Source organism: Streptomyces canus, assembly GCF_001514145.1.
GTDB classification, from domain to species: Bacteria; Actinomycetota; Actinomycetes; order Streptomycetales; family Streptomycetaceae; genus Streptomyces; species Streptomyces canus.
Genome location: NZ_KQ948660.1, coordinates 462472 through 573556 on the forward strand (window position 1 = coordinate 462472; position 111085 = coordinate 573556).

The window sequence follows — 111085 nt, forward strand, 5'->3', positions numbered from 1 at the left end:
GGCGACGGTCGCCATCCAGGTCTCGGGGACGTTCGGATCGCGGCAGGAGGAGGCACAGCGGCTGGGGCGGGTACTGCGCCCGAAGGCGGACGGCCACCAGGCGCACTTCTACTCCGTCGTCGCCCGCGACACGCTCGACCAGGACTTCGCCGCCCACCGGCAGCGGTTCCTCGCCGAGCAGGGGTACGCCTACCGGATCGTGGACGCGGACGAGATCCTGGCGGACGACGGCGCCTGAACCGGAGCCACGGTCACGGCATCGGGAGGGTGAAGACCAGCACCAGCACGGTCAGCGGCGGCAGTACCGCCACCGCTGCCAGCCATGCGCGCAGGGCCGACCAGCGGCGGTGCCGGGGCAGTGCCCAGGAGGCGACGTACGCGGGCAGGGTGACCAGGATCCCGAACTCCAGGATCCCGTAGATCACGGTCAGAGAGGTCATCAGCGCCGACGGGCAGTCGTCGGGGCCGCAGGAGTCGGTGGCCATCGCGGAGAGTCCGCCGAGGAACAGTGCGGCCGGGCCGAGGAGGACCAGCAGGATCGTCGCGACGAGAGGGGCCACCCAGGCGCGACGGTCCTGGTCGGTGGCGCATACCGGTGCGGTCGCTGTCGTCATGCGTCCGAGTGAACCGCCCGAGGGGACGGACGGGCATCGGCTCGGGTACTCATCCCGGACCGTGCCCCGTACTCACCGGCGACGCCGGACGACGCCCGCCTCCTCGCCGTACTCGCCGAGTATGACGACGTCGAAGGCGGCGCCGGCGATGACGCGGACGGCTCTCAGGGCCTGGCCGACGCGGTGGCGGGGGGTGAGGCCGGAGACGGGGGTCGCCCCGGACGGGCGACCGGGGGCTGGGGTGAAGGTCGCTGCACTCATGTCTCCATGGTGGCCTTCGAGGCATAAGGAGGGCATCGGTCCCAGGTAGCCACTTCCTGTGCTACCTGAGTACACCCCCTGGGTGGAGCCACCCCTACGGGACGGCGGGTCCGACCCTGAGACGCGGGAAAACTCGTTGGCCGCCTCACACCTCGCCGGTCTAGAATCTCCGCTCTTGCCCGCCTCCCTCCCGGAGCGCCGCCGACCGGACGGAAACCGGCCGGCACCTCGCTGCCGTCCACCCGGCAGCCATCCACCCCGCAGCGCCTTCGGAGGCACCCCCTTGTCCAGGCCGCCCACGCCCGTGCCCGTAGCCGACGACCCCCTGGCCCGCGAACGCTCCCACCTCGCCGGCTCGCGTGCCGCACTGCGCGCCATGCGGGAGGACGCCGAGTCGCTGGACATCAAGGACGTCACCGCGAACTGGGTCAACGCCGAGGTCCTGGCCCGCCAGATCGGCGAGCGCATCAAGTCGCTGGCCGACCTCAGCGACACCCCGCTCTTCTTCGGCCGCCTCGACTACCTGCACTCCCCCGGCGCCGACCGGGCCGAGGGCGCGGAGGGCGAGCGCTTCTACATCGGGCGCCGGCACGTCCACGACCACGACGGCGACCCGATGGTGATCGACTGGCGTGCGCCGGTCTCGCAGCCGTTCTACCGGGCGTCCAAGAAGGACCCGATGGACGTCGGGCTGCGCCGCCGATTCGGCTACACGCGCGGCGAGATCACGGCTTACGAGGACGAGCACCTCTCCGACCCCGCCGAGACGGCGACCACCAGCAAGCTGCTCCAGCAGGAGATCGAGCGCCCGCGCGTCGGCCCGATGCGCGACATCGTCGCGACCATCCAGCCCGAGCAGGACGAGATCGTACGGTCCGGACTCGGCGGCACGGTCTGTGTACAGGGAGGCCCCGGCACCGGGAAGACCGCCGTCGGCCTGCACCGGGTCGCGTATCTGCTCTACGCCCATCGCGAGCGGCTCGCCCGCACCGGCACCCTCGTCATCGGGCCGAACCGGTCCTTCCTGCACTACATCGAGCAAGTGCTGCCCGCGCTGGGTGAGTTGTCGGTGCAGCAGGCGACCGTCGACGACCTGGTGGCGGCGGGCCTGGAGGTGCGCGGCACCGATGACGCGGCCGCCGCCGTCCTCAAGGGCGACGCGAGGATGGCGGAGGTGCTCAAGCGGGCCGTGTACGCGCACGTGACGATGCCCGCCGAGCCGGTGATGGTCGTCCGCGGATCGCGCAGGTGGCGGGTCCCGGCGTACGAGATCGAGGAGATCGTCCGGGAGTTGCTCGACCGGGGCATCCGCTACGGCGCCGCCCGCGAGGCGCTCCCGCAGCGCATCGCGCACGCCGTGCTGGTGCAGATGGAGCGGTCCGGGGAGGCGCCGGACGACCGTGTGCAGGACGCGGTGGCCCGCAACCCGGCGGTGAAGGCCGCGGTCAAGGCGATCTGGCCGCCGGTGGATCCGGCGAAGCTGGTGCTCCGGCTGCTGACGGATGCGGACTTCCTCGCCGTCCACGCCGAGGGGATCCTCGACGAGGACGAGCAGAAGACGATCCTCTGGGCGCTGCCTGGATCTGGTAAAAGGGCGGTCCGGAGCGTGAAGTCGGCCAAGTGGTCCGCCGCGGACGCGGTGTTGATCGACGAGGCGACGGACATCGTGGAGCGCACGCACTCCCTCGGGCATGTGGTCCTGGACGAGGCGCAGGACCTGTCCCCCATGCAGTACCGCGCGGTCGGTCGCCGCTGCTCCACCGGTTCGGCGACCGTCCTCGGTGACCTCGCGCAGGGCACCACGCCCTGGGCGACGCGGAGTTGGGACGAGGCGCTGGCCCACCTGGGCAAGTCCGACGGCGTGATCGAGGAGTTGACGGCGGGTTTCCGCGTGCCGACGGACGTCATCACGTACGCCTCCCGCCTCCTCCCGCACATCGCGCCGGGCCTGACCCCAGTCGCGTCGGTCCGGGAGAACCCGGGCTTCTTCGATGTCCGCCCCGTGGAGACCACGGACCAAGTGGTCGCCGCGTGCGAGGAGTTGCTGCGCAACGAGGGCTCGACCGGCCTGATCGCCGCCGACGCCCGCGTCCCGCAGCTGGCGGAGGCGCTGACCGCGGCCGGCATCGGCCATCTGGCCCCCGGTGAGGAGACGACGGCCGAAACCCGTCTGACCCTGGTCCCGGCGTCCCTCGCCAAGGGCCTCGAGTACGACTACGTCGTCCTGGACGAGCCGCAGGCGGTGGTGGACGGCGAACCGGACGAACGCACGGGCCTGCGGCGGCTGTACGTGGCACTGACCCGAGCGGTGTCGGGGCTGATCGTGACGCACGCGGCGCCGTTGCCGGCGCAGCTCGCCGACTAGGGCGCCGCGTCCTGTTGCCTGCCGAGTGAGGGTGTGGGGGGCTGGTCGGGCACGTCCAGGACGTGCCGCCACTGCCGGACCGCGTCCGCCGACACCGGCGCCCCCCAGCCCTCCGGCCTCGCCGCCCCGCCGATGTGGAACGCGTCGATTCCCGCCGCCCACAGCCTCGGCACATGGTCCAGCCGTAGACCGCCACCCACCAGAAGCTGCTGTTCGTACCCCGGCTCCCCCGCCCGCGACGCCTCCGCGAGGAGCACCGGCAGCCCCTCGTCGACGCCCGCCGCCGAGCCCGCGGTGAGGTAGGTGTCCAGACCCGGCAGATCGGCCAGCTGCTTCCGCAGCGCGTCCCGGTCGGCGGCATGGTCGATCGCCCGGTGAAAGGTCCAGCGGCACCCGTCCAGCACCTCGACGACCCGCTCCACGGCGGCCAGATCGACCTCGCCGTCCACGTCCAGGAACCCCAGCACGAACTCCTGGGCCCCGGCGTCCGCCACCTCCCGGGCCGCCCGGGCCACCCGCGAGACGTCCCCCGCCCCGAACCCGTCCGCCAGCCGCAGCATCACCCGCACCGGGATGTCCACGGCGGCCCGGATCGCGGCGACCGTCGAGACCGTCGGCGTCAGACCGTCCGCCGCCATGTCGGTCACGAGTTCCAGCCGGTCCGCGCCTCCGGCCTGGGCGGCGATCGCGTCCTCGGCGTCCAGGGCGATCACCTCCAGGACTGCACGCTTGCTCATGGGACCCCATTCGTCGACGGTCTCGGATACAGGTCTAGTCCAATTCCAGAATACGCCGCTCCGGGGCCCCGCTCACCAGCGCATCTCAGCCGAAGATGTTCAACTCCTCCGTCTCCGCCCCCGCGAGCTCGTACGCCCGCCCCTCCACCGGACGCCCCGAGTACAGCCGTACGAGGGTCGCCGCGTCCCCGATGTACCGCGCCGGAGTGCGGTCACCGGCCACATCGCCCAGGCGGACCGGTTCGTCCAGGTCGTCGACGTCGGCGTGGAGGGGGAGGTGGCCGCGTTCCCGGGTCGTACGGGCCAGCAGGGCCAGCGCGTCCGGGAGGCCGGGACCCGCGTATGCCCCCGGCTCCCCGAGGACGTCCCGTACGTCCCCGGCGTGCACCCTCCCCCACTGCCTTAAAGGCGTGGGGGACCCCCACCCCGAGCCCGATTCTGTCCAGCACCCCGCCCGCCGCGGCGATCACCGGGCCCGCCTCCGTCATCCCGCGCTCCAGCTCGTCCACGACCTACCAGCACGTCCCGCACGCTCCACCCCGGACACGCCCGCGTCGGCAGCGCGAAATCGGCGTCCGGACGGGAGCGCAGGAGGGGGATCAGGGCGTCGCGCTCGCCGGCCAGGAGGCGGCCGGGGAGGTCGGGATCACGTACGGCGTCGGTGGCCATGTCCGTAGTCATGGGGGTCAAACTGCCAGGGCCGCCGCGCGGGACAATGAGGCCATGGCCGATCTCGACGACCTCCGCGACCGTTTCGCCCATGCCCTGGAGAGGGCCCGTCCCAGAGGCGAAGGATCCGACCCGGCGCCGTACGCCGACAACCTGCTCACCCGCTGGCAGGAGCCGCAGCGCCGCTACCACACCGTCCACCACCTGACGGCGGTCCTCGACCACATCGACGTGCTGGAGGAGTACGCGGACGACCCGCATCTGGTGCGCCTCGCGGCCTGGTTCCACGACGCCGTCTACCTCCCGGACCGCTCGGAGAACGAGGAACGCTCCGCCCGACTGGCCGAACGCGCCCTCCCCGAGGCCGGACTCACCCAGGAAGGCACGGCCGAGGTCGCCCGCCTCGTCCGCCTCACCACCACCCACGCCCCCGCCGACGACGACCGCAACGGCCAGGTCCTCTGCGACGCCGACCTCGCGATCCTCGCCGCCCCGCCCTCCGCCTACGCCGCCTACACGGCCGCCGTACGCGAGGAGTACGGCTTCGTCCCGACCGACGCCTTCCGTGAGGGCCGGTCCGCAATCCTGCGCCAACTGCTGGACCTGCCCCGCCTGTTCAGGACGCCGTACGGAGCACGGGAATGGGAGGCCACAGCCCGTTACAACCTCACCTCGGAGCTGGAAATGCTGTCGCTCTGAGGCGCCCGGCGCCTTACCCTGCCCGCATGGCAGACACGGGCGGGGAACGGGTGACGGAGGCCGTCGCGGACGCGGTGGCGGTGCTGCGGGCGGCGGTGGACCAGGACTGGACGGCCGTGAAGCCGCCCGGGATGGAGTGGAACGTCCACGAGACGGCCTTCCACATCTGCGGCTGCCTGATCGCGTACGCCGCGAACCTGGCCGGAGGCGCCCAGGACGCCTACGTCCCCTTCGACATCACGCTCGACGAGGGCACCGACAACACGGGCCTGCTGCATGTCCTGGAGACAGGCGGCGCCCTGCTCACCGCGGCGGTCCGCACCGCGCCCCGCGAGGCCCGTGCTTTCCACCCGTACCCCTTCCGCAGCGCGAACCGCGCGGGCTTCGCCGCGATGGGCGTCACCGAGGTGCTGCTGCACACGTACGACATCGCGCAGGGCCTGGACCTCGACTACGAGCCCCCCGCCCACCTCCCCGAGTACGTCCTCACCCGGATCTTCCCCGAGGTCCAGCCGGGCCCCGACCCCTGGCGCACCCTCCTGTGGGCCACCGGTCGCGGCGACCTGCCCGGCCGCGCCCCGCGCACGGAATGGCGCTGGAGCAACAACCTCGTCCTGCCCACCGAACGCCTCACCCTCCAGGGCGTCACCCCCGCGTCCGCCGCCGAACTGGCCGCGGGCGGCGACGGGGACTTCGACTGGGTCGAGGACGGCCCCTTCGAGGGCACCCGCGAGGCCGCGGGCATGACCATCAAGGCCTACGAAGCCGGCGTCCACCGCCCGGAGTTCGGCCTCTTCGCCCTCGTACGACGGGAGGACGGCCGCGCGATCGGCGGCATGGGCTTCCACGGCGCCCCCGACGACGACGGCCGCGCGGAGGTCGGCTACGACCTCGCCGAGAGCGCCCGCGGCCAGGGCTACGCCACGGAGGCCCTGCGCGCCCTCAGCGACTGGGCCCTGGCCCGCGACGACGTGCGCAGCCTCTGCGCCACCATCGAGCCCGACAACGCCGCCTCGCAGCGGGTGATCGCCCGGGCCGGGTACGTCCGGGCGACGGTGGAGGAGGAGCAGGCGTACGAGGAGGCGGAACCGGGCCTTCAGCTGTACGTCCTGCCCGGCCGGGCCGGTTAACGGCCTTTGGGCCGCCGCAGTCCCGCCCCCGTGAGCAGCCGCACCACCTCGCGGCTGCTGACCTCCACCGCGCCGGCCGCCACGACGTCCGCGTACCGGTGCGACGGTATGTCGTAGTGGTCGCGTTCGAAGGCGCGCCTCGGGACGCCCAGCTCATCGGCGAAGGCGTGCAGTTCGTCGAAGGAGGCGTCGCTGATCAGGTGGGACCACATGCGGCCGTGCCCCGGCCAGGTGGGTGGGTCGATGTAGACGGTCACGAGGACGAGGTCCCGCCCGCCGTGGTCCCGAGCGAGCCGACCGCCGCGACCTTCACACCCGCCTTGTGGCACACCCAGTGCGGGTCGGGGCCGAGCTCCGGCTCGACGTCCAGGGCGTGCGGGTCTCCGGAGCCGCACACCGGGCACAGGGGCCAGCGGCCGTAGCGCTCGAGAAGGGCGTCCTGGACGTCCTGGGCGACCAGGCCCGCCACGAACTCGGCGCCCTCGGGCCACTGCTCCACCCACCAGCGCCGCTGTACGACGGAGTCCTCCACCAACGACACCACGTCGGCCGCGGCGACCTCGTTGGCGGCCAGGTCGGCGAGTACGAGGGCGCGTGCCGTGTGCAGGCTCTGTTCCAGTGGACCGATCGACTCCATGGTGCCATTGTGCGCGCTCTTGACCACGGGCCCGGGCCGAAAATATCTTTCACATGTGCCCCAGGAAGTGAAGGAAATTTTCGGCAGCGCTCTCGCCTCGAAGGTGCGCACGCTGGGTCCGTCCATGACCCGCTCGATGCAGCGGGTCGCCGAGGCCGTCGCGAAGGACCCCGCGGGCTGCGCGGCGCTCACCGTCACGGGCCTCGCGGAACTGACCGGGACGAGCGAGGCGACCGTGGTGCGGACGGCGCGGCTGCTGGGGTATCCCGGGTACCGCGACCTGCGGCTCGCCCTCGCCGGGCTGGCTGCCCAGCAGCAGTCCGGGCGGTCGCCCGCGATCACCACGGACATCGCGGTGGACGACTCGCTCGCGGACGTGGTCGCCAAACTCGCCTACGACGAACAGCAGACCCTCGCGGACACGGCGGCCGGGCTGGACACCGTGCAGTTGGGGGCGGCGGTCACCGCGACGGCCTCGGCGCGGCGGATCGACGTGTACGGCGTGGGGGCGTCCGGTCTCGTCGCCCAGGACCTCACGCAGAAGCTGCTGCGCATAGGGCTGATAGCCCAGGCGCACAGCGATCCCCATCTCGCCGTGACGAACGCCGTGCAGTTGCGGTCGGGCGACGTGGCGATCGCGATCACGCACTCCGGGGCGACAGGCGATGTCATCGAGCCGCTGCGCGTCGCCTTCGAACACGGGGCCACGACCGTCGCCATCACCGGGCGGCCGGGCGGGGCGGTGGCGCAGTACGCCGACCATGTGCTGACGACGTCCACGGCCCGGGAGAGTGAGCTGCGGCCGGCCGCGATGTCCTCGCGGACGAGTCAGCTGCTGGTGGTGGACTGTCTGTTCGTGGGGGTGGCGCAGCGGACGTACGAGACGGCGGCGCCGGCGCTGGCCGCGTCCTACGAGGCGCTGGCGCACCGGCATCGTCGATAGTTGATCGGAACGCAACTCTGAAAGAGTCACCGCCATGACGTCCACGTCCCCTTCCCGTGAACTGCGTGCCGCGTTGGAGTCGCTCACCACCGAGGCCTTTCGGCCCGAGCTCGCCGACATCGATCAGTTGCCGACCCTCGACATCGCCCGGCTGATGAACGGCGAGGACGCCTCCGTGGCCGCCGCGGTGTCCCGGCGCTTGCCGCAGATCGCCGCCGCCATCGACGCGATCGCCGACCGGATGGCCCGGGGCGGACGGCTGATCTACGCCGGTGCGGGCACCGCCGGACGCCTCGGCGTGCTGGACGCCTCCGAGTGTCCGCCGACCTTCAACACCGACCCCGCCCAGGTCGTGGGCCTGATCGCGGGCGGCTCCGAGGCCATGGTCACCTCCGTCGAGGGGGCGGAGGACTCGGCGGAACTGGCGCGGGCCGACCTCGACGGGCTCGCGGTGACGGACGTGGACACGGTGGTCGGGGTGTCCGCGTCCGGTCGTACCCCTTACGCCGTGGGCGCGGTGGAACACGCCCGCGCGCAGGGGGCGTTGACGGTCGGCCTGTCCTGCAACGCGGACAGCGCGCTCGCCGCGGCCGCCGACCACGGCATCGAGGTGGTTGTCGGCCCCGAGCTGCTCACCGGCTCGACCCGCCTCAAGGCGGGCACGGCCCAGAAGCTCGTCCTCAACATGCTGTCGACGATCACGATGATCCGCCTCGGCAAGACCTACGGAAACCTGATGGTCGACGTCCGCGCCTCCAACGAGAAGCTGCGGGCCCGCTCCCGCCGTATCGTCGCCCTCGCCACCGGAGCCGACGACGAGGAGGTCGAGCGTGCCCTGGCCGCCACGGACGGCGAGGTGAAGAACGCCATCCTGACCATCCTGGCCGACGTGGACGGCCCCACGGCGGCCCGGCTCCTGGAGGAGTCCGACGGCCACCTGCGCGCGGCACTGGCGGCCACGACCCGCTAGCGAGCTCAGCTGCGGACGAGGATCGCGTGGGTGACGTTCGGTGAGCTGACCATCTCGGACACCCGGTAACCGTCGATCCCGTCGCCCAGGTCGTCGAGCGGCCGCTCCCCGCGTCCGATGAGGAGCGGCGCGATCACCAGGTGGAGTTCGTCGATCAGCCCGGCGCGCAGATACTGCCGGATGACCGCCGCCCCGCCGCCGATCCGGACGTCCTTGCCGCCCGCGGCGTCGAAGGCACGCTGAAGGACCGTCTCCGGCGGCTCGTCGGTGAAGTGGAAGGTGGTTCCGCCGGCCATCTCCAGTGCCGGGCGCAGATGGTGGGTGTGCACGAAGACGTCGTGGTGGTACGGCGGGTTGTCGCCCCACCAGCCCTGCCAGGACTCGTCCTCCCACGGCCCGCGCTGCGGACCGAACATGTTCCGCCCCATGATCGTGGCGCCGATGTTCTGATCACCGCGGACGAAGTAGTCGACATCGATCCCGGACTTCCCCGCGGCCGCGTCCTGCGACGCGGACATGAACCAGCTGTGCAGGTCGTCGCCCCAGCCGACACCGTCACCGAACGGGGCGTTCAGTCGCTGGTTCGGACCGGCCATGAAGCCGTCGAGGGAGATCGTCACGTTGTGTACCCGGACCTTGGGCATGTCCTTCACCTCTCGTGTGGTGTCGTGCTCTCACCCGTGCGTCGTTCCGAGACTGCCTGGATCGACATCCCCGCGCACCTTTTTCCAGACGAGGGTGTAGCGCCAGAAGAGCCGCCGCCTCAGCCGGGCGCCGGGGAGGACGCGGCGGACCTCGCGGGCGAGCTCGGTGTAGGGGACGTCCGCCGGGCGGGTCGGGGCGGTCATCGCGACGGGACGCTGTGGTGCCGTACGTCCCCCGTTCTTGACCAAGCCTGTGACCAGGTTGAGCGGGACGGACGCGAGGCCGAGGAGTGTCTGGACGCGCGTGTCTTCTCGCGTCAGCCCGACGATCACCAGGGTTCCGCCGGGGGCCAGCTGTTGTCGGAAGCGGGTGAGGGTCTCGGTCAGGGGGAGGTGATGGAGAACGGCGACGCAGGTGATGACGTCGTAGGGGGCACCTTCGTCGTACGACAGCCCGTCCGCGACGGAGAAGGTGACGGGGAGGTCGGGATCGGTCAACTCGCGTGCCTTGTCGATGATTCGCTCGTCGCTGTCGATGCCGTGCACGTGTGTCGCGCGGGTCGCCAGCAGCCGCACGAGATCCCCGGCACCGCAGCCGACGTCGAGGGCGCGGTCGAAGCGGCGGGGCAACTGCCGCATGAGCCACGGGTGGAAGTGGGCGTTGTGGGACCAGGGGTGGGCGTCGTTGAAGCGAGCGAGGGCGTCCAGGAGCGGCATGGGTTCATTTCAACAGGGCATGCGGCCCTCGTTGTTGACCTTGCGCACCCTGGCCCGCAGCACGTCGCCCTGCGGGGCGGGCCTGGTGGACCCGGGCTCGCAGTCCCACTCCCGGCCCCCGCCGAGGGGCCTGAGCTGCACTCTTCCCCCCAGGTGCGCCATCACCTCCCCCACGCGTCCGTCCCGCTCGTCGACGACGTACGACCCCACCGGCGGCCTCTCCCCGCGCAGCACGGACGCCAGCCGCTCGGCCGTGCGTACGTTGCAGCGGCCGAGGTCGACCAGGGCGAAGGGTTCGTCGCCGGCGCCGGTGAGGGGGTCGACGGCGAGGGACGGCAGGACGATGCCCACGCCCACCAGGGCCGCTCGCAGGGACTCCAGGACTTCTTGGGTGGACCGCACGCTTTCCTCCATCGGCACGGTGAGTTTGCCGTACGCAACACAGCGTGTCCGGCGCGCCCCTAACCTGGCCATACGGACCAGCCCAACAACCTCACCTGATGGATGGGGAGCCTCACATGCCGGGACCGAAGGACCTCGACCCGTCGTCGTCACCGAGGGCGCTGCTGGGCGCGGAGCTGCGGCACGCGAGAGAGAAGGCCGGGCTGAGCCAGGAGGAGCTGGGGCAACGGCTGTTCGTGAGCGGGTCGTTCGTGGGGCAGCTGGAGGCGGGGACGCGAAGGATGCAGCGGGATGTCGCGCGACAGCTGGACGAGGTGCTGGGGACGGAGGACTTCTTCCTGCGGAACTGTGGGGCGTCGGCGAAGTCGAAGTATCCCGAGCACTTCGCGGAGGCTGCGGAGGCGGAGGCTCGGGCGTCGGCGATCAGTCAGTACGCGCCGCTGCTGATCCCGGGGTTGCTTCAGACACCGGCGTACGCGGAGGCCGTGTTCCGTGCGTACAGGCCGACGGCGCCGGATGCGGAGATCGACGCCCTGGTCGCAGCACGCGTCGAACGCACTCGCGTCCTCGACGATCCAACAACGCCGTTGTTGTGGATGGTGTTGGACGAGGCCGCCCTCAGAAGGTGGATCGGCGGCGGGACCGTCATGGCGGAGGCACTGCGCCATGTGGCGGGCCTCGCGCGAAGGCGCCGGATCATCGTGCAGGTGCTGCCGTTCAGAGCCGGGGCGCACGCAGCCCTGGACGGCCCCTTGAAGCTGATGGAGTTCGACGACGCCCCCGCGCTCTCCTTTGTGGAGGCACCCGATACGGGGAAACTGTCGGACGATCCGGCCACCGTCATCCGACACACGCAGATGTTCAAGCTCCTCCTGGCCGTGTCCCTTTCCCCATCCGATTCGCTGGCCTTGATCGAGTCGGTGGCGCAGGATTACGCCCATGAGGAACACCCCTGAGACCTGGCGCAAGTCCAGCTACAGCGGCGGCCAAGGTGGCGACTGCCTCGAAGTATCCGACGGTCACCCCACCCGCGTCCCCGTCCGCGACTCCAAGACCCCCCACGGCCCGAAGCTCATGCTCCGGCCCGAGGCATGGTCCGCCTTCGTCGAGGCGGTCATAGAGGTCAGGATCTGACCTAGACGGCTCCTAGCGTGGCCCCATGACCGACACCACACACACCATCACCACCGACGAGCGCACCGACCTGCTGGAGGCGCTGGCCCACAGCCGGCGCTTCCTGCGCTTCACGACCCGCGACCTCACCGACGAGCAGGCCGGGCAGCGGACCACCGCCAGCGAGCTGTGCCTGGGTGGCCTGATCAAACACGTCACGTCGGTGGAGCGGCACTGGGCGGACTTCATCCTCAACGGCCCCTCGGCCATGCCCGACTTCACCGCCATGACCGAGGCCGACTTCGCCCGGCGGGCCGACGAGTTCCGGATGCAGCCCGGCGAGACGCTGGCCGCTGTGCTGGCCGACTACGAGGAGACGGCCCGCAGGACCGACGAACTCGTGATGGCCCTGCCCGACCTGAACGCCGCCCACCCGCTGCCCGAGGCGCCCTGGAACGAGCCCGGGGCTCGATGGTCGGCCCGCAGGGTGCTGCTGCACATCGCCGCCGAGACCGCCCAGCACGCGGGCCACGCCGACATCATCCGCGAGTCCCTGGACGGCGCCAAGAGCATGGGCTGAGCGGTCCCGAAGCTCAAGCGTCCAGCTCCGAGCCCTCTTTGCAAGGAATGGGTGGAGGGCCCCAACCTGCCCTCCCACCCCGCTTGTTGACGTGACGCGACCGGTTTGCCACGCACAGTCACGATCGTCTAGCGTGCCCGAATAACGAAACAGCCCCCGCCAGGTGCGCCAAACACCTGCGGGGGCTTGACCTACGAGATCTCAAGGGGATCCCGTGGCTGACGCCAATCTTAGTCCTGCCTCCGTGCCGACGCACGCGTCCCCGCACCCCATGGCGAACCCCGGGTACGGCAAACGCTCCGCCCCGGACCAACGCCCCCGTGCCGCGCACGACTTCGCCCACCTTCCACCCCGCGAAGCAGCCGTCGCCGCGTACGTCGACCGCCTTCCCGACGGCGCCGACATCTCCGTAAAAACACTGGCCAAGCAGCTTCCGTACGGACAGTGCGCCCTCGGTACGGCCCTCAACCGCCTCCAACATGCAGGGCACTTGCGCCGGGGGCGTGAAAAGCTGGCCGCCGACTCGGGCAGTGCCCACTGGATCACCCGATCGTGGTGGTCCCGTACCGCACGCGACGACGACTGGTGGGCCGCCTTCACGCGGGGCGACGTACCGGAAGACACTCCGCCCCCACCCACCCGCTCCCGCGCCCACATCCTCCTCGCCGCCCTCGGCCGCGAAGTCCCCTCGCTGTCCCTCTCCGCCGCCGACTGCGCGGCCCTCGCCCCGCTGGTGACGGAGTGGTTCACCCGAGGGGCCACCGAGGAGGTCGTACGCCACGCCCTGACCAGCGGCCTGCCGATCCCGGTCCACCATCCGGCCGCCCTGCTCCGCCGCCGCCTGACCGACAAACTCCCACCGGAGCCCCCGCCTGCCCGACCACCCCGCCGAATCCTGGAGTGCGCGAAGTGCGGGGTACTGGGGCGTCCGGAGGCCCTGCCGGGGGGTGTGTGCAAGGGCTGCCGGGGCGAACACGGCACCGCACGCCCCACCACACTCCTGCCCGCCCCCGCGATCCACGCCCGCGCGGACGCGATCCGGGCCGCGATGTCCCGGAAACGAGAAGAGAGCATGCGCGCATGACGAACTACCCACCTTCTGCCCTGTCGCTGCGACCAGCGCACACACTCGCAGGTGTGTACAGTTTTTGCATGGACACGTATCCCCTCGTAGAGGCCCGCAACCAGCTCGGTCAACTGGTCGGCCGTGTCCGGCACGGCCAGGAGCAGATCCTGATCACCGAATACGGCAAGCCCGCCGCCGCGCTCATCCCGATAAGCGAGCTCGAAGAGCTTCAGCGGCTGCGGGACGAGTCCGACATCGCTGAAGCGCGCGCTCGGCAGGCAGCGCCGACAGGCCCCTCGATGTCCCACGACGAGTTCATGGCACAGCTGGAGGAAGAGGACCGCCAAGAGGCCGCTTCGTGACCCACACAGTGGTGTGGGAGAACGCCGCCATGAACGAGTTCCGGCGACTCCGCGCCATCGACCCCGTCGGCGCCAAGGCAACGGCCGTGGCAGTACGCGCACTCGCCGACGAGCCCACCCCGGAGGCTGCCCGCCCTCTGGGCACCTCCGGCTTCTACCGCCTGCACGTGGGAACGTGGCGAGTGCTGTACCAGCCGGACGGCGAGACCGTCACCATCCACGTGCTGAAGGTCGGCCGCAGCACCTGACCCGGGCCCCCGCGACAACCGGAGCCATCCCATGAACCACGCCCAGCTCACCGCCCTAGGCCGCGCCCTCCGTCTCCTCGGCGAGCACGGTGAGTCGCTCACCGGTGACACCCCCGATGCCAAGCTGCACGAAGTGAAGGCGGACATCAAGCGGGCCCTGGACCTCCTGGAGGACAGCGTCACCGCCGCCGCCCCCACCACCCGCTGCGCCGAGCACCCCAACGGACCGGTCGACGAGAACGCCCCCGACCTGTGCCTGCTGTGCGAGACCCGGCGCCGGGCGGCCCGCCGTGCCGAGATCAACGGGCCCGGCGCGCGCCCGAGGACCGCCGGCCCCACCCCCTCCAGGTACGGAGTGCGGGAGGACCGGCCCCAGCCCCAGCAGCGCTGGCTCCCGGAGCAGTGGACCGGCCAGGAGTGGCAGCTGTGCGGGACGCCGAGGCGGGACCGGCACGAGGCCGAGCTCTACATCAATGCCCAGCGCCGCGGCCCGCGCGCCGCGATGGCGTACCGGCTCGTGCACGAGTTCACCGACTACGAGGTGCTGCGTGTGTGGGGCACCCCGGTCAAGGTGGACATCGAGCCGCTCGGCAATCTCTAGCGCCCGAGAGACCTACTTCAGCAGCGGGAGCGCCCGGAAGTCGTACGTCTCCCACAGCCGCCGGGACACCTCCTCCGGATACGGCCGCACCTCCGGCTCCGCATCCAGGACCTGGGTCAGCCGGCCGCCCGCCACGTCATACGCCGGCCATCCCGGATCCCCGGTCCGTGCGAACCCCGTCCAGGCCGCCTGGAAGCGCTCGGTCAGCGCCCTCGCCTCGTCCGGCACCCCGCTCCCCGCGAACAGCAGATTCCCGAGGTCGGCCTCGTACGTGCCGAAGAGCAGCGGGATGTCCAGCCCGTGGCACGCTCCGAGTACGCCGCCGATCCCCGGTGCGGGCCAGGCCAGTTCGTAGAGGTGGGCGCGGCCGCCGCCGACGACCTGCGCCTCGGCCAGCCGCAGCGACGGCATGGCGAACAGCCAGTCCGTCTGCACGCGTTCGTAGAGTTCGGTCGGTGTGGCGTCCGGGAAGGCCTCACGGTAGGCGCGCTCGCCGTCCGGGCCCGGCGCGAACGTCCGCAGGGCCGCGGCCGCCTGCTCCTCGGTTATCCGGCCGAGCCGGTCGGCGAGGGCGAGGAAGAGCCGGTACTCGTCCCGGTTGTGCCCGACCAGCAGCTCCACGTCCCGGGCCGCGCCGGCCGCCAGCGCCTCCCAGGGGGTGGTCGGCAGCACCTCGCCGTCGACGACCGGCGAGAAGGGTGTGACGGTCGGCGCCGCCTGCCCCCAACGGTCGTCGTACTCACGCATCCGGAGGCTCAACCTCTCGCCTGCCGAAGGGAGTTCGAGGGGATCCACCGCGGACAGCGCGGCGGCCGTCGGAGCCAGACCCGCCTCCTTGCCGATCTCCACCGCGATGTCCTGCGCGAGTTCGGCGGAGAAGTACGTGCCGGGCACGCTCTGCGCGACGGCCCGCCCGAACAGTCCGCGCGCGCTCGGCATCGCCAGCAGCGAGGCCACCGACCCCGCCCCCGCCGACTCCCCGAACACCGTGACCTGCCCGGGATCGCCGCCGAACGCCGTGATGTTGTCCCGCACCCACTCCAGCGCGGCGACCTGGTCCAGCAGCCCCCGGTTCGCGGGCGCCCCCTCCAGCAGGGCGAACCCCTCGATGCCGACGCGGTAGTTGAGGGTCACGACGACCACGTCACCGGCGCGCGCGAGGTGCCGGGCGTCATAGCCGGGGCTGCCGGCGTGACCCAGCTTGTAGGCACCGCCGTAGATCCACACCATGACCGGGCGGCGGGCCGACGGGTCCGTGCCGGGCGTCTAGACGTTGACCGTCAGCCAGTCGTCGCCGGTGGGTACCGGCAGTTCGGCGGCACGACCCTGGAAGCCCGACTCCTGCGGGGGCGGGGGCCCGAAGTCGTACGCCTCCCGGGTCCCCTCCCAGCCCTCCACGGGCCGCGGCGCCTGGAACCGCGCCTCCCCCACCGGGGGTGCGGCGAACGGGATCCCCCGGAAGACCACCAGTCCGCCCTCGGCCCGCCCGCGCACGGCACCGGCCGCGGTGCGCACTTCGAGATCCTCGGCTGACGTCATCGTCGCTCTCCTCACGGGTAAGGGGCTGGCCGCTTCACTTCAGCCCATTTCCCTTGCGTGAGTCAACCAAGTCGCCGTCAGCGAGCGCCGCCGGTCCGTACTTCTCCAGCACCGCCCGGGTCCGCTCCTCGTCCAGCTGGTACACCGTCTCGTGGGCCCGCGGGTCCCGCGCGTGGAACGTGTGGAACATCGGGCTCGCCGGTCCGCCCAGCTCCACCAGCGAGGCCGAGGCCCCGCGCACCGCCCGCTCGGTGCCGTACGGCGTCGTCAGGTCGATCCGGTTGACCACCCCCGGCGTCACCCACACCGGCACCGCCTCCAGCATCCCGAAGAGCTGGAGATGGAAGTGCCCGGTCAGCAGGACCCGTACGTCACTCCCCCGGATCGCGGACGCCAGCTCGCCAGGGTTCAGCAGCCCGAAGACCGACTGGGTGACGGACAGGCCGAGACCGAGGGGCGGGTGGTGGAAGGCGAGGACGGTGCCGTGCTCGGCAGGGGTGCTCAACACCTCGCGCAACCAGTCCAGTTGGGCCGCGCTGATACGGCCGTACACCTCTCCCGGCACCAGCGAGTCCAGTGTGACGAACCGGTACCCGCCGACCGTGCTCACCGCGGCCCGCTCGGACGCGGCTGTCTCCAACAGCCTCTCGGGATCCGGGTGTCCGCTCCCCAGCACCTTGCCGAAGGCCTCGCGCTCGTCGTGGTTGCCCGTGGTGTAGAAGACGGGGGCGTCCAGCGGCTGGGCGAACGCCCCCATGAGCTCCCGTACCGCCGTATACGCCTCCACGTCCCCCTCGTTGGCGATGTCTCCGGTGACGACGACCGCGTCGACGTCCCGTAGATGCCGCAGCTCAGCGAGCATCAGCCGTAGTGAGTCAGTGGCGTTGACGCCGTTCCTGTTCGGTGCATCGGTGCGCTCCACGTGCGTGTCCGAGAGATGCAGAATCCGCATGTTCCGGCACGGTAGCGGGAGTTGACGACCGCAACCAGCACAACGTCAGCGCGCGGGCCGACCCCACCGACCCGAAACCCGTCAGCTCAACGACTTCAGCGCGGATGCGTCGTACGGCGCGAGCTCGTCGAATCGGCCCGCCAGCACCTTCGCGGCCCACTGCGGGTCCTGAAGCAGCGCCCGCCCGATGGCGACCATGTCGTACTCCTCGCGCTCCAGAGCGTCGAGCAGGTCGTCGATGCCCTTGACCGGGGAGCCCTCGCCCATGAAGCCGCGGATGAAGTCGCCGTCGAGACCGACCGAGCCCACGGTGATGGTGGTCCTGCCGGTGAGCTTCTTGGTCCAGCCGGCGAGGTTGAGGTCGGAGCCGTCGAACTCGGGGAGCCAGTAGCGGCGCGTGGAGGCGTGGAAGGCGTCGACACCGGCCGCGGCGAGCGGCGCGAGGATCGCCTCCAGCTCCTCCGGCGTCTCGGCGAGCCGCGCCTTGTAGGCCTCCTGCTTCCACTGCGAGTAGCGGAAGATGATCGGGAACTCCGGCGACACCGTCTCCCGTACGGCCGCCACGATCTCCGCCGCGAACTTCGTACGGGCGACGGGGTCGCCGCCGTAGGCGTCGGTGCGGCGGTTGGTGCCCGCCCACAGGAACTGGTCGACGAGGTAGCCGTGGGCGCCGTGGATCTCCACACCGTCGAAGCCGATGCGCTCTGCGGCGGCCGCGGCCTCGGCGAACGCGCCGATGACGTCGTCCAGGTCGCGCTGGGTCATGGCCTTGCCGGTGGGCTCGTCGGAGCCGAGGCGGATGCCGGAGGGGCCGACGGCGGGGGCGTCGGCGTAGGGCGGCTGGCCCTGCTCGCGGACCATGCCGATGTGCCACAGCTGCGGGACGATGGTGCCGCCCGCCGCGTGCACCTGCTCGGCGACCTTCGCCCAGCCCGCCAGCTGCTCCGCGCCGTGGAAGCGCGGGACGCTGTCGCTGTTCCCGGCCGACTCGTGGCCGACGTAGGTGCCCTCGGTGACGATCAGACCGACTCCGGCGGCCGCGCGGCGGGAGTAGTACGACGCCACGTCCGCGCCGGGGATGCCGCCCGGGGAGAAGTGCCGGGTCATCGGCGCCATCACGACGCGGTTCGGGACGGTCAGGCCGTTGATGTGGGCCGGGCGGGCGAGGATCTCGGCGGCGCGGGAGGTGGCGGGGGCGGTCACGTGACAGTACTCCTCGGTATGTGCATGCGCATGGACACTACCCAGGTGCCAACCGCCTCATCCGGCTCAGGATTTCCCGGTGGGCTGTGACTCCGGCCACGCATGAAGGCCACGCATGAAAGAAGCCCGCCCCACCATCGTGGGACGGGCTTCATGTCGAGCGCCGGGCAGGCCTTGCACCTGCATCTCCCCGCAGGAAGCGGGGCGTCTTTCCTTGGACCACCAACGCGTAGTCGACCGACGGGAGTTCACGTCGAGCGGCTCGTGATCAAGCATAGCGCAGGAAAAGACCGGGGGCGGCCACCCCCTGTTTCCAGGAAGTGCCGCCCCCGGGAAGGACGTTGATCAACCGTCAGGCCTGGCGGCCGGGGGTCGATCAGAAGTCCATGTCACCGCCCGGCATGCCGCCGCCGGCCGGGGCAGCGCCCGCCTTCTCCGGCTTGTCGGCGATGACGGCCTCGGTGGTGAGGAACAGCGCGGCGATGGAGGCGGCGTTCTGCAGGGCAGAGCGCGTGACCTTCGCCGGGTCGATGATGCCTTCGGCGATCATGTCGACGTACTCACCGGTCGCGGCGTTCAGGCCGTGGCCGACAGGCAGGTTGCGCACCTTCTCGACGATGACGCCACCCTCGAGACCACCGTTGACGGCGATCTGCTTGAGCGGGGCCTCCAGGGCCAGCTTCACGGCGTTGGCGCCGGTCAGCTCGTCACCCTCGAGGTCCAGCTTCTCGAAGACCGAGGAGGCCTGGATGAGGGCCACGCCACCACCGGCGACGATGCCCTCCTCGACGGCCGCCTTCGCGTTGCGAACGGCGTCCTCGATGCGGTGCTTGCGCTCCTTGAGCTCGACCTCGGTCGCGGCACCGGCCTTGATGACGGCGACGCCACCGGCGAGCTTCGCCAGGCGCTCCTGGAGCTTCTCGCGGTCGTAGTCCGAGTCGCTGTTCTCGATCTCGGCGCGGATCTGGTTGACGCGACCGTTGACCTGGTCGGACGAACCGGCACCGTCGACGATGGTGGTCTCGTCCTTGGTGATGACGACCTTGCGGGCGCGGCCCAGGAGGTCCAGGGTCGCGTTCTCCAGCTTGAGGCCGACCTCCTCGGAGATGACCTCGCCGCCCGTGAGGATGGCGATGTCGCCGAGCATGGCCTTGCGGCGGTCACCGAAGCCCGGGGCCTTGACGGCGACGGACTTGAAGGTGCCACGGATCTTGTTGACGACCAGGGTCGACAGGGCCTCGCCCTCGACGTCCTCGGCGATGATCAGCAGCGGCTTGCCCGACTGCATGACCTTCTCCAGGAGCGGAAGCAGGTCCTTGACGGAGCCGATCTTGGAGTTGGCGATGAGGATGTAGGGGTCGTCGAGCGACGCCTCCATCCGCTCCATGTCGGTGGCGAAGTACGCCGAGATGTAGCCCTTGTCGAAGCGCATACCCTCGGTGAGCTCCAGCTCCAGACCGAAGGTCTGGGACTCCTCGACGGTGATGACGCCTTCCTTGCCGACCTTGTCCATCGCCTCGGCGATGAGCTCGCCGATCTGGGTGTCGGCGGCGGAGATGGAGGCCGTGGAGGCGATCTGCTCCTTGGTCTCGACATCCTTGGCCTGCTCGAGCAGGGCGGCGGAGACGGCCTCGACGGCCTTCTCGATACCGCGCTTGAGGGCCATGGGGTTGGCGCCGGCGGCTACGTTGCGCAGGCCTTCCTTGACCAGGGCCTGGGCGAGCACGGTCGCGGTGGTCGTACCGTCGCCGGCGACGTCGTCCGTCTTCTTGGCGACTTCCTTGACCAGCTCGGCGCCGATCTTCTCGTACGGGTCCTCGAGCTCGATCTCCTTGGCGATGGAGACACCATCGTTGGTGATCGTGGGGGCGCCCCACTTCTTCTCGAGGACGACGTTGCGGCCCTTGGGGCCGAGCGTCACCTTGACGGCGTCCGCGAGCTGGTTCATGCCGCGCTCGAGGCCGCGCCGCGCCTCCTCGTCGAACGCGATGATCTTGGCCATGTGAAGTGGTCCCTCCAGGACTGGGGGTGATTCCTTCGGACCGCGCCCGCGCCCGCGACGGACGGCTCGCCAGCCCGTGGATCCTTGCCCCACAAGGCCTGCGGGCCTCACCGACCCGGTCCATCTTTGTCACTCTCACCTTCAGAGTGCTAACGCCAATGATTAGCACTCGGCATGGTCGAGTGCAAGCGCCTCTCGGGTATCGGGCAGGACGCCGAGCAACAGACACGCCTCGCTACCGGCCCGTACGGACTGGCCGACACCACGGCGTCCGGGCCCCGCGGGGCCGTACCGGCACGGCGCCGTGCCGGCCGTCCGGGCCCCACCCGGGGTGCTTTCCCGGGGCCCGTCGGGCGACAGCACCGTCTCACTACCCGCCCCTACGGCCCACCGACGCGCCCGCATCCGGGCGCAACCGCGCCGTACCAGCGCCGCACACGACGACCCGGCCGCCCCGCCGGCGATGCGGTAGTCCCGCCTCCCTGCCGGCCCATACGGCCGACCGACGCCAGGTGTCCCGGCACCACTGGCCATGTCGGCGCCGTACACGACGGCCTGCCGGGCCTCACCCGGGGCGCCCTCCCGGGGCCCAGCCGCCAACGGGGTAGTCCCGCATGGCGGCGCCGAGCACCTGCCGGCCCGATCACGGCCGGGGCGACCCGCAGCGGACACGAACCCCGCTCAGCCCCAGCACTCGACGGAACACCGGCCCGCTTCGGCGTCCCGGGCATGCCGAAGGGCCCGTACCCCATGACTCCCTATGGGGGACGAGCCCTTCGAAGAAGAACAGAAGAACGACGCTGTTGTTACCCGGCGCGTGCTTCAGCCGGTCGCCAGGCGAACCATGTCCGCCTGCGGCCCCTTCTGACCTTGCGAGATCTCGAACTCGACCCGCTGGCCCTCTTCAAGGGTGCGGTAGCCGTCCATCTGAATCGCGCTGTAGTGGACGAATACATCCGCACCACCGTCGACCGCGATGAAGCCGTACCCCTTCTCCGCGTTGAACCACTTGACGGTGCCCTGAGCCATGCCTAACTCCCCTATTACTGGCCCTTGCACGGATCCACACTTCGTGGATCCGGGTCAGACCTCACCCCCCACATGGTTGGGGGCGTGCGCCGGAACGCGTCGACCGCGGCTGAATGTATCTGTCCAACTGCCGTCTGCAACAGGTCAATCGGACGAGAATTCTGGACGGAAGGGGTCCGGAATGTAGTGAGAATTCGCCTGAATTCGGGGCAAGTCGGGCCCCATAAAAGACACATAAGGCACTTAAGACGCGCACACTTTGGCTACTTCTCATCGCATGTGGAGCGAGAACTCATATGCACGCGGCAAGAAGAAAGCCGCTGCTTCCCCAACTGTACCGCGCTCAACCATAGAGAATTGCCCCCTCCGCTTCTCAAGCGGAGGGGGCAATCCGATGAACACTCGGTAATTACCGTTACCGAAGGTAATGACCAGTCATACGGTCACCCGCCGGCGACCGCCGGAATGATCGAGACGCCGGCCCCGTCGGGCGTCGCCGTCTCCAGCCCCTGCTCGAACCGCACATCGTCGTCGTTGACGTACACATTGACGAACCGCCGCAGCTTGCCCTGGTCGTCGAGAACGCGCGCGGCGATACCGGTGTGGTTCTTCTCCAGATCGGCGATGACGTCGGCGAGGGTCGCACCCTCGGCCTGCACCTCGGCCTGCCCGCCGGTGTAGGTGCGCAGGATGGTGGGGATACGGACGGAAACGCTCATGTTTCAGGACCTCCGGTCGGGGTGAGGGCTCTCAGGGGCTGCGGCGACTATGCGAGGCCGGCCTCGCGGAACGAATCCAGGTTGGGGCGGATCGTGGCGGTGAGACCCGTACCCGCCACCGCGTCCAGCGTCTTCAGACCGTCACCGGTGTTCAGCACGACGGTCGTCAGCGAGGGATCCAGCAGACCGTTCTCGATCAGCTTCTTCGCCACGCCGACGGTCACGCCACCGGCGGTCTCCGCGAAGATCCCCTCGGTCCGCGCGAGCAGCTTGATCGCGTCGACGACCTGCTCGTCGTTCACGTCCTCCACCGCACCACCGGTACGACGCGCGATGTCCAGCACATACGGACCGTCCGCCGGGTTCCCGATCGCGAGGGACTTGGCGATGGTGTTCGGCTTCTGGGGCCGGACCACGTCGTGGCCCGCCTTGTACGCGACCGACACCGGCGAGCACCCCTCGGCCTGCGCACCGAAGATCTTGTACGGCTTGTCCTCGACGAGCCCGAGCTTGATCAGCTCCTGCAGACCCTTGTCGATCTTCGTGAGCTGCGAGCCGGAGGCGATCGGCACGACCAGCTGGTCGGGGAGCTGCCAGCCCAGCTGCTCGCAGATCTCGTACGCCAGGGTCTTGGACCCCTCCGCGTAGTACGGCCGCAGGTTGACGTTGACGAAACCCCAGCCCTCGCCGGCCGGGTCGCCGATCAGCTCGGAGCAGAAGCGGTTCACGTCGTCGTAGTTGCCCTCGATGCCGACGAGCTCGCCGCCGTAGATCGCGGCCATGACGATCTTGCCCTGCTCCAGGTCGTGCGGGATGAACACGCAGGAACGGAAGCCGGCCCGGGCCGCGGCGGCACCCACGGCGCCGGCGAGGTTGCCGGTGGAGGAGCAGGAGAGGGTGGTGAAGTCGAAGGCGCGAGCGGCCTCGATGGCCTGCGCGACGACCCGGTCCTTGAAGGAGTGCGTCGGGTTGCCGGAGTCGTCCTTCACGAAGAGCTTGCCGGCGTCGACACCCAGCTCGCGCGCGAGGTTGTCGGCCTTGACGAGCTTGGTCCAGCCGGGGTTGATGTTCGGCTTGTCCGCCACGTCCGCGGGGACGGGCAGCAGCGGGGCGTAGCGCCAGATGTTCGCGGGTCCCGCCTCGATCTGCTTGCGGAGCTCCTCGGTGTCGTAGGCCGAGAAGTCGTACGCGATCTCGAGCGGGCCGAAACACTCCTCGCAGGCGAAGACCGGACCGAGCGGGACGCGGTGGCCGCATTCGCGGCAGCTCAGCGCCGCGGCGGGACCAAGGTCGACGGAGTTCGTGGTGCTTGCAACAGTCTGCACAGCCATGGAGGCGAGGCCCTTTCTCCTCATCTTCCTCACGACGCATCTCGCCGTGAGACGGATTTGGCACCTTCCCGAGTCGGGAGCCTCGCGGAAACGATCGTCAGCGATCGCTACGAGAACCGACTGGAGGGTTGCCGGGGCTTCATCGGGCCGTATCCCTCTGCCCCTCTGGATGAGCGGTATGAAGTTGTGAACAGCGGGCCACCCAGGACATGCGATGGTCATCCGCGTTGTTCAAGACTGTAACCGACGGCCAGGACAGTTGAGAGAGACGTCCGAACCGCGAGATGGATCAAAGGCAGAGGAGCCGCGCACTGTGCTGAACGAAGTCGAGCGCTGGCTGGCCACGCGTTCCTGGTCCGTGACCGATCGCCCGCTGCACCGGATCATGGCGGCGAAGCGGAGCACGGGCCGGACGGTCAGTGTTGTCCTGCCCGCGCTCAACGAGGAGGAGACGGTCGGTGACATCGTCGCCGTGATCCGTCATGACCTCATGCAGCAGGTCCCGCTCGTCGACGAGATCGTCGTCGTCGACTCGGGATCGACCGACCGCACGTCCGAGGTCGCCGCCGCGGCCGGTGCGCGGGTCGTCCACCGCGACGACATCCTCCCGCGCATACCCGCCGTGCCCGGCAAGGGCGAGGTCCTGTGGCGTTCCCTGCTCGCCACCTCAGGGGACATCGTCTGTTTCATCGACGCGGACCTGAAGGAGTTCTCCTCGGACTTCGTCTCCGGCATCGTCGGCCCGCTGCTCACCGACCCCGAGGTCGACCTGGTCAAGGGCATGTACGACCGTCCCCTGGGCGGCGCCGCCGGGCAGGGCGGCCGGGTCACCGAGCTCATGGCACGCCCGCTGCTGAACATGCACTGGCCGCAGCTGGCCGGTTTCGTGCAGCCGCTGGGCGGCGAGTACGCGGCCCGGCGCTCGTTGCTGGAACAGCTCCCGTTCCCCGTCGGCTACGGCGTCGAGCTGGGCATGCTGGTGGACGCCCTGCACCTGGTGGGCCTGGACGCGCTCGCCCAGGTGGACGTCGGGGTGCGCAAGCACCGTCACCAGGACGGGCAGGCCCTGGGCCGGATGTCCGCCGCGATCTACCGCACCGCCCAGCTGAGGCTGGCCCGCGGCCATATGATCCGGCCCTCCCTCACCCAGTTCGAGCGGGGCCGGGACGGCTTCGAGCCGCGCACGTACTCCGTGGACACGGAGGAGCGGCCGCCGATGGTGGAGATCGCGGAGTACGCGAAGCGTAAGGTCGCGTGACGGACCGGGTGACAGAACGGGGCGTTCCGTATACGTCCGCGCACTGTGCGCAACCGTACGTTTGAGCGTTTCCGGGCCGGGCTAGGTTGAGGCGTATGGCTTCCACGTCTTCCGTGCAGGGTGCTGCCCAGGTGCTGGTCGCGTCCAACCGCGGCCCGGTCTCGTACGAGATCCAGGAGGACGGTTCGCTGAGCCCCAAACGGGGTGGCGGCGGACTGGTCTCAGGTCTTTCGGCGATCGGTCCGGAGGCGGGCGCGCTGTGGGTGTGCTCGGCGCTGTCCGACGGCGACCGCGAGGCGGTACGGCAGGGGGTCGGCGAGGACGGCGTCCGCATGCTCGCCATCCCGGCCGATGTGCACGCGGACGCGTACAACGGCATCGCGAACTCGGTCCTCTGGTTCGTCCACCATCTCCTCTACCAGACCCCCCTGGAGCCGGCCTTCGACGCGGAGTTCCGGCGGCAGTGGGGGTCGTACGAGACGTACAACCGTGCCTTCGCCAAGGCGCTCGCCGAGGAGGCGGGCGAGGGGGCGGCGGTCCTGGTCCAGGACTACCACCTGTGTCTGGTGCCGGGGATGCTCCGCGAGCTCCGTCCCGACCTGCGCATCTCCCACTTCTCGCACACGCCGTGGGCGCCGGTGGACTACTTCCGGATGCTGCCGGACGACATCGCGGGCCAGGTCCTTCGGGGCATGCTGGGCGCCGACCGGCTCGGCTTCCTCACCCGCCGCTGGGCGGACGCCTTCACGGCCTGCTCCACGGAGTTCGCGGACGGGCTCGGGGAAACCCGGATCGGGGTGCACGGGCTGGGCGCGGACGCGGACTTCCTGCGCGCCCGCTCCCACGAGGCCGACGTCGAGGAGCGCATCGTCGCCCTGCGCGAGGAGATCGGCGCGGGCCGCAAGACGATCGTCCGTGTCGACCGCACCGAACTGTCGAAGAACATCGTGCGCGGCCTGCTCTCCTACCGGCGGCTGCTGGAGTCGCGGCCCGAGTGGCGGGAGCGGGTCGTGCACGTGGCGTTCGCCTATCCGTCGCGGCAGGACCTGGCGGTGTACCGGGACTACACGGCCGAGGTGCAGCGGGTGGCGGACGAGATCAACTCCCAGTACGCGACGCCGGGTTGGACCCCGGTCGTGCTGCACGTCAAGGACGACTTCGCGCGCTCGCTTGCCGCGTACCGGCTGGCCGACGTGGCGCTGGTCAACCCCATCCGGGACGGCATGAACCTGGTCGCGAAGGAGGTGCCACTGGTGTCCGACGAGGGCTGCGCGCTGGTCCTGTCGCGGGAGGCCGGGGCGTACGAGGAGCTCGGTGACGACGCGATCGTGGTGAACCCGTACGACGTGGAGCAGACGGCGGAGGCCCTGCACGAGGCCCTGACGATGCCGGCCCACGAACGGGCCGAACGAGCGAAGCGGCTCGCGGCGGCGGCGACGGCGCTGCCGCCGGCGCAGTGGTTCCTGGATCAGTTGAACGCGCTGAAGGCGGTGGGAGGGTGATCGCGGTGGGCGGGTGACCCCGGCGAGCGGCTGAGCGACTGCGCCGGTCAGGCGACTGGCCGACCGTGCCAACCCAGCCGGCCCCCTGTCCACCCCGCCCCCGGCCGGACGCGGCCACAGACCGACCGGCCACTGGGCAAGGCCCCGACTGCCCTGACTTCCCCGACTGCCGACCCACCCCGCGGAGAGGTACCCATGAGCAGCCACACCGACCCCGGCTCCCTGCCGAGCCCGGCGACGCCCGTCGGGCGGGACGGACTGCGCGCGCTCCTCGCGGAGCCGCAGCGGGCGGTCGTCGGGCTCGACTTCGACGGGACGCTGGCGCCGATCGTGGCGGACCCGGAGCGGGCGCGGGCGCACCCCGAGGCGGTGGCCGTCCTCGCCGCCCTGGCACCGAAGGTGGCCTCCGTCGCGGTGATCACCGGCCGCCCGGCCGAGATCGCGGTCCGCTACGGCGGCTTCGCTGGCGTCCCCGGCCTGGAGCACCTGACGGTCCTCGGCCACTACGGCGCGGAACGCTGGGACGCGGTGACGGGCGAGGTCACCGCACCCGAACCGCACCCGGGCGTGGCCGCTGTCCGTGCCGAGCTGCCGGAGCTCCTCGACAAGACCGGCGCCTGGATCGAGGAGAAGGGCGGCCGGGCAGTGGCCGTCCACACCCGCCGGGCCCCTGACCCCCAGGCCGCCTTCGACGCGCTGCGCGCCCCGCTCACCGAGCTGGCCGGCCGGCACGGCCTGATCGTCGAACCGGGCCGCCTGGTCCTGGAGCTGCGTCCGCCGGGCATGGACAAGGGCGTGGCCCTGCTCACCCACGTCCGCGAACTGTCCGCCACGTCCGTCCTCTACGGCGGTGACGACCTGGGTGACCTCCCGGCCTTCTCCGCGGTCGACGACCTCCGCAGCGCCGGCACCCCCGGTCTCCTGGTGTGCAGCGGCAGCGACGAGGTGACGGAACTGCGTAAACGGGCGGACCTGGTGGTGGACGGCCCGGGCGGCGTGGTGAGCCTGCTGCGCGCCCTGGCGGAACGACTCACCTGACCCTCACCCGACCACTCTCAGCGTTCCTGCCGCCGCGCCTCCCGGACCCGGCGCAGGCGGTTCACCGTCACGGGGTCGAGGGCCAGGGCGCGCTCGTCGTCCAGCAGGGCGTTCAGCAGCTGGTAGTAGCGGACCGGTGCCAGCCCCAGCTCCTCCCGTATCGCCCGCTCCTTGGCGCCGGGCCCCGGGAAGCCGCGGCGCTCCAGGGCGAGGATGTCCCGCTCCCTGCGGTCCAGCTCCGGATGCTCCATGCCCGGAACCGTAACGCCCGCCACTGACAGCGACTACTCCGCCTTCTGCGCGGTCAGCTGCAGGGCGCGCAGCACCTCCGAAGGGCTCCCGCCCGGACTCACCGCCGACCCGATCCGCTCCTTCACGGCCGCGCTGACCGAGGCCCAGGACGTCTTGCCCACCGGAGGCAGCTCGGAGTCGGGCAGCGCGTCGAGGAAGGGCTTGAGGTCGGCGTCCCGGGAGGCCCGGCTCATGACCGAGGACGCGGAGTTGGTCACCGGCAGCAGGTCGTATTCGCGGGAGAACGCGAGCACGTTCTTCTCGCTGTACACGAAGTCGAGGAAGTCGCCGACCTGCTCGGCGTGCCCGTTCTGCTTGAAGGCCATCATCCAGTCGGCGACGCCCATGGAGTTCTTGGTCTCCCCGTGGGCCCCGGGCATGGGCACCATCCCGAACTTCAGCCCCTTCGCGGCGGCGGTCTTCATCAGCGAGGGATGCCCGTTGAGCATGCCGACATCGCCGGCGGCGAACGCCGAGAACGCGGCGGCCCGGTTGAGGTTCTCGGGCGCGACCGGCCCGGTCAGCCCCTTGCCGACGAGGTCGTCCTTGAGCCAGGTCAGCGTCGTGACGTTCTCGCCGGAGTCGATGCCGTAGGTCCCGACCGAGTCGACGTACCCGCCGCCCCCGCTCAGCAGCCACTGCATGGTCTCGGCCTGCGCCTCCTCAGGACCGAGGGGCAGCGCGTACGGGTACTTCACGCCGTCCGCCTTGAGCGCCTCGGCATCCGCGGCGAGCTGCTTCCACGTCGTCGGCGGGGTGAGTCCGGCGTCGGCGAAGAGGGTCTTGTTGTAGAAGAGCAGCCGGGTGGACGCGGCGAAGGGCATGCCGTACTGCATCCCGTTGATCCGCCCCGCCGAGGCCAGCTGCGCGACGAAGTCCGCCTGCTCCCGGATCCCGATCAGGTCGTCGGCCTTGTACAGCAGCCCCTTGTCCGCGTAGTCGGCGTACGCGCCGATCTGCGCCATGTCGGGTGCCTTCCCGGCGTCGACCAGCTCCTTGACCTTGCGGTCCACGTCGGTCCAGGAGTACACGCTGACGTCGATCTTCACGCCGGAGTGCTCGGCCTCGTACTCCTTGACGAGCTTGTCCCAGTACTTCTGGGAGCTGTTGGCCGAGCTGTCGCCGTAGTCGGCGGCGACCAGCCTCAGCGTCACCTCGTCGGACCCGCTCCCCAGCCCGCAGCCGCCGAGGACCGCCGTCATGCCCAGCGCGGACACCGCCGCGATCGTTCCCGTCCTACGCCGCCACACCGACAACCGCCCCACACTCACGTTCGAAACTTTCGAAAAGTCATACATATCTCAGCCGTAAGGTCTACACCACGAGAGTGGACTAGACCTCTTGCGGGTCAAAGGGTCACACTGTCTTCTGTGAGACATGTCATCGCCCTCGACGTGGGCGGCACCGGGATGAAGGCGGCCTTGGTCGGCGCGGGCGGCGAGCTCCTGCACCAGGCCCGCCGGGCGACCGGCCGCGATCGCGGCCCCGACGCGGTCGTCGACGGCATCCTCGACTTCGCCGCCGAGCTGCGCGCGTACGGCATCGAGCACCTCGGCGCCCCCGCGCTCGCGGCCGGCGTCGCCGTGCCCGGCATCGTCGACGAGGAGCGGGGCATCGCGGCCTACTCCGCCAACCTGGGCTGGCGGGACCTCCCGCTGCGCGGGCTGCTCACCGACCGCCTCGGGGGCGTCCCGGTCGCCCTCGGCCACGACGTCCGCACCGGCGGCCTCGCGGAGGGCCGCATCGGCGCGGGCAAGGGCGCCGACCGCTTCCTCTTCGTTCCGCTGGGCACCGGCATCGCGGGCGCGATCGGCATCGCGGGGCGGGTAGAGTGGGGCGCCCACGGCTTCGCGGGCGAGATCGGCCACATCGTCGTACGCCCCGGCGGCACGCCCTGCCCGTGCGGCCAGCGGGGCTGCCTGGAGCGGTACGCCTCCGCGGCGGCGGTCAGCGAGGCCTGGGCCTCGGTCACCGGGAACCCGGACGCGGACGCGGCGGACTGCGCGAAGGCGGTGGACGGTGGGGACCCGAAGGCCCGGGAGGTCTGGCAGCACGCCGTGGACGCCCTGGCCGACGGCCTGGTCACGGCCCTCACCCTCCTGGACCCCCGCACCCTGATCATCGGTGGCGGCCTGGCGGAGGCGGGGGACACCTTGTTCACACCCCTGCGGGAGGCGGTCCGGCAACGGGTCACCTTCCAGAAACTGCCGACGATCGTCCCCGCAGCCCTGGGCGACACGGCGGGATGCCTCGGTGCAGGCCTACTGGCCTGGGATCTCCTCGACACGACGAACAGTTCGGAGGCAACTCGCTGATGGCAACCTCCCTAGGGGCGCGGGGAACTGCGCGACCAGCCACGACGAACCGGCACCCCGCAGCATCCGGAACCCCCCTGGTGCTCTCCGGCGCCGACGTGGTCCTGCCCACCGGAACGGTCAAGAACGGCCAAGTTGTCATCGAAGGCACCCGAATCACTCGCACTGCCCCGGAGAACGCCCAGGTCATCGACGTAACCAACCACTGGCTGGTCCCCGGCTTCGTCGACATCCACAACCACGGCGGCGGCGGAGCCTCGTTCACCTCAGGCACCGCAGACGACGTGGTCACCGGCATCCGCACCCACCGGAACCACGGCACCACCACCCTCGTCGCCTCCACCGTCACCGGCGACATGGACTTCCTCGCCCAGCGAGCCGGCCTGCTGAGCGAACTCGCCGAGCAGGGCGACATCGCCGGCATCCACTTCGAGGGCCCGTTCATCTCCCCCTGCCGCAAGGGCGCGCACTCGGAGAACCTTCTGCGCCACCCCGACCCCGCGGAGGTCCGCAAGCTGGTCGACGCGGCTCGCGGACAGGCGAAGATGGTCACGCTCGCCACCGAACTCCCCGGCGGCATCGACTCCGTACGGCTCCTCGCCGAGCAGGGCGTCATCGCGGCGATCGGGCACACGGACGCGACGTACGAGCAGACCGTCGAGGCCATCGACGCGGGCGCCACCGTGGCCACCCACCTCTTCAACGCGATGCCGCAGATCGGCCACCGAGCCCCCGGCCCCATCGCCGCCCTCCTGGAGGACGAGCGGATCACGGTCGAGCTGATCAACGACGGCACGCATCTGCACCCGGCCGCGCTGCAACTCGCGTTCCACCACGCGGCGGCACACCGCGTCGCGTTCATCACGGACGCCATGGACGCGGCCGGCTTCGGCGACGGCCGTTACCTGCTCGGCCCACTGGAGGTCGAGGTCAGCGAGGGGGTCGCCCGGCTCGTGGAGGGCGGTTCGATCGCGGGATCGACGCTCACCCTGGACCGCGCCTTCAAGCGGGCGGTGACCGTCGACCGGCTGCCCGTCGAGGACGTGGTCGCGGCGATCTCCGCCAACCCGGCCCGTCTGCTGGGCATGTCCGACCGCATCGGCTCCCTGGAGCCCGGCAAGGACGCCGATCTGGTCCTGCTCGACCATCAATTCGACCTCAAGGGCGTCATGCGCCGGGGGGAATGGGTGGTCGATCCCCAACTGGGCTGATGTGTGCCGCTGTTGGGGCCGGTGCAGTCCTGGGAGACTGGACGGGCACATTCTGTCTCTCGGGGGAGGTCGGTCCAGGTGATCCTCACGGTCACACTGAACACCGCTCTCGACATCACCTATCGCGTACGGTCGCTGCGGCCGCACACCAGCCACCGGGTCACCGAGGTCACCGAACGCCCCGGCGGCAAGGGCCTGAACGTGGCCCGGGTGCTGGCCGCGCTCGGCCACGAGGTGACGGTCACCGGCTTCACGGGCGGCGCCACGGGCCGCATGGTCCAGGACCGGCTCACGGCCGTACCGGGCCTGGTGGACGCGCTCGTCCCGGTCACCGGCCCGACCCGGCGCACGATCGCCGTGGTCGACGAGGAGTCCGGCGACACCACCCAGCTCAACGAACCGGGTCCGACGGTGACGCCGGCGGAGTGGTCGGCCTTCCAGGAGGCGTACGAGGATCTCGTCCCGTCCGTCTCGGCGGTGGCCCTGTGCGGGAGCCTGCCGCCGGGGGTGCCGGTGGGGGCCTACGCGGGCCTGATCCGCACGGCGAAGGCGGCCGGGGTGCCGGTCCTGCTGGACACCAGCGGAGAGGCACTGCGCCGCGGGGTCGCCGCCCGCCCGGACATCCTCAAGCCGAACGCCGCCGAACTGTCCGAACTGACCGGCTCCCACGAACCGCAGCGCGCGGCACAGGACGCACGGCGCCGGGGCGCACTCGCGGTGGTGGCCTCCCTGGGCACGCGGGGCCTGCTGGCGGCAACCCCGGAAGGCCGCTGGAGCGCCACGCCCCCGGCCCGTGTCCACGGCAACCCGACGGGCGCCGGCGACTCGCTGGTGGCAGGCCTGCTGTCGGGCCTGGTCGACCAACTCCCCTGGCCGGACCGCCTGACCCGCGCGGTCGCGTTGTCCGCGGCGACGGTACTGGCCCCGGTGGCGGGCGAGTTCGACCGCGCGGCCTACGAGGACCTGCTGGGCCGGGTCACGGTCACCGGGGAAGTCAGCGCGGCGTGACCCCTACTGGTCGACGTTCTCCGTCACGGAGAACGTGTCGAGCAGGGCGTTGCACTTGTTGCCCTGCTGGCACGAGAGCTGAATCGTGTTGGTGCCCTTGGTCAGGGAGACCTGGGCCCACGTCTCCTGCCATTCGTTCGCGGGAAGCCCACCGAAGTTCTTCATGTTCAGCGGCCGGGAGGCGGACTTCCCGTTGACCGTCACCGTCCCGTCGGCATCCTCGGCGGGGAGGCTGTAGCGGACGTAGAGCCGGTAGGTGCCGGCCTTCTTGATGCCGTTGACGGTCCAGGTGACCGAGGCGCCGACCTGGTTGAAGCCCTGGACGTAGACGCCGCCGTCGGACTTGGCGCCCTTCACGTCGGACGCGACGCTCGTGCCGCCCTCCAGGCGCATCGTCTTCGTGTCGGCCTTGGGAAGCTCGGCCGCCTCCTCCGACGAGGTCGACGGGCTCGGCTCGGAGCTCTGCGAAGTGGACGGCGTCGTGGACGCCCCGCTGTCGCCCGCCTTGTCGTTGTCGTCGCCGCCCGCCATCGCGATGCCAATGCCTATGACCACCGCGGCGACCACCGCGATCGCGCCGATCAGCAGGCCCTTGGTGTTGGGGCCACCGCTCCGGCCGCCGCCACCGCTGTAGCCGGGCATGGGCTGCTGGCTGGTGGGGGCGCCGCCCGGGAAGGTCTCGGGGGCGGCGTAGTGGGCGCTGGGCTGGGTGTAGCCGCTCTGGCCCGGCTGCTGCGGGACCTGGCCGTACGGGCCGTTCGGCGCGGCCGGTGCCTGCTGCTGGCCGTACTGCCGCTGGCCGACCGAGCGCGTCCGGTTGACGGAGTTCGGGTAGCCGTAGCCGTAGCCGCCGCCGGACGGCGGCTGGGCGCCGTTGGCCTGGCCGTCGGCGTAGAGGTAGCCGAACGGGTCGTCGTCCTCGGGCGCACTCGCCCCGTTGTTACCGGACGTCATCCCAGGTACTCCTCAAACAGGTCGGCATCGGATGCGATACGGATGGTCAGAATGGCGAGCCTACCCGCTCCTGGTGGCCCAAACGGGTGACTCGGATCGCATCAGCTCGCTGACCTGGGGATCATCCCGCGCGTCTGTGTTGTTTGGGACGAGATCGTTTCTCGACGTACATCCGCTCGTCGGCGGACTTCAACACTTCGTCCGCCGTCATCCCGCAGTGCGCCCAGCCGATGCCGAAGCTGGCACCGACCCGGACGGCCCGTCCCTCGGCACGGATCGGCTGGATGATCTCGCTGCGCAGACGTACGGCGAGGTCGGCGGCGTCGGCCTTGCCGAGCCCGTCGGCGAGGATCACGAACTCGTCGCCGCCGAGCCGGGCCACGGTGTCGCCGTCGCGCACGCACTGGGACAGCCGCCGGGCGACCTCGATGAGCACCGCGTCACCCGCGTTGTGCCCGAACCGGTCGTTGATCGACTTGAAGCCGTCGAGGTCGCAGAAGAGCACCGCGAGCCCCTTGGTGCCGTCGTCGCGCTCGCCCTCGGGGGCGACGGTGTGCACATGGTGGTCGAAGGTGTCGAACGCCTCCGCGCCGACCGGCCGGAAGTCGAAACCGTGGCCGTTCGCGTCGAAGGCGGGGTGGCCGAAGGCCGTGTCGATCGACTCCAGCGCGGCCGTGTGGGTGGAGCGCTGCTGACAGAGCCGGGAGGACAGCCGCGAGCGCAGCTCGGCGGAGTTCGGCAGGCCGGTCAGGGAGTCGTGGGAGGCGCGGTGGGCGAGCTGGAGCTCGCGGCGCTTGCGCTCCTCGATGTCCTCGACGTGGGTGAGCAGGAAGCGCGGCCCGTCGGCGGCGTCGGCGACCACCGAGTTGCGCAGTGACACCCAGACGTACGTGCCGTCCCGGCGCCCGAGGCGGAGCTCCGCGCGCCCGCCTTCCGCGGAGGTCCGCAGCAGGGTGCCTATGTCCTCGGGGTGGACCAGGTCGGAGAAGGAGTAGCGGCGCATCGCGGACGCGGGGCGGCCGAGGAGGCGGCACAGGGCGTCGTTGGTGCGCAGGATCCGGCCGTGCTGGTCGCCGCCCATCTCGGCGATGGCCATGCCGGAGGGGGCGTACTCGAAGGCCTGCCGAAAGCTCTCTTCACTGGCTCTGAGGGCCTGCTGCTCCCTTTCGAGCCTGACCAGTGCACGCTGCATGTTCGACCGCAGACGCGCGTTGCTGATCGCGATGGCGGCCTGGAACGCGTACATCTGGAGCGCTTCGCGTCCCCATGCCCCCGGCCTGCGGCCGTTGCGCGGCCGGTCCACGGAGAGCACGCCGATCAGCTCGCCGCACTGGCCGCCCTGCACGCCCGGCGTGTACATCGGCGCGAACAGCCGGTCGGAGGGGTGCCACTCGTCCTCGAAGCGGGGTGCGGGGCCGTCGGTGTACCACTGCGGGACGTCGTCGTCGTCGAGGACCCAGCCCTCGGTGTGCGGGATGAAGACCAGGTCGCCCCAGGTCTCCCCCATGCTCAGCCGGCGCTCCCAGGACTCACGGGAGCCCACCCGGCCGGTGATCAGCGACTCGGCGGCCTGGTTCCCGGCGAAGGCGGCGACCACGAGGTCGCCGTCGGGGCGCACGAGATTGACGCACGCCAGTTCGTAACCGAGCGCGGTGACCACGCCGTTCGCGACGGTCTGCAGTGTGTCGGCCAGGCTGCGGGCCGTGTTCATGTCGGCCATGACCTGGTGCAGCTGTCGCAGGGACGCAAGACGGACGTACGGCTCCGACTCGCTCTCCATTGCTCGCCCTCCCCCCGAGACCTCGCAGCGAATCAAGGGTTCTCTTCGGCGTATCTTCAGTGCGGCTTCGTTGGTGCGGCTTCGTCGGTACTTCCCCGCCACTGAATCACAGCGCGCTGCCCACTCGGTACACAGGGTCAACAAATACCGCCCCTTGTGACTCAAGTCACAGCGAAAGATGAACAATTGAGTGGGGTTTCTGCGCTTTCCCTGTGCGTTTACTGAACGCAAACTTTGGGCGTTTGTGGACGCCGCGTCCCTCTCCGCCGGTAGACCTAGGTCCCGCCTCGGACGAAGGCCCGATGCGGAGCGCACGGACCGGAGATTAGCGTTTCCGGCGTGCCGAACACTCCCCCCGCCACCGCCCCGATGATCCCTCCGCCCGCTTCCGGGCATGCTGTGGGGGTGAGCAACGACGAGTTCCGCGCCGCCATGGCCCGGCTGGCCGCGGGCGTGGTCCTGGTGACCGCGTTCGAGCCCCCGCTCGACGCCGAGGGCCCCGGGGGCGAGGACGTCGGCATGACGGCCACGGCGTTCCTGTCGGTCTCCCTGGATCCGCCTCTCGTGCTGGTCAGCCTGCGTACGGGCTCCCGCATGGACGATCTGCTCGACGAGCAGCCCCACTGGGCGGTCTCCGTCCTGTCCGAGAGCCAGCGCCACATCGCCGGCCGCTTCGCCATGAAGGGCCGCATCAGCGACCGCCTCCTGTTCGAGGACATCCCCTACGTCCGCGGCGCGGTCACCGGCGCCGCACTGGTGGGCGGCGCCCTCGCCACCCTGGAGTGCCGCACCGAACAGCGCGTGGAGGCCGGCGACCACACCCTGGTGATCGGCCGCGTCCTGACGGCCGACGTGCCGAGCGCGGACGGTGGACCGCTGACCTATTTCCGGGGCAGGTACCGCCAGCTGGGATGAATTCCGTGGCCGCGCGCCGGTTCTCCGGCATAAGGTCCCCGGATGACATTCGCACCCCGCCTCGAAGAGGTCACACCCGGGAATTTCGAAACGGCGACCGGCATACGGGTACGCCCCGAGCAGGAATTCGCCGTCTCCCCGGTCATGCAGTCCCTCGCCGAGGCCTACGTGCATCCCGCGGGCGTCGCCTGGCCCCGTCTGATCGTCGACGGTGACCGCACGGTCGGCTTCCTGATGGCCTTCCTCGACATCGACTGGCGCGCCGACGGCGGCACCGTCGTCCGCTCCGGCCTGTGGCGGCTGAACATCGCGGCCGACGCCCAGGGCCAGGGCTACGGCCGTTTCGCCGTCGAGTCCGTCGCCGATGAGCTGCGCCGCCGGGGCACCAAGGAGTTGTACGTCACCTGGCACGAGGGCGACGACGGCCCGGCGGAGTTCTATCTGAGGCTCGGTTTCCGCCGGACCGGGGAGCTGAGCGACGGCGAGACCGTCGGGGTGCTGAGCCTCGACTAGGCGAAGGTGATCTCCAGCCGGGCCGCCCGGACCGGGTCCGTGGTGATGTCGATCACGGCGATCCGGTCGTGTACGAACGTGAACGCGAGCGTCCGCTCCACGCGGCCGTCCCGCAGGAGCGCGATGCCGGTGCGGCCCTCGACGAGCGCGGGTACCGCGACGCCGACGATGTGCCGCGAGTAGCTCGTCGCCCCCTTGGCCACGGCCAGGGCCCCCGTCGTCACCCCGACCTCCGTGCGCACCACGACATCCGGGTCCAGAACCTCCAGCAGCCCGTCGAAGTCACCCTCGCGCGCGGCGGCGAGGAAGGCGTCGACGAGTTCACGCCGGCGCGTCCGGTCGGTGTCGGTGACCTGGGCGCCCCGCACCCGGCGCCGGGCCCGGCTGGCGAGCTGGCGGGTGGCCGCCGGGGACTTGCCGATGACGCCGGCGATCTCGTCGTAGGGGACGGCGAAGAGGTCGTGGAGGACGAAGGCGAGCCGTTCGGCGGGGGTGAGGGTGTCGAGGACGACGAGGAGGGCGCTGCCGACCGAGTCGGCGAGGAGGACGTCCTGTTCGGGATCGGCGACGGTGGCCGGCACCGGCGCCTCGGGCTCCAGGGGCTGTTCGGCACGGGACCTGCGGGAGCGGAGCATGTCGAGGCAGACCCGGCCCACGACGGTCGTCAGCCAGCCACCGAGGTTGTCGATGTGCGTGGTGTCGGACCGGCTCATCCGCACCCACGTCTCCTGCACCGCGTCCTCGGCCTCGGCGCCCGACCCGAGCATCCGCCGCGCCACCGCCCGCAGCTGCCCCCGGTGCGCCTCGAACCGTTCGGCCAGGAAGTCGTCGTCGCCCATGAGTCACCGCTCTCGTCGTCGTCCGCCGTCGGTGAGTTGACGGACGGCACGGCGGAGATGTGACACACGCAGGTCTGTTGATGACGTGTCGCAGGCCCGGGGCTATCCCCAGTCCCGCCCCTGCCGCCCCCGCTTGGTGTCCGAGCGCTGCTTCTTCTCCCTCAACCGCCGCTCGTTGATCCCGCGCGGGATGCGCGTCGGCCGCCGCGGCTTGGGCGGCGGAGCGGTCGCTTCGGCAAGCAGCGCGGCGAGGCGTACGGCGGCGGTCTCGCGGTTGCGCCACTGCGAACGGTGCTCGGAGGAGCGGACGGTGACGACCCCGTCGACGAGCCGCCCGGCCAGCTTGTCCAGCGCGCGCTGCTTCCACACGTCGGGCAGCGACTCGGTGCGGGCCAGGTCGAAGCGCAGCTCCACCTGGGAGTCACTGGTGTTGACGTGCTGGCCACCGGGGCCCGAGGAGCGCGAGAAACGCCACATGAGCTCGGCCTCGGGGAGCGAGACGGAGCCGCGGATGACGTGGGGACCGGACATGTGCTCCATGTTCCCGGCTCTGTCCGGTCCACGTCACCCGAATATCGCCGGGCGGCAGCCCTCAGTTTGGTAAAGAAAGTAAAGACACGGGGAACCTTCGACGCCCCTCGCGGCGTTCATACGGGTAGCTGTAACTTCAAGCCCGTACTTGCCGTACATAAACGAGGGAAGGACTCCCAAACCATGGCTGTAAGCCTGTCCAAGGGTGGCAACGTCTCGCTCACCAAGGAGGCTCCGGGCCTGACCGCCGTCACCGTGGGCCTCGGCTGGGACGTCCGCACCACCACCGGCACGGACTTCGACCTCGACGCCTCCGCGATCGCGGTCAACACGGAGGGCAAGGTCTACTCGGACGGTCACTTCGTCTTCTTCAACAACAAGCAGACCCCGGACCAGACCATCGTCCACACCGGTGACAACCGCACCGGCGAGGGCGCGGGCGACGACGAGGCGATCAACGTCAACCTGGCCGGCCTCCCGGCCGACATCGACAAGATCGTCTTCCCGGTCTCGATCTACGACGCGGAGAACCGCTCGCAGAACTTCGGCCAGGTCCGCAACGCCTACATCCGCATCGTCAACCAGGCCGGCGGCGCCGAGATCGCCCGCTACGACCTCTCCGAGGACGCGGCCACGGAGACGGCGATGGTCTTCGGCGAGCTGTACCGCAACGGCGCGGAGTGGAAGTTCCGCGCGGTGGGCCAGGGCTACGCGTCCGGCCTGGTGGGCATCGCGCAGGACTTCGGCGTGAACGTCTGACAGACGCTGCGCTGAGCTGGAGCCCCTGGTCTTGCCGGCCGGGGGCTTCGGCGTCAGGTCTGTGACACGAATGCGGCCCAGGTGGCCGGGGTGAAGGCCAGGCGGGGACCGGTGGAGGTGTTCTTGGAGTCGCGGACGTGGACCGTGCGGGGCGCTACCGCGATCTCGACGCAGGAGTTGCCGTCCGTGCCGCTGCTGTAGCTGCTCTTGAACCACACCAGCTCGGAGGTGTCCCCGGCAGCGGGCTTGCGGATCATGTCTCTCCCAGCAGTTGCTCGACGAAGGCCAGCGACTCCCGTGGGGGGAGTGCCTGAGCCCGGATGGTGCCATACCGCAGTTCAAGGATGCGGAGTTGTTTCGGGTCGGTGATAGGGCGGCCGTTGAAGGCGCCGTCCGAACGCCCCACCGCTGTTCCGTCGGGAAACTTCAGCAGCTCGATCTTGCCGTCCAGACCCGGGTGGGCGTCGCTGTTCGTCGGCATGATCTGTAGCGTGACGCTGCGCAACGTGCCCGCCTCCAGCAGACGTTCGAGCTGCTGTCGCCACACCATTGTGCCCCCGACCGGTCGACGTACGACCGCCTCCTCCAACACGAAGTGGATGGACGGAGCCGGGTCACGATCGAAGACCGACTGCCGGGCCAACCGGGCGGCCACCATCCGCTCCACGTCATCCTGCGAGTACGGCGGCTGCGCCGCTTCGAAGAGAGCCCGAGCATGCTCTGCGGTCTGCAACAACCCATGGACGCTGTTGGACTCGTAGACGCCGATCTCAACGGCCTGCCCCTCCAACTTGGCCAGCTCGCGCACCTTCTTGGGATACCGGACCTTCTTGACGTCCTCCCACGTCGCGGCGATGAGCCCGCCCGCCCCCAACACCTCGTCGGCCCTGTCCAGATACTCCTGTCGAGGAATCCTCTTCCCGCCCTCGATCTTGTAGACCAGGTCCTCGCCGTACCCGACCGCCTCCCCGAACTCGGCGGCCCGCATCCCCACCGCCTCCCGCCGCAGCTTCAACTGCCGCCCCACCGTGGCGATCACGGCCACGCCCCACTCATCGTCGGGGTCGACCTCCCACCCCGGGTCGACCGCCTCACCGTCCACGCTCATCCCGCACCCCTCCGCCGTACGTCCATGCCCGCGACGCCCCTACCCGTACGACCGCCCCGGACAGCCCGGACACGACCGGACAAGCTCCGGACAGTCACCGTACGTACCGGTGTCGTCACTGTTCACGGTAGGCACCCGCGGCCACGCTGAGTGACGTGAATCAAGAAACCGCCGTCATCCGGAACTTCAACATCCTGCTGTCCCCCACGCCCCGCGGAGCCCGCCTGGCCCGGCTGCTGGCGGTCGAGCAACTCCGCGAGTGGGGACTCCTGTTGCACCCGGCGGAGCACATCGTGGCGGAGCTGGCGGCGAACGCGGCCACGCACGGCCGGGTACCGGGGCGCGACTTCCGCCTGACGCTCTACGTCGTCGGCGACACCCTGCGCATCGAGGTCACGGACACCCGGGGTGACCGTCTGCCACGCGTCGAACCCCCCGCCCCGGAAGCCGAGACGGGCCGAGGTCTCGTGCTCGTGGACGCGCTCGCCGACCGTTGGGGCGTGGCGCCGGGACCCCGTCCGCGCAAGACGGTGTGGGCGGAAATCGACCTCTCACCGGGTCCCGGAAACCCGTACTTCGGTGGTGCGGGCGGTCTTTCTCAAAGAACTTCAGAGTGAAAGAACCCGACCAAGCCCCACCTTTCCTCCCGCCTCGAAGCGCAGCTCACCCGCGCGGGTGAACATCACCAACTCAGCTGGATTTCGCCCCGGTTGCCTGCCCTACAGTCGGCGCAACACAACCGCAGACATGCAACGGCCCTCGCCGGGACTGGCATCCCAGTGCGAGGGCCTGACCACCAAGGAAGAGAACAGCTTCCCGATGGACACGCAAAACCCTAGCGCGCCGACGCGCGCCCGGTCCCGTAACGCGGGCAAGAACCACCCCCACGCGGGTGGCCTGATCCACGACAACGCCCGCCACACCGAACGTTTCGCGGTGATCGGCAACCACCTGACCCAGCACGCGGACCTCTCCCTGCTGGCGATCGGTCTGGCGTGCCACATCCAGTCGCTGCCCCAGGGCGCCCACGTCGACATCAAGACCCTCGCCGACCGGTTCCCCGAGGGCAGGGACCGTATCGCCGCCTCCCTACGGGAACTGGAAACCCACGGCTACCTCCGCCGCACCCGCGAACGCCTCCCCAGCGGCCGCATCATCACCCGCACGGTCTCCTGCAACCAGCCGGGTCACCGCGGCCGGGCCCCCGAAAGCCGCACCCCCGCTGCTCCGAAGCACCGGCAGCCACCCCGCAAGAGACTCCTCCCCGCCGTACCGCAACCGGGCTACCCGGCCCCGGCCCTCCTCCAGCAGGCCACCGACCTCCTCGCCGGCCTCCGCCGCCACGACCCCCGCCTGCTCCTCTCGGCCACGGACACGGAACACCTGGCCCCCGGAGTCGCCGCCTGGCTGGAACGGGAGGTCACCCCCACCGCCGTACGCCACGCCCTCACCGCGGACCTGCCCGCAGAGCCCCTGCACCGCCCGGCGGCCCTCCTGGCCCACCGCCTCACCGCTCAGCTGCCACCCCTGCCCCCATACCGGCCTCCTGCCCCACCCCCGGAGGTACGGCACCCGTTCCAGACCTGCGACGGCTGCACCCGCGTCTTCCGCTCACCCGCACCCGGTCGCTGCCGCGACTGCCGGGGCGATCTCCCGGAGGCGCCATGACCATCACGCCGGACGACGGGCAACGAAGCGGCTCCCACATCTACCGGGCCATGCGAGATCTCGTTCAGTCCATGGACGACACCATCCCGGGCAAGTTCGAGATCACCCGGCAAGGGATCGTCCACGACCTGGTGTCGCCGGGGGGACCCCACGAAGTGACGGCAGCCCACGTCAGCCGCCGTCTGGAAAGGGTCATGCCGGACGAGTTGCTGGCCCACAACGGCACACCGGACGTGGAGAACGAACCAGAGGGAATCACGCGTCACCCCGACGTCATGGTGATCGCATGGGACGACTTGAACGTCGAGGGCTCCATCGATCCACATACCCTCATCGCCGCCATCGAGGTCGTCTCCCGCTCAAACCCCGACAACGACTGGGTCGGAAAGATGCGCGACTACCCCCTGATCGGCATCCCCATCTACGCGATCTTCGACCCCCGCACCGCCACCGGCGCCGTCCTCACCGACATCCACTCCACCCCCGACGGACCGCGCTACGCGACCCGCAAGGATTTCGTCTACGGCGAGGACGTCACCATCGGCGACTGGACGATCTCCACGGACGACCTGCCGCGCTACAAGGAGCTAGCGGATCGCACGTGACGTGGAGTCAAGGATTCACCCGTCGCTCTGGGCACACGGCCCCTCCTCTGGCCGCCGGACAGTCCGCCAGCGTGGTGCCTCGTCATCCGGGACGTCCGGGGAAGCGAAGTGAAACGGCACGCCAAGATGGCCGGCCAGTGCCCGGCCCGCTTTGGCGGCGGCAGCGCCAGGCGGAGAGCTGTCGGGGCGGTGGTAGACGGTCGCCAGGTGGCTCTCCCCGTCCGGGGGGTCCATGACCGCGACCAGAAGGACGAACCAGTCGTGCACGGTATCGCCGTCCCAGAAGGCCTCCACCGCCGCCACACGGCCCGGGAGTGCTGCGACGCGCGCTGCAAGTGACGCGAGGTCGAGCGGATCGGGCGGTGTGCGCTGCACTCGGTCACCGAGGGCCTCGTATCGCGCGTGGACCACCCGCTCGGCCTCGTGCAGGCCTACCCCCAGCGGGCGCAATGCCTCCCACACGGTCCTGACCGCGGACAGCGGACGATCCCGCAGCACGTCGGCGTCGACCTGCTCACAGGTCCGATCCTCGAGGTAGGCCCACCAGCCGCTCGATGGGCCACCAGTCTCCCTAGGCATCTGCGAACCAAGAGCGACCCTGGCTCCAGTGGGTTGCCCACCCCGCGAAACCGGGTGTGCCCGGCATCAGGGACGTGTCGGGCCGGGTACCGAAGGGCATCGCGCCGTTCTCGTCGATCAGCCAGACGTGACCGCGCTGCGGGCCGGTGACGATCAGGTGCCAGTACATGCCACAGCCGTCGGTACCCAGCAGCAGTGAGCCGTGGTCGAACACGGAATCCACCCGGGCCTCGAACTCCTGCTCCGACAGTGCCCCCTCGTCATCCTCCTCCCACAGCCATGCCGCCGTGAGCGGAAAAGGCTCGGCAAGCAGGCGCTCGGGGCGATCCGAGCCCCAGTCCGAGGGCGTTTGCGCGAAGGGCAGCAAACCGTAGTAGGGCGGCCCTGCGCGCAGTCCGTCGCAGATCTCCGCCACAAACGTGCGGTACGGCTCCGGGAGCACGATGCCGTGTTCCCCCTCGAAGGACCGCACCGCCTCCCAACCGGCCGGTGGTATCGCCTCAGGACGGGAAGCGAAGATCTCGCGGAGGGTGGCCGACTCGGCCGGGTCGCAGGTTTGCGGGTTCATGCCGGTCATCATGCAAGATCCGAAAGAGACGGCCCAGACGTCACAGCCGGAGCCGTAAGCCTCAACTACTCTGCCCGGCATGCTCCTCACCTCCCTCCCCCTCACCCCCGACCACGACATCCCGGCGCCCCTCCTGACCGAACTCACCGCGCTGTACGCCGCCAACCGTGACTTCATGGCCCTCAGCGGCGACTTCCCGGACCCGGACGACATCCGGCCGGAGCAGGTGGCGGCGGCGCTGGCCGAGGAGCTCGCGCATCCGGACGCGGAGGTGCTGCTGGCGCGCAGCGAGGGCCGGCTGGTCGGGGTGGCCATCACACTCGCCCGGCACCCGGACCCGGCCGACCCGGACCCGTGGATCGGGCTGCTGATGGTGGACGCGGAGGTACACCGGCAGGGCTACGGCCGTCGGCTCACCGCCCTCGTCGAGGACCGCTTCCGCACCGAGGGCCGGACCGCCGTACGCCTCGCCGTCCTCGACGGCAACGACCGCGCCCTCGCGTTCTGGACCGCCCTCGGCTACGAGGTCATCGACCGCCGCCCGGACCTGCAACACGGGCGCCCCTGCTCGGTGTTGCACAAGCCGCTGTCGGAGGGCTGACAGGCCCCGTCGGGCTACGCCCGCTCCGGCTTCCCGTCCCCGTACAGCCACTCCTCCCAGATCGGGTCGAAGTCCTCGTCGGGGGCGAGGTCCTCGACATACGTCGTGAAGTCGCCGGTGTCCGCGGTGCCGAGGCGGTGGGTGGTGGGCCAGTCGCGGAGGAGGGCGCGGAAGGCGGTGTCGCCGAGTCGCCGGCGGATCTTGTGGAGGACCATCGCGCCGCGCTGGTAGACGGGGCTGTCGGAGAGGTGCGCGGCGCTCGACGGTCTCCCGGGCGGGAAGGACCAGAGGTCGTCGTAGACGTCCTCGCCGTGCGTGTACAGCTCGTCGAAGGTCTTCTGGGCGCTGTCGCCGCCGTGGTCCTCGGCCCACAGCCATTCGGCGTAGGTCGCGAAGCCCTCGTTGAGCCACATGTCCCGCCAGGTCTTCGGCGTGACCGAGTCGCCGTACCACTGGTGGGCGAGTTCGTGGACGAGGGTCACGGTGTCCGGGGCGCCGGGGAAGAAGGGGCGGTTCTGGGTCTCCAGGGCGTAGCCGGCGTCGCCCTCGCGGTCGACGATCGCGCCGGTCGAGGAGAAGGGGTACGGGCCGAAGGTGTCCTCGGACCAGGCCATGACGGCCGGGATCTGCGCCAGTACCTTCCGGCTCGCTTCGGCCTCCGCCGGGTCGACGGCGGTGTAGACGGGCAGTCCGTCGGGGGTGGTGGTGCGGTGGATGTCGTAGTCGCCGATCGCGAGGGTGGCGAGGTAGCTCGCCATGGGTTCGGCGGTGTGCCAGGTGGTGGTCGTACGGCCGCCGCTGGTCCTGCTCCCCGTCAACTCGCCGTTGGAGACGGCCTGGAGGCCCTCGGGCACGGTGATCGTGAGGTCGTAGGACGCCTTGTCGGAGGGGTGGTGGTTGCCGGGGAACCAGGCCATCGAGCCGGTCGGTTCGCCGAGGGCCACCGCGCCGTCCTCGGTGGGCAGCCAGCCCTCCTCGGAGCCGTCCGGGTCGGTGATCGTCTTCGGGGTGCCGGAGTAGGCGACGGTCACGCGGAAGGCGCTGCCCTCGTCGAGGTCGTCGTGCGGGCGTACGGTCAGCTCCTGGCCGGTGCGGTTCCAGCGGGCCCTGTCGCCGCCGACGGTGACCTTCTTGACGTCCAGCCCTTCGAGGTCGAGGTCGAAGGCGGAGAGGTCCTGGGTGGCACGGGCGGTGAGGGTCGCGGTGCCGGAGAGCCTCTCGGTGTCCGGGTCGTAGGCGAGGTCGAGGTCGTAGTGGGTGACGTCGTAGCCGCCGTTGCCGGCCTTCGGGAAGTACGGGTCGCGCAGGCCGGAGCCACCGGGCGTGCCGTGCACTCCGCCGCCGCACGCGGTGAGGGCGCTCGCGAGGAGCAGGGCGGTGGAGAGCAGGGCGGTCGGGACGAGCGGCGCGGATCGGGACACGCGGTGATCCTATGAGAGGCCCGTGACACCATCTCGTACGTGCTCGACATCGGCTACGCCCTCTCCAACCGCTTCCCTGACCCGCCGCAGACCGACTACCGCCGCGCGGACGTCCACGCGCTGCGGCACGACCTGTTCTGCGGAGACGTCTATCTCGCGGACACCAAGGAGGACCGGGAACTGTCCACAGCCTGGGGATGGGTGCCGGTGCTCGACTTCGCGTGGGCGCTGTGCGACATCGCGGAACGCCTCGACCGCGACCCCGCGGGCTCCCGCGCCTCCCGCCCCCAGCACGCGGAGCTCGACTTCACCGAGTCCACCGACCGCATGCTCTTCGAGCGCCGCTTCGGCTGGGTGGACATCGAGGCCGACTGGATGCCGGCGGAGGAGCCCCCGCTGACCTTCTCCCACGCGGACCTGCGCCGCGAGGCCCGCGACTTCCTGCACGACCTCATCGCCGACCTGATCGACCTCCACGACGACCTGGGCGAGAACCCGGCGATCTGGACGCTCCAGGCACGCTTCCCCAGAGTGTCGTGACGCGGGACCGGACCCGCGTCCCAGCACCCACCCGCGCACCCCGGATCACGCCTGATCACGCCTGATCACGCCTGATCACGCCTCGGGCAGTGCCCGCATGACCTCCTCGGCAAGCTTGCCGGCCGCCGTGCACTTCTCATCGTCGGGGACGCCCTGTTCCAGATACCAGACCCTGACCGCGTCCACGGCGTTCGCGGACGTGGCGGCCGGGTCGGTCTCGCCGGATCCCGTGACCACGATCTGGCAGCCCGTCTGGACGATCTGTCTGTTGGCTTGGAGCCCGCCGATCGTCGTCATGCCGTCGCCGCCCTCCGGCAGGTAGTAGCTGCCTATCTGGAGGGCGCCGTCCGCTCCCCCGTCGACCGGGATCTTCCACTCGCAGTTGTCGGTCGCGTCTGACGACTGCGGCTCCAGCTTCTTCACGCCGAGGACCTTGGCCATGGTGTCCTCCGACAGAAGCTCACAGAAGTTCACCCCCTTGATCTGCCGCGCGCCGATGGGCCCGGTGTCGTCACCGGAGGAGTCCGAGCCGCCGCAGGCCGCGGTGGCCGCGAGACACAGCGTCACAGGAAGGAGAAGAGTCACGTCTCGAAGTCGCACGGAAGCTCCCCATGGAGAGGCGGTTCGGACAGATCAGATGATCCATCCGCATCCAAGCTTCCCGATCACAGGACGCGATCATGCGACAGAGCGGTGTCAATTGTTCGCTGTCCAGGGGAAGTTCCTGGCCCCCGCCCTCACCGGCCGCTCTCTTCCGCTTCCCCTCTCTCCCCTCACTCCACCCGGATCCCCACCTCCGCCGCCAACGCCGGTGCCAGGTCCAGCAGTTGTGACGGGCTGATCACCGCCCCGGCCAGCCGGTCGATCCCACGGGCGATCTCCAGGACCGCGGCGCCTCGCAGGTCCACGTCCTTGAGGGTCGCCGCCGTGAGGTCCGCGCCCTTGAGGGTGCAGTCCACGAACTCCACGCGCTCCAGCCGCGCGCCGCCGAAGTCCGGTTCCACCAGGACGCAGCTCTCGAAGACGACGTCCTTGAGGACGGCCGTGCGCAGGTTCAGATAGTCGATCTTGCCGCCTCGGATCACGACGCGCTCCAGGGCCGCGCCGTGCAACTGGACTCCGCCCAGGCGGGCGTCGATCAGCTCGACGTCGCGCAGGGTCGACTCCGCCAGGTCGGTGCCCACGCCCCGTATGCCGGTGAGGACCGAGTCGAGGAAGCGGGCGTGGTGCAGCCGGGTCTCGTCCAGCGCGCAGCTTCTCAGCGCGCAGTCCATGAAACGGGCCCCCGCCCCGTCCTGCCCCGCGAGGTCCGCCTCCAGGAACTCCAGCCCGTCGTAGTCCCCGTCCGGCTCCAGCTCCCCTCCCCCGTGCGGCTCCAGCGGTGGCAGCCGCACCTCCGGCCGCCGCGCCCCCTTCACCCGCGAGCCACCCGCACCGCGCACACCGCCGGAACCACCGGACCCGCTCGCCCCAGCCGTCGCTCTCCTCGCCATGCCCCCATCCTGCACCCCACCACTGACAATCCGCCTGACCTGCACAGACAGCCCCCATGTCACATTCCGGTGCCCTCAATCAGTCATACCGACGACGGACCCACCCCCGAGCAGAGGGAGACCCCAGCCATGCACCGCATCACCGTCATCGGCGGCGGCCTCGCCGGGCTGACCGCGGCGATCTCCGCCGCCGAGGCGGGCGCCAAGGTCACCGTGTACGAGGCCCATCACACGCTCGGCGGCCGGGCCCGGACCGCCGAGGGGCCGTACCGCACGAACGACGGCCCGCACGCGCTCTACAAGGCCGGCCCGCACTGGTCCTGGCTCCAGCAGCGCGACCTCATCGGACCCCTCGCACCGCTCCCCCCTCTGGAGGCGGCCCGGCTGCGGCTGCGGCACAAGGGCGCACTGCGCCGCACCCCGCCCTTCGCGATGCTCAAGCTGCTGCGCCGCAGCGCCCAACAGGCTCCGGTCGACGTGGACTTCCTGTCCTGGGCCACCGGGCAGGCCGGCGAGGAGGGCGCCCGCGCCGCCGCCCACTACTCCGCCGTCGCCCTGTTCCATCACGACCCGGGCGCCCTGTCCGCCGCGTTCGTGCAGGAACGGCTGCGGCGTGCCACCAAACTGCCGCCCGAGGCGCACTACCCGCGCGGCGGCTGGGCCACGGTCGTCGACCGGATGGCCGCCCGTGCCTGGAACCTGGGCGTCCGGATGGAGACCCTGTCCCGCGTCGACACGCTGCCCACCGACACCCCGGTCGTCGTCGCCACCTCCCTCGACGCGGCCCGCCGGCTCCTCGGCGACGACTCGCTGACCTGGCCGAGCGGCCGTACGACACTCCTCGACCTGGCCCTGCGTACCCGGCGGGGTGACGCCTTCGCCGTCTCCGACCTCGACTCCCCCGGCTGGATCGAACGGTTCACCGCCCAGGACCGCACCCTGGCACCCGCGGGCGAACAGCTCCTCCAGGGGCAGATCCCGATCGCCCCGCACGAGACCAGGGCGGACGGGGTCACGCGCGCGGAGCAGCTGCTCGATCTCGCCTTCGACGGCTGGCGCGAACGCGTCACCTGGCGGCGCGAGTCCGTCGCGAACGGCCGTACGGGAGCCGTCGACCTGCCCGGCACGAACTGGCGCGACCGGCCGGCCGTCGACCGGGGCGACGGCGTCTATCTCGCGGGCGACCAGGTCGCGGCGCCCGGGGTGCTCTCGGAGGTCTCCTTCACCAGCGCGCTCACCGCCGTATCGCTGGCACTCGGCCGGAACGCCCTTGACCTCAAGCATGCTTGAGGTCGGAGGGTGGGTGTCCTGCCGTCAGAGCCCTGCCCGCAGCGTCCCAGCCCGCAGAGCTCCTGCCTACACAGGGAGTCCCTCCATGCACGCCATCCGTCTGCACACCTTCGGCCCCGCCGAGAACCTCACCTACGAGCAGACCGACGACCCGGCACCGGCCCCCGGCCAGGTCCGTATCGCCGTACGGGCGGCCGGTGTCCACCTCCTGGACACCGCCCTGCGCGAGGGGCAGCAGGGACCGCTGCCCCGGCCGCCCGCGCTGCCCACCGTCCCCGGCCGGGAGGTCGCCGGAGTCGTCGAGTCCCTCGGTGACGGCGTCGCCGAGCTGTGGCTCGGCAAGCGCGTGGCCGCCCACCTCGGCTTCGCCCCCGGCGGGTACGCCGAACTCGCCGTCACCGATGTCGACCGCGTCCACGAGATCCCAGAAAACCTCGACTTCGCCCAGGCCGTCGCCATGATCGGTACGGGCCGTACGACGATGGGGATCCTGCAGTTCGCCGAGCTCGGCCCCGACTCGGTGGCCGTGATCCCGGCGGCCGCCGGAGGCATCGGCACACTGCTCGTGCAGTACGCGAAGAACGCCGGAGCGACCGTCGTCGGCCTGGCGGGCGGACCGTCGAAAACGGCACTGGTGCACGCCAACGGCGCCGACCTCGCCGTCGACTACAAGGACTCAGCGTGGCCCGGGAAGGTCCGCGCCTTCCTCGGCGGCCGGCCCGCCACCGTGGTCTTCGACGGCGTGGGCGGAGAGGTGGCCCGCGAGTGCGTCGGCCTCCTCGGCGCCCAGGGCCGGCACATCGTCTTCGGCTGGTCCGGCGAGGGGATCCACGACGGACAGCCGTACCTCGTCGAAGGCGTCTCCGAGCAGGTCCTCGGGCCCGTCATGGCACAGAAGGCCGGCGGACCCAACCCGATCCGCACCCTCGAACTGCGCGCCCTCGCCGAAGCCGCCGCGGGCCGTCTCACCCCCGCCGTACAGCGTTTCCCGCTCGCCGACGCGGCCGCCGCGCACCGGGCGCTGGAGACCCGCGGCACGACCGGAAAGGTGGTCCTGGAGCCATGACACGTCCAGATGCGACTCGTACCGATGCATGGTCTTCTGACCAGACGGGCGTCACCAAGTCGGCCGAATCAGCGGACCCCCGCCGCTGGTGGGGCCTGGTGGTCATCGCCCTCGCGCAGCTGATGGTCGTCCTCGACGCGACCATCGTGAACATCGCGCTCCCTTCCGCACAGCAGGACCTGGGCATCACCGACGGCAACCGCCAGTGGGTCATCACCGCGTACACGCTGGCCTTCGGCGGCCTCCTCCTGCTCGGCGGTCGCATCGCCGACCTGGTGGGCCGCAAGCGCACCTTCGTGATCGGGCTGGTCGGCTTCGCCGCCGCCTCCGCACTCGGCGGCGCCGCCACCGGCTCCGGCATGCTCTTCGCGGCCCGCGCCCTCCAGGGCGTGTTCGCGGCCCTGCTCGCCCCCTCCGCGCTGTCCCTGCTGACCACGACGTTCACCGATCCGAAGGAGCGCGGAAAGGCCTTCGGGATCTACGGCGCTCTCGCGGGCTCCGGTTCGGCCATCGGGTTCATCGTCGGCGGGCTGCTCACCGAGTACCTCGACTGGCGCTGGTGCCTCTACGTCAACGTGCCCATCGCCGTCGCCGCGGTCTTCGGCGCCCTCGCCCTGCTGCACGACCGCCCCGGCCACGCGGGCGCCCGCCTCGACGTGCCCGGTGTGCTGCTGGGCTGCGGCGGCCTGGTCGCGATCGTCTACGGCTTCAGCGAGGCCCAGCCCCGGGGCTGGAGCGACGCCCTGGTGCTGACCCTGATCGCGGGGGGCGTCGTACTCCTCGCGGCCTTCGTGTGGTGGCAGTCCCGGGCACCCATGCCCCTCCTCCCCCTGCACATCGTCAAGGACCGCAACCGCGCGGGCTGCTTCCTGACCATGGGGCTCGCCGTCATCGGGATGTTCGGCCTGTTCCTGTTCATGACCTACTACCTCCAGGTCGTGCTGGCCTACTCCCCCGTACGGACCGGCCTCGCCTTCCTGCCGATGACCGCCGCGATCATCGTCGGCTCCACCCAGATCTCGGCCCGGCTGATGAACCGCGTCCCACCGCGCATGCTCATGGCCCCCGGTATGGTCCTCGCCGCGAGCGGCATGCTGATCCTCACGCAGATGACCGTGGACAGCTCGTACGCGACCGAGATCCTGCCCGCCCTGCTCCTCATGGGCCTCGGCATGGGCCTCACCTTCATGCCGGTGTTCTCCACCGCCACCGCGGGCGTCGCCCCGCACGACTCCGGCGTGACCTCGGCGACCATCAACACCTCGCAGCAGGTGGGCGGTTCGATCGGCACGGCCCTGCTCAACACCATCGCCACCACCAGCAGCACCGCCTATGTCACCGCCCACCTCACCGACCCGTCGCAGAAGGCCCTGATCGTCAGCGAGGGCGTCGTCCACGGCTACACGGTGGCCATCTGGTGGGCCGTCGGCATCATGCTCCTGGCCGGCCTGGTCGCGGGCCTGATGGTGACGGCGAAACCGCCGAAGCAGGGCGCTCCCGCGCAAGCCCCGGTACCGGAGTCGGTGGTCTGAGCCCCGGGCTCAGTGCCGCCCCGCGATCCGGTCCGCCCACCGCGCCAGCCGGGACGACTCCGCGCGGTGGCTGGTGAGTTCGCGCCGGTCCGCCGTGCGGTAGGTGGCGTACATGCCCTGCACGCCCAGCCAGCGCAGCGGCTCCGGCTCCCACCTGCGCACCTTGTGACCGACCCACGGCAGTTCGGTGAGCTCGGTCCGGCCGCCCTGCCCGGAGTCCTGCTGGACCAGGTCGCGCAGGGTCCGGGCGGCCAGGTTGGCGGTGGCGACGCCCGAACCGACGTAACCGCCCGCCCAGCCGATACCCGTCGAACGGTCCAGCGTCACCGACGCGCACCAGTCGCGCGGCACACCGAGCACCCCCGACCAGGCGTGCGCGATCCGCGTCCCGGCCAGCATCGGGAAGAACCCCACGAGGATCTCCCGCAGCGCCTCGACCGTCGCCGCCTGCGTCCGCCCGTCGTTGTCGGTGCGCGAACCGAAGCGGTACGGCACCCCGCGACCGCCCAGCGCGATCCGCCCGTCGGCGGTGCGCTGCGCGTACATGTAGGCGTGCGCCATGTCCCCCAGCGTCTGGCGCCCCTCCCAGCCGATCGCCGCCCACTGCGCGTCGGTCAGCGGCTCGGTGGCGATCATCGAGGAGTTCATGGGCAGCCAGGTCCGCTTCTGCCCCTTCAGAGCGGCGGTGAAGCCCTCGGTGCAGCGCAGGACATAGGGCGCGCGGACGGTGCCGTACGGCGTGACCGCGTGCTTGGGCCGGATCTCCGTCACCGGCGTCTGCTCGTGGACGGTCACGCCCAGCGCCTCGACGGCCGCCGCGAGCCCCTTCACCAGCTTCACCGGGTGCACCCGCGCCCCGTGCGGCGTCCACGACGACCCCACCGCGTCCGCGACCCGGATCCGCTCGGCCGTCTCCCGGGCGCCGTACAGCTCACGGTCCTTCTCGCCGTACGCCAGCTCGTGCTCGTGGAAGGCCCTCAGCCGCGCCAACTGCGCGGGCGTACGCGCGACTTCGAGGACGCCTCCCTTGTGCAGCCCGGCGTCGAAGCCCTCCTCGCCGACGGCCCGGACGACCTCGTCGACGGTGTCGTTCATGGCCTTCTGCAGGCGTACGGCGGCCTCGTGGCCGTGCAGTTTCGCGTACCGGTCGCGGCCCGCGATGCCGTTGTAGAGCCAGCCGCCGTTGCGCCCGGAGGCGCCGTAGCCGCAGAATTTCTGCTCCAGGACGGTGATCCGCAGGAAGGGCACGGCCTTCTTCAGGTAATACGCCGTCCACAGTCCCGTGTACCCGCCGCCGACGATCACCACGTCCGCCGACGCGTCACCGCCGAGCGGCTCCCGCGCCTCGGGGAAGCCGTCGTCCGCGTACCAGAAGGAGATGCCGCCGTTCACGACCCTGCTGCTCATGGCCTGGGACGTTAACCCGCCGGCGCGGCCGCTGTCTCCTTCGGATTCCGTGCTTTTTCCCGCCCCGTCACCAGCGGCCAACACCCGAACCCGATCAGCACCGAGGTGAAGTGCCCCAGATCGGTGAAGGTCCGCCCGGTCGCCAACGGCACCCCGTACACGACGAGAACCGCGAACCCGTAGACGTACCGCCAAGGCGCCGGAATCCGGTACATGAGCACGGCGATCACTCCCGCCAGGGCATAACTCACCCCGATGTCCAGCGTGTTGACCGCGGACGCGGGCGCCATCCCGTGCCGGATGCCCCACAGCAGCGCCCCCTCACTGATCAGCGTGGCCAGCACGTGCGCCGCCGCACACACCGCCAGCCAGCGCGCGGTCCCCAGCAGGCGCTCCGCCGGCGCGTGGAAGACGGAATAGAGGACGACGTACGGCAGCCAGTGCCCGCCGTCGATCCACATCGCGCTGGCGATCAGCACCCGCACCGGATTGCTCGACAGCTCATGGATGTTGGTCGAGCGCTGCCGCAGGAACTCCTCCTCGAACTCCGGCGACATGTGGTGCAGCGCCACCGTCGTCACGAACAGGACCGCCAGCCACACATAGGTGCCGGGGGCGCTGCGGATATAGGCCCACACCCGGTGGGCACCCCGGTTAATTCGCATGAGGCGATTCACCCACGCCGGTAGGGTCCGGCACGTGATCGACATCCCGGAGGAACTGGCGGCGGCACAGGAGCGCTACAACGGCGACAAGGGCCGGGAGTTCATCGCGGGACTGCCGACCCTGCTCGAGGACTTCCTGGAGCGCTGGGATCTCGGGCCGGACGGCTCCCCGATGCACGGCGTCGCCGCGCTGGTCCTGCCGGTCGTCCGCCGGGCCGATGGCACCCGGGCCGCCCTCAAACTCCAGCTCCTCGACGACGAGAGCGCCGGCGAACCCGTAGCCCTGCGCCTGTGGGACGGCGACGGCGCGGTCCGCCTCCTCGACCACGACCCGGTCACCCACACCATGCTCCTGGAGCGCCTCGACTCCACCCGCATGCTGTCCACCCTGCCCGGCACCCGCGACGCGGTCCTCGTCATCGCCGGTCTGCTCGCCCACCTGACGGCGGGGCCCGCCCCCGCCGGGATGCGCCGGCTCGGCGACATCGCGCGAGCCATGCTGGACCGGACCCCCGAGGCCCTCAAGCGCATCCCCGACCCCGAGGTCCGCCGTACCGTCGCCGACTGCGCGGCCGCCGTACGCGAGGTCGTGGACGAACCCGGCGACCGGCTCCTGCACTGGGACCTGCACGACGAGAACGTCCTCGCCTCCGAACGCGCGCCCTGGCTCGCCATCGACCCCAAACCCCTCGCCGGCGACCCCGGATTCGAACTCTGGCCCGCCCTCGACAACCGCTTCGACGCCGACGAGATCACCTGGCGCTTCGACGCCATGACCGACGTCCTCGGCCTGGACCGCGCACGCGCGCGTGCCTGGACCCTGGGACGGCTGCTCCAGAACAGCCTCTGGGACATCGAGGACGGCCGCCCCATAGAACCCCGCCAGCTCGAGATCGCCCACCGCCTGCGCACCCACCGGAGCCGACAGCCGTGATCCGCCCCGCCACCCCCGCCGACATCCCCGCGATCCACACCCTCATCCGCGAACTCGCAGAGTACGAAAGGGCGCTGGAGGAGGCGAAGGCCACCGAGGAACAACTCCACGAAGCCCTTTTCGGCTCCCACCCCGCGGCCTACGCGCACGTCGCGACCGACGACGCGACAGGCGCCGTGATCGGCTACGCGATCTGGTTCCTCAACTTCTCCACCTGGCGCGGAGTCCACGGCATCTACCTGGAGGACCTCTACGTCCGCCCCACGGCCCGCGGCGGCGGCCACGGCAAGGCCCTGCTCACCGAACTCGCCCGCATCTGCGTCGAACGCGGCTACCAACGCCTCGAATGGTCCGTCCTGAACTGGAACACCCCCGCGATCGACTTCTACCAGGCCCTCGGCGCCCGCCCCCAGGACGAATGGACCGTGTACCGCCTGACCGACGAAGCCCTCACCAAGGCATCCGGCACGTCGTGAGCACGGCGGCCTTCCTCCCCGGTCTCGAACTCTCCCGCCGCTTCTACGCCGAGGCCGTGCGCCCCATACTGGAGGAGGCCGCCCCCGGGATCCCGCACTCCGCCGCACGCATCGGCCCCGGCTCCGAAGTCCTCGGCTACGACACCCCGCGCTCCGCCGACCACGAATGGGGCCCGCGCCTCCAGATCTTCCTGCGCTCCCAGGACGTCCCGCGCCACGCGGACCGTATCGGACACGTCCTCTCCGAAAACCTCCCGAAGACCTTCCACGGCTGGCCCACCCACTTCGCACCCACCGGCGAGACCCGCGACATCCGCGTCATGCGCGCCACCGACGGCCCCGTCCACCACCGCGTCGAGCTCACCCACGTCTCCTCGTGGTTCACCGACACGCTCGGCTTCGACCCGACCCGCGCGATCACCCCCGCCCACTGGCTCGCCACCCCCACCCAACGCCTCGCCGAGGTCACCGCCGGAGCCGTCTTCCACGACGGCCTGCACACCCTGGCCCCCGTCCGCGCCGCCCTGCGCTGGTACCCCCACGACCTGTGGCTCCACGTCCTGGCCCGCCAGTGGCAGCGCATCTCCCACGAGGAGGCCTTCGTCGGCCGCTGCGGCGAGGTCGGTGACGAACTCGGCTCGGCCGTCGTCGCCGCCCGCCTGATCCGCCACCTGATGCGCCTGTGCCTCCTCATGGACCGCCGCTACCCGCCGTACGGCAAATGGCTCGGCAGCGCCTTCGCCCACACCACTGCGGGCGACCGCCTCACCCCCGTCCTCAGGGCGGCCCTCGCGGCCACCGACCGGCACGACCGCGAGCACCATCTCGCCGCCGCCTACGAAACGGTCGCCGGCCTGCACAACCAACTCGGCCTCACCGACCGTCTCGACCCGACGACAAGGCCGTACCACTCCCGCCCCTACCGCGTCCTGCACGCGGAACGGTTCGCGCAGGCCCTCACAGCCCGTGTCGCCGACCGATCGATCCGGGAACTGCCGCTGCCACAGCCATAGCGCCTACGAGCAGGTTTCACCAGCTGATTGCGGCCGCCACCGGTCGGTGATCGCTGCCGGTGGGCGGCAGCACCCAGGAGCTCTCCGGCTCCACACCGCGCACCAGGATCTGGTCGATCCGCGCCACCGGGAACGTCGCCGGCCAGGTGAAACCGAAGCCGTCCCCCGCCGCGTCCTGGACCGAGTGCAGCCGCGAGGTCAGGCCGACGAACGCACGGTCGTCCGTGGTGCCGTTCAGGTCGCCGAGCAGCACCACCCGCCCGTTCGGCTCGGCGGCCACGGCCTTGGCCAGCGCCTTCGCGTTACGGTCCCGGCTGTCCGTCCAGAAGCCGGACCTGGGCATCACGCGTACGGACCCCAGATGGGCCACATACACCGCCAGCGGACCCCGCTCCGTGGCCACCGTGGCGCGCAGCGCGCGGTTGTAGGGCAACTTGGCGGCGGCCGGCTTGCTCTCCCCCAGTGGCCCGGCGTCCATCTCCGTGTCCACCGGCCGGACGTCCGACAGCGGCAGCCTGCTCCACAGCCCGACCGTGCCGAGCACCGTGTGATACGGATACGCCTTCCCCAGAGCCTTCTCGTACACCGGCCTCGCCTGCGGGGTGATCTCCTCCAGGCCCAGCACGTCCGCCCCGGAGGCGACCAGGTCGCGGGCGGTGCCGACCGGGTCGGGATTGTCGGCACCGACGTTGTGGCCGGCCACGACGAGATCACCGCCCGAGCGGGACCTGTCGCCGAGCAGCCCACCGAAGAGACTCAGCCACACCGTGACCGGCAACAGCAGTGCGACCACCGCGGAAGCGGAACGCCGCCACAGCGCCCCGGCCAGCAACACCGGCACCAACAGACCGAACCACGGCAGGAAGGTCTCCACCAGGCTGCCGAGACCCCCGTAGTCCGTGATCTCCGCGTGCAGCAGCATGAGCAGACCGAGCAGCAGCGCCAGCACCGCGAGCACCGGGCCACGCTTCCAGGGATCCGGCCGGGAGCAGGCCCGGAACACCCGACGGATGCCGGCCCACCGGACACCGGAGGCGTCGTCCCCACGACCGGAGCCACCCTGTGGGAACGGGTGAGTCCAGCGGGTCGCTGTCCGTACCGAAGGCGGGTTTCTCGTCATGGGACCAGTCAAGACAGCGCGGTGTTGCCGGCACGTATGCGGTTTTCGATACGCCCGCAATATGCGCCCACTCGTAGCATCGAAGGCATGCGTGTGTTGATCGTCGAGGACGAGCTCTACATGGCAGAAGCCATCCGCGACGGCCTACGCCTGGAAGCGATCGCCGCCGACATCGCGGGCGACGGCGACACCGCTCTGGAACTGCTGAGCATCAACACCTACGACATCGCCGTCCTCGACCGGGACATCCCCGGCCCCTCCGGCGACGAGATCGCCACACGCATCATCGCCTCCGGCACCGGCATGCCGATCCTCATGCTCACCGCGGCCGACCGACTCGACGACAAGGCCACCGGCTTCGAACTCGGCGCCGACGACTACCTCACCAAACCCTTCGAACTCCAGGAACTCGTGCTCCGGCTCCGAGCACTCGACCGCAGGCGCGCCCACAACAGACCACCCGTGCGGGAGATCGCGGGCCTGCGTCTGGACCCGTTCCGCAGAGAGGTCTACCGGGACGACCGCTACGTCGCGCTGACCCGGAAACAGTTCGCCGTCCTAGAAGTCCTCGTCGGCGCCGAAGGCGGAGTCGTCAGCGCCGAGGAACTCCTGGAACGCGCGTGGGACGCGAACGCCGACCCGTTCACCAACGCCGTACGCATCACCGTCTCGGCCCTGCGCAAGCGTCTCGGCGAACCCCTGATCATCGCCACCGTGCCGGGCGCCGGATACCGCATCGACGCCCAGCCGGACACCGGCCACGAGGGAGACGAACGTGGATAGGGCACCAGGCTTGAGCGTTCGCCTCAAACTCACCCTCAGCTACGCCGGATTCCTCATGCTGGCCGGAGTCCTGCTGCTCGCCGCGGTATGGCTGTTCCTCCTGCGCTACGTCCCCGACCGCGCGATGCTCTACAACCCCGACGACAAGCCCACGGGCGGTGTCTTCCCCATCCGCTCCGCCCTCCTGGCCGTATTCGCCCCGAGGGCAGCCGCCGTACTGGCCTTCCTGCTCGTGTTCGGCCTCGTCGGGGGCTGGATCCTCGCCGGCCGCATGCTCGCCCCCCTGACACGCATCGCCGACGCCACCCGCAGAGCCACACACGGATCCCTCTCCCACCGGATCCGGCTCCCGGGCCGCAAGGACGAGTTCCGCGAACTCGCCGACGCCTTCGACACGATGCTCACGCGACTCGAAGCACACGTCGCCGAACAGCGCAGATTCGCGGCCAACGCCTCGCACGAACTGCGCACCCCGCTGGCGGTCTCCAAGGCCCTCCTCGACGTGGCCCGCACCGATCCGAACCGCGACACCGACGAACTCATCGACCGCCTCCACACCGTCAACACCCGGGCGATCGACCTCACCGAAGCCCTGCTCCTGGTCGGCCGCGCCGAACAGCGGTCGTTCACCCGAGAACGCGTCGACCTGTCCCTCCTGGCGGAAGAAGCCACCGAGACCCTCCTGCCCCTCGCGGAAAAGCACGGCGTCACCCTCGAAACCAGCGGCGAGATCACCACCACGACCGGATCACCGGCACTGCTGCTCCAGCTGACCACGAACCTCGTGCACAACGCGATCGTCCACAACCTGCCCGACCAGGGCACCGTGTGGGTCCACACCGACGCCCGCCCCGGAACAGTGGTCCTCACCGTCGAGAACACCGGCGAGCAGCTCGCCCCGGAACTGATCCCGACCCTCACCGAACCCTTCCAGCGCGGCACCGAACGCATCCACACCGACCACGCGGGCGTCGGCCTCGGCCTGGCCATCGTCAAGACCATCACCCAGGCCCACGACGGAACCCTGACCCTGACCCCGCGCGCCGCGGGCGGGCTGCGCATCAGCGTGGAGCTGCCAACACAAAACCCCAGGTCAGACGGAGTCTGACCTGGGGTTCGACAGAGCCCCCTGTCGGATTCGAACCGACGACCTGATCATTACAAGTGATCCGCTCTGGCCATCTGAGCTAAGGAGGCATCGCGCACTACACCGCCGTACGCGAAGGCTGCACCACTCTACACAGAGCCCGTTTCCCCAAGCCACGAAGTTCCGCACTCCACACGCTCCCAAACCGTGCGTAACCACCCGTGCACCCGTTCGTTGATCGAGCTGACGTGCTGTTCCGAAGATCGGATCGTCAGGGAGGGGTCATGGGGGAGACGGAGACCGCGCACATCAAGCGTGAGGTCCTCGGCATCGGCGATCGCCAAAAGCACCACACACGCAAGGCGACTCCGCTGAAGTCCCACGCCAAGGCGCCCGACGCGCATCACCGCCTCTACCGGTTCCGCTTCTATCCGACCGAGGAGCAGGCCGAGCAGTTGCAGCGGACGTTCGGAGCGTGTCGGTGGGTCTACAACGAGGGGCTGGCGCTGCGTTCGGGGGCCTGGGAGCGGTATCGGGTGAATGTGGGGTTTGCGGAGACGATTCGGGCGTTGACCGGTTGGAAGCGGAAGGAGGAGACGGCGTGGTTGAGGGACGTGTCGTCGACGGTGCTTCAGCAGTCTCTGCGTCTCTTCTTCAAGGGTGAGGCCAGGTATCCGAGGCGGAAGAAGAAGGGTCGTTCGCGGGATACGGCGACGTATGTGCGTACGGGGTTCAAGTGGGTGGAGGATCCGGGGCGGCCGGGGACCGGGCTGATCACGTTGGCGAAGCAGTCGGTGCCGTTGGACATCCGGTGGTCTCGGGCGTTGCCTGCCGGAGAGGTTCCGGTGCGGTTGTCGGTGACGCGGGATCGGGCCGGCCGGTACTTCGTGTCCGTGCTGGTGGAGGAGCGGATAGCGCCGCTGCCCGTGGTGTTCGTGCCTGGGACGCGGGAGCAGAAGGCCGTCGGGGTGGATGTCGGGCTGGCGTCGCTGGTGATCCTGGACGACGGTACGAAGTTCGATCATCCGCGGTTGTTGAAGCGGTACGCGGAGAAGTTGGCGCGGTTGCAGCGGGAGTTGCACAGGAAGGTGCGGGGATCGAAGAACCGGCAGAAGGTCCGGGAGAAGATCGCGCGGCTTTACGCCCTGATCAGTGATGTACGCAGGGACATGCTGAATCAGCTCACCACCCGCCTCGTGCGCGAGAACCAAGTGCTCGTGGTGGAGGACCTGTCGGTGCGGACCTTGATGCGTGCGGCGCGCGGCAAGGACGGCGGCGGAAGGCGAAGCTGAATCAGGCGATCGTCGATGCTTCGTGGGGCGAGTTGCTTCGGCAGTTGCGCTACAAGTGCGAGTGGTACGGCCGGACGCTGGTGGTCGTGGACCGCTTCTTCCCTTCGACGCGACGGTGCTCCGCCTGTCACGCCATGGGTCCGAGGATGGATGTCTCGGTTCGGCAGTGGACGTGTGCCGAGTGCGGGGCCCTGCATGATCGCGATGTGAACGCTGCCGTGAACCTCAGGGACGAGGGTTTGCGTTTGCTGGCCGCGTAGAGCGCGGCCGGTGCAGTACGGACCGACGGGCCGTCGGCCGGAATGCCTGTGAAGTCCGTGTAAGACCGGTCAGGCGCAGCTCGCAGCGGCTGTGTGTGGTCGGCTGTGGACGATGAAGCAGGAAGCCGCGAGGTGAGGTCAAAAGGGAGTTGTTTTGCCCCGTTCGAAAGTTTCCGCGAAGTTCACAGTCCGCCAGGTACTGACATACGCCTGAACGCCAGGTACCGTCCTGACCCAGTCCACCTGTGTGGACTACACCACCACCTTCCTACAACGGATCGTCCGGCACGTTCCTGCCGGTAGAAGGGGGCCTCTGAGCCATGGCCACTGTTTCGTTCGACAAGGCGACCCGCATTTACCCGGGTTCCACGAAGCCCGCCGTCGACGGTCTCGACATCCACATCGAGGACGGCGAGTTCCTCGTCCTGGTCGGCCCGTCCGGCTGTGGCAAGTCCACCTCGCTCCGCATGCTGGCGGGGCTCGAGGACGTCAACGGCGGCGCCATCCGCATCGGCGACCGCGACGTGACGCACCTGCCGCCGAAGGACCGGGACATCGCCATGGTGTTCCAGAACTACGCGCTGTACCCGCACATGACCGTCGCCGACAACATGGGCTTCGCGCTCAAGATCGCCGGCATCAACAAGGCGGAGATCCGGCAGAAGGTCGAGGAGGCCGCGAAGATCCTCGACCTCACCGAGTACCTGGACCGCAAGCCGAAGGCCCTCTCCGGCGGTCAGCGCCAGCGTGTCGCGATGGGCCGCGCCATCGTGCGTGAGCCGCAGGTCTTCCTCATGGACGAGCCGCTGTCCAACCTGGACGCCAAGCTCCGTGTGTCGACGCGTACGCAGATCGCCTCGCTCCAGCGCCGTCTGGGCATCACCACCGTCTACGTCACCCACGACCAGGTCGAGGCCATGACGATGGGCGACCGCGTGGCCGTGCTCAAGGACGGTCTGCTCCAGCAGGTCGACTCCCCGCGCAACATGTACGACCGCCCGGCGAACCTCTTCGTCGCCGGCTTCATCGGCTCCCCGGCGATGAACCTCGTCGAGGTCCCGATCACCGACGGCGGTGTGAAGTTCGGCAACAGTGTGGTGCCCGTCAACCGCGAGGCCCTCAAGGCCGCCTCCGACAAGGGTGACACCACGGTGACCGTGGGCGTCCGCCCCGAGCACTTCGACATCGTCGAGCACAACGGCGCCGCCGCCTCGGCCCTCTCCAAGGACACCGAGGACGCTCCGGCCGGTCTCGCGGTCTCCGTGAACGTCGTCGAGGAGCTCGGCGCCGACGGCTACGTCTACGGCTCCGCCAAGGTCGACGGCGAGCTGAAGGACCTGGTCGTCCGCGTCAGCGGCCGCGCGGTCCCGGAGAAGGGCGCCACGCTGCACGTCGTGCCGCGTCCGGGCGAGACCCACGTGTTCTCGACCTCCACGGGCGAGCGCCTCACCGACTGAGGACGTACGGCAACAATTCACCCGGGTTGACGAAGAGGGCCCCGCAGACCAGCTGCGGGGCCCTTTTCGCGTCGGAAGGTTGTCGACAAATACCCCGGCAGACCGGTCATTTCGAGCAGTGTGCGTCAACGCCCTACCCAAAAATCGGCACCGTCTCATCCCCCGAACCGGTGACTAAATGTCGCCAAGTCATTACCGCACGCTACCCTCACACGCGTGAAGCACACCACTAACCAGCAGACGCGACGCGGCCGGGGCCCCGCCCGCCGTATCGGCCGCTCCCTCGCCCTTGTCCTGCCCGTCGTCCTGGTGCTCTCCGGGACCCTCGCGGTCACCCGAGTCAACTGGTCGGGGGATCCGTCGAGCTCCTCGGTGCTCACCGCGGCGGACGCCACGGTCTCGGACAGCAAGCCGCGCAGCGCGCGCGTCGCGCCGCAGGACGTCCTGCGCGAGCAGCTCCTGACCGAGCTCCAGGAGAAGGACCCGGGCACCGCCCTCACGCACCTCCAGGAGGCCGTGAACGAGCGTCCCTCGCTCGCCAGGCACTGCGTGTCCATCGCGAGGGCCCTGGGCCGCGCGGCGGTCCGTGTGTACGGCCCCACGCGCGCGCAGTCGTACGCCCGCCCGGTCTGCGACACGTCCTTCGCGACGGGTGTGGCGGCCGCGCACAGCTGACTCCGTGAGAAGGGATGCCGACCTAGGTCGGGGAAGGGGCGCGCCGTAGAGTTCCGGTCATGACCGATCCGAACGCCGCGTCCCGTCCCACTCAGGCCGTGATCCTGGCCGGTGGCCAGGGTTCCCGGCTGCGTCCCTACACCGACGACCGGCCCAAGCCGATGGTCGAGATTCCCGGTACGGGGACTCCGATCATCGGCCATCAGCTTGTCTGGCTCGCCGAGGAGGGCGTGACGGACGTCGTGGTCAGCTGTGGGCATCTCGCCGAGGTGCTGCAGGAGTGGCTGAAGACGGCCGAGCTCCCGGTGCGCGTCCAGACCGTGATCGAGACCGAGCCGCTCGGGCGGGGTGGCGGTCTGAAGTACGCGGCCGCGCATCTGCCGCATCCGGACCGGGCGTGGTACGCGACGAACGGTGACATCTGGACCCGTTTCTCGCTGCGCGACATGGCGGACTTCCACACCGAGCGGGACGCGATCGCGACGCTCGCGCTGGCGCGGCCGCGGATTCCTTGGGGGGCGGTGCAGACCGACGGGTTCGGGCACATCACGGACTTCATAGAGGCGCCGCCGTCGACGTTCGAGATCAACGCGGGTGTGTACGTCTTCTCGCCCGGGTTCGCCGATCTGCTGCCGGAGCGGGGGGATCATGAGCGGACGACGTTCCCCACGCTTGCGCGTGAGCTGCGGCTGGCCGGGTTCCCGATCCCTCAGGGGGCGTACTGGCGGGCCATCGACACGGCGAAGGATCTGACCGAGGCGGCGAAGGAATTGGCGGCACTGGGCCGATAGAGGCATCGGCCTGCGAAAAGGTCCCGCACCTCCATGGGTGCGGGACCTTTTCGTGGGCCCATGTCTCTCAGCCGGTGGGCTTGCCCAGTACGTCGCCCACCGGCCCGCCTACCCCAACAGGCCGCCCACCAGGCCCGGTTCGCCGGAGGAGGAGCCTCCTGTGTCGGAGCCGCCTGTTGAACCGCCGGAGGTGCTGGTGCCTCCGGTGGGGCCCGATGTGGTGCTGGGGGCCTGCTGGGCCGGAGGGGACTGCTGGGACGAGGTCTGGCCCGTGGTGCCCTGGGTCTGGCTGGGCGAACCGCCGGCGGTGGCGCCGCTGTCGCGGGTGGCGTCGGGGGTGGCCGAGGTGCCGGCGGACGGACCGCTGGTGGCGCCCTGGCTCGGCGAGGTGGATGCCGACGGGCTCTTCTTGCGGGCCTTGGCGGAGTCCTGCGGGAGCGGGGAGCCGGGCAGTTCGTTGCGCGGGGCCTCGCCGGGGCCGGGGACGATCACCCGGTCGGCGTCCCGGACGGCACCGCCGAGGACGGAGCCGATCAGGAGGGTGAGGCCGGTGGCGATGGCCGTGATGAGGGCGCCGCGGCGCAGGACGTAACGGCGCAGCTCCCAGATGTCGGAGAGGGGTCCGAGGCGGCGCCAGGCGCTGCCCGCGAGGCGGCCGTCGATGGAGTAGACGGGGGCGCCGGCGATGATCAGCGGGGACCAGGCGGCGAGGTAGATGATGTCGGGGGTGTCGTAGGCGGGGACGCTCTTCCAGCTGACGGTGACGAGGAGCGCGGCGGACAGGCCTGCGCCGACGACCGCGGCGACGCGCTGCCAGCAGCCCAGGATCGTCAGGACGCCCACGATGACCTGGAGGAAGGCGATGACGAGGCCGGAGCCGACGGGGTGCTGGAGGGCGAACTGGCGCAGTGGTTCGGCCACGTCCCACGGGTGCAGGGTGTTGAGCCACTTGACCATGGAGCCGCGTTTGCCGCCGTCGAAGTAGACGGGGTCGCAGAGCTTGCCCATGCCGGCGTAGATGGAGATGAAGCCGAGGAAGATCCGGAGCGGGAGGAGGACGACGCCCAGGTTCATCCGGCGGCCCGGGTAGTACGCGTGCCGCGCGGCTTCGTCGCTCTGCCGCCTCGTGGCGCGGTCGGCGGGGGTCTCGTCGAAGCCGTCGTCGAACTCCTCGCCCTGGTAGGCGGGTTCGTCGTACGCGCTGCCGGCTGTGCGCATGTGGGGCAGGAGTCGGGTGCCGTCGCCGAGGGGTGTGCGTTGGGCGCCGACGAGCGGGGTCGCCATGGTCTGGGCCAACTCGCCGCCGTTGTCGGCCTGGTAGCCGTGGTCGACGTCGATGCGGGGGATGACCTGGGTGGCTCCGGCGTCGGCGGCGGGCGGCTCGGCATGGCCGACACTGCCGCCTCGCACGGCCTGGAGCAGGCGGTGGGCGCCGGTGTCGTCGGGGGCGGACCTGCCGCTCCACACGACGGGCCGGCGGCGCCCCGCGGTGCCGACGGCCGGCATCCGGGCGGTGTCCTCGGCGGCGATCAAGTGCCGTGCGATCCGCGGGGATTGGGCGCGTCTCGTCGACGCGCCCAACTGCACGCGGAAGCTCGCATGATTGACGATGATCTGCGCCGGATCGCTCGGCACCTTCACCATGCTCAGCGCGGGAGCGTCGTCGAATCCCGACGGGCCGTCCCCCGTGGGTGTGCGGGGTGTTCTGGTGTCCACACTCATCTAACCGAGTGACGTGTGCTTAGGACACTGCTTTGACTCGCCGGATCTGTCCGGACCCCGTCAAGCTTGCCCCGTACGCCAGGAACACCCCATGTGGGGGACTGCGCCGAACAGCCGTTCAGGCCCGCCGACGCGCCGCCTCGTACAGCACGATTCCCGCCGCCACACCGGCGTTCAGCGACTCGGCGCCGCCCGGCATCGGGATCCGCACCCGGTAGTCGCAGGTCTCGCCGACCAGGCGGGACAGGCCCTTGCCCTCGCTGCCGACCACGATGACGACGGGACCGCCGAGGGCTGCCAGCTCACCGACCTCGTGCTCGCCGTCGGCGGCGAGGCCGACGACCGCGATGCCCTGCTTCTTGTACGCCTCCAGCGCGCGCGTCAGGTTGGTGCAGCGGGCGACAGGGGTGCGGGCGGCCGTCCCGGCGGACGACTTCCACGCACCGGCGGTCATGCCGGCGGCGCGCCGTTCGGGCACGAGGACGCCGTGGCCGCCGAAGGCGGAGACGGAGCGTACGGCGGCACCGAGGTTGCGCGGGTCGGTCACGCCGTCGAGGGCCACGATCAGCGGATCCTGCCCCTCGTCGTAGGCGGCGCCCGCGAGGTCCTCGGGGTGGGCGTACTCGTACGGCGGGACCTGGAGGACCAGGCCCTGGTGGTTGAGCCCGTTGGTCATGCGGTCGAGCTCGGGACGGGGGGCCTCCATGAGGTGGACGCCGCCCCGGTCGGCGACGAGCTGGAGCGCCTCGCGCACGCGTTCGTCGTTGTCGATGAACTGCTGGACGTAGAGCGTCACCGCGGGCACGCCCTCGCGCAGCGCCTCGACGACGGGGTTGCGGCCGACGACCATCTCGGAGGTGCCCTTGCCGCCCCGGCCGCGCGCCACGGGACGGCGTACCGCCTGCTTCGCCTTGGCGTTGGCGACACGGTTCTTCTTGTGGCCCTTGCGCATCTCGGCGGGCGGGGTCGGCCCCTTGCCCTCCAGGCCCCTGCGCCGCTGGCCGCCACTGCCGACCTGCGCGCCCTTCTTGCCGGACATGCGGCGGTTGTTGGCTGCCATGACCTACCTGTTCTACGTGAGTGTCTGTGTCGGTGAAACGTTCGTACGTCTATGCAGTGTGCCGCCCGGAGGGCCGGGCGGCACAATCGATCAAGAAAGGAGCTAGCGGGGACCCAGCGTCCAGCGCGGCCCCTGCGGGCCGTCCTCGATGGTCAGTCCCGACTGGCCCAGCTGGTCGCGGATGGCGTCCGCGGTGGCCCAGTCCTTGCGGGCGCGGGCCGCCTCCCGCTGGTCGAGGACCAGGCGTACGAGGCTGTCGACGACGCCGTGCAGATCGTCGCCGCGATCGGTCTCACCGGCCCAGTGCGCGTCGAGCGGGTCGAGGCCGAGGACGCCGAGCATGGCGCGCACCTCGGCGAGGCGGGCCACCGCGGCCTCCTTGTCGTCGGCCGCGAGGGCGCTGTTGCCCTGCCGGACGGTGGTGTGCACGACGGCGAGCGCCTGCGGGACGCCCAGGTCGTCGTCCATGGCCTCGGCGAAGGCGGGCGGCACCTCGGCGGCGGGCTCCACGGGACCGGCCTTCTCGACCACCCGCTGCACGAAGCCCTCGATCCGCGCGAACGCCGACTCGGCCTCGCGCAGGGCGTCCTGGCTGTACTCGATCATCGAGCGGTAGTGCGGGGTGCCGAGGTAGTAGCGCAGCACGATCGGCCGCCACTCCTTGACCATCTCGGAGACGAGCACCGAGTTGCCCAGCGACTTGGACATCTTGTCGCCGGCCATGGTGACCCAGGCGTTGTGCACCCAGTACTGCGCGAAGTCGTCGCCGAACGCCTTGGCCTGGGCGATCTCGTTCTCGTGGTGCGGGAAGATCAGGTCGAGGCCGCCGCCGTGGATGTCGAAGGCGGTGCCCAGGTACTTGTGGGCCATCGCCGAGCACTCCAGGTGCCAGCCGGGGCGACCGGGGCCCCACGGCGTCGACCAGGTCGGTTCACCCGGCTTGGCGGACTTCCACATGGCGAAGTCACGCGCGTCCCGCTTGCCGGTCTCGCCGTCGCCGGACGGCTGGAGCAGGTTGTCCAGCTCCTGCCGCGACAGCTCCAGGTAGCCCGGGAAGGAGCGCACGTCGAAGTAGACGTTGCCGTCGGACTCGTAGGCGTGGCCGCGCTCGATGAGGCCCTGCATCATCTCGACCATCTCGGTCACGTGCCCGGTGGCACGCGGCTCGTAGGTGGGCGGGAGGCAGCCGAGAGCGGTGTAGCCGTCGTTGAACGCGCGCTCGTTCTCGTACCCGATCGACCACCAGGGGCGCTTCTGCTCTGCCGCCTTGGCGATGATCTTGTCGTCGATGTCGGTGACGTTGCGGATGAACGTGACGTCGTAGCCGCGGTACTCGAACCAGCGGCGCATGATGTCGAAGTTCAGGCCGGAGCGGATGTGGCCGATGTGCGGGGCCGCCTGCACCGTGGCGCCACACAGGTAGATCGAGACACAGCCCGGCGTGAGCGGGGCGAAGTCACGGATCTGCCGGGCGCTGGTGTCGTACAGGCGAATAGTCACGGCACCTAGGGTAGTGGGCCGAAGGGGGTGCGTGGAGCAGTCCTTTTGTCACCCTTCCCTTACGGCCGATTGTCACCCTTCCCTTACGACCAGGGCCGTCGCGACCGCCATCAGACCCTCGCCGCGCCCCGGGAAGCCGAGGCCGTCCGTGGTCGCCCCCGACACCGACACCGGGGCGCCCGCCGCCTCCGACAGGATTTTCTGCGCCTCGTCCCTGCGCTTGCCGATCTTCGGCCGCGGACCCACCACCTGTACGGCGATGTTGCCGATCCGGAAGCCCGCCGCACGCACGATCCGGGCCGCCTCCGTCAACAGGGTGACGCCCGATGCACCCGACCACTCGGGACGGCCGGTACCGAAGTGCTGTCCCAGGTCGCCGAGGCCGGCCGCGGAGAAGAGCGCGTTGCACGCAGCGTGGGCGACGACGTCCGCGTCGGAGTGGCCGGCCAGGCCCGTGCCCTCGCCCTCCCACTTCAGGCCCGCGCACCACAGCTCGCGGCCCTCCTCGAAGGCGTGGATGTCGGTGCCGATGCCGACCTGCGGCAACACGGACTCAGAAGCCATCGTTGAGCCTCCTGCGGGCCAGGACCGCCTCCGCGAGGACCAGGTCCAGCGGGCGGGTCACCTTGAAGGCCTCCTCGTGGCCGGGCACGACCATGACCGTGAGACCCAGCTGCTCGACCATGCTCGCGTCGTCGGTGACGTCCTCGGTGACGCTCTCGTGGGCGCGGATCAGGGTCGCCCGGTCGAAACCCTGGGGTGTCTGTACGGCCCGCAGGCGCGCGCGGACCGGGGTCGCGACCACCGGCTCCGGCTCGCCGGGAACGGTCGCCGGCTCGACCTCCTTCACGGTGTCCGCGAGGGGCAGCGCCGGGACGACGGCGGGCGCGCCGTCCCGTACGGCCTCGATGACCGCGTCGACCGTGTCGACCGGGACGAGCGGGCGGGCCGCGTCATGGACCAGGACGATGCCGAAGTCGGGGGGCAGGGCGTCCAGACCGAGCCGGACCGATTCCTGACGGGAGTCACCGCCGGGGACGACGAGGAAGTCCGTCCGCTCGGGCAGCGCGTGGGCGTCGAGGAGCGACTTGACCTCGCCGGCGCCGTCGGGCGGGGCCACGACGACGACCAGGGAGACGGCGCGGGACGCGGCCATCGCACGGACCGCGTGGATCAGCATGGGGGTGCCGTTCAGCGCGCGGAGCGCTTTGGGGGCGCCCGGACCGAGGCGTACGCCCCTTCCGGCGGCCGGAATCACCACCGCGGTGCGGGCTTCCGCACGTGCTTCGGCGGGCCAAGGGCGCGAAACGTCAGACATCGGTTCCTGTCAGGTTTGTGTGCTCGGCCAACGTGGGTACGGACACAGCGTGCCGGGCGCGACGCCTTGACCGGACCCTTCCGTGACGCCGGTCGAGCCAGCTGCCCGGGCCCGGCACGCCAAGTATCGGGGGATCTTTCTCCGAGAGGAACACGCGCACGTCAGTACGGGGCGTCGGTCCGGCATCCGGAGACAGACATGCCGCAGCGCCCGGCGACAGCTGTTGCGTCATCGGGCACCGCGGCATTTCAGTGCGGCAATTCGGATTCAGTGTGTGCTGAGCTGAGCGGGCAAGGTGCCTGCACAGGGACCGCTCAGGACGCGAGAACCTCGTCGAGCAGCGCCTCGGCCTTGTCCTCGTTGGTGTTCTCCGCGAGGGCGAGTTCACTCACCAGGATCTGCCGAGCCTTGGCGAGCATGCGCTTCTCACCTGCGGAGAGTCCGCGCTCGCGCTCACGACGCCACAGGTCGCGCACGACTTCCGCGACCTTGATGACATCGCCGGAGGCGAGCTTCTCCAGGTTTGCCTTGTATCGACGGGACCAGTTCGTGGGCTCCTCGGCGTACGGTGCGCGCAGCACCTCGAAGACCCGGTCCAGCCCATCCTGACCGACCACATCACGCACGCCGACGAACTCCGCATTGTCCGCTGGCACACGCACCGTCAGGTCACCCTGGGCGACCTTCAGAACCAAGTAGGTCTTGTCCACGCCTTTGATCTGGCGAGTTTCGATAGCCTCGATCAGCGCGGCCCCGTGATGGGGATAGACCACGGTGTCGCCAACCTTGAACGTCATGTGACAGGTACCCCTTCCGTGGCTATCCAGGGTAACACGGAAACTGCGGGTTCTGAATGGCGTTTTCGCAGGTCAGGGCATATCTCGGGGCTTGACAACAGCAACAGGAACGTGCTGCGCGGGCCGAGCGGAAGAAGGTATTCGCAGGTCGGAGCGGCTCTCCGGGGGAGGTGAAACGCGTACGTTACACACATCCGGAAGCCCTTCCAGACGGGCTAACGTCCACAAATGTCCGGTTCCACGTGTGCGACTTACGCTACTCCGTTCGGAGCCAGGAGTCGGTTCCGCGCCGATTCAGAAATTGATCACACGAGCCGGACGGATCAGCTGGTGATCAATTCCGGGGGCGGTCGCGCATTCCTTCACGGAAGTTTTGCTACTGGATGCCGAAGGCTCTTATGTGAATGCCGGACGAGCGCCGGAGTGCGGGGCCGAAGTGACTCATGAGTCACTTGTGAACCGGAGTGACCGGAGAGATACGCCTCTAGGGGAGGGTCGGGTGCGGCCAGGTGGGAACGGCTCGGTAACCTGAGGCCGCTGACAGACACTTAGCGCGGCTTTACGGCCGCCTCGCTCAAGTCAAGGAGTTGCCGCCGCCGTGAGCAGCAGCCTTCGACGCGGCGTCCTCGCCGCCGCCGCCATCGCGTTCTCGGTCACCGCGCTCTCCGCGTGCGCGGCCGGAACCAACGCCCAGACGCTGGAGGTCAAGCCGGACAACGCGGAGACCAGCGTCGGCGGCATCAGTCTCCAGAACGTCGTGGTCGTCACCCAGCCCGCCACCGAGGCCTCGGGCGAGACCAAGGGCCCCGCCGTGGTCTCCGCCACCGTCTTCAACACCACCGGCACCGCCCAGACGCTGGACGCCGTGAGGGTCGAGGGCGGCGGCAGCGCCGAGATCACGCCCGCCAAGGGCAAGGGCAAGGGCAAGGTGACCGTCCCGGCGCACGGCTCCGTGATCCTGGGCGGCAAGGGCAACGCCTCCGCCGCGGTGGCCGAGATCGGCGAGAGCGTCAAGGACGGCAACGCCCAGAAGGTCACCTTCACCTTCAGCACGACCGGTGACGTGAGCCTGCGCGCCTTCGTGGTCCCGGCCGACAGCTACTTCACCAAGTGGGGCCCGAGCGCCGTCCCCTCGGCGCCGGAGAAGCCGGCCGAGCCGTCCGCCACTCCGACCGGCTCCGCGACCCCGACGGGCGCGGCCACGCCGACCGACGCGGCCTCCGCGAGCGCGACGGCCACCGGGTCGGCCGCGAGCCACTGAGCAGCCGTACGAGACCGTCGTACGACACGAAGGGCGGGACCTCCGAGGAGGTCCCGCCCTTCGGCGTGAGGCGTTCCTCTTTACGGCTCGAACTTGTAGCCGAGACCCCGCACCGTCACCAGGTACCTCGGCGCGCCCGGGTCCGGCTCGATCTTGGCGCGCAGGCGCTTGACGTGGACGTCGAGGGTCTTGGTGTCGCCGACGTAGTCGGCGCCCCAGACGCGGTCGATGAGCTGCATGCGGGTCAGGACGCGGCCGGCGTTGCGCAGCAGCATCTCCAGCAGGTCGAACTCCTTGAGGGGCAGGTCGACCTTGGAGCCGGAGACCGTGACCACGTGGCGGTCCACGTCCATGCGGACCGGACCGGCCTCCAGGGCGGCCGGGGTGACCTCCTCGGGCTCGCCACGGCGGCGCAGGACGGCGCGGATGCGGGCGACCAGCTCGCGCGAGGAGAACGGCTTGGTGACATAGTCATCGGCTCCTATTTCCAGGCCGACGACCTTGTCGATCTCGCTGTCCTTGGCGGTCACCATGATGACGGGGACGTTGGAGCGGCCGCGCAGCTGGCGGCAGACCTCGGTGCCGGGCAGGCCCGGCAGCATCAGGTCGAGGAGGACGAGGTCGGCGCCGTTGCGCTCGAACTCGTCGAGTCCGTCGGGGCCCGTGGTCGCGATGGCGACCTCGAAGCCCTCCTTGCGGAGCATGTACGAAAGGGCGTCGGAGAAGGACTCCTCGTCCTCGACGACGAGCACTCGGGTCACGGAAGGACCTCCGGGGCGGGAAGCGGGTCGTAAGAAGCCGACTCGGGAGTGGGCCCGTCCTCGTCGTCGAGGTCGGGGTGCTGGAGCGCGCGGTCGCGGGCCGCGCCCGCCTCCGGCAGCCTGAGGGTGAACGTGGAGCCCTGTCCCTCAGAACTCCACACCGTGACCTCCCCGCCGTGCGAGGCGGCCACGTGCTTGACGATCGCGAGACCGAGTCCGGTCCCGCCGGTCTGGCGGGAGCGGGCCGGGTCGACGCGGTAGAAGCGCTCGAAGATGCGCTCCTTGTCCTTGTCGGAGATGCCGATGCCCTGGTCGGTGACGGCGACCTCGATCAGGTCGCCGCTCGGCACGGACACCCGGCGGGCGGCTATGCCGACCCGGGTGCGGGCGGGCGAGTAGTTGACGGCGTTCTCGACGAGGTTGCCGAGAGCGGCGGCGAGCTGGCCGCGGTTGCCCCAGACGCGCAGCTCGGCCGCGCCGGCGGCGGCCATGGTGATCTGCTTGGTGCCCGCCTGGTGCCGGCACCGGTCGATGGCCTCGGCGACCAGCTCGTCCACGCGGACGGGCTCGGCGTCCTCCAGCGGGTCGTCGTTCTGCACCCGGGAGAGGTCGATGAGCTCCTGGACCAGGCTGGTCAGGCGGGTGGCCTCGATCTGCATCCGGCCGGCGAAGCGCTCCACGGCCTCCGGGTCCTCCGAGGCGTCCATGACGGCCTCGGACAGGAGGGAGAGGGCGCCCACGGGGGTCTTGAGTTCGTGGCTGACGTTCGCGACGAAGTCACGTCGTACCGCTTCGATCCGCCGGGCCTCGGTGAGGTCCTCCACGAGGAGCAGAACCAGCCGGGAGCCGAGGGGCGCGACCCGCGCGGAGACCGCGAGTGCCTCCCCGCGTCCGGTACCCCGCCTGGGCAGGTCCAGCTCGACCTGCCGTATCTCCCCGTCCCTCCTGGTGTCCCGGGCCATCTGGAGCATCGGCTCCACGGAGAGCTTGCCGCCGCGGACCAGCCCGAGGGCGTACGCGGCGGAGCTGGCCTTGACCACGGCGTCGGCCTCGTCGAGGACCACGGCCGAGGAGCGGAGCACGGAGAGGACGGTGTCCACGCCCGGCGGAAGCACCGGGTCCGTGTGCAGGGAGGTGCGGGTGGGGCGTTTCTGCTCCCGCTCGCTCCAGCGGAACGCCAGCATGGCGATGACGCCGGTGAGCACACCGGCGATCGCTGCCGCTGCGGCGACCGCCGCGTTCACGTCCATGCCTCCAGGTTAGGCATGGGATCGGTCCTGGCCACAGCCGTCCGAGTGCGAGCTCGAACACTCGTCGCCCAGAGTTCACCTTGGAGCCAGTATTGGTTCATTTGGGAGGGCGGAAACGGACGCGTACAGGACCGAACGTGGGAGCGTGGGGTACGCAGCACCGGTTACACGGCCGGTTTTGGCCCCTGGAACCCACAGGAATGACGTACGAGAGGGAACCCTGATGCGGGACGCGTACCACGAGGAACTTGATTCGATCGGCGACGGTCTGGTGGAGATGGCCCGGCTGGTCGGCTCGGCGATCGGACGCGCCACGACGGCCATCCTCGACTCCGACCTGAAGCTGGCCGAGAGCGTGATCGAGGCCGACCAGAAGGTGGACGACCTCCAGCACGACCTGGAGGCCCGGGCGATAGCGCTGCTCGCCCGGCAGCAGCCGGTGGCGACGGACCTCCGTATCGTCGTCACCTCGCTGCGCATGTCGGCCGACCTGGAGCGTTCCGGCGACCTGGCCCAGCACGTGGCGAAGCTGGCCCGGCTGCGCTTCCCCGAGAAGGCCATCCCGCACGACCTGCACGCGACCATCCTGGAGATGGGCCAGCTGGCGCAGCGTCTGATGGCCAAGGCGGCGGAGGTCATCATCACCAAGGACGTCGACCTGGCGCTCCAGCTGGAGCAGGACGACGACGAGATGGACCTGCTGCACCGCACCCTCTTCCAGCACCTGCTGGACGACAAGTGGAAGCACGGCATCGAGACGGCGGTCGACGTGACGCTGCTCGGCCGTTATTACGAGCGGTTCGCCGACCACGCGGTGTCGGTCGCCAAGCGGGTGGTGTACCTGGTGACGGGTGAGCACGCGGACGACCTCCAGCAGGACGTCCAGCCGGTGACGGGAGTGGAGGGGGCCTGATCCCTCCCGGGGTGTTCCCGGGGTGTGCCGGGTCCCGTTCGGGGCGGGTGCAAGCCTCTGTGCGCCGTTGATGCGCCCAGTGGAGCGGGCATCCAATGGGCACAGGGCCCGATCCGACAGTCGGTCCGGCAGTCGGCACGTTCTGGCTCTCGCCTCGAGGAGGGACCCATGGCCGAATCCCCCAGCACTCCCCAGCCCGACCCCACGCAGGAACGCCCGACCGAGCAGCCCGCCGCGATCAGGACCCTGACGGTCATCGGCGCGTGCGGCTGCGGCTCGGGCTGCGGGTGCGGGTGCCAGTCGGGCAATCCGTGCCAGTGTGGCTGAATCCTGTACAGCTGAACCGTGTACGGCTGATTCGTGTACGGCGGTGAGGGGCCCCGGGGGATACCGGGGCCCTTCGTCGTGTTCAGAGGTCAGAGGGCAGTGTGGGTGACCATGAGCTGGACCTCGGGGGTGGCGCTGAGACGGCCGATATCGGTGGGGTCGGTCCGGAGCGCGAGATCGATGCGGCGTATACGGCCTGCGACACCTCGACGGACGCCGTCAGAACGAGCCGCTCCCGTGCCTCGTCGCACGCCGACGCCTGGAACGCCTGCCTTATCTTGGCCGCCCTCGCCTGCGGGTCCGAGTAGTCCTCGCCGGCGGCCAGCCGCATGGCCTATTGCGCACGGCGACGGGCCACCAGACAGTCCGCGTACATGGTGCGGCGGTCCTGCAGCCGGTTGTCCCTGACCGTCCGCCGCCACTGCAAGTGCTCACCGGCCAACGTCGACCCGACCCCGAGCACCGCTCCAAGGGCCGTTCCCACCAGAGTCCCCACTCCACGGGGAAGATCGTGCCACACACCCCATGAGGCGGACGAGCCGAATGCGACCCGGTGAAACCGCGGGGCACGGTGCGGCGTCTTGAGGTACAAGACCGGGAGAACGTAAACGAGTTACGCCATCTCGGCCCTGTCTGGACGTACCAGGGAGGATGGTCCGAAATGGCACCCCGAAACCGTTCCCTGTCCCGCGCCGCAGCTCTGAGCATGGCCGCGGCGGCAGTGGCCCTACTGACAAGCTGCACACCGAGCACCGGCACCACACACAGCAGCGCCCCGACCACAGCGAAAACACCCTCGTCGTCACCGCAGACACCCACGGAGCAGGACGGTCCGACGGACTCGACCAGCTCGAATGGCTCAGGCGGATCGGGCAGCTCGGGCGGCTCAGCTGGATCGCCCCAGCCGACAACTGCCGGCGTCCCGGCCAGGACCGACGCCTGCCGCTCACTACCGGTGTCCCCCACCGTGAAGGCGAACGTCACGGCGGCCTACGGCAAACAGGCTCAGCCACCCCTGAGCCACATCACCCCGGTCAAGGGCACCTTCTACTACGGCAGTTGCGACGGAACCTTCTACGCCGGAACCCGCTTCCAGCTCACTCCCGGCAGCACGGAGGCGGAGCAGGTGGCCCTGCAGGACGACGGAGCCGTGATGAAGTACTTCATCGACCGCCCCGGCACCGGCTGGACCTTCCTGGCCAGCGACACCTTCCCCGCCTCCCCCCAGGGCTGCGCCGCCATCCCCCAAATCCCCTCCCACCTGTCCACCCTGTGGAACAACTGCCGCCCCTGACCAAACCTCGACCGCCCGCCCGAAAGCCACCGAGCACAAACCAGCCCCCTACCTGCAGCAGAACCGCGGGCAGGGGGCTTGAGCAATCCGGGTTACTTCTTCTTGCCCTGGGTCTTGCCGGGGGTCTTGGTGAGCTGGGTTTTTGCTGGTCGGGGGCAGTGGGCCCGTGCGCCTGGTGGTCGTCGTTGGCCACTGTTGAGCGGCCTCGGACGGCCCAGAGACGGCCCGAGCCGAGGTCCTCGCTCCTTGCCGTTAGCCCGTCTCGCTGTGCTTCGCTGGCCTAGATGACAGGGCTTCCGAGGGAGCCGCAGGCGGCATCGGCGAACTCGTCACGAACCGCTTGAAACCGCTCTAGCAACGGATCACGGAGCCATCCGCCCATCATGAGGTCCCAACAGACCACGGAATTGGCCACATCAAGCACCTGATCGATCTGCTCCATGGTGAGGGCGTGACTTTCCTGCAACACGAACTGCAGGAAATCAAGCTGCGCCCACCGATCCTCGTCTTCTAGGCTCCCCCATCGAGCTAGGAGATCCCAGGCGACGAACGCCGAACCATGGTGCGGGTCTTCGCAAATCTCTGCATCACGCGGGCACCAGTGGTCCTCCAGAGCGCTGACCGCTGATCGAAGCACAGCTCTCCGCAGTGCCAACTTCTCCAGCCCCAAGCTCTGCTTCAGTACCTCCCGCGCTCGGGCTGTGATGGCCGGCGGCCCCAGTACAGCAACACCTGCCTGGGCCTCAACTACTAGGGTGACCTTCTGATCTAGTAGGTCCTTGCGGGACTCGTGGGGAAACGGCTGGTAGCTCTCGCACCGTTCGTACGAAAGGGTCTGCTGCGCGTAGAAACTGCGTGTACGCGACGCGACGCTCACCCTCCAGCGCATGCTCGCGACCAGCACGACCCTGGAGCCGAGCGGCCTGCACCGCAGCCTCGGACTGGCCAAGTCCAACGGCTACTGCGGCATCAGCAGCTCTGTCCATGCTTCGCCTGGTCCAGTGCGCGGCGACCAGGGTGGCCGGGACGGTAATGAACGCTGTAACAACCGTCGTTACGGCTACTACTCCTTCTAATGACACGTGATGCATGGTGCCGCCGCGCGTTCCGCGAAGTGTCAGTTGTGCTGAACCTGGGACGGCGCCAACGAACTGTGCATACAGGCACTCGAACCTCAGCTTGGGAAGCTGCGGGCTTCTGGGGCCTGTTGGGCCGCTGAACTGGGCGTACGGATTGGTTGGGGCCTCGTGGAGCTCGCTATTTTTACCGTGATTCCCCGCTGTTCCCCGCTCGATCTGGTGCGGTTGTGGTGCGGCCCCTGAGGCATGGCAACGAGGTCAGTGCTCGCGTCGGCCGCACTCAGCTGGGTAGAGGACAGAACCCGGGAGGACTTCGGACGGTGGTTGCCCAAGGTGGAAGCATGCGGCGCCCGAGCCGTCGGTCGTCAACGCGTCGATCCACACGGTGGTTGCTGCAGGTCGCTCGGAATGTGGGTTGTGCAGCTCGGCTTCGCCCGGTGTTGCGAAGGGCGCGCCTTCGAGTGCGGCGAGGGCGGTCAGAGTGCCGTCAGGCTGGTGTTCTGTCTCCTCGATGGTCATCCGCCAGTGAAGCTCTGCCTCTGCCAGGAGTTGCTTGCCGGATTTCCCGTGGACGAGAAGAGTGCTGCGACGGCCGCGGATGAGGCGCGCTATGGCGCAGCAGAGCGGGACGTCGGTGCCGTAGGGGGTGTAGACCCGGTTGTGGCCGGCAGTCGGGAAGTAGCCCAGCGCGTCTGCCAGGAGCCCGATGGCTGCCTCCTTGATGCGCGGCCGCTGACCATGCTCGACGAGATCCAGCAGGACCGGTGTAGCAGCGTAGGCCGCAGGAAACACCATGGCAGCGTGGCTGCAGACGAATCCCCCACCGGCCAGCAGAGACGCGGCGTCGCCCGTCTCGTTGGCCGTGGTGGACACCGTCAGCAGTCGTAGTGCGTGAGCAACCCGTTCCGGATCGTCGCATTGGTGCCACGTCGGGTTGGGTATCGTCGACCAGTTCACGGCGTCAATGGCGTCAAGAGACACCCTCGCATTCTGCCGCACGATCTGGCACGACCTCTTCGTCCCGAAGCAACTTGGGTGGGGGCGTTGCCATGGGCTGGTGGGCACCTCACCTCCTTAGCTCTAGCCGGATCGGTGCGTGACGGCCCGGGGCTCCTGGGCGGGCCCGGAGGGGCGCTACCGTGCTGGGGTGGCGGTACCTGGCTGCTTTACCGCAAGACCCAAACGGGGGGGACCATGGAACGGCATGTGCTGGAACTGCTGTTGGCCGGTGATGACGAGGCGTCCGTGATGCTCTGACCACCCTCCGCAGCGGCTCCACCTACTGGGTGGGAGATCGTGCACAACCCGCAGGCCAGCATGCCGGAGTCTTCAAGCGCCGTCTTCAGCGCATGCGGATGCACGGACTCGAACCTCTTGGGCTGGAACGAGCAGTGCAGCTCATCCGGGAAGATGGCCGGCCCGTGCGCACAGGGCTGATTGATTCTGCCGATCGGACATGGACCACCCTGCTCTTTCTCACCGAGGACGGCAGCGCACTGGTGGCCTGCGCCGGCTGGCCGCTGCCGCTGGTTGTCGGGGAGCCACCGCTTTAGGAGTTCGATCAACGCCCGCCCCTTGGGCCGTCGTCGGTAGGTCCGACGGTCGTCCGAAGATGTTGCTGCATGCCGCCGTCCGGCCCTGTTGATGTCAGAGTTGGATGTCAGCGAAACAGCTCCGATGCTGGGCAGACCTCCAACGGATCGCCTGGTCGGTCCGCCTACTGCCACTACATGTGCACCGCCACGAAGTCCGGCAGCTCCGTCGGCCGTCGTCGTCCTGCCCGGCGAGCACCAGGCCGCGCGGCAACAGGGCTGTTGCACTCGGGACAGGGCGGAGCATCGTCGGGCAAGGGAGATCTATTCCGGGCGCGCCTGGATGGCTTGTGCCTGGACCGGCGCGATCGTCAGCGCGAGGCCCTGGCCCCGTCGGTTCTCGGCCGCTCCGGTCCGCAAGTGTTGCGGCCCGTGGGCGAGCAGCTCTGCCGAAGCCCGGGCTCTGGTTTGCGTACGACGACAACGGCGCCGTTCACCGTCGGTGAGACCGGTGCCCGCCCGTGCCGGTGGGCGTTGCCGGATCAGCCTGTTCCGCGCCCGCGTTCGACCTCGACACCTCCAACAGCTTCTCGACCAGCCTGCGCACCCCCGGACCGGGTCCCGCATCAGATCGGGCGCCTTGCTTTCGGGCCTCGCAGCCTGAGCGGTGCGCGGGTGAGCGGCTGCCATGTCCACCGAGTCCTCGTGCGGTCACCGCCCCGGTGACCTGTGCGACGGCTGTGACGTGTCTCACCGGAAATCGCCCGCGCCGTACGTCAGTTCAAGACGTGACCACAGATATGCGACCCCGGGTGCGAAACGGAGATCCGGACGCCTTCGCGGAACTCTTCGACGAGTGCGCCCGCGCGGTGTACAACCACGCCTTCCGGCTGACCGCCGACTGGTCGCTGGCCGAGGACGTGATGTCGACGACCTTCATGGAGGCGTGGCGGCGCCGGGCCTCGGTCGAGGCCGAAGGCGGCTCGCTGCGGCCGTGGCTGCTGGGCATCGCCACCAACGTCGCCCGCTCCCACCACCGCAGCAACCGCCGCTTCCGCAACGCGGCGAGCGCCGCGGCAGCCGCGCACGCCGCCGAGGAACGGGTCGAGGACCACGCCGAGGAGACCGCCGGACGCCTGGACGACCGGCGCCGTATCAACGCCACGCTCGCCGCCCTCAGTCTGCTCAAGCGTCCCGAGCGTGAGGTCCTGACGCTGTGCCTGTGGGAGGGGATGGAGTACGCCGAGGCGGCCCGCGCCCTCGGCATCCCGGTCGGCACCGTCCGCTCCCGCCTCTCCCGCGCCCGCGCCCGGCTGCGCAAGCTCGCCGATGCACAACTGCTCGGAGAAAAACGGGAACCCACCCGCACCAACCGGCAGACAACAGGTGATCGCGGATACGCGGTCCGGTCCGCACAGGAAGGAAACCGATGAACGCCAGCCCCTCCCACCGGCCCCACCCGGCCGAGTGGACGGAGACGCAGAGTCTGCTGCCCTCCGCCGAGCGGGATCTGCCGGCGGGCCGCCACCAGTTCCACAAGGAGCAGATGATGGCCCGGATCCACGAAGACCTCCGCACCTCCTCCCGTACGTCCGCCACCTCTCCGGTCGCGCCCGTGAAGCGCTCCAACCCGTTCCTGCGCCGTACGATCCTCCTGCCCGCCGCTGCCTTCGCCCTGGCCGGCGCGGTCGCGGGCGGCCTCGCCCTCACCGGCGGCGGAACCGACGGCGGCAGGACCGCCCTGGCCACCGGCCCCGCACTGACCACCAGGATCGGCGTCGCCGACGCCAAGGGCGCCCCCCAGCTCCTCGAACGCATCTCCCTGGCCGCCGCCGACACCTCCGCGCCCACCCCGCGCAAGGGCCAGTACATCTACATCGCCTCCATGGTGGCCGACAGCTACATCAAGACCGACGGCGACAAGAGCGAGGTGGTCAGCAACGAGCTGCACTCCCGCCAGGTCTGGAACTCCCTCGACGGCAGGGACGGCTGGCTGATCGAGGCCGGTGAGACCAGCGACAAGGGCATCACCCTGAAGAGCGACACCCCGTTCAGCGGCGCCTACAACGCCCTGGCCGCGCTGCCGACCGACCCCGACGCGCTGCTGCAGCGGATCTACCGTGCCTCGGACGCCAACCGGGACCCCGAAGTCCCGCGCGACCAGGCCGCCTTCGTCGCGATCGGCGATCTGCTGTTCGAGAGCTACCCGCCCGCCGAGGTCGGCGCCGCCCTCTACAAGGCCGCGGCCAAGATCCCCGGAGTCGTCTCGGTGGATGACGCGGTAGATGCCACGGGCCGGCACGGGGTCGCGATCGCGCGGCAGAACGACACCGACGGCGAGCGCACCGAGTGGATCTTCGACAAGAAGACGCTGCAGTTCCTCGGCGAGCGCATCGCGGTGGTCAAGGCCACGGCGGACAGTCCCCTCAAGGTCGGTACCGTCACGCACACCAGCGCGATCACCGAGCGCGCGGTCGTCGACGCCGCCAAGCAGGTCCCCGGGCAGGTGAGCTGAATGCGCGACAGAACCGCAAGCGCCTCGCTGGCCGCCCTGCTGGTGGCGGGGCTGATGACGGGTGTCTCGGTGGCGGCCACGGGCTCCGGCCTCGGCGTACGGACGCAGGACACCGCCGCGGTCGCGGCGCCCGGCAGCCCCGCCCTCGGCGCGCGGACCGCCGGCTCCGCCTCCGCGGCTGGCCGTGACGTCACCCTCCTCACCGGCGACCGGGTCCGGTTGGACGCCCGGGGCCGGGTGACGGGCGTACGGCGGGCACCGGGCCGTGAGCACGTCCCGGTGTCCGTGCGCGGCGTCGGGGGCGATCAGTACGTCGTTCCCGCCGACGCCGCCGCCCTGATCGGCCAAGGCGTCCTGGACATGCGGCTGTTCGATGTCAGCGGCCTGATACGCGCCGGCTACGACGACACCCGGCGCGGCACGCTCCCGTTGATCGTGTCGTACGAGGGCAAGTCCGCCCAGCGCAGGAGCACCCAGAAGTCACTGGTCGCGGACGCGGACGCCACCGTGAGCCGGGAGCTGCCCAGCGTGGCGGGCGCCGCGATCACCGTGCCCAAGGCCGGGGCCGACGACATGTGGCAGGCCCTCACCGAGGAGCAGGGAGTCGCGCGGGTCTGGCTGGACGGCCGGTTCAAGGCGCAGGCGGACGAAGACGGCGCGAAGGCCGGGGAGGCGGGCGGCGGCGTCGCGCAGATCGGCGCCCCGACCGCCTGGGCGGCCGGATACGACGGCAAGGGCGTCAAGGTCGCCGTCCTGGACACCGGCATCGACACCACCCACCCGGACCTCGCCGCGGCGGTGAAGGCCTCGAAGAACTTCACCGGCACCGCCGGCACCGACGACATGGTCGGCCACGGCACCCATGTGGCCGCGACGCTGGCGGGCTCGGGCGCACAGTCCGGCGGCCGGTACAAGGGCGTCGCGCCCGGTGCCGGGATCCTCGACGCCAAGGTGCTGGACGACAGCGGCGAGGGCAGCGACTCCAGCGTCATCGCCGGCCTGGAGTGGGCCGCCGGGCAGGGTGCCAAGGTGGCCAACCTCAGCCTGGGCCAGGAGGACACCCCGGGGGAGGACCCGGTCGAGGCGGCGGTGAACGCCCTCTCGAAGAGCACCGGCATGCTCACCGTCGCCGCGGCCGGCAACGAGGGCCCCGACGCGGGAACCGTCGGCTCCCCGGGGGCCGCGGAGTCGGCGCTCACCGTGGGCGCCGTCGACGGCGAGGACCGGCTGGCCGACTTCTCCAGCACCGGACCGACCGCCGACAGCGCGCTGAAACCGGACCTCACGGCGCCAGGCGTGGACATCGTCTCGGCGAGGGCGACGCACGGCTACTTGGGCGACCCGGCCGCCGACGGCTATGTCTCCATGTCGGGTACGTCGATGGCGACGCCGCATGCCGCGGGGGCGGCCGCGATCCTCGCCCAGCGGCACCCCGACTGGACCGGCGCACGGATCAAGCAGGCGCTCACCGCGTCCACCACCCCGACCACCGGCGCGACCGGCTACCAGCAGGGGACGGGCCGACTCGACATGTCCCGGGCACTGGAGGGGGCGGTGGCGAGCGAACAGACCTCCGTGTCCTTCGGCAAGCAACTGTGGCCCCACACCGACGATGGGCCGGTCACCCAGCACATCACCTACCGCAACGACGGCGACCACCCCGTCACCCTGGACCTGACGGCCACCGCGACCGGCCCCGGAGGCAGCACGTCCCCCGAAGGCATGTTCACGCTGAGCACCACACAGCTCACCGTCCCGGCGGGCGGCACCGCCGGCGTCGACCTCACCGCGGACACCCGCGTCGAGGCGGCGGACGGCGCCCACTCGGGCACGCTGCTCGCCACCGCGCGGAACGGCGCCGACCCCGCTGCCGTACGGACCGCCTTCGGCGTCGTACGCGAGGCCGAGGCATACGACCTCACCCTGAAGTTCCTCGACCGCGGCGGCCAGCCTGTGAGCGCGCCGCTGACCGAGATCCTCGGGTACTCGGGCACGTACTGGACCACGAACCTCGCGGACTCCGAGCAGATCTCCAAGGGCGTGTACCGGGTGCGGGTCCCGCGCGGCGACTACGTCGTGGACACCGTGATGGACGACGCCGGGGGCACCTCCGCGCTGGTCCGGCCGCGGCTCTCGCTGACCGGTGACACCACGGTCGTCCTCGACGCGCGCAAGGCGAAGCCGGTCGGGATCACCGCGCCGCAGGGCGCGAAGATGTCCGACGGCCAGCTCAACCTCGCCGTGGGCACCGGAGACACCGGGAGCGAACCGCACAACAGCACCCTGTTCTGGGGAACGTTCAAGAACCTGCGCACCGCGACCCTGGGACCGACCGCCCCTCCCGGGAGGCTCAGCACGCAGCTCGGCGGCCTGTGGCAGAAGGGCAGCACCACCTACCACCTGCTCCATAACCTGCCCGACCGCTTCCCCACCGGCTATCGGCACACCACGCGCATGAACGAACTGGCCCTGCTGAAGCGGAACTTCGGCTCGTCCGTCGCGCACCGCAAGGGCATCGTCAACGTCCTGTGGAGCGGCCCCACCCTGTCGCTGGGCACGGTGAGCGACCCCTTCCCGCTGCCGACGACCGCGAATATCTACGTCACCACGCCCAAGGGCTTCAAGTGGACGGCCAACCTGGGCCAGCGAAACGCCTCCGGAGACGACGAGGACGTCTTCTACGGCACGGAGAGCGCGAGGTCGTACCAGGCGGGCCGGACCTACGCGGCCACGTACAACGTCGGTGTCTTCAGCCCGATCACCGGCGGCCCGTACGGCGCACAGCGCGACGGCGACACCCTGGACCTGTGCGTCCCCGACCTCGCCGACGGGAGCGGACACCCCGCCTTCTCCACAGCGAAACGCCACACCACGGTCACCGCGGACGGCAGCACCCTGCTCGACAACGACGGCGACCTCTGCCAGACCGTGGAGAAGCTCCCGTCCGTCCCGGCCCGCTACACGATCCGAACGAACCTGACCCGCCCGCCAGGCGTGGCCACGACCACGAGCCGCCTGACAGCGGCCTGGACCTTCACGTCCAGCCCGTCCGACTCCGGCTCGCTGCCCCTCTCCACGGTCCGCTTCCACCCGAAGCTGACCCCGACCGGCACGGCCCCCGCAGGCCGCCGCACCGCGATCCCCCTCTCCCTCCAGGGCCCGGCGGCCACTGACCTGAAATCCCTGACGGTGAAGGTCTCCTACGACGCCGGCAAGACATGGTCCCCCGCCCCAGTGACCACCACCCACGGCAAAAGGACCCTCACCCTGACCCACCCGGAAAACGCCCGCTCGGTCTCCCTCAAATCCACCCTGACCGACACCACCGGCAACACCTACGCGGTGACGATCCTGAAGGCATACCTCCTGACCTGACGTGGTCTAGACACTCCTCGACGCGGTCACGCATCATCTGGAGCACTTCGCCGCTGCCGACCGAGACACACGTCTTCGTCGATCCGCAGAGGCGGGCAATTGCGGCGGAGGGACGACTGGGGGAAGGCTCGGAAGGCTGCGGGTGTCACGGCCGAGTTGCTTCCACGACCTTCGGCACACGGGCAACACGCTCGCGCCATCGGTGCGCGCCGCGTCGTCCCCTGGGAGCCTGAGCGCGTCTTCGCCATGCGCGCCGCCATGGTCGACCGCTTCCGACCGATGCTCGACGTGGGCGCCGGATGCGGCCTGCGCCAAGGGGAGATCCTCGGGCTGTCCGTCGATGACATCGACTTCGACAGCGGCACCGTGCACGTAGTGCAGCAACTCAAGCTGAGCCTGAGCAAGGCAGTGTTTGCGCCCCCGAAGGGCGGCAAGCTCCGTGACGTGCCGCTGCCCGATCCCATGGCAGAGGCGCTACAGGAGCACATCAAGCGGTTCCCGCCTGTGGAGATCAACCTCCCCTGGATGCGGGCGAACGGCCAGACGGTGACGCGACGGCTCATCTTCACGGGCCCCAACGGTGGGCACGTCTGGCGTACGTCGCTGAACGAAGACCACTGGAAGCCCGCTCTCGCCAAGGCGGGCGTCATCCCGAAGGCCAAGAGCCGAGAGCACGCCACTGCTCGCGAGCACGGCATGCACGCGCTCAGGCACTTCTACGCGTCTGTGCTCCTGGACGCCAGGGAGAGCATCAAGGCCCTCGCTGAGTACCTCGGGCACTCGGACCCTGGGCTGACGCTGAAGGTGTGCATGAAAATGCCCCTGGGTCGCGCCGTTTGCGCAGCTCAGGGGCATGATCACGGAACCTACTTCTTCTTGCCCTGGTTCTTGACCGCCTCGATGGCCGCCGCGGCCGCCTCGGGGTCGAGGTACGTGCCGCCCGGGTTCAGTGGCTTGAAGTCGGCGTCCAACTCATAGGACAGCGGGATGCCCGTCGGGATGTTCAGGCCCGCGATGTCGGCGTCGGAGATGCCGTCCAGGTGCTTGACCAGGGCGCGGAGGCTGTTGCCGTGGGCCGCGACCAGGACCGTGCGGCCGGCCAGGAGGTCGGGGACGATGCCGTCGTACCAGTACGGGAGCATCCGGAGGACGACGTCCTTCAGGCACTCGGTGCGGGGGCGGAGCTCCGGGGGGATCGTCGCGTAGCGCGGGTCGTCCGACTGGGAGAACTCCGTACCGTCCTCGAGCGGCGGGGGCGGGGTGTCGTAGGAGCGGCGCCACAGCATGAACTGCTCCTCGCCGAACTCCGCGAGGGTCTGGGCCTTGTCCTTGCCCTGGAGGGCGCCGTAGTGGCGTTCGTTCAGGCGCCAGGAGCGGTGGACGGGGATCCAGTGGCGGTCCGCGGACTCCAGCGCGAGCTGGGCGGTGCGGATCGCGCGCTTCTGGAGGGACGTGTGGACCACGTCGGGCAGGAGGTCGGCGTCCTTCAGGAGTTCGCCGCCGCGGACTGCCTCCTTCTCGCCCTTCTCGTTGAGGTTGACGTCCACCCAGCCGGTGAACAGGTTCTTCGCGTTCCATTCGCTCTCGCCGTGGCGGAGGAGGATCAGCTTGTACGGTGCGTCGGCCATGCGTATGAGCGTAATCCACGCCTTCGGTCCGGGTGGAGCCCGCTCGACAGACGGACGGTTGACGGGATCTGTTAATTGAGTGGCTCGTCGTCACCCCGCCTTCGTAAGTTGTGCTCACCAGCTGAGCCACTTACACACACGGGGGACCATCCATGCCACTCGCCACCCTGAGACGCGCCACCCGCGAGACCGTCTCCGGGCTGCCCCGCGAGTTCTGGTGGCTGTGGACCAGCACCCTCGTCAACCGGCTGGGTGCCTTCGTCGCCACCTTCATGGCCCTCTACCTCACCCTCGACCGCGGCTACTCCGCCTCCTACGCCGGTCTCGTCGCCTCGCTGCACGGGCTGGGCGGCGTCGTGTCGTCGATCGGGGCAGGGGTGATGACCGACCGGCTCGGACGGCGGCCCACCCTGCTGGTCGCGCAGTCCGCCACCGCCGCCTCCGTCGCGCTGCTCGGTTTCATGCACCACCCCGTCGCCATCGCCGCCGTCGCGTTCCTGGTCGGTATGGCCTCGAACGCCTCCCGGCCGGCCGTGCAGGCGATGATGGCCGACATCGTGCGGCCCGAGGACCGGGTCAGGGCCTTCTCGCTCAACTACTGGGCCATCAACCTCGGTTTCGCCGTCTCCTCCATGGCCGCCGGGTTCATCGCCGAGTACAGCTACCTCGCGGGCTTCCTGATCGAGGCCGGGATGACCGCCGTCTGCGCGGTCCTCGTCTTCCTCAAGCTGCCCGAGTCCCGGCCCGCCGCACCACGGACCGCACAGGCGGGCGACGACGTCGGCCTCGGCACCGTCCTGCGCGACCGGCGGTTCATGAGTGTCGTGGGGCTGTCCTTCCTGGTCGCCGTGATCTTCCAGCAGGGTTCCATCGGACTGCCCGTCGCGATGGGCGAGGCCGGGTTCACGCCCGCCGACTACGGCCTGGCCATCGCCCTGAACGGCGTTCTGATCGTCGCGCTGCAGATCCCGGTGACCCGGTTCATCCAGGACCGGGACCCCCAGCGACTCCTCGTGGTCTCGTCCCTGCTGGCGGGATACGGCTTCGGGCTCACCGCCTTCGCCGGGTCCGTCGGCCTCTTCGCCCTCACCGTCTGCGTGTGGACCCTGGGCGAGATGATCAACGCGCCCACCCAGACCGGGCTCGTCGTCCGCCTCTCCCCCGCCCACGGCCGCGGCCGCTACCAGGGCATGTACACCCTGTCCTGGTCCGTCGCCGCCCTCGTGGCGCCCCTGATGTCCGGTTTCGTCATCGACCGGTTCGGGGCGCAGTGGCTGTGGGGGCTGTGCGCGGTCGTCGGGACGGTGGCGGCGGTGGGGTACGCCGCGCTCATGCGCCGCCTGTCCGGGGAAACGGCCGCCGAGAGCGCCGTAGCCGCGAAGTCCGCCGCCACCGAGGCCAGCCCGGCCTGATCCGTCACGGATGCATCCGCGCGCCCTTGAGCACCTTGTCCACGGCGTTGCGCGGCCCGTACACCGCGAGGCCCACCAGGTCCAGCTCCCCCGTCGTGACCGCCCGGACCGCCGCGCGGTTGTCCCGGTCGTTGCCCGTCGCGAACAGGTCGCTCGTGAAGAGCGCGCGCGGGAGCGAACGGGACAGCACGCGCGCGTGGGCCGTCTTCAGCGTCTCCTTGGTGCCCTCGAAGACCAGCACCGGCTGCCGGAACATCGGCAGGTAGGGCACCCCGTCGGCGTCCTCGTACGGCTCGCCGACCACCTCCGGGGCCTGGGTGCCCAGGCCGCTGACGAGGAACGCGGTGACGTTCAGGCGCTGCCAGGTCTCCAGGTCCTCGCGCAGCAGGACGGCGATCTTGGTGTCGAAGCGGATGGGTTCAGTGCTCATGGGATGAGACTCGCGGGCGTCGTACGGCCTCGTCTTGTACGTTCTTTGCATGGCGGCCAGAACCATGCCGGCGCAGGAGGTCACCGCGTGGCGCCCCGCCGTTCCCGGCGTCACCGAGGTCTTCCACGCCCACTTCACCGAGTACGCCTATCCGATGCATGTGCACGAGGCGTGGACGCTGCTCATCGTGGACGACGGGGCCGTACGGTACGACCTCGACCGGCACGAGCACGGCACGCCGGACGACACCGTGTCGCTGCTGCCGCCGCACGTCCCGCACAACGGCTCGCCCGTGTCGCCGGACGGCTTCCGCAAGCGGGTCCTCTATCTCGACGGCACCCATCTCGGCGACGAGCTCATCGGGCCCGCCGTCGACGGTCCCGATCTGCGGGATCCCGTACTGCGGCAGCGGGTGGGGCAGTTGCACACGGCGCTGGCCAGGCCCGGTGAGGAGTTCGAGGCGGAGAGCAGGCTGACCCTCATCGGCGACCGGCTCAGGACCCTCCTACGGCCGCCGCCGCACGACAGACCCGTACGCCGCGATCCCGCCCTCGCCCGCCGGCTGCGCGAACTCCTCGACGAGCGGGTCGTGGAGGGACTGTCGCTGGAGGAGGCGGCAGGGGTCGTACAGGCTCATCCGGCGCATCTCGTACGGGCGTTCAGTGCCGCTTACGGCATCGCGCCGCACCAGTACCTCACCTCCCGCCGTGTCGGCCGGGCCCGGCGTCTGCTGCTCGCGGGGCAGGGTCCCGCCGACGTCGCCGCGCTCACCGGATTCCACGACCAGGCCCATCTCACCCGGCACTTCAAGCGGCTGGTGGGGGTGACGCCGGGGCGCTATCGCAACAGCTCAAGGACCGGATCAGACAGGAGTTCGACGGAAGGCGTCCGTCCGGTGATCGGCACCGATTAGCGTCGCCGGCATGGATGACAGACAGAACTCCTTACCGTTCAGACGTCTCTCCGTGGCCGTCGCGGGTGCGGCCGCCCTGGTCGCCCTGAGCGTCGGTGGCGCCATCGCCGCGAACTCGGACGACGAGCCCAGCGCCGAGCCGAGCATGTCGACCACCCTCCCGCCGGGCGACGGCGCAACCGATGGCGGCACGGTCGGCGGCAGCGGTGGTACCGGCGGCGGCACCGATCCCAGCCCGAGCTCCACCTCGCCGGACGATCCCCCCATCACGGACGAACCCACCGACGAACCTTCCGCCCCGAGCGAGCTGGCGGAGCTCAACCGCCGTATCGCCGAGCTCGACAAGAAGGTCGACGAGCTGCCCACCAAGAAGGAACTCGCCGACGCGCTGCGGGCCTTCGCGGACCAGCTCGACAAGCCGGCCGCACCCGGGGATTCCGGCGGGACCGAAGAGCCGACCGACGATCCGCAGCCCACCGACTCACTTCCGCCCAACTAGGCCCAGGACAGCGGAAACGCCGGGGATCAGTCCTGCGAGCGCTGGGTCAGGTGCGCGAACGCGTCCAGGTTGCGCGTCGACTCGCCCCGGGCCACCCGCCACTCGTACTCCTTGCGGATCGCGGTGGCGAAACCCAGCTCCAGCAGGGTGTTGAAGCTGCCGTCGGCCGCCTCCAGGACCTGGCCCAGGAGGCGGTCGACCTCGTCGGCGGTGACCGCGGCGAGGGGGAGCTTGCCGGCGACGTAGACGTCACCGAGCCGGTCGACGGCGTAACTCACGCCGTACAGCTTGAGGTTGCGCTCCAGGAGCCAGCGGTGGACGCCGGATTCGTTCTCGTCGGGGTGGCGGATGACGAAGGCGTTCAGCGACAGGGAGTGGCGGCCGACGAGGAGCGAGACGGTCGTCTTCAGCTTGCGGGTGCCGGGGAGCTGCACGACGTAGTTGCCGGGTGCGGGGCTCTCCCACTCGACCTCGGCGTCCTTGAGGACACCCTCGATGACCTGCGCTGCCTTCTCTGCCTCAGCCATGGTGCGAGCGTACGTGACGCCGGTACGACTGGGCCGCGGCCACATACACGTCCGCCGTCGCCGCGGCGGCGGTGTCCCAGCCGAAGGACTGGGCGTGCCGCGCGGCCGCCTCGCCCATGCGGGGCGTGAGCGCCGGGTTGTCGGCGAAATCGCGCAGCACGCGCGCGTAGGCGGCCGGATCGTGTCCGCGTACGAGGAAACCGGTGCGTTCATCGGCCACGGCCACCGGCAGCCCGCCGACCGCCGCCGCGAGCACCGGGGTTCCGGCCGCCTGGGCCTCTATGGCGACCAGGCCGAAGGACTCGCTGTAGGAGGGCATCACCAGGACGGACGCGGCCCGGAACCAGTCGGCGAGCTGCTCCTGGCCGACGGGCGGGTGGAACCGTACGACATCCGCGATGCCGAGGCGGGAGGCAAGTTTCTGCAGGCCCTCGGGTTTTGCGAGGCCGCTGCCGCTGAGGCCGCCGACGACCGGGACGAGGAGGCGGGAGCGCAGGTCGGGGCGCTGGTCGAGCAACACCGCCACGGCCCGCAGAAGGATGTCCGGGGCCTTCAGGGGCTGGATGCGGCCCGCGAAGAGCGGGATCAGGGCGTCCTGGGGCAGACCGAGACGGGCGCGGGCCGCCGCTCGGCCGTCCGCCGGGCGGAAGCGCTCGAGGTTCACGCCGGGGTGGACGACGGCGACCTTGGCGGGGTCGGCGGCGTAGTGCCGTACGAGTTCCTCGCGCTCCTCGGCGGTGTTCGCGATTAGGCGGTCGGCGGCGGCGACGATCTGGGTCTCGCCGATGACCCGGGCGGCGGGCTCGGGGCTGTCGCCGTCGGCGAGGTTGGCGTTCTTGACCTTGGCCATGGTGTGCATGGCGTGCACGAGCGGGGTGCCCCAGCGCTGGGCGGCGAGCCAGCCGACGTGGCCGGAGAGCCAGTAGTGCGAGTGGACCAGGTCGTAGTAGCCGGGGCGGTGGCCGGCCCAGGCCTGCATCACACCGTGGGTGAAGGCGCACAGCTGGGCGGGGAGGTCCTCCTTGTTGAGGCCCTCGTAGGGGCCCGCGTCGATGTGGCGGACCAGGACGCCGGGGGCCATCTCGACGGTCGGCGGGAGACCGCCCGCCGTCGCGCGCGTGAAGATCTCGACCTCGATGTTGATCGCGGCGAGGCGCTGGGCGAGCTCGACGATGTAGACGTTCATGCCGCCCGCGTCGCCGGTGCCGGGCTGGTGGAGCGGTGAGGTGTGCACGGAGAGCATGGCGACGCGGCGGGGGCGGCGGTGCAGGCGCAACCGGTGGGGTGCGGCCTGGGAGCGACGCTGGAGCCTGCTGACGTACTGGCTCACGTGGCGTTCCTCCTTGCTGCGGGCATGCCGGACGGAGGGTGTGGGGACCCTCCGAGGGAGGCAACACCGGAAGTCGGCATTCCCATTCCGTGCGGGGCGGTTTTTGCCGAGGTATTACCGGATTTCGCTCAACCGTTCGAGGGTGGGGTGCGTCGCGGCGTGGGCGGGGAGAGCAGGCGGTGGCCCGTCGCCCGCCGCATACCCTCGTAGGCATGACATCCCGCGCCCCCTCCCGCCCTGTGGGCACGGTCACGCGCGGGACGACCAACCCCAACCGGCTGCGCCGCATGGACCGCTGGATCGCGGCCGCACACGGCGCCGAGCTGCGCCGCGCCGCCGATCCGGTCGCCGTCGATCTCGGGTACGGCGCCGCGCCCTGGACCGCCGTCGAGTTGCTCACCCGGCTCCGCGAGGAAGCTCCACGCACGCGCGTGGTCGGTGTCGAGATCGAACCGGCCCGGGTGGCGGCGGCGAAACCGTACGAACGCGACGGGCTCGTCTTCCGGCACGGCGGGTTCGAGATCCCGGTCCCCCAGCGGCCGCTGCTCGTCCGGGCGGCCAATGTGCTGCGCCAGTACGACGAGGCCGAGGTCGCCGCCGTATGGGAGCGGCTGTGTGCCCGGCTGGCACCGGCCGATCCGGCGCGGGGGTCGCGCGGCGGGCTGCTCGTCGAGGGGACCTGCGACGAGATCGGGCGTCGGCACGTGTGGGTGGCGCTCGGTCCGGAGGGGCCGCGGACGGTCACCTTCGCGGCCCGGCTGGGCTCGCTGGAGCGGCCCTCCGACCTCGCCGAGCGGCTCCCGAAGGCGCTGATCCACCGCAACGTCCCGGGCGAGCCGGTGCACTCCTTCCTGCGCGACTTCGACCGCGCGTGGGCGGCCGCCGCGCCCTACGCGTCGTACGGCGCCCGGCAGCGGTGGATCCGGACGGTACGAGACCTGACGGCCGACTGGCCGGTGGTGGACGGTCCTTCGCGGTGGCGGCAGGGGGAAGTGACCGTGGCGTGGAGGGCGTTGGCACCGCGTGGGGTGGCGCACGCGTGAACTCCGGTGGGCCGGGGCAAGGTGGCCCACGCTGAACTTCAGTGCGCCCAGCGGATGAACCCGCTCCGGGAGTGACCTGCGGGGAACGATCTGTGTGAGTCGTTCGTCACACAGGCGGGGAGATCGTTTTCGGGGGCGGGGAGAGAGGGATGCACAGGGAAGGCCTGCCTCTGTCGCTTTCGGCCATGGCGTGGCACGATCCCCCGAGCACCGTAAGTTACTGACGGTAAATCAGCTTTGGGGGCAGAGGTATGGGAACGGGCAAGCGCGGTCTGATCGCTACGGCCGTGACCGTGATCGGCGCGGTAGCCGTGCTGGCGGCACCGGGTACCGCCTTCGCCGCCCCGACTCCGACCCCCAGCCCCACGGCTTCGCCGACCGCCGTGACCAACAGGGACATCGAGGCCGTACGCAAGCAGCTCGACGCGCTCTATCACGACGCGGCCGTCGCCACCGACGCCTACAACGCCGCCGAAGAGAAGGCCGAGCAGCAGTCGGCGCAGATCGTCGCGCTCGCCCAGAAGATCGTCAAGGGCCAGGAGAAGCTGGCGAAGCTGAAGGCCCGCGCGGGCGCCGCGGCCGCCGCCCAGTACCGCAGCTACGGGCTGTCGGACGAGGCGCAGCTGATGCTGAGTGACGATCCGCAGGAGTTCCTGGACAACACCGGCCGCATTCTGCAGGGCCAGCGCGCCACCAAGGCGCTGATCGCGGAACTGACCCGGACCCAGCAGGACTTGAAGCAGTACGCCGACGACGCCTCCGCGCAGTGGACGAACCTGGAGGCGAACCGCAAGGCGAAGGCGACGGCCAAGAAGCGGGTCCAGCAGCAGATCGCGGCGGCCGAGAAGCTCGAGTCCCAGCTGGAGGAGAAGGAGAAGAAGCGCCTCGCCGAACTGGAGGAGCAGGCCGCTCATCAGTCGCAGACCGCCTGGCTGGACTCCGGCATCCTCGACGAGATCGACGGCAAGGCGAGCGCGGCCGGGAAGCTCGCGGTCGCCTTTGCGACGACCCAGATGGGCAAACCGTACGAATGGGGCGCCGAGGGCCCTGACTCCTACGACTGTTCAGGACTGACCTCACAGGCCTGGGCGAGCGCCGGCAATCCCATTCCGCGCACCTCGCAGGAGCAGTGGAAGCAGCTCAAGCACGTCGACGTCAAGGACATGCGGCCCGGCGACCTGATCATCTACTTCGACGACGCCAGCCATGTGGCGATGTACCTCGGCGACGGCGCGATCGTGCACGCGCCACGACCGGGGCGGACGGTGACGATCGCCGGGGCGGGGTCGATGCCGATACTCGGGGTGGTGCGGCCGGACGCGTGAGCGCCCGGCCGCGTGACCCGGATCATGTGACGCGGGGCACGCCTGACGGCCCGCAAACCTGCCGCGAACGTGACGTTCGTCATCCCCGCGGCACGCGCCATCTGTCCAACTGCGGTGGATAACGCGGCATATGACAGTGGCCACCGGCCAAGCGGCGTGTCTCACGCCATTCCTTTCCCGCCCCGGCACCCGCTATGGTCCCCGTCGGTGGATCGAGGTCCCTCGCTCCACCATGCCCTCGGGGGGAGGGAAGGAATCCGAGACCATGCCCGTACCCATACCGCGGCAGCGAGCGATCCCGGCCGTGGAGAGTGGTCAGGCGCCGGCCGCACCGAAGGACGCCCCCTCCAAGGAAGCCCCGCGCAAGGAAGCCACGGTCGACAACAACACCACCACCCAACTGAGCCTGCTGGTGATCGAGGACGATCCCGGCGGGTCCACAGTCGTCCCCGAACTCCTGGACTCGACCGGCAAGCCGATCCGCGTCCGCACCGCCCGCAACCTCACCGAGGCGGAGCGACTGCTCACCGACGACGTGCACTGCATCCTGCTCGACCTCGCGCTGCCCGCGCCCGGCCGCTCCGATGACGACGAGCTCGCCGTACTCCGTCATGTCCTGGAGCTCGCACCCCGGCACGCCGTCCTCGCGCTCACCGCGTCCGGCGACGCCGAGCGCGGTGCGGAGGCGGTGCGGGTGGGCGCCCAGGACTATCTCTTCCGGGACGAGCTGGACGGACGGCTGCTGAGCCGGGCGATCCGGTACGCGGTGGAGCGGAAACGTTCCGACACGGCGGAGCGCAGGCTCGCCGAGGGACGGGTGCGGGCGCAGGAGAACCGGCGCCTGGAGCGCGGGCTGCTGCCCACGCCGCTGCTGGAGGGGTCGTCGCTGCGGTTCGCCGCACGGTACCGGCCGGGCCGGTCACGTGCGCTGCTCGGCGGTGACTTCTACGACGTCGTACGGACTCCCGACGGGACCGTGCACGCGATGATCGGCGACGTCTGCGGGCACGGCCCCGATGAGGCGGCGCTCGGCGTGGAGCTGCGGATCGCCTGGCGTGCGCTGACCCTGGCGGGGCTGTGCGGGGACGAGTTGCTCGGCACGCTGCAGGAGGTGCTGGAGCACGAGCGCTCCGACGACGAGATCTTCGCGACGCTGTGCACGGTCGACATCGCGCCGGACGGGCGGCGGGCGGGCCTGTGTCTCGCCGGGCACCCGTCGCCGCTGGTGGCCCGGCCGGGGCGGCCCGCGCGGCTGCTGCCGTACGACAACAACGGGCCCGCGCTGGGCCTGCTGCCGGGGGCCCGGTGGCCGCGGATGCAGGTGGAGCTGGGGGCCGAGTGGAGTCTGATGCTCTACACCGACGGGCTGATCGAGGGGCGAGTCGGGGAGGGCCGGGAACGGCTGGGGCAGGACGGAATGGTCGCCATGATCCGTCGCCAGCTGTCCGAAGGGCTGCGCGGCGAGGCCTTGCTGCGGGCCGCGGTGAACGAGGTGCGGTCGCTCAACGGGGGCGAGTTGGCGGACGACGTGGCGGTGCTGCTGCTCGACCGGGAGGGTTAGCGGTTCGCGCCGTAGGGGCGGCTGTCGTGTGCCGGCCGCGGGTGCGTGGTGGCTGGTCGCGCCCCTTGCGGGGCGCTGCCCTCGGCCTGCGTGATCACCTGCCGCCGTTGTACGGGCCGTAGGGCCCGTCGCTGCTCGAACCCCTGCCCCGGCCGCTGCGGCCGCCGCCCGGGAGGGCGCGGATCGCCGGGCGTACGTCGACCATGTAGACGATCGTCGCGATGAGGCCGATGATCGGCAGGAACGACAGGATGTTGAAGATCAGGTTCACCACGAAGGCGAGCCCGAGAATGATCAGCCAGAAGGGCTTGGTCTTCTTGTCGGCCGCGCGGTAGGCGTCCTCACGGCGGATGGCAGCGTCGAACAGCGCGAAACCGCTGAAAACGATCAGGGCCATGCTCAGCAGCCACATGAAGCCTGCGAACCCCTGCATCAGCACAACGTCCACCACCTGACTCGGCTCGTCATTTCGCGATTACGCGGTCACCGTACCCGCTCCCGTGAGTCCGCTACCCGCAGAACGGGCCGGGCACTCGGTAAGTGCCCGGCCCTGAGTCCCGAAGTACCCCGCGATGCCTTACTTGGCGGGCGGGGTCGTCTTCTTCGCCGTGGTCTTGCGCGGGGTGGCCTTCTTGGCGGTGGGGGTCGTCTTCTTGGCCGGGGCCGGGGCCGGGGCCGGGACGGTGGCCGTGGCCGTGGCCGGGGTGGGCTTCGCGGCCGGAGTCGCGGGCGCCGGCTTCTTGACCTCGCCCGACTCAGCGTTCGGCTCGACGGCGATGGCCAGTTCCTCGATCTCCTCGGCGGCCTCGCCACGCCAGGTCTTTACGGCCTGCTCGCCGTGCTCGGCGACCTTCTCGTAGGTCTCGCGTGCCTTGACGGCGTACTCGGCGGCGACGCCGACGCCGCGCAGGGCGAAGTCCTGGGCGGACTCGCCGAGCTTCTTCAGGTCCGCGTCGAGGGTGGTGCCGATCTTCTTGATGTCCCCGTCCAGGTTGGTGATGAACTCACCGACCTTGGTCTGGAGGGTCTCCTGCGTCTCCTTGACCTTGGCGCCGGCCTCCTTGGCACGGGCCTGGGCCTTCTCCTGGACCGCCTTCGGGTCGGTGCCGCGCACGGCCTCGATACGGGCCGGAGCCTCGGCGCGCAGCTGCTCCACCAGGCCGGGCACCTTCTTGGCCTCCTGGAGGGCGAGGTCACCGGCGCCGGCGAGGAAGTAGAGCGGAGTCGGGTCCGTGACGGCCTTGCGGATGTCGTCGGTGATGGCCATGGTGGTGGTCCTCCCGGATCGCTTTCTGATGAGGGTTTTGGGTCCCGCGGTGCCAGTGAGTCTCCGGTCGAGTCTCAACTGGCCGTCTGGTGCGGGTCGGCGTCGCTGCCGTCGGTCGTGCGGGGGTCTGCTGCTGCGGTGTCGTCGTCCAGTACGTCACTGTCCTGGACGTCGCTGCCCCGAAGGGCCGTACCGTCGCTCTGCGCGGAGGGTGCCGCGTCCGGCGGGGCTATCTCGAACCCGTTCTCCTTGCGGAAGGATTCGTAGATCTGGATCAGCACCTGCTTCTGCCGCTCGTTGAGCGTGGGATCGGCGAGGATGGCCGCACGTGTCTCCACGTCGTCCCGGTCCCGCTCGGCGTCGAGGATGCCTGCTCGCACGTACAAGGTCTCGGCGGAGATCCGCAGGGCCTTGGCGACCTGCTGCAACACCTCCGCGCTCGGCTTGCGCAGCCCGCGCTCGATCTGGCTCAGATACGGATTGGACACCCCGGCGGCATCGGCGAGCTGCCTGAGCGACAGCTGCGCGGTGCGCCGCTGTTCACGCAGGTATTCACCGAGATTGCCGACGTTGAGCGATGCCATGTCCCCACTGTGCAGCATCCGCGCTAACTATTGCAAGCAGGCGCTTGCAATAGTGTGTCACGCCACTCGTCTGCCTCATTCCTCTTCCAGACCTCTGTCCCGTCGCCGCGCAGATGAGGCAGTCCCGGTCTTTGTGAGGCATCTAGTCACACGTCTCGCTCAATCTCGGGCATTCAGTGCGGCGTCCCGGTCAACCTGAGGCAGCGGTTCGTTCTGCCTTCTACGGTCGTTACGGCTGGTCAGCACGCCGAGCGGGGGTGGCTGGTGGAGGCAGGGGACTTCTGGCTCGAGTACGTCGACAGCCGGGGTGAGTCACAAGGTGGGCCGCTTGAGGTGGTGTGGCCTGTGTGCTTCGAGCCGGTCGGGCAGGTTCGGGTGTTCCCGTCGTACCGGGGGCAGCGCAATTTCCCTGGTACTGGGCTGCGACCAGCGCCGAGTTGGTGGGTTACGAGTCATGGGTGGAGCTCAGCCACCTGATGCGTCTGGATGCCGAGCCGGAGGTCATCGGGGTGGCTTCCCAGCCGTTTCGGCTGTCGTGGCGTTACGCCGGCGGGCGCCGACGGATCAGGCACACGCCGGACTATTTCGTACGTCGTCGGGACGGCAGAGCCGTGGTGCTGGACGTGCGTCCGGACGAGTGGGTCGAGCCGGAGGACGCGGCGAAGTTCGCGGCCACGGCCGTGGCCTGCGCCCGGGTCGGCTGGGGCTACGAGCGGGTCGGGGTGATCGATTCGGTACTGGCGGCGAATCTGCGCTGGCTGTCGGGCTACCGGCATCCGAGGGTGCGGCGCGAGCCGGTCGCGGAGAGCCTGCGGACGGTGTTCGCCCAGCCGCAGGGCCTGCTTGCCGGGGTCCGGGCGGTCGGAGATCCGATCGCCGTGCTGCCGGTGCTCTTCCATCTGCTCTGGCGCCGGGAGCTGGCCGTGGATCTGGTCGGCGAGCGGTTGTCGGCGGCGACGGTGGTACATCCGGCACCCGTCGCGGCGAGGGAGGTGGAGAGCAATGCCGACGCGTCCGCGGCTTCTGTCGCTGGGTGACCGGGTCCGCTACGAGGGGCGTGAGCACAGCGTCGTGGCCTTGCATGGAACGGCGGTGCGGCTGGTCGACGATGCCCAGGCGGCGAGCGTGGTGCTGCTGGGGCATCTGCTGGCCTCCGAGAGGTTCGCCGTGATCGGCACGGGTCCGTCCCGCCCGCCTTTGCCGCAGGAGGGTGTGCTGGATGGCCTGCCTGCGGAGGAGGCGGAGCGGGTCCGGTGGTGGCAGCGGCATCTGACCGAGCTGATGACGGGCCGCCCGGATGCTGATCCCGGCATGCCGGCGAGGGCCGAGTACGACCCGGACGTGCGCTCGGTGCGCCAGCGGGAGCTGGCCAAACTCGCCGAACTCCGGGAGGCCGGCGAGGTGGTGGCTTTGAGCACACTCCAGCGGCTGCGCGCCCGTTTCGAGCGCGAGGGGGTGGCGGGGCTGGTGGACCGGCGGCTGGTCAAGCCCGCCACGGGGACGGGCCGGGCCGATCCGCGGGTGGTGGCGGCGATCGAGAAGGTAGTGAACAGCCGGACCGACGAGGCGACCGTGTCTGCGCAGGTGCTGCGGCGCCAGGTCGAACGACTCCTCGCGGACGAGCACGGCGCCGGGACGGTGACGATGCCGTCGCGGGCCGCGTTCTACCGGCTGCTTCAGGCAGTCTCTACAGGACGGCATCTGTTGGGCTCGGCCCGCACCCGCCGTTCGCTGGGAAAGCAGCCGAAGCGGATGTTCGGGCAGCTGACGGCAGCGCGGCCGGGCGAGGTGATGGAGATCGACTCCACGCCGCTGGACGTGATGGTCGTCCACGACGACGGGACGGTGGACCGCTGCGAGCTGACCGGGCTGGTGGACCTGGCGACCAGGACACTCGCCGCGGTGGTGCTGCGGCCGTCGACGAAGGCGGTCGATGCCGCGCTGCTGTTGGCTCGGGCGATGACACCGGAACCGGTCCGGCCCGGCTGGTCGGACGCACTGCGCATGTCCCGCTCAGTGCTGCCCTACGCCTCGCTACTGCCGCTGGATGAGCGGCTGGCCAAGGCCGCCGCGAAACCGGCGATCGTCCCGGAGACGGTGGTGAGCGACCGCGGGAAGGCATACATCTCCGACAACTTCCGCAACGCCTGCCGCCATTTGGGGATCTCGTTCCAGCCCGCGCACCCCGACACCCCGACCGACAAGCCGCACATCGAGCGGACGCTCGGCTCGGTGGCGACGATGTTCGCCCAGTACGTGGCCGGCTGCACCGGCCGCAGCGCCGAGATGAGGGGCAAGGACCCGGCAGCGCAGGCGGCCTGGTCCATCCACGAACTCCAGGAGCTCCTTCAGGAATGGGTCGTGGCCGTCTGGCAGCCCAGGCCGCACGACGGGCTGCGGGACCCGCTGATGCCGGATCGTCCGTTGAGTCCGAACGAGAAGTACGCCGCGCTGGTCGCGGCGGCCGGATATGTGCCGGTTGCCCTGGCCCAGGAGGAGTACATCCAGCTCATGCCCCGCGAGCGGCGGGTTATCGGACTCGGCGGGGTGCGGATCAACAACCGCACCTACGACGCCCGCGCGCTCGGCCCCTACCGGCGTCAGCCCTCTGGTGCTGGTCCAGACGGCAGGCTCTGGGAGGTTCATTACGACCCCTACGACATCTCCCGTGTCTGGGTACGCGACCACCGCGAAGGCGGCTGGATCACCGCGACCTGGCGCCATCTGCGCACCTCTCCCGTTCCCATGGGTGAGCTGATCTTCGATCGCGCCCACCAGGTGCTGGCCGAACGCGAACAGCGCAGGCCGGACGAGGAAGCAGTCGCCCGCGCTGCTGCCGAGCTACTGGACCGGGCCACCGACGGCCCCGAAGAGCGCCCCGCCCAGCGGCGGAAGGGGAAGAAAGGGGCAGCTGAGCGGCGTGACCGCAAGGTTGCCGCCCGCACCCGGGCCACCAGTACCGCAGCCTGGCCCCGGCCCGAACCGCCGAGCCGGGAGGAGCCTCCTCTGGACGAGACGGCTCACGCCCCCGAAGAGGCGGACGAGACCGAGGAGTTGGCCAAGGTGGTGCCGCTGGGCATCTTCGACGCCCGTGAGGAGGCGAAACGGTGGTGGTGAACCCTTCCGCCGACGACACGGCACCCTTCGACGAGGAGCGCATCGAGCCGCCCACAACGCTGGCCGGCTGGCGGCACTTCGTCGACAGGGACACGGCAGCTTTCAACCTCGTCTCCCCGAAACTCTGGGAGGCCATGGGCGAGAAGGCCCGCAGCACCTACGACGAGCGGCGCATCGACTACCACTCCGAACTGCAAGTTGTGCGGACGTCCACGGTCAGGGAAGTCGCCCACCAGGGCAGGCTGCTGACCCTGCTCAACCGTCGGGAGCACGGCGCGCGACGCGGCCTGATCATCTCGGGCGAACGAACCACCGGGAAGACGACCGCCCTGCGGCAACTCGGCAGGCTGCACGAACTGCGCACCCGGCAGCGCTACCCCGACAGCAGGCGAGTCCCGGTCGTCTACGTCACCGCCCCGCCCAAAGGGTCGCCTCGCAAACTGGCCATCGAGTTCGCCCGGTTTCTCGGCCTACCGTCAATCTCTCCTCGGCACAACACCGTCGACATCACCAGCGCCGTCTGCCAGGTCCTCATCGAGGCCCGCACCGACCTGGTCCTGGTCGACGAGATCCACCTGATGAACCTCGCCACCACCTCCGGCGAGGAACTGTCCGACCACCTCAAGTACTTCACCGAGCACCTGCCCGCGACCTTCATCTATGCGGGCATCGACGTCGAACACTCCGGCCTGTTCACCGGCATCCGCGGAGACCAGATCGCAGGCCGCTGCACCCTCCTGCACACCGGACCGTTCCCCCTGAGCTCCGAGTGGGAAGCCCTGGTGGCGACTATGGAGGCCACTCTCCGGCTCCACCACCACAAAGCCGACACCCTGGCTGGCCTGCGTCCCTACCTCTACCAGCGCACCGGAGGCATGATCGGGAGCCTCTCCCACCTGATCCGAGCCGCCGCCATCTCCGCGATTCTCGACGGCAGCGAACGCATCACCCGCCGCCAACTCGACACCGTCCACGTCGACCACGCCAGCGAAAGAGCCTTCCGCGGCGAGATCCGGCACGGCCAAGCAGCAGGATGAACAGCCGTCGGAGAGGCCCCTCCCCCGTCACTTCGCTCCCGTTCGTCCCCGTCCTGCTCCGGCCGCTGCCCCATACGGTCACCCCATTCGCGAACGAGACGCTCGACTCCTACAGGCGCCGTCTCGCTGCCGCGAACCAGACCGAGTTCCGCGCGATGCGCAACCCCTCACGCTGGCTCCAATGCCCGCTCAACGAACTCGAACGACTGGAACTCATCAGCAGCCAGCCCCGCACCACCCTGCTCCGGGCACTACCAGAATTGCGGCACCACGCACCCGACATCGTCCCGCCACTTGAGACCTTCATCGTCAACCACCGGCCCGCCTGCGATCTCTGCGCCTGGCGCTCCGGCAGTAACGGCCAGCCCATCCACGTCTACAGCCGAGGCTTCCATGACAACGTCTGCACCCGCCACCGGTGCTGGCTGAGCTACGGACACGCGAACGACTCCAAGCAGATCGACCTGTCACAAGCTCCCGAAATCGTGCAGGCCCAAATCCTTCTGGACCAGCTAGAACGCCGACACGGCGCCTCCGTCTTCCCTGACTGCTACCGCCTCTGCGAGCGTTTCTGGAGGGAAGTAGACAACCGGGCCCTGGTGCGCGCAGGCAGAGACGCCGTGGTCCAGCGCATCCCTCAGCTGAACAGCAACGGCCCCCCGGATCGCTTCGCCGTCGCCCGAAGTCCACGAATCCGGCGAGCCGCCAATTACCCCCAGCTGGCCAGATTCACCAAGCTGGTCATCTCGATGGCACGACAGCCCGAACTGGAACGCAGGGTCGCACACATCACCGGCGAAACCCAGACCGAGTTCACACGGGTCTTCCCCCTGGACCGCCACCCTCGCGGCATCACAATCCCGGGGCTACGCCAAGGTCTTGGCGTCCTGGTGGAGGCCGTCGCAGATCTGATCCGCGACAACTCACCCCAGTCGCACGCCGCCGAAGGCTGAAAGATCGAAATCCGGCACAACTCACCCACGTGTAACACCTGTTTCCGACCCTCTGGTCGCGGCAGTCTCCGACTGCCTCCTGGGTGAGTCAGCGGGCACCGACCTGCGGCGCGCTCATGCCGTCACCTAGTTCCGAAGAGCCACGCGCGGGATGGCATCGGAGGGAAACAGCGCGAGCGTGTCGCGCAGTACGTCGGCGACGGAGGTCTGCGCCAGGGACTTGCGCAGAGCTTCGGTCGCACGGTCGTAGACGTGGGTGAGGACGGGCTGGATGTTGCAGCCGACGCAGCACTCCGGGTTCGGTTCCGAGGAGTGCAGTCCGAAGACGGGTTCGTCGGGGATCGCCTGGTAGACGTCCAGCAGGGTGATCGAGGCGGCGGCCCGGGCCAGGTTCCACCCGCCGTTCCTGCCGTGGCTGACGGTGACCAGTCCCGCGTCCCGCAGCTGGCCGAGGCAGCGTCGGATGACGACGGGGTTGGTGTTGACGCTGGTCGCGATCTGCTGCGACGTCCCGGTCTCCGCGTCGGTTCCGCGCCGGTCGTAGGCCAGCCAGGTCAGGACGTGCACCGCCAGACTCATGCGGCTGTTCGCGCTCACCTGCGGTTTCCTTCCGTCGGTCGTCACTGGGCGCTGTATGTCTTTCCGCCCCGCCTCAAAGTGTAACCGACTTGACTACACTGCAACCGTCATGGTTACAGTTTTGCTCGTGGTTCTCGGCTCCGCTTCCTCGCGACGCGCCGGGCCGCCGTACCGGAGCACCTCCACCTCGCCCGTGCCGGTACCGGGCGCGACGTCCGGCGCCAGGAAAGAGAACGCCATGAGCAAAACGTCCACATTCAGTGCCCTGGACGACGAGCGGTTCAAGCAGCGCACGCTGTCCGCCAACGGGATCCGCGTGCACGCGGTCGAGGCCGGGCAGGGGCCGCTGGTGCTGCTCGCCCACGGCTTCCCCGAGTCCTGGTACTCGTGGCGTCACCAGCTGCGCGCGCTGGCGGACGCGGGCTACCGCGCCGTCGCCATCGACATGCGCGGCTACGGGCGCACATCCAAGCCCGCGGCGGTCCACGACTACCGCATCACCGAGCTGGTCGCGGACTGCGTGGGCGTCGTGCACGCACTCGGCGAGTCGCAGGCCGTGATCGTCGGCCACGACTGGGGCTCGGCCGTGGCCTGGACGGCGGCGTGGACGCGGCCCGACGTCTTCCGCGCCGTCGTGGGGGTAAGCGTGCCCTTCGGCGGGCGCGGGCAGATGGCCCTGCCGGGCAACCCGTTCGGCGAGCGCCGCCCCTCGGAGGTCGAGCGCGAGATCGCCGGACCCGGGCGGCTCTGGTACCAGGAGTACTTCACCTCGCCGGGCGTTGCCGACCGCGAGTTCCACTCCGACCCGGCCGCCTGGCTCACGGGCGCGCTCTACAGCTTCTCGGCCTCGGCGCCCCAGCCGCCCGAGGCGGCCGCTGTCGACTTCACCCAGCTCTCCGACCAGGCCCTGGCCGCGATGCTGCGCGAAGCCGTGTGCCTGCCGCCGGGGGTGGGGATGCGCGACGGCATGACGCCGATGCCCGACGACCTGCCCGACTGGCTCACGCAGGAGGACATCGACTTCTACGTCGCCGAGTTCGAGCGCACCGGTTTCACCGGCCCGCTCAACTACTACCACTGCCTCGACCTCAACTGGGAGCTGCTGGCGCCCTACGAGGGCAGGCCGCTGGAGGTGCCGGCGCTGTTCGTCGGCGGCGGCCGCGACATCGCCACCCTGTGGGGACGCACCGCGATGCAGCGTTTCCCGGAGGTCGCCCCGCAGGCGCGCGAGCCGATCGTCATCGCCGACGCCGGCCACTGGCTTCCGGACGAGAAGCCGCAGGAGCTCAACAAGGCCCTGCTGGAATTCCTCGCCGGACTGTAGGACAGCCCCCGGCTCTGCCGCGCACTTCCGAACGGCCCGGAGCACGGGTCGCGGCCTGCACCAACGAGGAGCGGCCGCGGCCTGCACCCGATCACGACCGAGCCGACGGACCACGCCAACCCGGACGTGGCCCCCCTGAACACCCCCACCAACAACCCGACAACCGGGAGCACCCTTGTCAGAGATCACCAGCACCCAGATCCAGCTCGTCTCGCGCCCCGACGGGTGGCCGACGCCCCAGGACTTCCGCACCGTCCAGGTCGATTACGGCCCCCTCAAGCCGGGACACGTCCGCGTCGTCAATGAATTCGTCTCCGTCGACCCGTACATGCGCATGCGGATGAGCGACGTTCCGGGCTGGGCGTTCCCCCTCGGCGAGACGATGACGGGCAGCGCGGTCGGCCGCGTCGTCGCCTCCGCCTCCGAGGACCTGCCCGTGGGCACCTGGGTCCTGCACGAGTACGGATGGCGCGACGTGGCACAGGAGCACGCCGAGGGCTTCCGCATCGTGCCGGAGGCTCCGGGCGTACCCCTCTCGCTCCACCTCGGCATGTTCGGTCTGGTCGGCCTCACCGCCTACGCGGGCCTGACCGCCGTGGCGCGCATGCGCCCCGGCGACACGGTCTTCGTGTCCGGTGCGGCGGGCGCGGTCGGCTCCACCGCCGGCCAGCTCGCCCGCGTCCTGGGTGCGGGCCGGGTCATCGGCAGCGCCGGTTCGGCCGAGAAGGTCGCCCTTCTCACCGGGAAGTACGGCTTCGACGCGGCGTTCAACTACAAGGACGCTCCGGTCGCCGCGCAGTTGGCCGAAGCCGCCCCCGACGGCATCGACGTCTACTTCGACAACGTCGGCGGCGACCACCTCGACGCCGCCCTGGCCGCCCTCAACGACGGCGGCCGTGCCGCCCTGTGCGGTGCGATCTCCGAATACAACACGTCCGGACCGGCGCGCCGCCCGCGCCATCTCGCGAACGTAGCCGCACGGTCGCTCACGCTCGAACCGTTCACCGTCGCGGACCACCTCGCCCTCGCCCCCGAGTTCCGCCGGCTCATGACCGAAGGGCTGGGCGACGGACGCATCGCGTACGACGAGACAGTCGTCGACGGAATCGACCACGCCGCCGACGCATTCCTCGACATGATGCGCGGACAGAACATCGGCAAAATGATCGTGCGCACCAATCTCGGCCAGCACGACTGAGTCCCACTCACCTGAAGGCCGAGGCTGCCGAACGCGGTGATCCACTACAGCTCACGTCAGGGACGTGGCCATTACTGCTCCCGCGACCTGGGCAGCCACTGACACATAGCCAGATGCCTCATCTTGACCGAGACGGAATGTCCAACGGTGTCTCGCTCAAGATGAGGCACCACAGGTCAGGACATCAGGCTGCCTCGCCCCCAGCGAGACCGGACAACCTCCATAGGATCGCCGGTATGGCGCTGCGACCGGTTCAGGTGAACATCAAGGCTCTCGACGGGCCGGCGGTCGGCCGGTTCTGGGCGGAGGCGCTCGGCTGGAGTGCCTACAGTCCCGGCGTGACCACCTACGTCGGCCCCGCGGGCGGTCTCGTGTGGCCGGACCCGGTCGGTGTCGGCATCGACGTCGTCCCCGTTCCGCAAGCCAAGACGGCGACGAAGAACCGTGTTCACCTCGATCTCGCCACCAGGTCGGCGGCCCATCAGGCGGAGTTGGTCGCGCGCCTGGAGGTTCTTGGCGCGACGCATGTCGACGTGGGCCAGGGCGAAGTGCCGTGGACGGTCCTTGCCGACCCGGAGGGCAACGAGTTCTGCGTACTGGAGCCTCGCGAGGTCTACCGGGACACCGGGCCGATCGCCGCGGTGGTGGTCGACTGCGCGGATCCGCGGGCCATGGCCCGGTTCTGGAGTACGGCGACGAACTGGACCCTGCACGAAGTGACCGACGATCAGGCGGTGTTGCGCTCCGCCCAGGGCGTCGGCCCGTATCTCGAGTTCCTCCGCACGCCAGACGTGAAGAGCGTGCCGGACCGTGTCCATCTCGACCTGCTGCCGTACCCCGGTGACGACCGGGCGGCGGAGGTGGCCCGGCTGCATACCCTCGGCGCCACCGACCTCGATCTCGGCCAGGGCGACGTCCCGTGGACGTGCCTGTCCGACCCGGAGGGCCACGAGTTCTGCGTGCTGTCGCCGTCCTGACGCGGAGCGGCATCGGTCGGCCGACGCCGGTGAGCGAGCCGTCGTTGGGATGGCGTCCCAGTTCGCTCCGGTCGAGCGGACGAGCGGATGAGCGAGGGGGACGGTGTGCGGGTTCCGTGGCGTGGGTGGGGTGCCCGCCAGTGGGTCGCGTTCGGGGCGATCGCGTTCGGGTCGTTGTTCCTGGTCGTCGGGTTGGTCCTGGCGGGGGTGTCGGTCTCGTTCCTGACGGATGCGCAGAAGGCCCGGGGCACGGTGGTCGCGCTGGACTGGCGCAACGACAGCGTCGGCACGTCCTCCCGCAGGGCGAGGTCGGACGACAAGCCGGCGGCGTACCCCGTGGTCGAGTTCACGCCCGCGGACGGCACGCCGAGGACCTTCCGCAGCTCGACGGGGTCCAATCCACCGTCGTACGAGGAAGGCGACCGCGTCGAGGTGCTCTACCGCGCCGATTCGCCCGACGACGCGAGGATCAACGGCTTCGCCTCACTGTGGCTGCGGTGATGGGGCGCCGGCGTTCCTGACGTGGATGCCGGCGCCCCGCCCCGAAGCCCCCACGTCAGGAAGTCCTCGCCCCGGGCATTGTCAGTGCCGTGTGCGACGCTCGGCACATGGGGTTCTTTGACGATCTGGTGCTTGCTGAGGAACCGGCCGCCGAGCAGGCCGTGTTGGCCCGGTTACAGCCACCGGGAGCGGACGAGGGACGGTATGCGCCGCCCGTCGACCGGTTCGCGCCCGCGCTGTCGCCGCAGCTGGAAGTGGTCGGGGTGGGCGCCGGGACGCGGGTCCTGGTGACGGGGTGGTCCGTGTGGCCGAGGTCGGTCACCCTGCATCTGGCGGTGTTCCGCAACACCCGTCGGCAGGGCGGGGACCAGCGACGGCAGTCCGGGCTGCGGGTGGGACTGCTGCTCTCCGACGGACGGCGGGTGACCTCGCTGGACGGCACCGTGATGCGGAGCATCTCCTGGACAGGGCCGCAGGGACAGCCGCAGGAGGCGTCGACCGAGCAGGCGGTCGGGCTGATCCCGTTGGATCCGGGCCTGCACCACTCCCGCAGATCCCTGTTCAAGACGGACGTCGACCTGTATCTGACGGAGCTCCCCCCGCCCGGGGAAACGCAGTTGGTCGTCGAGTGGCCGGACGAAGGCGTGCCCGAGACCCGTACTCCGGTCGACGTGGACGCGCTCCACGCCGCCGCACGCCGGGCGATCGAGGTCTGGCCCGGACTCGCGCCGCCGGAACCGGAGGCGCTCCCGGGTTCGTTCGCGACGATGGAGGTCAGCGGACCGCCGACACTCCTGGCGCCACCCCTCAACCGACGCCAACGCGAGGCGCTACAGCGCGCGGAGGAGGCCCGGCAGCGCTACGTGCCGCAGGCCGACTGGCAGCGCATGGGCTACCGCGACTGGGGCGACGCGGCCCTGGTCAGGGCCCGGTTGGAGGCAGGCGCCCCGCCCGACGCCCGGGCGGGATGGCGTGGCGCCACCCCGCTGCACCTCACGGCGGAACAGGGCTCGGCACAAGCGGTGGCCGCGCTCCTGCCTCACATCGCGGACGTCGACGTACGCGACGACGAAGAGCACACCCCGCTCTGGTACGCCGTACAGAGCATGGACGAGGCCACCGTGCGCGCGCTGATCGACGCCGGCGCGGACGTGTGGACACCGCAGGCGGAGCCCTGGTCGCCGGGGCGGCTGCTGCTGACCACGCCGCTCGCTCCGCTCGTCCAACACCTGCCGGGGGCGGTGGAGCTGCCCCCGGAGGAGGTCGCCGCCCAGCAGGCCGCGGACGCGCTCATCGCGGCCTTCGGTGCGGAGCCGATGTGGACCGAAGGGCTCGGCATCTGCTTCGTGCAGGGCCTCGACGAGGACGAGTTGATACGGCGACTCGGTGCCGATCCCGCGCAGTGCCCGAGGACAGATCCCGACGACGCGCCCTTCGACCCGATGGACTACGACGAGTCCCTTCGCTACGTGGGCGTCACGGGCGTCGACGGTACCCCCGGCGGCTGTGTGATCACACAGGACGGGTACATGCCCAGCGATGACGCCGTGCTGCGGGCGATATCGGCGGGCACCACCGCCTACGGGGTGTACTTCAACCCGAAGGGCGGCACGTTCGGCGCCCTGGCCCACGACGGCGAGATCGTCGCCGGCGACGAGATCCACATCGGGCCGCACGAATCGGACCCGGCCGCCTACTGGACCTTCCGTTTCTGGCAGCGCAAGCACGCGTTCCCCTACGGCGCCGACGTCCTCGCCTACTGCTGCGCCGCGGCGGGTCTGCGGATCAGCGACGGGCGGGACGCGGTCGACGGCCACGCCCCCCGCCGCTGGGTGCCCCTGCCGACGCGACTTCAGCGCTGAGCCTGTTCAGGGGCGCCGCGCCACGAACACCAGCTCCTTGCCCGGCCGGTCCGGCGCATCCCGTACGTCCTCCACCACGAACCCCCGCGCGATCAGCTCCGCCTCGACCTCCCCGCGCTCCCGGAAGCGCAACGTCGAGTCCGAGGTCAGTGTCCGCCCGTCCGCCGCGAACACATAGCTCCACCGGAACGACACCAACTGCCCGTCCACGCCGATGACGTCGACCCAGCTCTCCACCGCTCCGACGCCGGGCACGTCCGTCACGGCGTACGACGCCTCCCGGTGCCACTCCTCCCAGGCCCGCCGGGCGGGGTCGCGCGTCTCGAACACCAGCCGCCCACCGGGCCGTAGCGCCGTGTACGCACCCCGCAGCGTCTCCCGCCAGGCATCCGCTTCCACGATCTGCTGGGCGACGTTGGCCGTCATGGTCACCAAGTCGACGCGCAGCGGCGGAAGTTCGGTCGCGTCCCCATCGATCCAGCGAACCCGCTCACTCTCCGGCTTCCCCCGGGCCACGTCGAGCGAGGCGAGGGCGGGATCGACCCCCACCACCTCGATCCCCCGCCCGGCCAGCAACAGCGCGAACACCCCCGTCCCACAGCCGATGTCCAACACCCGCCGCGCCCCGAACTCCTCCACCATCCGGACATACGCGTCCAGGTCGCCGCGATCGGGTTCGACCGCGTCGTAGATCGCGGCGAGCCGTGGATCTGTGAAGCCTTCGTCAGCCATGCGGGCGACCGTAGGCGGAGCGGGGCTCGGCCGACCACTCGATATCACCCGGCCCGGTCACCGTCCTCCCCTCGCCAGCCACTCCTCCAGCACCGCGAAGTCCCTTTCGGTGAGCCCCACTTGGTGATCCACTCGGTGCAGGAGAGCCCGTTCGGGATGATGGGCGGCCACCCAGGCCCGGTCGGCGTCGGTGATCTCGTCGTCGACCCAGACGAACGGCCGCCCAGCCGCCCAGGAGACGAGGGGGCGGGTCTTCCAGTGCAGGCCGGTCGTCTCGTCGTCGTCCGGGTCCGGCCAGTCCACGAGCGGCAGCCGGGGCAGTCCGAGCCAGGGCGCCAGAGCGGTGTTGGCGTCGTCCCCCCAGGTCGTGGCCCACACCAGCGCACAGCCCAGCGACGTCAGACGCGCGCCGAGCGCGGGATCGACACGGGGCAGCAGCGGATGGCCGGTGACGGCCCCGTCCGGAAAGGCCGGCTCGTACAGCGGATACGGCCCCACCGCCCCGAACGGCAGCAGTGTCCCGTCGACGTCCAGGAAGAGAAGCACCCCCGGCCTCCGGCCCCCGTCCGTCATCCCTCGAACCCGGCCTCCGCGAGGATCTCGTCGATACGCGCCCGATGCGCCGCCTCCCACGAGTCGAGCGTCTCGGCCACCTCCTTCGCCAGCCTGGCGCGGGCAGCGGCGAGGACGTCGGACCCTCGCGCGGCGGGGACCGCCACGACCCCCTCCTCGTCGGCGACCACCACGTCCCCGGCCTCGACCCGCACGCCGCCGCACCGCACCCGACCGCCCAGCGGCGCCACGGCCTTCTTCGCGCCCGGGATCGGGATGACCCCTCGGGCGAACACCGGGAAGCCGGCCTCCCGCACCTCGGCGAGGTCGCGGATCAGCCCGTCGGCGACGAACCCCGCGATCCCCCGCCGCTGCGCGACCGCGCACACGTTCCCGCCGGCCAGGGCGTAGTTGAGGTCCCCCGACTCGACCACGACGACCGAGCCGGCCGGCGCCCGGTGGATCGCGGCGTGCAGCATGAGGTTGTCGCCGGGCGGGCACCGTACGGTGAACGCCGGCCCCGCCACCCTCGGCACCGGCCCCCACAGAGGTCGGATCCCGATGTCCATGACCTGGTCCCGACCGAGCAGATCGGCCAGGGTGGTCGTGGGAATGTCCGCAAACTCGCTGGTCTCGGTCATGCCGCGGACGTTACCGTGCGTGCATGACTGCCGGGTCGGCCTTGTGCCGTGAGCGAGTTGGGTGCCCGGCCTCTGAGTGAGGCCGGGGAGGGCAAGAAGCCCTCCGCTTTCTCTGAGTCGTCCAGGAAATGACCGGAGACCAGAGAAAGCAGAGAGAGTGACCAACCCCATCCAGGACTTCAACCAGCGGATCATCGACGAGTTCCGCGCCCAGCACGGCCGGGTCGGCGGCCCGTTCGAGGGCGGCCGCCTGATCCTCCTCACCACCACCGGCGCCCGCACCGGCACCCCGCACACCACCCCCGTCGGCTACCTCCCCGACGGCGGCGACCGCATCCTCGTGATCGCTTCGGCGGGCGGCTCACCCCGCCACCCCGACTGGTACCGCAACCTCGTCGCGCACCCCCAAGTCACAGTCGAGAGCGGGGTGTTCACGTACGAGGCGAAGGCGGTCGTCCTGGCGGGCGGGGAGCGGGACCGGGCCTTCGCACGAGCCGTGGAGTCGGACCGTGGCTGGGCCACGTACCAGGAGAAGACCGACCGCGTCCTCCCCGTGGTCGCCCTGCACGAGATCGCCCGCCCGGGCCCGCCGAACATCAACGCCTCGTCCCCCGGCGAGGCCATCAGGCTCGTCCACGACGCCTTCCGCCGCGAATTCGCACTGATCCGAACGGAGTTGGCCTCCAAGTCCGATGGGACCGGCACCCTGGGCGCCCAGCTCCGAGTCAACTGCCTGACGTTCTGCCAGGGCCTGCACAACCACCACACCGGCGAGGACGTGGCAATGTTCCCGTTCCTGGCCGACCGCCACCCGGAGGCGGCTCCGGCCATCGACCGCCTGCGCACCGAACACGAGCACATCGCGGCCCTGGTGGAGGAGTTGCGCGAGGCGCTCTCCGGCACCGACCTCGATACCGTCCGCACGGAGGTCGACCGCCTGACGACCGAGCTGGAGGCCCATCTGACGTATGAGGAGGAGCAGTTGATCCCCCTCCTCGACCGCGCCTGACCCCACCACGGGCGGCCCGCCACCAGGTGGGCTGCCCGCGGGCGGGCCACCAAAACCGGTTACCACGTGCGCCCGCCTGCGGGCAGCAGCGCGCTAGAACGGCAGCGGCCGCCCGTGCACCACCACCAGCCGCGACACCGCCCGGGTCAGCACGACATACAGCCGGTGCAGCCCACGCTCCTCCGCCTCCGCGATCGCGGCCGGCTCGACGGCCACCACATGGTCGTACTCAAGTCCCTTGACCACCCCGGCCGGTACGACGCTCACCCGCGCACCGAGCTCGTCCGGTCCGGCGGCGGCGATCCCGGCCGCGTAGAGGGCCTGCCGTACGCGTTCCACATCGGCGTCGGCGACGACGACTCCCACGGACCCCTCGTGCGCGAGCGATTCCCGTACGGCGTCCACGACCACGCCCGGCAAGGCGTCCGGGGAGGTGGGACGCATCCTCAACTCCCCGTCCCCGCGCAGGGACCGCCCCTCCGGCACCGCGACATTCAACTGC

Annotated in this window: 115 protein-coding genes, 1 tRNA gene, 3 pseudogenes and 1 riboswitch (2 of these 120 running past the window's edge); of the genes and pseudogenes, 64 read left to right on the forward strand and 55 right to left on the reverse strand. The window is 70.3% G+C overall.

Features of this window, described 5'->3' with window-relative positions; all coding sequences use genetic code 11:
- Nucleotides 1-238, forward strand: partial view of a DNA repair helicase XPB gene (locus AQJ46_RS18890; RefSeq protein ID WP_057608828.1) — the end only. Its footprint begins 1412 nt before the window's first position; only the last 238 of its 1650 coding nucleotides appear in the window; its start codon lies beyond the left edge, outside the window; the stop codon is at nt 236-238.
- Nucleotides 239-251: 13 nt separating this feature from the next.
- Here the strand turns inward: AQJ46_RS18890 and AQJ46_RS18895 are convergent, their stop codons facing one another.
- Together AQJ46_RS18895 and AQJ46_RS18900 are read right to left on the reverse strand one after the other, a co-directional pair.
- Complete coding sequence (locus AQJ46_RS18895) at nt 252-614, reverse strand: hypothetical protein (protein ID WP_059206694.1); 363 nt, start codon at nt 612-614, stop codon at nt 252-254.
- 72 nt (nt 615-686) lie between these two features.
- On the reverse strand, nt 687-875 hold the full coding sequence (locus tag AQJ46_RS18900) for a hypothetical protein (RefSeq protein WP_057608591.1): 189 nt from the start codon (nt 873-875) through the stop codon (nt 687-689).
- Nucleotides 876-1251: 376 nt separating this feature from the next.
- Between AQJ46_RS18900 and AQJ46_RS18905 the strand changes: the two genes are divergently transcribed.
- Nucleotides 1252-3240: a HelD family protein gene (locus AQJ46_RS18905; RefSeq protein ID WP_404828461.1), complete on the forward strand. Its 1989-nt coding sequence runs from the start codon at nt 1252-1254 to the stop codon at nt 3238-3240.
- On the opposite strand, the gene AQJ46_RS18910 is transcribed toward AQJ46_RS18905, so the two are convergent.
- Entirely contained in the window at nt 3237-3977 is a 741-nt protein-coding gene (locus tag AQJ46_RS18910; RefSeq protein ID WP_059206696.1) for a copper homeostasis protein CutC, read from the reverse strand. The two genes, AQJ46_RS18905 and AQJ46_RS18910, sit on opposite strands and share 4 nt — an antisense overlap.
- An 85-nt stretch (nt 3978-4062) precedes the next feature.
- Nucleotides 4063-4658, reverse strand: a pseudogene (locus AQJ46_RS18915) (maleylpyruvate isomerase family mycothiol-dependent enzyme).
- Between the two features lie 42 nt (nt 4659-4700).
- On the opposite strand from AQJ46_RS18915, the gene AQJ46_RS18920 reads away from it, so the two are divergent.
- Together AQJ46_RS18920 and AQJ46_RS18925 are read left to right on the forward strand one after the other, a co-directional pair.
- Entirely contained in the window at nt 4701-5345 is a 645-nt protein-coding gene (locus AQJ46_RS18920) for an HD domain-containing protein (protein WP_059206697.1), read from the forward strand.
- A 26-nt stretch (nt 5346-5371) separates the two neighbouring features.
- A complete protein-coding gene (locus AQJ46_RS18925) occupies nt 5372-6475 on the forward strand; it encodes a GNAT family N-acetyltransferase (RefSeq protein ID WP_059206698.1) in 1104 nt (367 codons plus the stop codon).
- On the opposite strand, the gene AQJ46_RS18930 is transcribed toward AQJ46_RS18925, so the two are convergent.
- The gene (locus tag AQJ46_RS18930; protein WP_059206699.1) at nt 6472-6732 is read right to left on the reverse strand and encodes a DUF4031 domain-containing protein; all 261 of its coding nucleotides are present in this window, start codon (nt 6730-6732) and stop codon (nt 6472-6474) included. The genes AQJ46_RS18925 and AQJ46_RS18930 overlap by 4 nt on opposite strands.
- Nucleotides 6729-7112 carry a hypothetical protein gene (locus AQJ46_RS18935; RefSeq protein ID WP_059206872.1) on the reverse strand — a complete coding sequence of 128 codons (384 nt, stop codon included), beginning with the start codon at nt 7110-7112 and terminating at the stop codon, nt 6729-6731. Before AQJ46_RS18935 ends, AQJ46_RS18930 begins: the two co-directional genes overlap by 4 nt.
- A 55-nt stretch (nt 7113-7167) precedes the next feature.
- Here AQJ46_RS18935 and AQJ46_RS18940 point away from each other — a divergent pair, with 55 nt between their 5' ends.
- Both AQJ46_RS18940 and murQ read left to right on the forward strand, forming a co-directional pair.
- Nucleotides 7168-8055 (forward strand): MurR/RpiR family transcriptional regulator, encoded by an 888-nt coding sequence (locus AQJ46_RS18940; protein ID WP_057608597.1) that lies wholly within the window; start codon nt 7168-7170, stop codon nt 8053-8055.
- Nucleotides 8056-8089: 34 nt separating this feature from the next.
- A complete protein-coding gene (gene murQ / locus AQJ46_RS18945; RefSeq protein ID WP_059206700.1) occupies nt 8090-9025 on the forward strand; it encodes an N-acetylmuramic acid 6-phosphate etherase in 936 nt (311 codons plus the stop codon).
- A 5-nt stretch (nt 9026-9030) separates the two neighbouring features.
- On the opposite strand, the gene AQJ46_RS18950 is transcribed toward murQ, so the two are convergent.
- Genes AQJ46_RS18950 through AQJ46_RS56235 form a run of 3 tightly spaced genes read right to left on the reverse strand, consistent with a single transcriptional unit; the run spans nt 9031 to nt 10788 of the window.
- Nucleotides 9031-9669: a dihydrofolate reductase family protein gene (locus AQJ46_RS18950; protein WP_059206873.1), complete on the reverse strand. Its 639-nt coding sequence runs from the start codon at nt 9667-9669 to the stop codon at nt 9031-9033.
- A gap of 30 nt (nt 9670-9699) precedes the next feature.
- Nucleotides 9700-10386: a class I SAM-dependent methyltransferase gene (locus AQJ46_RS18955; protein ID WP_059206701.1), complete on the reverse strand. Its 687-nt coding sequence runs from the start codon at nt 10384-10386 to the stop codon at nt 9700-9702.
- A gap of 9 nt (nt 10387-10395) precedes the next feature.
- Complete coding sequence (locus AQJ46_RS56235) at nt 10396-10788, reverse strand: hypothetical protein (protein WP_208616948.1); 393 nt, start codon at nt 10786-10788, stop codon at nt 10396-10398.
- A 116-nt stretch (nt 10789-10904) separates the two neighbouring features.
- Between AQJ46_RS56235 and AQJ46_RS18965 the strand changes: the two genes are divergently transcribed.
- The 7 genes from AQJ46_RS18965 (at nt 10905) to AQJ46_RS18995 (ending at nt 14758) form a co-directional block, all read left to right on the forward strand.
- Nucleotides 10905-11744, forward strand: coding sequence for a helix-turn-helix domain-containing protein (locus AQJ46_RS18965; RefSeq protein WP_059206703.1), 840 nt, complete (start codon nt 10905-10907; stop codon nt 11742-11744).
- Complete coding sequence (locus AQJ46_RS18970) at nt 11728-11922, forward strand: DUF397 domain-containing protein (protein ID WP_059206704.1); 195 nt, start codon at nt 11728-11730, stop codon at nt 11920-11922. The genes AQJ46_RS18965 and AQJ46_RS18970 overlap by 17 nt, the downstream gene beginning before the upstream one ends.
- Before the next feature lie 25 nt (nt 11923-11947).
- Complete coding sequence (locus AQJ46_RS18975; protein WP_059206705.1) at nt 11948-12481, forward strand: DinB family protein; 534 nt, start codon at nt 11948-11950, stop codon at nt 12479-12481.
- Between the two features lie 271 nt (nt 12482-12752).
- Nucleotides 12753-13565, forward strand: coding sequence for a hypothetical protein (locus tag AQJ46_RS18980; protein ID WP_059206706.1), 813 nt, complete (start codon nt 12753-12755; stop codon nt 13563-13565).
- Nucleotides 13566-13633: 68 nt separating this feature from the next.
- Entirely contained in the window at nt 13634-13909 is a 276-nt protein-coding gene (locus AQJ46_RS18985) for a type II toxin-antitoxin system Phd/YefM family antitoxin (RefSeq protein WP_059206707.1), read from the forward strand.
- Nucleotides 13906-14157 carry a type II toxin-antitoxin system RelE family toxin gene (locus AQJ46_RS18990; RefSeq protein ID WP_059206708.1) on the forward strand — a complete coding sequence of 84 codons (252 nt, stop codon included), beginning with the start codon at nt 13906-13908 and terminating at the stop codon, nt 14155-14157. Before AQJ46_RS18985 ends, AQJ46_RS18990 begins: the two co-directional genes overlap by 4 nt.
- A gap of 31 nt (nt 14158-14188) precedes the next feature.
- Entirely contained in the window at nt 14189-14758 is a 570-nt protein-coding gene (locus AQJ46_RS18995) for a hypothetical protein (protein WP_059206709.1), read from the forward strand.
- 12 nt (nt 14759-14770) lie between these two features.
- On the opposite strand, the pseudogene AQJ46_RS19000 reads toward AQJ46_RS18995, so the two are convergent.
- From AQJ46_RS19000 to thrC, 7 genes and pseudogenes are all read right to left on the reverse strand, one after another.
- Nucleotides 14771-16297, reverse strand: a pseudogene (locus AQJ46_RS19000) (carboxylesterase/lipase family protein).
- A gap of 34 nt (nt 16298-16331) precedes the next feature.
- Nucleotides 16332-17249 (reverse strand): metallophosphoesterase family protein, encoded by a 918-nt coding sequence (locus tag AQJ46_RS19005; RefSeq protein ID WP_059206710.1) that lies wholly within the window; start codon nt 17247-17249, stop codon nt 16332-16334.
- Nucleotides 17250-17330: 81 nt separating this feature from the next.
- A complete protein-coding gene (locus AQJ46_RS19010) occupies nt 17331-18452 on the reverse strand; it encodes an NADH:flavin oxidoreductase (RefSeq protein ID WP_059206711.1) in 1122 nt (373 codons plus the stop codon).
- A gap of 376 nt (nt 18453-18828) precedes the next feature.
- Complete coding sequence (groL, locus tag AQJ46_RS19015) at nt 18829-20454, reverse strand: chaperonin GroEL (protein ID WP_057608613.1); 1626 nt, start codon at nt 20452-20454, stop codon at nt 18829-18831.
- An 822-nt stretch (nt 20455-21276) separates the two neighbouring features.
- Complete coding sequence (locus AQJ46_RS19020) at nt 21277-21483, reverse strand: cold-shock protein (RefSeq protein WP_007382895.1); 207 nt, start codon at nt 21481-21483, stop codon at nt 21277-21279.
- A gap of 443 nt (nt 21484-21926) precedes the next feature.
- Complete coding sequence (locus AQJ46_RS19025; RefSeq protein WP_057608614.1) at nt 21927-22202, reverse strand: ubiquitin-like small modifier protein 1; 276 nt, start codon at nt 22200-22202, stop codon at nt 21927-21929.
- A gap of 47 nt (nt 22203-22249) precedes the next feature.
- Nucleotides 22250-23533 (reverse strand): threonine synthase, encoded by a 1284-nt coding sequence (thrC, locus tag AQJ46_RS19030; protein WP_057608615.1) that lies wholly within the window; start codon nt 23531-23533, stop codon nt 22250-22252.
- Nucleotides 23534-23550: 17 nt separating this feature from the next.
- Nucleotides 23551-23709: riboswitch (SAM riboswitch) on the reverse strand.
- Between the two features lie 137 nt (nt 23710-23846).
- Here thrC and AQJ46_RS19035 point away from each other — a divergent pair.
- The 3 genes from AQJ46_RS19035 (at nt 23847) to otsB (ending at nt 27331) form a co-directional block, all read left to right on the forward strand.
- Nucleotides 23847-24791, forward strand: coding sequence for a glucosyl-3-phosphoglycerate synthase (locus tag AQJ46_RS19035; protein WP_059206712.1), 945 nt, complete (start codon nt 23847-23849; stop codon nt 24789-24791).
- Between the two features lie 95 nt (nt 24792-24886).
- On the forward strand, nt 24887-26293 hold the full coding sequence (locus tag AQJ46_RS19040; protein ID WP_059206713.1) for an alpha,alpha-trehalose-phosphate synthase (UDP-forming): 1407 nt from the start codon (nt 24887-24889) through the stop codon (nt 26291-26293).
- 195 nt (nt 26294-26488) lie between these two features.
- Nucleotides 26489-27331: a trehalose-phosphatase gene (gene otsB, locus AQJ46_RS19045; RefSeq protein ID WP_059206714.1), complete on the forward strand. Its 843-nt coding sequence runs from the start codon at nt 26489-26491 to the stop codon at nt 27329-27331.
- Between the two features lie 17 nt (nt 27332-27348).
- Here otsB and AQJ46_RS19050 read toward each other — a convergent pair whose 3' ends face one another.
- Both AQJ46_RS19050 and AQJ46_RS19055 read right to left on the reverse strand, forming a co-directional pair.
- Nucleotides 27349-27582, reverse strand: coding sequence for a DUF3263 domain-containing protein (locus AQJ46_RS19050; RefSeq protein WP_059206715.1), 234 nt, complete (start codon nt 27580-27582; stop codon nt 27349-27351).
- A 33-nt stretch (nt 27583-27615) separates the two neighbouring features.
- Nucleotides 27616-28872 (reverse strand): extracellular solute-binding protein, encoded by a 1257-nt coding sequence (locus AQJ46_RS19055; RefSeq protein ID WP_079072339.1) that lies wholly within the window; start codon nt 28870-28872, stop codon nt 27616-27618.
- A 120-nt stretch (nt 28873-28992) separates the two neighbouring features.
- On the opposite strand from AQJ46_RS19055, the gene AQJ46_RS19060 reads away from it, so the two are divergent.
- The 3 genes from AQJ46_RS19060 (at nt 28993) to AQJ46_RS19070 (ending at nt 32156) form a co-directional block, all read left to right on the forward strand.
- Nucleotides 28993-29937, forward strand: coding sequence for an ROK family protein (locus AQJ46_RS19060; protein ID WP_059206716.1), 945 nt, complete (start codon nt 28993-28995; stop codon nt 29935-29937).
- 80 nt (nt 29938-30017) lie between these two features.
- Nucleotides 30018-31148, forward strand: coding sequence for an N-acetylglucosamine-6-phosphate deacetylase (nagA, locus tag AQJ46_RS19065; protein WP_059206717.1), 1131 nt, complete (start codon nt 30018-30020; stop codon nt 31146-31148).
- Nucleotides 31149-31226: 78 nt separating this feature from the next.
- Nucleotides 31227-32156: a 1-phosphofructokinase family hexose kinase gene (locus AQJ46_RS19070; protein ID WP_059206718.1), complete on the forward strand. Its 930-nt coding sequence runs from the start codon at nt 31227-31229 to the stop codon at nt 32154-32156.
- Nucleotides 32157-32159: 3 nt separating this feature from the next.
- Here AQJ46_RS19070 and AQJ46_RS19075 read toward each other — a convergent pair whose 3' ends face one another.
- Both AQJ46_RS19075 and cdgB read right to left on the reverse strand, forming a co-directional pair.
- On the reverse strand, nt 32160-33110 hold the full coding sequence (locus AQJ46_RS19075) for a CBM35 domain-containing protein (protein ID WP_059206719.1): 951 nt from the start codon (nt 33108-33110) through the stop codon (nt 32160-32162).
- Nucleotides 33111-33231: 121 nt separating this feature from the next.
- A complete protein-coding gene (cdgB, locus tag AQJ46_RS19080) occupies nt 33232-34890 on the reverse strand; it encodes a diguanylate cyclase CdgB (RefSeq protein ID WP_057608626.1) in 1659 nt (552 codons plus the stop codon).
- A 339-nt stretch (nt 34891-35229) separates the two neighbouring features.
- On the opposite strand from cdgB, the gene AQJ46_RS19085 reads away from it, so the two are divergent.
- Both AQJ46_RS19085 and AQJ46_RS19090 read left to right on the forward strand, forming a co-directional pair.
- Nucleotides 35230-35805, forward strand: coding sequence for a flavin reductase family protein (locus AQJ46_RS19085; RefSeq protein WP_079072340.1), 576 nt, complete (start codon nt 35230-35232; stop codon nt 35803-35805).
- A gap of 42 nt (nt 35806-35847) precedes the next feature.
- On the forward strand, nt 35848-36318 hold the full coding sequence (locus AQJ46_RS19090) for a GNAT family N-acetyltransferase (protein ID WP_057608629.1): 471 nt from the start codon (nt 35848-35850) through the stop codon (nt 36316-36318).
- Here AQJ46_RS19090 and AQJ46_RS19095 read toward each other — a convergent pair.
- On the reverse strand, nt 36315-37157 hold the full coding sequence (locus AQJ46_RS19095) for a sigma-70 family RNA polymerase sigma factor (protein WP_059206721.1): 843 nt from the start codon (nt 37155-37157) through the stop codon (nt 36315-36317). The two genes, AQJ46_RS19090 and AQJ46_RS19095, sit on opposite strands and share 4 nt — an antisense overlap.
- 102 nt (nt 37158-37259) lie before the next feature.
- Nucleotides 37260-37697: an alternative ribosome rescue aminoacyl-tRNA hydrolase ArfB gene (gene arfB, locus AQJ46_RS19100; protein ID WP_057608633.1), complete on the reverse strand. Its 438-nt coding sequence runs from the start codon at nt 37695-37697 to the stop codon at nt 37260-37262.
- A gap of 174 nt (nt 37698-37871) precedes the next feature.
- Between arfB and AQJ46_RS19105 the strand changes: the two genes are divergently transcribed.
- Entirely contained in the window at nt 37872-38447 is a 576-nt protein-coding gene (locus AQJ46_RS19105; protein ID WP_057608635.1) for a TerD family protein, read from the forward strand.
- Between the two features lie 53 nt (nt 38448-38500).
- On the opposite strand, the gene AQJ46_RS19110 is transcribed toward AQJ46_RS19105, so the two are convergent.
- Together AQJ46_RS19110 and AQJ46_RS19115 are read right to left on the reverse strand one after the other, a co-directional pair.
- The gene (locus AQJ46_RS19110; protein ID WP_059206723.1) at nt 38501-38704 is read right to left on the reverse strand and encodes a DUF397 domain-containing protein; all 204 of its coding nucleotides are present in this window, start codon (nt 38702-38704) and stop codon (nt 38501-38503) included.
- Nucleotides 38701-39555, reverse strand: coding sequence for a helix-turn-helix domain-containing protein (locus AQJ46_RS19115; RefSeq protein WP_059206724.1), 855 nt, complete (start codon nt 39553-39555; stop codon nt 38701-38703). Before AQJ46_RS19115 ends, AQJ46_RS19110 begins: the two co-directional genes overlap by 4 nt.
- Nucleotides 39556-39710: 155 nt before the next feature.
- Between AQJ46_RS19115 and AQJ46_RS19120 the strand changes: the two genes are divergently transcribed.
- From AQJ46_RS19120 to AQJ46_RS19130, 3 genes are all read left to right on the forward strand, one after another.
- Complete coding sequence (locus AQJ46_RS19120; protein WP_107117283.1) at nt 39711-40172, forward strand: ATP-binding protein; 462 nt, start codon at nt 39711-39713, stop codon at nt 40170-40172.
- A gap of 202 nt (nt 40173-40374) precedes the next feature.
- A complete protein-coding gene (locus AQJ46_RS19125; protein ID WP_059206726.1) occupies nt 40375-41223 on the forward strand; it encodes a helix-turn-helix domain-containing protein in 849 nt (282 codons plus the stop codon).
- A complete protein-coding gene (locus AQJ46_RS19130; RefSeq protein WP_059206727.1) occupies nt 41220-41828 on the forward strand; it encodes a Uma2 family endonuclease in 609 nt (202 codons plus the stop codon). The genes AQJ46_RS19125 and AQJ46_RS19130 overlap by 4 nt, the downstream gene beginning before the upstream one ends.
- A gap of 15 nt (nt 41829-41843) precedes the next feature.
- On the opposite strand, the gene AQJ46_RS19135 is transcribed toward AQJ46_RS19130, so the two are convergent.
- Together AQJ46_RS19135 and AQJ46_RS19140 are read right to left on the reverse strand one after the other, a co-directional pair.
- On the reverse strand, nt 41844-42407 hold the full coding sequence (locus AQJ46_RS19135) for a hypothetical protein (RefSeq protein ID WP_059206728.1): 564 nt from the start codon (nt 42405-42407) through the stop codon (nt 41844-41846).
- Complete coding sequence (locus AQJ46_RS19140) at nt 42400-42987, reverse strand: SMI1/KNR4 family protein (RefSeq protein WP_059206729.1); 588 nt, start codon at nt 42985-42987, stop codon at nt 42400-42402. The genes AQJ46_RS19135 and AQJ46_RS19140 overlap by 8 nt, the downstream gene beginning before the upstream one ends.
- 67 nt (nt 42988-43054) lie before the next feature.
- On the opposite strand from AQJ46_RS19140, the gene AQJ46_RS19145 reads away from it, so the two are divergent.
- Nucleotides 43055-43576 carry a GNAT family N-acetyltransferase gene (locus AQJ46_RS19145; RefSeq protein WP_059206730.1) on the forward strand — a complete coding sequence of 174 codons (522 nt, stop codon included), beginning with the start codon at nt 43055-43057 and terminating at the stop codon, nt 43574-43576.
- 14 nt (nt 43577-43590) lie between these two features.
- Here the strand turns inward: AQJ46_RS19145 and AQJ46_RS19150 are convergent, their stop codons facing one another.
- Nucleotides 43591-44997 (reverse strand): M1 family metallopeptidase, encoded by a 1407-nt coding sequence (locus tag AQJ46_RS19150; protein WP_059206731.1) that lies wholly within the window; start codon nt 44995-44997, stop codon nt 43591-43593.
- A gap of 39 nt (nt 44998-45036) precedes the next feature.
- On the opposite strand from AQJ46_RS19150, the gene AQJ46_RS19155 reads away from it, so the two are divergent.
- The gene (locus tag AQJ46_RS19155; RefSeq protein WP_059206732.1) at nt 45037-45537 is read left to right on the forward strand and encodes a hypothetical protein; all 501 of its coding nucleotides are present in this window, start codon (nt 45037-45039) and stop codon (nt 45535-45537) included.
- Nucleotides 45538-45612: 75 nt separating this feature from the next.
- Here AQJ46_RS19155 and AQJ46_RS19160 read toward each other — a convergent pair whose 3' ends face one another.
- A complete protein-coding gene (locus AQJ46_RS19160) occupies nt 45613-46137 on the reverse strand; it encodes a hypothetical protein (protein ID WP_159064035.1) in 525 nt (174 codons plus the stop codon).
- 173 nt (nt 46138-46310) lie between these two features.
- Entirely contained in the window at nt 46311-47030 is a 720-nt protein-coding gene (locus AQJ46_RS19165) for a pentapeptide repeat-containing protein (RefSeq protein WP_225887355.1), read from the reverse strand.
- A 129-nt stretch (nt 47031-47159) separates the two neighbouring features.
- Between AQJ46_RS19165 and AQJ46_RS19170 the strand changes: the two genes are divergently transcribed.
- The 3 genes from AQJ46_RS19170 (at nt 47160) to AQJ46_RS19180 (ending at nt 50918) form a co-directional block, all read left to right on the forward strand.
- Entirely contained in the window at nt 47160-48320 is a 1161-nt protein-coding gene (locus AQJ46_RS19170; RefSeq protein ID WP_059206735.1) for an FAD-dependent oxidoreductase, read from the forward strand.
- An 85-nt stretch (nt 48321-48405) separates the two neighbouring features.
- The gene (locus AQJ46_RS19175) at nt 48406-49386 is read left to right on the forward strand and encodes a zinc-binding dehydrogenase (RefSeq protein ID WP_059206736.1); all 981 of its coding nucleotides are present in this window, start codon (nt 48406-48408) and stop codon (nt 49384-49386) included.
- Nucleotides 49383-50918, forward strand: coding sequence for an MFS transporter (locus tag AQJ46_RS19180; RefSeq protein ID WP_225887356.1), 1536 nt, complete (start codon nt 49383-49385; stop codon nt 50916-50918). The genes AQJ46_RS19175 and AQJ46_RS19180 overlap by 4 nt, the downstream gene beginning before the upstream one ends.
- 9 nt (nt 50919-50927) lie before the next feature.
- Here the strand turns inward: AQJ46_RS19180 and AQJ46_RS19185 are convergent, their stop codons facing one another.
- Nucleotides 50928-52325, reverse strand: a complete 1398-nt coding sequence (locus AQJ46_RS19185; protein WP_208616949.1) for an NAD(P)/FAD-dependent oxidoreductase — start codon at nt 52323-52325, stop codon at nt 50928-50930.
- An 11-nt stretch (nt 52326-52336) separates the two neighbouring features.
- Entirely contained in the window at nt 52337-52990 is a 654-nt protein-coding gene (locus AQJ46_RS19190; RefSeq protein ID WP_107117284.1) for a rhomboid-like protein, read from the reverse strand.
- On the opposite strand from AQJ46_RS19190, the gene AQJ46_RS19195 reads away from it, so the two are divergent.
- The 3 genes from AQJ46_RS19195 to AQJ46_RS19205 are packed head-to-tail and all read left to right on the forward strand — an operon-like array spanning nt 52989 to nt 55413.
- Nucleotides 52989-53924 (forward strand): aminoglycoside phosphotransferase family protein, encoded by a 936-nt coding sequence (locus AQJ46_RS19195; RefSeq protein ID WP_059206739.1) that lies wholly within the window; start codon nt 52989-52991, stop codon nt 53922-53924. The genes AQJ46_RS19190 and AQJ46_RS19195 overlap by 2 nt on opposite strands.
- Entirely contained in the window at nt 53921-54400 is a 480-nt protein-coding gene (locus AQJ46_RS19200) for a GNAT family N-acetyltransferase (protein WP_057608670.1), read from the forward strand. The genes AQJ46_RS19195 and AQJ46_RS19200 overlap by 4 nt, the downstream gene beginning before the upstream one ends.
- Complete coding sequence (locus tag AQJ46_RS19205) at nt 54397-55413, forward strand: DUF4037 domain-containing protein (RefSeq protein ID WP_059206740.1); 1017 nt, start codon at nt 54397-54399, stop codon at nt 55411-55413. Before AQJ46_RS19200 ends, AQJ46_RS19205 begins: the two co-directional genes overlap by 4 nt.
- A gap of 16 nt (nt 55414-55429) precedes the next feature.
- Here AQJ46_RS19205 and AQJ46_RS19210 read toward each other — a convergent pair whose 3' ends face one another.
- A complete protein-coding gene (locus AQJ46_RS19210; RefSeq protein WP_079072342.1) occupies nt 55430-56533 on the reverse strand; it encodes an endonuclease/exonuclease/phosphatase family protein in 1104 nt (367 codons plus the stop codon).
- Between the two features lie 87 nt (nt 56534-56620).
- Here AQJ46_RS19210 and AQJ46_RS19215 point away from each other — a divergent pair, with 87 nt between their 5' ends.
- A complete protein-coding gene (locus AQJ46_RS19215) occupies nt 56621-57316 on the forward strand; it encodes a response regulator transcription factor (RefSeq protein ID WP_059206742.1) in 696 nt (231 codons plus the stop codon).
- Nucleotides 57309-58424, forward strand: a complete 1116-nt coding sequence (locus tag AQJ46_RS19220; protein ID WP_208616950.1) for a sensor histidine kinase — start codon at nt 57309-57311, stop codon at nt 58422-58424. The genes AQJ46_RS19215 and AQJ46_RS19220 overlap by 8 nt, the downstream gene beginning before the upstream one ends.
- Before the next feature lie 15 nt (nt 58425-58439).
- On the opposite strand, the gene AQJ46_RS19225 is transcribed toward AQJ46_RS19220, so the two are convergent.
- Nucleotides 58440-58513: transfer RNA gene (locus tag AQJ46_RS19225), tRNA-Thr, on the reverse strand.
- 111 nt (nt 58514-58624) lie between these two features.
- On the opposite strand from AQJ46_RS19225, the gene AQJ46_RS19230 reads away from it, so the two are divergent.
- The 5 genes from AQJ46_RS19230 (at nt 58625) to AQJ46_RS19245 (ending at nt 62878) form a co-directional block, all read left to right on the forward strand.
- Entirely contained in the window at nt 58625-59695 is a 1071-nt protein-coding gene (locus AQJ46_RS19230) for an RNA-guided endonuclease InsQ/TnpB family protein (RefSeq protein WP_225887358.1), read from the forward strand.
- A gap of 32 nt (nt 59696-59727) precedes the next feature.
- Nucleotides 59728-59955: a zinc ribbon domain-containing protein gene (locus AQJ46_RS57255; RefSeq protein WP_225887359.1), complete on the forward strand. Its 228-nt coding sequence runs from the start codon at nt 59728-59730 to the stop codon at nt 59953-59955.
- A 320-nt stretch (nt 59956-60275) separates the two neighbouring features.
- Nucleotides 60276-61412, forward strand: a complete 1137-nt coding sequence (locus tag AQJ46_RS19235) for an ABC transporter ATP-binding protein (protein ID WP_020122889.1) — start codon at nt 60276-60278, stop codon at nt 61410-61412.
- Nucleotides 61413-61628: 216 nt separating this feature from the next.
- Entirely contained in the window at nt 61629-62087 is a 459-nt protein-coding gene (locus AQJ46_RS19240; protein ID WP_059206744.1) for a hypothetical protein, read from the forward strand.
- 59 nt (nt 62088-62146) lie between these two features.
- Nucleotides 62147-62878, forward strand: a complete 732-nt coding sequence (locus AQJ46_RS19245; RefSeq protein WP_059206745.1) for a nucleotidyltransferase family protein — start codon at nt 62147-62149, stop codon at nt 62876-62878.
- A 108-nt stretch (nt 62879-62986) separates the two neighbouring features.
- Here the strand turns inward: AQJ46_RS19245 and AQJ46_RS19250 are convergent, their stop codons facing one another.
- The 6 genes from AQJ46_RS19250 to AQJ46_RS19275 all read right to left on the reverse strand — a co-directional run bounded on the left by AQJ46_RS19250 (nt 62987) and on the right by AQJ46_RS19275 (nt 69275).
- Entirely contained in the window at nt 62987-64600 is a 1614-nt protein-coding gene (locus tag AQJ46_RS19250; protein ID WP_079072343.1) for a DoxX family protein, read from the reverse strand.
- Between the two features lie 118 nt (nt 64601-64718).
- Nucleotides 64719-65660, reverse strand: coding sequence for a 23S rRNA (guanosine(2251)-2'-O)-methyltransferase RlmB (gene rlmB / locus AQJ46_RS19255; protein ID WP_057608678.1), 942 nt, complete (start codon nt 65658-65660; stop codon nt 64719-64721).
- Between the two features lie 102 nt (nt 65661-65762).
- Nucleotides 65763-67160 carry a cysteine--tRNA ligase gene (gene cysS / locus AQJ46_RS19260; RefSeq protein ID WP_059206747.1) on the reverse strand — a complete coding sequence of 466 codons (1398 nt, stop codon included), beginning with the start codon at nt 67158-67160 and terminating at the stop codon, nt 65763-65765.
- Nucleotides 67161-67232: 72 nt separating this feature from the next.
- Nucleotides 67233-67724: a 2-C-methyl-D-erythritol 2,4-cyclodiphosphate synthase gene (ispF, locus tag AQJ46_RS19265; protein ID WP_057608680.1), complete on the reverse strand. Its 492-nt coding sequence runs from the start codon at nt 67722-67724 to the stop codon at nt 67233-67235.
- Nucleotides 67714-68478 (reverse strand): 2-C-methyl-D-erythritol 4-phosphate cytidylyltransferase, encoded by a 765-nt coding sequence (ispD, locus tag AQJ46_RS19270; protein ID WP_059206748.1) that lies wholly within the window; start codon nt 68476-68478, stop codon nt 67714-67716. Before ispD ends, ispF begins: the two co-directional genes overlap by 11 nt.
- 314 nt (nt 68479-68792) lie before the next feature.
- Nucleotides 68793-69275 (reverse strand): CarD family transcriptional regulator, encoded by a 483-nt coding sequence (locus AQJ46_RS19275; RefSeq protein ID WP_003953493.1) that lies wholly within the window; start codon nt 69273-69275, stop codon nt 68793-68795.
- Nucleotides 69276-69873: 598 nt separating this feature from the next.
- Here AQJ46_RS19275 and AQJ46_RS19280 point away from each other — a divergent pair.
- The gene (locus tag AQJ46_RS19280) at nt 69874-70536 is read left to right on the forward strand and encodes a copper chaperone PCu(A)C (RefSeq protein WP_059206749.1); all 663 of its coding nucleotides are present in this window, start codon (nt 69874-69876) and stop codon (nt 70534-70536) included.
- A gap of 80 nt (nt 70537-70616) precedes the next feature.
- On the opposite strand, the gene AQJ46_RS19285 is transcribed toward AQJ46_RS19280, so the two are convergent.
- Nucleotides 70617-71297: a response regulator transcription factor gene (locus AQJ46_RS19285; protein ID WP_009340348.1), complete on the reverse strand. Its 681-nt coding sequence runs from the start codon at nt 71295-71297 to the stop codon at nt 70617-70619.
- Complete coding sequence (locus tag AQJ46_RS19290) at nt 71294-72547, reverse strand: sensor histidine kinase (RefSeq protein ID WP_057608683.1); 1254 nt, start codon at nt 72545-72547, stop codon at nt 71294-71296. Before AQJ46_RS19290 ends, AQJ46_RS19285 begins: the two co-directional genes overlap by 4 nt.
- Before the next feature lie 223 nt (nt 72548-72770).
- On the opposite strand from AQJ46_RS19290, the gene phoU reads away from it, so the two are divergent.
- The gene (gene phoU / locus AQJ46_RS19295) at nt 72771-73460 is read left to right on the forward strand and encodes a phosphate signaling complex protein PhoU (protein WP_057608684.1); all 690 of its coding nucleotides are present in this window, start codon (nt 72771-72773) and stop codon (nt 73458-73460) included.
- Between the two features lie 1294 nt (nt 73461-74754).
- Nucleotides 74755-75081 carry a hypothetical protein gene (locus tag AQJ46_RS19305; RefSeq protein ID WP_159064036.1) on the forward strand — a complete coding sequence of 109 codons (327 nt, stop codon included), beginning with the start codon at nt 74755-74757 and terminating at the stop codon, nt 75079-75081.
- A 280-nt stretch (nt 75082-75361) separates the two neighbouring features.
- On the opposite strand, the gene AQJ46_RS19310 is transcribed toward AQJ46_RS19305, so the two are convergent.
- Nucleotides 75362-75958 (reverse strand): hypothetical protein, encoded by a 597-nt coding sequence (locus tag AQJ46_RS19310; protein ID WP_159064037.1) that lies wholly within the window; start codon nt 75956-75958, stop codon nt 75362-75364.
- A 10-nt stretch (nt 75959-75968) separates the two neighbouring features.
- On the opposite strand from AQJ46_RS19310, the gene AQJ46_RS55470 reads away from it, so the two are divergent.
- Complete coding sequence (locus AQJ46_RS55470) at nt 75969-76157, forward strand: hypothetical protein (RefSeq protein WP_159064038.1); 189 nt, start codon at nt 75969-75971, stop codon at nt 76155-76157.
- A 261-nt stretch (nt 76158-76418) separates the two neighbouring features.
- Here AQJ46_RS55470 and AQJ46_RS19315 read toward each other — a convergent pair whose 3' ends face one another.
- Nucleotides 76419-77141: a hypothetical protein gene (locus AQJ46_RS19315; RefSeq protein ID WP_159064039.1), complete on the reverse strand. Its 723-nt coding sequence runs from the start codon at nt 77139-77141 to the stop codon at nt 76419-76421.
- A 1339-nt stretch (nt 77142-78480) separates the two neighbouring features.
- Between AQJ46_RS19315 and AQJ46_RS19325 the strand changes: the two genes are divergently transcribed.
- From AQJ46_RS19325 to AQJ46_RS19340, 4 genes and pseudogenes are all read left to right on the forward strand, one after another.
- On the forward strand, nt 78481-79125 hold the full coding sequence (locus AQJ46_RS19325) for an RNA polymerase sigma factor (protein ID WP_059206754.1): 645 nt from the start codon (nt 78481-78483) through the stop codon (nt 79123-79125).
- A complete protein-coding gene (locus AQJ46_RS19330; protein ID WP_059206755.1) occupies nt 79122-80207 on the forward strand; it encodes a CU044_5270 family protein in 1086 nt (361 codons plus the stop codon). Before AQJ46_RS19325 ends, AQJ46_RS19330 begins: the two co-directional genes overlap by 4 nt.
- Entirely contained in the window at nt 80208-83582 is a 3375-nt protein-coding gene (locus AQJ46_RS19335; RefSeq protein WP_059206756.1) for a S8 family peptidase, read from the forward strand. It abuts the gene before it with no gap.
- 204 nt (nt 83583-83786) lie between these two features.
- Nucleotides 83787-84389 (forward strand): annotated as a pseudogene (locus AQJ46_RS19340) (tyrosine-type recombinase/integrase); the annotation flags it as partial.
- Nucleotides 84390-84448: 59 nt separating this feature from the next.
- On the opposite strand, the gene AQJ46_RS19345 reads toward AQJ46_RS19340, so the two are convergent.
- On the reverse strand, nt 84449-85210 hold the full coding sequence (locus AQJ46_RS19345; protein ID WP_059206758.1) for a phosphoglyceromutase: 762 nt from the start codon (nt 85208-85210) through the stop codon (nt 84449-84451).
- Between the two features lie 152 nt (nt 85211-85362).
- Between AQJ46_RS19345 and AQJ46_RS19350 the strand changes: the two genes are divergently transcribed.
- Nucleotides 85363-86622 carry an MDR family MFS transporter gene (locus AQJ46_RS19350; protein ID WP_059206759.1) on the forward strand — a complete coding sequence of 420 codons (1260 nt, stop codon included), beginning with the start codon at nt 85363-85365 and terminating at the stop codon, nt 86620-86622.
- Nucleotides 86623-86626: 4 nt separating this feature from the next.
- On the opposite strand, the gene AQJ46_RS19355 is transcribed toward AQJ46_RS19350, so the two are convergent.
- On the reverse strand, nt 86627-87052 hold the full coding sequence (locus AQJ46_RS19355; RefSeq protein WP_059206760.1) for a DUF2000 domain-containing protein: 426 nt from the start codon (nt 87050-87052) through the stop codon (nt 86627-86629).
- A 49-nt stretch (nt 87053-87101) separates the two neighbouring features.
- Between AQJ46_RS19355 and AQJ46_RS19360 the strand changes: the two genes are divergently transcribed.
- Complete coding sequence (locus tag AQJ46_RS19360) at nt 87102-87965, forward strand: helix-turn-helix transcriptional regulator (protein ID WP_059206761.1); 864 nt, start codon at nt 87102-87104, stop codon at nt 87963-87965.
- A gap of 10 nt (nt 87966-87975) precedes the next feature.
- Complete coding sequence (locus AQJ46_RS19365) at nt 87976-88464, forward strand: hypothetical protein (protein WP_208616951.1); 489 nt, start codon at nt 87976-87978, stop codon at nt 88462-88464.
- 26 nt (nt 88465-88490) lie between these two features.
- On the opposite strand, the gene AQJ46_RS19370 is transcribed toward AQJ46_RS19365, so the two are convergent.
- Both AQJ46_RS19370 and mshA read right to left on the reverse strand, forming a co-directional pair.
- Complete coding sequence (locus tag AQJ46_RS19370; RefSeq protein WP_059206762.1) at nt 88491-88991, reverse strand: type III secretion system chaperone family protein; 501 nt, start codon at nt 88989-88991, stop codon at nt 88491-88493.
- A complete protein-coding gene (gene mshA, locus AQJ46_RS19375) occupies nt 88984-90321 on the reverse strand; it encodes a D-inositol-3-phosphate glycosyltransferase (RefSeq protein ID WP_059206763.1) in 1338 nt (445 codons plus the stop codon). Before mshA ends, AQJ46_RS19370 begins: the two co-directional genes overlap by 8 nt.
- Nucleotides 90322-90533: 212 nt before the next feature.
- On the opposite strand from mshA, the gene AQJ46_RS19380 reads away from it, so the two are divergent.
- From AQJ46_RS19380 to AQJ46_RS19390, 3 genes are all read left to right on the forward strand, one after another.
- Nucleotides 90534-91364, forward strand: a complete 831-nt coding sequence (locus AQJ46_RS19380) for a class I SAM-dependent methyltransferase (protein ID WP_208616952.1) — start codon at nt 90534-90536, stop codon at nt 91362-91364.
- Nucleotides 91365-91615: 251 nt separating this feature from the next.
- The gene (locus AQJ46_RS19385) at nt 91616-92689 is read left to right on the forward strand and encodes a C40 family peptidase (RefSeq protein WP_059206765.1); all 1074 of its coding nucleotides are present in this window, start codon (nt 91616-91618) and stop codon (nt 92687-92689) included.
- Between the two features lie 265 nt (nt 92690-92954).
- The gene (locus AQJ46_RS19390) at nt 92955-94250 is read left to right on the forward strand and encodes a PP2C family protein-serine/threonine phosphatase (RefSeq protein WP_059206766.1); all 1296 of its coding nucleotides are present in this window, start codon (nt 92955-92957) and stop codon (nt 94248-94250) included.
- Between the two features lie 94 nt (nt 94251-94344).
- Here the strand turns inward: AQJ46_RS19390 and AQJ46_RS19395 are convergent, their stop codons facing one another.
- From AQJ46_RS19395 to AQJ46_RS19405, 3 genes are all read right to left on the reverse strand, one after another.
- Entirely contained in the window at nt 94345-94683 is a 339-nt protein-coding gene (locus AQJ46_RS19395) for a DUF2516 family protein (RefSeq protein ID WP_030318102.1), read from the reverse strand.
- Nucleotides 94684-94827: 144 nt separating this feature from the next.
- A complete protein-coding gene (locus tag AQJ46_RS19400) occupies nt 94828-95517 on the reverse strand; it encodes a hypothetical protein (protein ID WP_059206767.1) in 690 nt (229 codons plus the stop codon).
- Between the two features lie 74 nt (nt 95518-95591).
- Nucleotides 95592-96101, reverse strand: a complete 510-nt coding sequence (locus tag AQJ46_RS19405; protein ID WP_059206768.1) for a helix-turn-helix domain-containing protein — start codon at nt 96099-96101, stop codon at nt 95592-95594.
- Between the two features lie 347 nt (nt 96102-96448).
- On the opposite strand from AQJ46_RS19405, the gene AQJ46_RS19410 reads away from it, so the two are divergent.
- From AQJ46_RS19410 to AQJ46_RS19425, 4 genes are read left to right on the forward strand one after another with little or no spacing between them, the layout of a single operon-like run.
- On the forward strand, nt 96449-97138 hold the full coding sequence (locus tag AQJ46_RS19410) for a TnsA-like heteromeric transposase endonuclease subunit (protein WP_225887360.1): 690 nt from the start codon (nt 96449-96451) through the stop codon (nt 97136-97138).
- The gene (locus AQJ46_RS19415) at nt 97104-99218 is read left to right on the forward strand and encodes a Mu transposase C-terminal domain-containing protein (protein ID WP_079072345.1); all 2115 of its coding nucleotides are present in this window, start codon (nt 97104-97106) and stop codon (nt 99216-99218) included. The genes AQJ46_RS19410 and AQJ46_RS19415 overlap by 35 nt, the downstream gene beginning before the upstream one ends.
- Nucleotides 99209-100255, forward strand: a complete 1047-nt coding sequence (locus tag AQJ46_RS19420) for an ATP-binding protein (protein WP_079072346.1) — start codon at nt 99209-99211, stop codon at nt 100253-100255. Before AQJ46_RS19415 ends, AQJ46_RS19420 begins: the two co-directional genes overlap by 10 nt.
- Nucleotides 100252-101208: a hypothetical protein gene (locus AQJ46_RS19425; protein ID WP_059206769.1), complete on the forward strand. Its 957-nt coding sequence runs from the start codon at nt 100252-100254 to the stop codon at nt 101206-101208. Before AQJ46_RS19420 ends, AQJ46_RS19425 begins: the two co-directional genes overlap by 4 nt.
- 126 nt (nt 101209-101334) lie before the next feature.
- Here AQJ46_RS19425 and AQJ46_RS19430 read toward each other — a convergent pair whose 3' ends face one another.
- On the reverse strand, nt 101335-101805 hold the full coding sequence (locus tag AQJ46_RS19430) for an Rrf2 family transcriptional regulator (protein ID WP_059206770.1): 471 nt from the start codon (nt 101803-101805) through the stop codon (nt 101335-101337).
- 220 nt (nt 101806-102025) lie between these two features.
- Here AQJ46_RS19430 and AQJ46_RS19435 point away from each other — a divergent pair, with 220 nt between their 5' ends.
- From AQJ46_RS19435 to AQJ46_RS19455, 5 genes are all read left to right on the forward strand, one after another.
- Nucleotides 102026-103111 (forward strand): alpha/beta fold hydrolase, encoded by a 1086-nt coding sequence (locus tag AQJ46_RS19435; RefSeq protein ID WP_079072347.1) that lies wholly within the window; start codon nt 102026-102028, stop codon nt 103109-103111.
- Nucleotides 103112-103286: 175 nt separating this feature from the next.
- Entirely contained in the window at nt 103287-104309 is a 1023-nt protein-coding gene (locus AQJ46_RS19440; RefSeq protein WP_059206771.1) for an NADP-dependent oxidoreductase, read from the forward strand.
- 236 nt (nt 104310-104545) lie between these two features.
- A complete protein-coding gene (locus tag AQJ46_RS19445) occupies nt 104546-105286 on the forward strand; it encodes a VOC family protein (protein ID WP_059206772.1) in 741 nt (246 codons plus the stop codon).
- Nucleotides 105287-105373: 87 nt separating this feature from the next.
- A complete protein-coding gene (locus AQJ46_RS19450) occupies nt 105374-105787 on the forward strand; it encodes a DUF3592 domain-containing protein (protein ID WP_079072348.1) in 414 nt (137 codons plus the stop codon).
- Between the two features lie 107 nt (nt 105788-105894).
- Nucleotides 105895-107649 carry an ankyrin repeat domain-containing protein gene (locus AQJ46_RS19455; protein WP_059206879.1) on the forward strand — a complete coding sequence of 585 codons (1755 nt, stop codon included), beginning with the start codon at nt 105895-105897 and terminating at the stop codon, nt 107647-107649.
- Nucleotides 107650-107655: 6 nt separating this feature from the next.
- On the opposite strand, the gene AQJ46_RS19460 is transcribed toward AQJ46_RS19455, so the two are convergent.
- From AQJ46_RS19460 to AQJ46_RS19470, 3 genes are read right to left on the reverse strand one after another with little or no spacing between them, the layout of a single operon-like run.
- Complete coding sequence (locus AQJ46_RS19460; protein WP_059206773.1) at nt 107656-108381, reverse strand: class I SAM-dependent methyltransferase; 726 nt, start codon at nt 108379-108381, stop codon at nt 107656-107658.
- 57 nt (nt 108382-108438) lie between these two features.
- On the reverse strand, nt 108439-108927 hold the full coding sequence (locus AQJ46_RS19465) for an HAD domain-containing protein (RefSeq protein ID WP_059206774.1): 489 nt from the start codon (nt 108925-108927) through the stop codon (nt 108439-108441).
- Nucleotides 108928-108950: 23 nt separating this feature from the next.
- The gene (locus AQJ46_RS19470; protein WP_059206775.1) at nt 108951-109574 is read right to left on the reverse strand and encodes an RraA family protein; all 624 of its coding nucleotides are present in this window, start codon (nt 109572-109574) and stop codon (nt 108951-108953) included.
- A gap of 157 nt (nt 109575-109731) precedes the next feature.
- Here AQJ46_RS19470 and AQJ46_RS19475 point away from each other — a divergent pair, with 157 nt between their 5' ends.
- Nucleotides 109732-110583 (forward strand): nitroreductase/quinone reductase family protein, encoded by an 852-nt coding sequence (locus AQJ46_RS19475; RefSeq protein ID WP_059206776.1) that lies wholly within the window; start codon nt 109732-109734, stop codon nt 110581-110583.
- A 93-nt stretch (nt 110584-110676) separates the two neighbouring features.
- Here AQJ46_RS19475 and AQJ46_RS19480 read toward each other — a convergent pair whose 3' ends face one another.
- Nucleotides 110677-111085 carry the final stretch of a HelD family protein gene (locus tag AQJ46_RS19480; RefSeq protein WP_059206777.1) on the reverse strand. Its footprint extends 1637 nt past the window's final position, so the window shows 409 of its 2046 coding nt (coding positions 1638-2046); the start codon falls outside the window, past its right edge — the gene reads right to left on this strand; its stop codon occupies nt 110677-110679.

What these genes read in the sequence shown, in the direction of transcription:
- ispF (WP_057608680.1), bottom strand. Translation starts at nt 67,724, where the DNA reads ATGGCTTCTGAGTCCGTGTTGCCGCAGGTCGGCATCGGCACCGACATC.
- AQJ46_RS19135 (WP_059206728.1), bottom strand. Translation starts at nt 42,407, where the DNA reads ATGCCTAGGGAGACTGGTGGCCCATCGAGCGGCTGGTGGGCCTACCTC.
- AQJ46_RS19175 (WP_059206736.1), top strand. Translation starts at nt 48,406, where the DNA reads ATGCACGCCATCCGTCTGCACACCTTCGGCCCCGCCGAGAACCTCACC.
- groL (WP_057608613.1), bottom strand. Translation starts at nt 20,454, where the DNA reads ATGGCCAAGATCATCGCGTTCGACGAGGAGGCGCGGCGCGGCCTCGAG.
- AQJ46_RS18935 (WP_059206872.1), bottom strand. Translation starts at nt 7,112, where the DNA reads ATGGAGTCGATCGGTCCACTGGAACAGAGCCTGCACACGGCACGCGCC.
- AQJ46_RS19115 (WP_059206724.1), bottom strand. Translation starts at nt 39,555, where the DNA reads ATGAGCGTGGACGGTGAGGCGGTCGACCCGGGGTGGGAGGTCGACCCC.
- cdgB (WP_057608626.1), bottom strand. Translation starts at nt 34,890, where the DNA reads ATGGAGAGCGAGTCGGAGCCGTACGTCCGTCTTGCGTCCCTGCGACAG.
- AQJ46_RS19215 (WP_059206742.1), top strand. Translation starts at nt 56,621, where the DNA reads ATGCGTGTGTTGATCGTCGAGGACGAGCTCTACATGGCAGAAGCCATC.
- AQJ46_RS18970 (WP_059206704.1), top strand. Translation starts at nt 11,728, where the DNA reads ATGAGGAACACCCCTGAGACCTGGCGCAAGTCCAGCTACAGCGGCGGC.
- AQJ46_RS19130 (WP_059206727.1), top strand. Translation starts at nt 41,220, where the DNA reads ATGACCATCACGCCGGACGACGGGCAACGAAGCGGCTCCCACATCTAC.
- AQJ46_RS19455 (WP_059206879.1), top strand. Translation starts at nt 105,895, where the DNA reads ATGGGGTTCTTTGACGATCTGGTGCTTGCTGAGGAACCGGCCGCCGAG.
- AQJ46_RS19395 (WP_030318102.1), bottom strand. Translation starts at nt 94,683, where the DNA reads ATGCAGGGGTTCGCAGGCTTCATGTGGCTGCTGAGCATGGCCCTGATC.
- phoU (WP_057608684.1), top strand. Translation starts at nt 72,771, where the DNA reads ATGCGGGACGCGTACCACGAGGAACTTGATTCGATCGGCGACGGTCTG.
- ispD (WP_059206748.1), bottom strand. Translation starts at nt 68,478, where the DNA reads ATGTCTGACGTTTCGCGCCCTTGGCCCGCCGAAGCACGTGCGGAAGCC.
- AQJ46_RS19360 (WP_059206761.1), top strand. Translation starts at nt 87,102, where the DNA reads ATGGCGGCCAGAACCATGCCGGCGCAGGAGGTCACCGCGTGGCGCCCC.
- AQJ46_RS19140 (WP_059206729.1), bottom strand. Translation starts at nt 42,987, where the DNA reads ATGATGACCGGCATGAACCCGCAAACCTGCGACCCGGCCGAGTCGGCC.
- AQJ46_RS19330 (WP_059206755.1), top strand. Translation starts at nt 79,122, where the DNA reads ATGAACGCCAGCCCCTCCCACCGGCCCCACCCGGCCGAGTGGACGGAG.
- AQJ46_RS19445 (WP_059206772.1), top strand. Translation starts at nt 104,546, where the DNA reads ATGGCGCTGCGACCGGTTCAGGTGAACATCAAGGCTCTCGACGGGCCG.
- AQJ46_RS19365 (WP_208616951.1), top strand. Translation starts at nt 87,976, where the DNA reads ATGGATGACAGACAGAACTCCTTACCGTTCAGACGTCTCTCCGTGGCC.
- AQJ46_RS19145 (WP_059206730.1), top strand. Translation starts at nt 43,055, where the DNA reads ATGCTCCTCACCTCCCTCCCCCTCACCCCCGACCACGACATCCCGGCG.
- AQJ46_RS19435 (WP_079072347.1), top strand. Translation starts at nt 102,026, where the DNA reads ATGAGCAAAACGTCCACATTCAGTGCCCTGGACGACGAGCGGTTCAAG.
- rlmB (WP_057608678.1), bottom strand. Translation starts at nt 65,660, where the DNA reads ATGGCAGCCAACAACCGCCGCATGTCCGGCAAGAAGGGCGCGCAGGTC.
- AQJ46_RS19020 (WP_007382895.1), bottom strand. Translation starts at nt 21,483, where the DNA reads ATGGCTCAGGGCACCGTCAAGTGGTTCAACGCGGAGAAGGGGTACGGC.
- AQJ46_RS19185 (WP_208616949.1), bottom strand. Translation starts at nt 52,325, where the DNA reads ATGAGCAGCAGGGTCGTGAACGGCGGCATCTCCTTCTGGTACGCGGAC.
- AQJ46_RS19245 (WP_059206745.1), top strand. Translation starts at nt 62,147, where the DNA reads ATGACCGATCCGAACGCCGCGTCCCGTCCCACTCAGGCCGTGATCCTG.
- murQ (WP_059206700.1), top strand. Translation starts at nt 8,090, where the DNA reads ATGACGTCCACGTCCCCTTCCCGTGAACTGCGTGCCGCGTTGGAGTCG.
- AQJ46_RS19275 (WP_003953493.1), bottom strand. Translation starts at nt 69,275, where the DNA reads ATGACGTTCAAGGTTGGCGACACCGTGGTCTATCCCCATCACGGGGCC.
- AQJ46_RS19350 (WP_059206759.1), top strand. Translation starts at nt 85,363, where the DNA reads ATGCCACTCGCCACCCTGAGACGCGCCACCCGCGAGACCGTCTCCGGG.
- AQJ46_RS19470 (WP_059206775.1), bottom strand. Translation starts at nt 109,574, where the DNA reads ATGACCGAGACCAGCGAGTTTGCGGACATTCCCACGACCACCCTGGCC.
- AQJ46_RS19390 (WP_059206766.1), top strand. Translation starts at nt 92,955, where the DNA reads ATGCCCGTACCCATACCGCGGCAGCGAGCGATCCCGGCCGTGGAGAGT.
- AQJ46_RS19380 (WP_208616952.1), top strand. Translation starts at nt 90,534, where the DNA reads ATGACATCCCGCGCCCCCTCCCGCCCTGTGGGCACGGTCACGCGCGGG.
- AQJ46_RS19170 (WP_059206735.1), top strand. Translation starts at nt 47,160, where the DNA reads ATGCACCGCATCACCGTCATCGGCGGCGGCCTCGCCGGGCTGACCGCG.
- AQJ46_RS19025 (WP_057608614.1), bottom strand. Translation starts at nt 22,202, where the DNA reads ATGAGCGTTTCCGTCCGTATCCCCACCATCCTGCGCACCTACACCGGC.
- AQJ46_RS19250 (WP_079072343.1), bottom strand. Translation starts at nt 64,600, where the DNA reads ATGAGTGTGGACACCAGAACACCCCGCACACCCACGGGGGACGGCCCG.
- AQJ46_RS19005 (WP_059206710.1), bottom strand. Translation starts at nt 17,249, where the DNA reads ATGCGGATTCTGCATCTCTCGGACACGCACGTGGAGCGCACCGATGCA.
- AQJ46_RS55470 (WP_159064038.1), top strand. Translation starts at nt 75,969, where the DNA reads ATGCTCGCGACCAGCACGACCCTGGAGCCGAGCGGCCTGCACCGCAGC.
- AQJ46_RS19180 (WP_225887356.1), top strand. Translation starts at nt 49,383, where the DNA reads ATGACACGTCCAGATGCGACTCGTACCGATGCATGGTCTTCTGACCAG.
- AQJ46_RS19370 (WP_059206762.1), bottom strand. Translation starts at nt 88,991, where the DNA reads ATGGCTGAGGCAGAGAAGGCAGCGCAGGTCATCGAGGGTGTCCTCAAG.
- AQJ46_RS19290 (WP_057608683.1), bottom strand. Translation starts at nt 72,547, where the DNA reads ATGGACGTGAACGCGGCGGTCGCCGCAGCGGCAGCGATCGCCGGTGTG.
- AQJ46_RS18955 (WP_059206701.1), bottom strand. Translation starts at nt 10,386, where the DNA reads ATGCCGCTCCTGGACGCCCTCGCTCGCTTCAACGACGCCCACCCCTGG.
- AQJ46_RS19460 (WP_059206773.1), bottom strand. Translation starts at nt 108,381, where the DNA reads ATGGCTGACGAAGGCTTCACAGATCCACGGCTCGCCGCGATCTACGAC.
- AQJ46_RS19090 (WP_057608629.1), top strand. Translation starts at nt 35,848, where the DNA reads ATGACATTCGCACCCCGCCTCGAAGAGGTCACACCCGGGAATTTCGAA.
- AQJ46_RS19040 (WP_059206713.1), top strand. Translation starts at nt 24,887, where the DNA reads ATGGCTTCCACGTCTTCCGTGCAGGGTGCTGCCCAGGTGCTGGTCGCG.
- thrC (WP_057608615.1), bottom strand. Translation starts at nt 23,533, where the DNA reads ATGGCTGTGCAGACTGTTGCAAGCACCACGAACTCCGTCGACCTTGGT.
- AQJ46_RS19355 (WP_059206760.1), bottom strand. Translation starts at nt 87,052, where the DNA reads ATGAGCACTGAACCCATCCGCTTCGACACCAAGATCGCCGTCCTGCTG.
- AQJ46_RS19195 (WP_059206739.1), top strand. Translation starts at nt 52,989, where the DNA reads ATGAGGCGATTCACCCACGCCGGTAGGGTCCGGCACGTGATCGACATC.
- AQJ46_RS18980 (WP_059206706.1), top strand. Translation starts at nt 12,753, where the DNA reads ATGGCGAACCCCGGGTACGGCAAACGCTCCGCCCCGGACCAACGCCCC.
- AQJ46_RS18995 (WP_059206709.1), top strand. Translation starts at nt 14,189, where the DNA reads ATGAACCACGCCCAGCTCACCGCCCTAGGCCGCGCCCTCCGTCTCCTC.
- AQJ46_RS18975 (WP_059206705.1), top strand. Translation starts at nt 11,948, where the DNA reads ATGACCGACACCACACACACCATCACCACCGACGAGCGCACCGACCTG.
- AQJ46_RS18965 (WP_059206703.1), top strand. Translation starts at nt 10,905, where the DNA reads ATGCCGGGACCGAAGGACCTCGACCCGTCGTCGTCACCGAGGGCGCTG.
- AQJ46_RS19415 (WP_079072345.1), top strand. Translation starts at nt 97,104, where the DNA reads ATGCCGACGCGTCCGCGGCTTCTGTCGCTGGGTGACCGGGTCCGCTAC.
- AQJ46_RS19105 (WP_057608635.1), top strand. Translation starts at nt 37,872, where the DNA reads ATGGCTGTAAGCCTGTCCAAGGGTGGCAACGTCTCGCTCACCAAGGAG.
- AQJ46_RS19075 (WP_059206719.1), bottom strand. Translation starts at nt 33,110, where the DNA reads ATGACGTCCGGTAACAACGGGGCGAGTGCGCCCGAGGACGACGACCCG.
- AQJ46_RS19425 (WP_059206769.1), top strand. Translation starts at nt 100,252, where the DNA reads ATGAACAGCCGTCGGAGAGGCCCCTCCCCCGTCACTTCGCTCCCGTTC.
- AQJ46_RS19210 (WP_079072342.1), bottom strand. Translation starts at nt 56,533, where the DNA reads ATGACGAGAAACCCGCCTTCGGTACGGACAGCGACCCGCTGGACTCAC.
- AQJ46_RS18895 (WP_059206694.1), bottom strand. Translation starts at nt 614, where the DNA reads ATGACGACAGCGACCGCACCGGTATGCGCCACCGACCAGGACCGTCGC.
- AQJ46_RS18905 (WP_404828461.1), top strand. Translation starts at nt 1,252, where the DNA reads ATGCGGGAGGACGCCGAGTCGCTGGACATCAAGGACGTCACCGCGAAC.
- AQJ46_RS19450 (WP_079072348.1), top strand. Translation starts at nt 105,374, where the DNA reads ATGAGCGAGGGGGACGGTGTGCGGGTTCCGTGGCGTGGGTGGGGTGCC.
- AQJ46_RS19125 (WP_059206726.1), top strand. Translation starts at nt 40,375, where the DNA reads ATGGACACGCAAAACCCTAGCGCGCCGACGCGCGCCCGGTCCCGTAAC.
- AQJ46_RS19165 (WP_225887355.1), bottom strand. Translation starts at nt 47,030, where the DNA reads ATGGCGAGGAGAGCGACGGCTGGGGCGAGCGGGTCCGGTGGTTCCGGC.
- otsB (WP_059206714.1), top strand. Translation starts at nt 26,489, where the DNA reads ATGAGCAGCCACACCGACCCCGGCTCCCTGCCGAGCCCGGCGACGCCC.
- AQJ46_RS19050 (WP_059206715.1), bottom strand. Translation starts at nt 27,582, where the DNA reads ATGGAGCATCCGGAGCTGGACCGCAGGGAGCGGGACATCCTCGCCCTG.
- AQJ46_RS19110 (WP_059206723.1), bottom strand. Translation starts at nt 38,704, where the DNA reads ATGATCCGCAAGCCCGCTGCCGGGGACACCTCCGAGCTGGTGTGGTTC.
- AQJ46_RS19095 (WP_059206721.1), bottom strand. Translation starts at nt 37,157, where the DNA reads ATGGGCGACGACGACTTCCTGGCCGAACGGTTCGAGGCGCACCGGGGG.
- AQJ46_RS19345 (WP_059206758.1), bottom strand. Translation starts at nt 85,210, where the DNA reads ATGGCCGACGCACCGTACAAGCTGATCCTCCTCCGCCACGGCGAGAGC.
- AQJ46_RS18925 (WP_059206698.1), top strand. Translation starts at nt 5,372, where the DNA reads ATGGCAGACACGGGCGGGGAACGGGTGACGGAGGCCGTCGCGGACGCG.
- AQJ46_RS18900 (WP_057608591.1), bottom strand. Translation starts at nt 875, where the DNA reads ATGAGTGCAGCGACCTTCACCCCAGCCCCCGGTCGCCCGTCCGGGGCG.
- AQJ46_RS19400 (WP_059206767.1), bottom strand. Translation starts at nt 95,517, where the DNA reads ATGGCCATCACCGACGACATCCGCAAGGCCGTCACGGACCCGACTCCG.
- AQJ46_RS19335 (WP_059206756.1), top strand. Translation starts at nt 80,208, where the DNA reads ATGCGCGACAGAACCGCAAGCGCCTCGCTGGCCGCCCTGCTGGTGGCG.
- AQJ46_RS18910 (WP_059206696.1), bottom strand. Translation starts at nt 3,977, where the DNA reads ATGAGCAAGCGTGCAGTCCTGGAGGTGATCGCCCTGGACGCCGAGGAC.
- AQJ46_RS19235 (WP_020122889.1), top strand. Translation starts at nt 60,276, where the DNA reads ATGGCCACTGTTTCGTTCGACAAGGCGACCCGCATTTACCCGGGTTCC.
- AQJ46_RS18920 (WP_059206697.1), top strand. Translation starts at nt 4,701, where the DNA reads ATGGCCGATCTCGACGACCTCCGCGACCGTTTCGCCCATGCCCTGGAG.
- arfB (WP_057608633.1), bottom strand. Translation starts at nt 37,697, where the DNA reads ATGGAGCACATGTCCGGTCCCCACGTCATCCGCGGCTCCGTCTCGCTC.
- AQJ46_RS19385 (WP_059206765.1), top strand. Translation starts at nt 91,616, where the DNA reads ATGGGAACGGGCAAGCGCGGTCTGATCGCTACGGCCGTGACCGTGATC.
- AQJ46_RS18950 (WP_059206873.1), bottom strand. Translation starts at nt 9,669, where the DNA reads ATGCCCAAGGTCCGGGTACACAACGTGACGATCTCCCTCGACGGCTTC.
- AQJ46_RS18985 (WP_059206707.1), top strand. Translation starts at nt 13,634, where the DNA reads ATGGACACGTATCCCCTCGTAGAGGCCCGCAACCAGCTCGGTCAACTG.
- AQJ46_RS19190 (WP_107117284.1), bottom strand. Translation starts at nt 52,990, where the DNA reads ATGCGAATTAACCGGGGTGCCCACCGGGTGTGGGCCTATATCCGCAGC.
- AQJ46_RS19405 (WP_059206768.1), bottom strand. Translation starts at nt 96,101, where the DNA reads ATGGCATCGCTCAACGTCGGCAATCTCGGTGAATACCTGCGTGAACAG.